The sequence below is a fragment of the Jiella sp. M17.18 genome (genome assembly GCF_041027365.1).
In the GTDB taxonomy this organism is placed as follows: domain Bacteria; phylum Pseudomonadota; class Alphaproteobacteria; order Rhizobiales; family Rhizobiaceae; genus VKMB-3413.
Map to the genome: position 1 here is coordinate 165628 of NZ_JBFTEH010000004.1, position 113006 is coordinate 278633.

94 protein-coding genes, 2 tRNA genes and 1 pseudogene (2 of these 97 only partly in view) are annotated in these 113006 nt (G+C 68.8%); 55 read left to right on the top strand and 42 right to left on the bottom strand.

The features are described from left to right. From AB5S17_RS09680 to AB5S17_RS09695, 4 genes are all read left to right on the top strand, one after another. Positions 1 to 170, top strand: the 3' portion of a protein-coding gene (locus AB5S17_RS09680; protein WP_369238664.1) for a formylmethanofuran dehydrogenase subunit A. The gene continues 1471 nt to the left of window position 1, outside the view; only the last 170 of its 1641 coding nucleotides appear in the window; its start codon lies off the left edge, out of view; it ends in the stop codon at positions 168 to 170. Further along, complete coding sequence (fhcD, locus tag AB5S17_RS09685; protein ID WP_369238666.1) at positions 158 to 1078, top strand: formylmethanofuran--tetrahydromethanopterin N-formyltransferase; 921 nt, start codon at positions 158 to 160, stop codon at positions 1076 to 1078. The genes AB5S17_RS09680 and fhcD overlap by 13 nt, the downstream gene beginning before the upstream one ends. After that, a complete protein-coding gene (locus AB5S17_RS09690) occupies positions 1075 to 1887 on the top strand; it encodes a formylmethanofuran dehydrogenase subunit C (protein ID WP_369238668.1) in 813 nt (270 codons plus the stop codon). Before fhcD ends, AB5S17_RS09690 begins: the two co-directional genes overlap by 4 nt. A 182-nt stretch (positions 1888 to 2069) precedes the next feature. After that, positions 2070 to 2276, top strand: coding sequence for a hypothetical protein (locus AB5S17_RS09695; RefSeq protein WP_369238670.1), 207 nt, complete (start codon positions 2070 to 2072; stop codon positions 2274 to 2276). A gap of 64 nt (positions 2277 to 2340) precedes the next feature. Here AB5S17_RS09695 and AB5S17_RS09700 read toward each other — a convergent pair whose 3' ends face one another. Together AB5S17_RS09700 and AB5S17_RS09705 are read right to left on the bottom strand one after the other, a co-directional pair. Then, entirely contained in the window at positions 2341 to 2574 is a 234-nt protein-coding gene (locus AB5S17_RS09700) for a helix-turn-helix domain-containing protein (protein ID WP_369238672.1), read from the bottom strand. A 12-nt stretch (positions 2575 to 2586) separates the two neighbouring features. Continuing rightward, positions 2587 to 3381 (bottom strand): hypothetical protein, encoded by a 795-nt coding sequence (locus AB5S17_RS09705; RefSeq protein WP_369238674.1) that lies wholly within the window; start codon positions 3379 to 3381, stop codon positions 2587 to 2589. 392 nt (positions 3382 to 3773) lie between these two features. Between AB5S17_RS09705 and AB5S17_RS09710 the strand changes: the two are divergent. The 3 genes and pseudogenes from AB5S17_RS09710 (at position 3774) to AB5S17_RS09720 (ending at position 6514) form a co-directional block, all read left to right on the top strand. Further along, positions 3774 to 3964: pseudogene (locus AB5S17_RS09710) on the top strand (DUF4189 domain-containing protein). Between the two features lie 388 nt (positions 3965 to 4352). Then, positions 4353 to 5777, top strand: a complete 1425-nt coding sequence (locus AB5S17_RS09715) for a Ppx/GppA phosphatase family protein (RefSeq protein ID WP_369238676.1) — start codon at positions 4353 to 4355, stop codon at positions 5775 to 5777. Then, positions 5774 to 6514 (top strand): RlmE family RNA methyltransferase, encoded by a 741-nt coding sequence (locus AB5S17_RS09720; protein WP_369238678.1) that lies wholly within the window; start codon positions 5774 to 5776, stop codon positions 6512 to 6514. Before AB5S17_RS09715 ends, AB5S17_RS09720 begins: the two co-directional genes overlap by 4 nt. Positions 6515 to 6532: 18 nt before the next feature. On the opposite strand, the gene AB5S17_RS09725 is transcribed toward AB5S17_RS09720, so the two are convergent. Then, complete coding sequence (locus tag AB5S17_RS09725; RefSeq protein WP_369238680.1) at positions 6533 to 7921, bottom strand: MFS transporter; 1389 nt, start codon at positions 7919 to 7921, stop codon at positions 6533 to 6535. A 343-nt stretch (positions 7922 to 8264) separates the two neighbouring features. On the opposite strand from AB5S17_RS09725, the gene AB5S17_RS09730 reads away from it, so the two are divergent. After that, positions 8265 to 8612 carry a hypothetical protein gene (locus AB5S17_RS09730; RefSeq protein WP_369238682.1) on the top strand — a complete coding sequence of 116 codons (348 nt, stop codon included), beginning with the start codon at positions 8265 to 8267 and terminating at the stop codon, positions 8610 to 8612. Positions 8613 to 8620: 8 nt separating this feature from the next. Here the strand turns inward: AB5S17_RS09730 and AB5S17_RS09735 are convergent, their stop codons facing one another. Together AB5S17_RS09735 and AB5S17_RS09740 are read right to left on the bottom strand one after the other, a co-directional pair. Next, a complete protein-coding gene (locus tag AB5S17_RS09735) occupies positions 8621 to 8875 on the bottom strand; it encodes a hypothetical protein (RefSeq protein WP_369238684.1) in 255 nt (84 codons plus the stop codon). 184 nt (positions 8876 to 9059) lie between these two features. Next, entirely contained in the window at positions 9060 to 9299 is a 240-nt protein-coding gene (locus tag AB5S17_RS09740; protein ID WP_369238686.1) for a hypothetical protein, read from the bottom strand. A 187-nt stretch (positions 9300 to 9486) separates the two neighbouring features. On the opposite strand from AB5S17_RS09740, the gene guaB reads away from it, so the two are divergent. Beyond that, entirely contained in the window at positions 9487 to 10995 is a 1509-nt protein-coding gene (gene guaB / locus AB5S17_RS09745; RefSeq protein ID WP_369238688.1) for an IMP dehydrogenase, read from the top strand. A 78-nt stretch (positions 10996 to 11073) separates the two neighbouring features. Here guaB and AB5S17_RS09750 read toward each other — a convergent pair whose 3' ends face one another. The 4 genes from AB5S17_RS09750 to AB5S17_RS09765 all read right to left on the bottom strand — a co-directional run bounded on the left by AB5S17_RS09750 (position 11074) and on the right by AB5S17_RS09765 (position 15070). Beyond that, the gene (locus AB5S17_RS09750) at positions 11074 to 12411 is read right to left on the bottom strand and encodes a chloride channel protein (protein ID WP_369238690.1); all 1338 of its coding nucleotides are present in this window, start codon (positions 12409 to 12411) and stop codon (positions 11074 to 11076) included. Between the two features lie 288 nt (positions 12412 to 12699). After that, positions 12700 to 13701 (bottom strand): BMP family protein, encoded by a 1002-nt coding sequence (locus AB5S17_RS09755; protein WP_369238692.1) that lies wholly within the window; start codon positions 13699 to 13701, stop codon positions 12700 to 12702. Between the two features lie 253 nt (positions 13702 to 13954). Then, positions 13955 to 14623: a peptide-methionine (S)-S-oxide reductase MsrA gene (gene msrA, locus AB5S17_RS09760; protein WP_369238694.1), complete on the bottom strand. Its 669-nt coding sequence runs from the start codon at positions 14621 to 14623 to the stop codon at positions 13955 to 13957. Positions 14624 to 14791: 168 nt separating this feature from the next. Further along, a complete protein-coding gene (locus AB5S17_RS09765; RefSeq protein ID WP_369238696.1) occupies positions 14792 to 15070 on the bottom strand; it encodes a hypothetical protein in 279 nt (92 codons plus the stop codon). Between the two features lie 343 nt (positions 15071 to 15413). Between AB5S17_RS09765 and AB5S17_RS09770 the strand changes: the two genes are divergently transcribed. After that, positions 15414 to 15503, top strand: a tRNA-Ser gene (locus AB5S17_RS09770). 81 nt (positions 15504 to 15584) lie between these two features. On the opposite strand, the gene AB5S17_RS09775 is transcribed toward AB5S17_RS09770, so the two are convergent. The 3 genes from AB5S17_RS09775 to AB5S17_RS09785 all read right to left on the bottom strand — a co-directional run bounded on the left by AB5S17_RS09775 (position 15585) and on the right by AB5S17_RS09785 (position 19817). Further along, positions 15585 to 16700 carry a pyridoxal phosphate-dependent aminotransferase gene (locus AB5S17_RS09775; protein WP_369238698.1) on the bottom strand — a complete coding sequence of 372 codons (1116 nt, stop codon included), beginning with the start codon at positions 16698 to 16700 and terminating at the stop codon, positions 15585 to 15587. A gap of 84 nt (positions 16701 to 16784) precedes the next feature. Continuing rightward, a complete protein-coding gene (locus AB5S17_RS09780) occupies positions 16785 to 17318 on the bottom strand; it encodes a gamma carbonic anhydrase family protein (protein WP_369238700.1) in 534 nt (177 codons plus the stop codon). A 114-nt stretch (positions 17319 to 17432) separates the two neighbouring features. Next, positions 17433 to 19817, bottom strand: coding sequence for a mechanosensitive ion channel family protein (locus AB5S17_RS09785; protein WP_369238702.1), 2385 nt, complete (start codon positions 19815 to 19817; stop codon positions 17433 to 17435). 422 nt (positions 19818 to 20239) lie between these two features. Here AB5S17_RS09785 and AB5S17_RS09790 point away from each other — a divergent pair, with 422 nt between their 5' ends. The 5 genes from AB5S17_RS09790 to AB5S17_RS09810 all read left to right on the top strand — a co-directional run bounded on the left by AB5S17_RS09790 (position 20240) and on the right by AB5S17_RS09810 (position 25152). Next, positions 20240 to 22504: an ATP-binding protein gene (locus AB5S17_RS09790; RefSeq protein WP_369238704.1), complete on the top strand. Its 2265-nt coding sequence runs from the start codon at positions 20240 to 20242 to the stop codon at positions 22502 to 22504. Beyond that, positions 22492 to 22965 (top strand): response regulator, encoded by a 474-nt coding sequence (locus AB5S17_RS09795; RefSeq protein WP_369238706.1) that lies wholly within the window; start codon positions 22492 to 22494, stop codon positions 22963 to 22965. The genes AB5S17_RS09790 and AB5S17_RS09795 overlap by 13 nt, the downstream gene beginning before the upstream one ends. Further along, positions 22962 to 24386: a sensor histidine kinase gene (locus tag AB5S17_RS09800; protein ID WP_369238708.1), complete on the top strand. Its 1425-nt coding sequence runs from the start codon at positions 22962 to 22964 to the stop codon at positions 24384 to 24386. The genes AB5S17_RS09795 and AB5S17_RS09800 overlap by 4 nt, the downstream gene beginning before the upstream one ends. Before the next feature lie 18 nt (positions 24387 to 24404). Further along, the gene (locus AB5S17_RS09805; protein WP_369238710.1) at positions 24405 to 24776 is read left to right on the top strand and encodes a response regulator; all 372 of its coding nucleotides are present in this window, start codon (positions 24405 to 24407) and stop codon (positions 24774 to 24776) included. A gap of 244 nt (positions 24777 to 25020) precedes the next feature. Continuing rightward, a complete protein-coding gene (locus AB5S17_RS09810) occupies positions 25021 to 25152 on the top strand; it encodes a hypothetical protein (protein ID WP_369238712.1) in 132 nt (43 codons plus the stop codon). A gap of 354 nt (positions 25153 to 25506) precedes the next feature. Here the strand turns inward: AB5S17_RS09810 and AB5S17_RS09815 are convergent, their stop codons facing one another. After that, entirely contained in the window at positions 25507 to 25758 is a 252-nt protein-coding gene (locus AB5S17_RS09815; protein ID WP_369238714.1) for a hypothetical protein, read from the bottom strand. Between the two features lie 171 nt (positions 25759 to 25929). Continuing rightward, entirely contained in the window at positions 25930 to 27201 is a 1272-nt protein-coding gene (locus AB5S17_RS09820; RefSeq protein ID WP_369238716.1) for a flagellin, read from the bottom strand. A 369-nt stretch (positions 27202 to 27570) separates the two neighbouring features. On the opposite strand from AB5S17_RS09820, the gene AB5S17_RS09825 reads away from it, so the two are divergent. Further along, entirely contained in the window at positions 27571 to 27819 is a 249-nt protein-coding gene (locus AB5S17_RS09825; protein ID WP_369238718.1) for a hypothetical protein, read from the top strand. A gap of 104 nt (positions 27820 to 27923) precedes the next feature. Here the strand turns inward: AB5S17_RS09825 and AB5S17_RS09830 are convergent. Beyond that, a tRNA-Thr gene (locus AB5S17_RS09830) sits at positions 27924 to 27999 on the bottom strand. Positions 28000 to 28160: 161 nt separating this feature from the next. Further along, positions 28161 to 29141 (bottom strand): N-acetyl-D-Glu racemase DgcA, encoded by a 981-nt coding sequence (gene dgcA, locus AB5S17_RS09835; protein ID WP_369238720.1) that lies wholly within the window; start codon positions 29139 to 29141, stop codon positions 28161 to 28163. 220 nt (positions 29142 to 29361) lie between these two features. On the opposite strand from dgcA, the gene AB5S17_RS09840 reads away from it, so the two are divergent. From AB5S17_RS09840 to AB5S17_RS09855, 4 genes are all read left to right on the top strand, one after another. Then, complete coding sequence (locus AB5S17_RS09840) at positions 29362 to 30498, top strand: ABC transporter permease (protein ID WP_369238722.1); 1137 nt, start codon at positions 29362 to 29364, stop codon at positions 30496 to 30498. Positions 30499 to 30580: 82 nt separating this feature from the next. Further along, a complete protein-coding gene (locus AB5S17_RS09845) occupies positions 30581 to 31363 on the top strand; it encodes an ABC transporter ATP-binding protein (RefSeq protein ID WP_369239092.1) in 783 nt (260 codons plus the stop codon). Then, complete coding sequence (locus AB5S17_RS09850; protein WP_369238724.1) at positions 31363 to 33930, top strand: MlaD family protein; 2568 nt, start codon at positions 31363 to 31365, stop codon at positions 33928 to 33930. The genes AB5S17_RS09845 and AB5S17_RS09850 overlap by 1 nt, the downstream gene beginning before the upstream one ends. Positions 33931 to 34089: 159 nt before the next feature. Beyond that, positions 34090 to 34683 (top strand): ABC-type transport auxiliary lipoprotein family protein, encoded by a 594-nt coding sequence (locus AB5S17_RS09855; protein ID WP_369238726.1) that lies wholly within the window; start codon positions 34090 to 34092, stop codon positions 34681 to 34683. 471 nt (positions 34684 to 35154) lie between these two features. Here the strand turns inward: AB5S17_RS09855 and AB5S17_RS09860 are convergent, their stop codons facing one another. Then, positions 35155 to 43371: a hypothetical protein gene (locus tag AB5S17_RS09860; RefSeq protein WP_369238728.1), complete on the bottom strand. Its 8217-nt coding sequence runs from the start codon at positions 43369 to 43371 to the stop codon at positions 35155 to 35157. A 446-nt stretch (positions 43372 to 43817) separates the two neighbouring features. On the opposite strand from AB5S17_RS09860, the gene AB5S17_RS09865 reads away from it, so the two are divergent. Together AB5S17_RS09865 and AB5S17_RS09870 are read left to right on the top strand one after the other, a co-directional pair. Next, positions 43818 to 44213 (top strand): Hpt domain-containing protein, encoded by a 396-nt coding sequence (locus tag AB5S17_RS09865; RefSeq protein WP_369238730.1) that lies wholly within the window; start codon positions 43818 to 43820, stop codon positions 44211 to 44213. A 195-nt stretch (positions 44214 to 44408) separates the two neighbouring features. Next, positions 44409 to 44729, top strand: coding sequence for a 2Fe-2S iron-sulfur cluster-binding protein (locus tag AB5S17_RS09870; protein WP_369238732.1), 321 nt, complete (start codon positions 44409 to 44411; stop codon positions 44727 to 44729). Positions 44730 to 44740: 11 nt separating this feature from the next. Here the strand turns inward: AB5S17_RS09870 and AB5S17_RS09875 are convergent, their stop codons facing one another. After that, on the bottom strand, positions 44741 to 45352 hold the full coding sequence (locus tag AB5S17_RS09875; protein ID WP_369238734.1) for a DUF922 domain-containing Zn-dependent protease: 612 nt from the start codon (positions 45350 to 45352) through the stop codon (positions 44741 to 44743). Between the two features lie 155 nt (positions 45353 to 45507). On the opposite strand from AB5S17_RS09875, the gene folP reads away from it, so the two are divergent. The 3 genes from folP (at position 45508) to AB5S17_RS09890 (ending at position 47443) form a co-directional block, all read left to right on the top strand. Further along, the gene (gene folP, locus AB5S17_RS09880; RefSeq protein ID WP_369238736.1) at positions 45508 to 46368 is read left to right on the top strand and encodes a dihydropteroate synthase; all 861 of its coding nucleotides are present in this window, start codon (positions 45508 to 45510) and stop codon (positions 46366 to 46368) included. Beyond that, a complete protein-coding gene (folK, locus tag AB5S17_RS09885) occupies positions 46365 to 46889 on the top strand; it encodes a 2-amino-4-hydroxy-6-hydroxymethyldihydropteridine diphosphokinase (RefSeq protein WP_369238738.1) in 525 nt (174 codons plus the stop codon). The genes folP and folK overlap by 4 nt, the downstream gene beginning before the upstream one ends. Positions 46890 to 47194: 305 nt before the next feature. Then, positions 47195 to 47443: a hypothetical protein gene (locus tag AB5S17_RS09890; protein WP_369238740.1), complete on the top strand. Its 249-nt coding sequence runs from the start codon at positions 47195 to 47197 to the stop codon at positions 47441 to 47443. Between the two features lie 230 nt (positions 47444 to 47673). Here the strand turns inward: AB5S17_RS09890 and fumC are convergent, their stop codons facing one another. After that, positions 47674 to 49062 carry a class II fumarate hydratase gene (gene fumC / locus AB5S17_RS09895; protein ID WP_369238742.1) on the bottom strand — a complete coding sequence of 463 codons (1389 nt, stop codon included), beginning with the start codon at positions 49060 to 49062 and terminating at the stop codon, positions 47674 to 47676. A gap of 256 nt (positions 49063 to 49318) precedes the next feature. Here fumC and AB5S17_RS09900 point away from each other — a divergent pair, with 256 nt between their 5' ends. Next, positions 49319 to 49540, top strand: a complete 222-nt coding sequence (locus tag AB5S17_RS09900; RefSeq protein WP_369238744.1) for a hypothetical protein — start codon at positions 49319 to 49321, stop codon at positions 49538 to 49540. A gap of 99 nt (positions 49541 to 49639) precedes the next feature. Here the strand turns inward: AB5S17_RS09900 and AB5S17_RS09905 are convergent, their stop codons facing one another. Continuing rightward, positions 49640 to 50302, bottom strand: coding sequence for an OmpA family protein (locus AB5S17_RS09905; RefSeq protein WP_369238746.1), 663 nt, complete (start codon positions 50300 to 50302; stop codon positions 49640 to 49642). A gap of 366 nt (positions 50303 to 50668) precedes the next feature. Here AB5S17_RS09905 and AB5S17_RS09910 point away from each other — a divergent pair, with 366 nt between their 5' ends. Further along, positions 50669 to 51769: an esterase-like activity of phytase family protein gene (locus AB5S17_RS09910; protein ID WP_369238748.1), complete on the top strand. Its 1101-nt coding sequence runs from the start codon at positions 50669 to 50671 to the stop codon at positions 51767 to 51769. Between the two features lie 61 nt (positions 51770 to 51830). On the opposite strand, the gene AB5S17_RS09915 is transcribed toward AB5S17_RS09910, so the two are convergent. The 5 genes from AB5S17_RS09915 to AB5S17_RS09935 form a co-directional block, all read right to left on the bottom strand. Next, entirely contained in the window at positions 51831 to 52733 is a 903-nt protein-coding gene (locus tag AB5S17_RS09915; RefSeq protein ID WP_369238750.1) for an HNH endonuclease, read from the bottom strand. A 119-nt stretch (positions 52734 to 52852) separates the two neighbouring features. After that, positions 52853 to 53884, bottom strand: a complete 1032-nt coding sequence (locus AB5S17_RS09920) for an aspartate-semialdehyde dehydrogenase (RefSeq protein ID WP_369238752.1) — start codon at positions 53882 to 53884, stop codon at positions 52853 to 52855. Positions 53885 to 54256: 372 nt separating this feature from the next. After that, the gene (locus AB5S17_RS09925) at positions 54257 to 54847 is read right to left on the bottom strand and encodes a hypothetical protein (RefSeq protein WP_369238754.1); all 591 of its coding nucleotides are present in this window, start codon (positions 54845 to 54847) and stop codon (positions 54257 to 54259) included. A 668-nt stretch (positions 54848 to 55515) separates the two neighbouring features. Continuing rightward, on the bottom strand, positions 55516 to 55962 hold the full coding sequence (locus tag AB5S17_RS09930; protein ID WP_369238756.1) for an N-acetyltransferase family protein: 447 nt from the start codon (positions 55960 to 55962) through the stop codon (positions 55516 to 55518). Next, entirely contained in the window at positions 55959 to 56798 is an 840-nt protein-coding gene (locus AB5S17_RS09935; RefSeq protein ID WP_369238758.1) for an AAA family ATPase, read from the bottom strand. The genes AB5S17_RS09930 and AB5S17_RS09935 overlap by 4 nt, the downstream gene beginning before the upstream one ends. A 190-nt stretch (positions 56799 to 56988) precedes the next feature. Between AB5S17_RS09935 and AB5S17_RS09940 the strand changes: the two genes are divergently transcribed. After that, the gene (locus AB5S17_RS09940) at positions 56989 to 58191 is read left to right on the top strand and encodes an MFS transporter (RefSeq protein WP_369238760.1); all 1203 of its coding nucleotides are present in this window, start codon (positions 56989 to 56991) and stop codon (positions 58189 to 58191) included. On the opposite strand, the gene AB5S17_RS09945 is transcribed toward AB5S17_RS09940, so the two are convergent. Beyond that, positions 58161 to 58862, bottom strand: coding sequence for a DapH/DapD/GlmU-related protein (locus AB5S17_RS09945; protein ID WP_369238762.1), 702 nt, complete (start codon positions 58860 to 58862; stop codon positions 58161 to 58163). The genes AB5S17_RS09940 and AB5S17_RS09945 overlap by 31 nt on opposite strands. A gap of 151 nt (positions 58863 to 59013) precedes the next feature. Between AB5S17_RS09945 and AB5S17_RS09950 the strand changes: the two genes are divergently transcribed. The 5 genes from AB5S17_RS09950 (at position 59014) to AB5S17_RS09970 (ending at position 63171) form a co-directional block, all read left to right on the top strand. Beyond that, a complete protein-coding gene (locus AB5S17_RS09950) occupies positions 59014 to 59604 on the top strand; it encodes an SCO family protein (protein WP_369238764.1) in 591 nt (196 codons plus the stop codon). 74 nt (positions 59605 to 59678) lie between these two features. Continuing rightward, on the top strand, positions 59679 to 59912 hold the full coding sequence (locus tag AB5S17_RS09955) for a CopG family ribbon-helix-helix protein (RefSeq protein WP_369238766.1): 234 nt from the start codon (positions 59679 to 59681) through the stop codon (positions 59910 to 59912). Then, positions 59912 to 60193 (top strand): type II toxin-antitoxin system RelE/ParE family toxin, encoded by a 282-nt coding sequence (locus AB5S17_RS09960; protein WP_369238768.1) that lies wholly within the window; start codon positions 59912 to 59914, stop codon positions 60191 to 60193. Before AB5S17_RS09955 ends, AB5S17_RS09960 begins: the two co-directional genes overlap by 1 nt. Before the next feature lie 180 nt (positions 60194 to 60373). Continuing rightward, a complete protein-coding gene (locus AB5S17_RS09965; RefSeq protein ID WP_369238770.1) occupies positions 60374 to 62299 on the top strand; it encodes a cation:proton antiporter in 1926 nt (641 codons plus the stop codon). After that, positions 62299 to 63171 carry a 50S ribosomal protein L11 methyltransferase gene (locus tag AB5S17_RS09970; protein ID WP_369238772.1) on the top strand — a complete coding sequence of 291 codons (873 nt, stop codon included), beginning with the start codon at positions 62299 to 62301 and terminating at the stop codon, positions 63169 to 63171. The genes AB5S17_RS09965 and AB5S17_RS09970 overlap by 1 nt, the downstream gene beginning before the upstream one ends. A 112-nt stretch (positions 63172 to 63283) precedes the next feature. On the opposite strand, the gene AB5S17_RS09975 is transcribed toward AB5S17_RS09970, so the two are convergent. Further along, complete coding sequence (locus tag AB5S17_RS09975) at positions 63284 to 63493, bottom strand: hypothetical protein (RefSeq protein ID WP_369238774.1); 210 nt, start codon at positions 63491 to 63493, stop codon at positions 63284 to 63286. Between the two features lie 227 nt (positions 63494 to 63720). Here AB5S17_RS09975 and AB5S17_RS09980 point away from each other — a divergent pair, with 227 nt between their 5' ends. From AB5S17_RS09980 to AB5S17_RS09990, 3 genes are all read left to right on the top strand, one after another. Beyond that, on the top strand, positions 63721 to 65550 hold the full coding sequence (locus AB5S17_RS09980) for an aminopeptidase P family protein (protein ID WP_369238776.1): 1830 nt from the start codon (positions 63721 to 63723) through the stop codon (positions 65548 to 65550). Between the two features lie 154 nt (positions 65551 to 65704). After that, on the top strand, positions 65705 to 66247 hold the full coding sequence (locus AB5S17_RS09985; RefSeq protein WP_369238778.1) for a hypothetical protein: 543 nt from the start codon (positions 65705 to 65707) through the stop codon (positions 66245 to 66247). Between the two features lie 198 nt (positions 66248 to 66445). After that, positions 66446 to 66913 carry a GNAT family N-acetyltransferase gene (locus AB5S17_RS09990; protein ID WP_369238780.1) on the top strand — a complete coding sequence of 156 codons (468 nt, stop codon included), beginning with the start codon at positions 66446 to 66448 and terminating at the stop codon, positions 66911 to 66913. Positions 66914 to 67169: 256 nt separating this feature from the next. Here AB5S17_RS09990 and AB5S17_RS09995 read toward each other — a convergent pair whose 3' ends face one another. The 5 genes from AB5S17_RS09995 to uvrB form a co-directional block, all read right to left on the bottom strand. Next, positions 67170 to 67751, bottom strand: coding sequence for a hypothetical protein (locus AB5S17_RS09995; RefSeq protein ID WP_369238782.1), 582 nt, complete (start codon positions 67749 to 67751; stop codon positions 67170 to 67172). A 1249-nt stretch (positions 67752 to 69000) separates the two neighbouring features. Further along, on the bottom strand, positions 69001 to 69333 hold the full coding sequence (locus AB5S17_RS10000) for a hypothetical protein (RefSeq protein ID WP_369238784.1): 333 nt from the start codon (positions 69331 to 69333) through the stop codon (positions 69001 to 69003). Positions 69334 to 69418: 85 nt separating this feature from the next. Continuing rightward, on the bottom strand, positions 69419 to 70774 hold the full coding sequence (locus AB5S17_RS10005) for an AAA family ATPase (protein WP_369238786.1): 1356 nt from the start codon (positions 70772 to 70774) through the stop codon (positions 69419 to 69421). Positions 70775 to 71055: 281 nt separating this feature from the next. Then, positions 71056 to 71343 carry a GIY-YIG nuclease family protein gene (locus AB5S17_RS10010; RefSeq protein ID WP_369238788.1) on the bottom strand — a complete coding sequence of 96 codons (288 nt, stop codon included), beginning with the start codon at positions 71341 to 71343 and terminating at the stop codon, positions 71056 to 71058. Positions 71344 to 72340: 997 nt separating this feature from the next. Next, a complete protein-coding gene (gene uvrB, locus AB5S17_RS10015; RefSeq protein ID WP_369238790.1) occupies positions 72341 to 75574 on the bottom strand; it encodes an excinuclease ABC subunit UvrB in 3234 nt (1077 codons plus the stop codon). 255 nt (positions 75575 to 75829) lie between these two features. Between uvrB and AB5S17_RS10020 the strand changes: the two genes are divergently transcribed. From AB5S17_RS10020 to AB5S17_RS10030, 3 genes are all read left to right on the top strand, one after another. Next, positions 75830 to 77380, top strand: a complete 1551-nt coding sequence (locus tag AB5S17_RS10020) for a tyrosinase family protein (protein ID WP_369238792.1) — start codon at positions 75830 to 75832, stop codon at positions 77378 to 77380. A gap of 13 nt (positions 77381 to 77393) precedes the next feature. Beyond that, positions 77394 to 78215 (top strand): DUF2182 domain-containing protein, encoded by an 822-nt coding sequence (locus AB5S17_RS10025; RefSeq protein ID WP_369238794.1) that lies wholly within the window; start codon positions 77394 to 77396, stop codon positions 78213 to 78215. Between the two features lie 471 nt (positions 78216 to 78686). After that, the gene (locus AB5S17_RS10030; RefSeq protein ID WP_369238796.1) at positions 78687 to 79229 is read left to right on the top strand and encodes a DUF1097 domain-containing protein; all 543 of its coding nucleotides are present in this window, start codon (positions 78687 to 78689) and stop codon (positions 79227 to 79229) included. Positions 79230 to 79355: 126 nt separating this feature from the next. Here AB5S17_RS10030 and AB5S17_RS10035 read toward each other — a convergent pair whose 3' ends face one another. The 5 genes from AB5S17_RS10035 to AB5S17_RS10055 form a co-directional block, all read right to left on the bottom strand. Further along, positions 79356 to 81599 (bottom strand): molybdopterin cofactor-binding domain-containing protein, encoded by a 2244-nt coding sequence (locus tag AB5S17_RS10035; protein WP_369238798.1) that lies wholly within the window; start codon positions 81597 to 81599, stop codon positions 79356 to 79358. Further along, complete coding sequence (locus tag AB5S17_RS10040; protein WP_369238800.1) at positions 81596 to 82090, bottom strand: (2Fe-2S)-binding protein; 495 nt, start codon at positions 82088 to 82090, stop codon at positions 81596 to 81598. The genes AB5S17_RS10035 and AB5S17_RS10040 overlap by 4 nt, the downstream gene beginning before the upstream one ends. Positions 82091 to 82209: 119 nt before the next feature. Then, the gene (locus tag AB5S17_RS10045; RefSeq protein WP_369238802.1) at positions 82210 to 83508 is read right to left on the bottom strand and encodes a cytochrome c; all 1299 of its coding nucleotides are present in this window, start codon (positions 83506 to 83508) and stop codon (positions 82210 to 82212) included. 302 nt (positions 83509 to 83810) lie between these two features. Beyond that, positions 83811 to 86018, bottom strand: coding sequence for a M12 family metallo-peptidase (locus AB5S17_RS10050; protein WP_369238804.1), 2208 nt, complete (start codon positions 86016 to 86018; stop codon positions 83811 to 83813). 536 nt (positions 86019 to 86554) lie between these two features. Continuing rightward, positions 86555 to 87553, bottom strand: a complete 999-nt coding sequence (locus AB5S17_RS10055; protein WP_369238806.1) for a LysR family transcriptional regulator — start codon at positions 87551 to 87553, stop codon at positions 86555 to 86557. A gap of 89 nt (positions 87554 to 87642) precedes the next feature. Between AB5S17_RS10055 and AB5S17_RS10060 the strand changes: the two genes are divergently transcribed. The 7 genes from AB5S17_RS10060 (at position 87643) to AB5S17_RS10090 (ending at position 96897) form a co-directional block, all read left to right on the top strand. After that, positions 87643 to 89025 carry an aromatic ring-hydroxylating dioxygenase subunit alpha gene (locus AB5S17_RS10060; protein ID WP_369238808.1) on the top strand — a complete coding sequence of 461 codons (1383 nt, stop codon included), beginning with the start codon at positions 87643 to 87645 and terminating at the stop codon, positions 89023 to 89025. After that, the gene (locus tag AB5S17_RS10065) at positions 89022 to 90293 is read left to right on the top strand and encodes a cystathionine gamma-synthase family protein (RefSeq protein WP_369238810.1); all 1272 of its coding nucleotides are present in this window, start codon (positions 89022 to 89024) and stop codon (positions 90291 to 90293) included. Before AB5S17_RS10060 ends, AB5S17_RS10065 begins: the two co-directional genes overlap by 4 nt. Next, complete coding sequence (locus AB5S17_RS10070) at positions 90294 to 91904, top strand: FAD-dependent oxidoreductase (protein WP_369238812.1); 1611 nt, start codon at positions 90294 to 90296, stop codon at positions 91902 to 91904. A 10-nt stretch (positions 91905 to 91914) separates the two neighbouring features. Beyond that, positions 91915 to 93099: an NAD(P)/FAD-dependent oxidoreductase gene (locus AB5S17_RS10075; RefSeq protein WP_369238814.1), complete on the top strand. Its 1185-nt coding sequence runs from the start codon at positions 91915 to 91917 to the stop codon at positions 93097 to 93099. Between the two features lie 558 nt (positions 93100 to 93657). After that, positions 93658 to 94803, top strand: coding sequence for an NAD(P)/FAD-dependent oxidoreductase (locus tag AB5S17_RS10080; RefSeq protein ID WP_369238816.1), 1146 nt, complete (start codon positions 93658 to 93660; stop codon positions 94801 to 94803). A 247-nt stretch (positions 94804 to 95050) separates the two neighbouring features. Beyond that, positions 95051 to 95959, top strand: a complete 909-nt coding sequence (locus tag AB5S17_RS10085) for a fatty acid desaturase (RefSeq protein WP_369238818.1) — start codon at positions 95051 to 95053, stop codon at positions 95957 to 95959. A 128-nt stretch (positions 95960 to 96087) separates the two neighbouring features. After that, positions 96088 to 96897, top strand: coding sequence for a phosphate/phosphite/phosphonate ABC transporter substrate-binding protein (locus AB5S17_RS10090; protein WP_369238820.1), 810 nt, complete (start codon positions 96088 to 96090; stop codon positions 96895 to 96897). 55 nt (positions 96898 to 96952) lie between these two features. On the opposite strand, the gene AB5S17_RS10095 is transcribed toward AB5S17_RS10090, so the two are convergent. Genes AB5S17_RS10095 through AB5S17_RS10115 form a run of 5 tightly spaced genes read right to left on the bottom strand, consistent with a single transcriptional unit; the run spans position 96953 to position 104175 of the window. Next, the gene (locus tag AB5S17_RS10095; protein ID WP_369238822.1) at positions 96953 to 98602 is read right to left on the bottom strand and encodes a M20/M25/M40 family metallo-hydrolase; all 1650 of its coding nucleotides are present in this window, start codon (positions 98600 to 98602) and stop codon (positions 96953 to 96955) included. Further along, positions 98599 to 100665, bottom strand: coding sequence for an ABC transporter ATP-binding protein (locus AB5S17_RS10100; protein WP_369238825.1), 2067 nt, complete (start codon positions 100663 to 100665; stop codon positions 98599 to 98601). Before AB5S17_RS10100 ends, AB5S17_RS10095 begins: the two co-directional genes overlap by 4 nt. After that, entirely contained in the window at positions 100662 to 101546 is an 885-nt protein-coding gene (locus tag AB5S17_RS10105; protein ID WP_369238828.1) for an ABC transporter permease, read from the bottom strand. Before AB5S17_RS10105 ends, AB5S17_RS10100 begins: the two co-directional genes overlap by 4 nt. Continuing rightward, positions 101543 to 102508, bottom strand: coding sequence for an ABC transporter permease (locus tag AB5S17_RS10110; RefSeq protein ID WP_369238830.1), 966 nt, complete (start codon positions 102506 to 102508; stop codon positions 101543 to 101545). The genes AB5S17_RS10105 and AB5S17_RS10110 overlap by 4 nt, the downstream gene beginning before the upstream one ends. A 5-nt stretch (positions 102509 to 102513) precedes the next feature. Continuing rightward, a complete protein-coding gene (locus AB5S17_RS10115) occupies positions 102514 to 104175 on the bottom strand; it encodes an ABC transporter substrate-binding protein (protein ID WP_369238832.1) in 1662 nt (553 codons plus the stop codon). Positions 104176 to 104534: 359 nt separating this feature from the next. Here AB5S17_RS10115 and AB5S17_RS10120 point away from each other — a divergent pair, with 359 nt between their 5' ends. The 9 genes from AB5S17_RS10120 to AB5S17_RS10160 form a co-directional block, all read left to right on the top strand. Beyond that, positions 104535 to 105998: a deoxyribodipyrimidine photo-lyase gene (locus tag AB5S17_RS10120; RefSeq protein ID WP_369238834.1), complete on the top strand. Its 1464-nt coding sequence runs from the start codon at positions 104535 to 104537 to the stop codon at positions 105996 to 105998. An 89-nt stretch (positions 105999 to 106087) separates the two neighbouring features. Then, entirely contained in the window at positions 106088 to 106426 is a 339-nt protein-coding gene (locus AB5S17_RS10125; protein ID WP_369238837.1) for a PepSY domain-containing protein, read from the top strand. 2 nt (positions 106427 to 106428) lie between these two features. Beyond that, positions 106429 to 106998, top strand: coding sequence for a cytochrome b/b6 domain-containing protein (locus AB5S17_RS10130; protein WP_369238839.1), 570 nt, complete (start codon positions 106429 to 106431; stop codon positions 106996 to 106998). A 2-nt stretch (positions 106999 to 107000) separates the two neighbouring features. Then, positions 107001 to 107675 (top strand): response regulator transcription factor, encoded by a 675-nt coding sequence (locus AB5S17_RS10135; RefSeq protein ID WP_369238841.1) that lies wholly within the window; start codon positions 107001 to 107003, stop codon positions 107673 to 107675. Continuing rightward, positions 107675 to 109048, top strand: a complete 1374-nt coding sequence (locus AB5S17_RS10140; RefSeq protein WP_369238843.1) for a sensor histidine kinase — start codon at positions 107675 to 107677, stop codon at positions 109046 to 109048. The genes AB5S17_RS10135 and AB5S17_RS10140 overlap by 1 nt, the downstream gene beginning before the upstream one ends. Positions 109049 to 109175: 127 nt before the next feature. Next, positions 109176 to 110168: an iron exporter MbfA gene (gene mbfA, locus AB5S17_RS10145; RefSeq protein ID WP_369238846.1), complete on the top strand. Its 993-nt coding sequence runs from the start codon at positions 109176 to 109178 to the stop codon at positions 110166 to 110168. Positions 110169 to 110396: 228 nt separating this feature from the next. After that, the gene (petA, locus tag AB5S17_RS10150; RefSeq protein WP_369238850.1) at positions 110397 to 110957 is read left to right on the top strand and encodes a ubiquinol-cytochrome c reductase iron-sulfur subunit; all 561 of its coding nucleotides are present in this window, start codon (positions 110397 to 110399) and stop codon (positions 110955 to 110957) included. Positions 110958 to 110974: 17 nt separating this feature from the next. After that, entirely contained in the window at positions 110975 to 112273 is a 1299-nt protein-coding gene (locus AB5S17_RS10155; protein ID WP_369239094.1) for a cytochrome bc complex cytochrome b subunit, read from the top strand. A 28-nt stretch (positions 112274 to 112301) separates the two neighbouring features. After that, a protein-coding gene (locus AB5S17_RS10160) for a cytochrome c1 (protein ID WP_369238852.1) crosses the window boundary here: on the top strand, positions 112302 to 113006 show its 5' portion. It continues 219 nt past the right edge of the window; 705 of the gene's 924 nt are visible here — the first part of the coding sequence; it begins with the start codon at positions 112302 to 112304; the stop codon falls past the right edge of the window.

A 113006-nucleotide genomic window follows, 5' to 3' on the forward strand; every position in this document is an offset into this window, starting at 1 on the left:
GCACCTTCGGCCGCACGCTGACGCTGAGGCCCGAGCCGGACAAGGCGATGGTGAAGCGCCTCGACCGCTATTTCGACGAGAGCTACGGGCTGCCGTCCCGCTGGTTCGAGGTGCCCGACCATGCCCTCGGCCGCGAAAACCCGTTCAAGGTGATGCCATGCCGGACGTGAACGAGCCAATGGTCGTCAACGGCGTGACGATCGACGACAGCTTCGCCGAGGCCTTTCCGATGACCGGGACGGCGATCCAGGTCACCGCCGACTCCGAGCGCTGGGCCATGGAGGCGGCGCGCTCCTTCACGGGCTTTGCCACCTCGGTCATCGCCTGCGGCTGCGAGGCCGGCATCGACCGGGTGCTGTCCCCCGGTGAGACGAGGGACGGGCGGCCGGGGGTCAGGATCCTGATCTTCTCCATGGCCAAGGACGGTCTTGCCAAGCAGCTCGGCACGCGGCTCGGCCAATGCATCCTGACGAGCCCGTCCTCGGCCTGCTACGCCGATCTCGAGGGCGAGGAGCGGATCGATCTCGGCTCCGCCATCCGCTATTTCGCCGACGGCTGGCAGGTCTCGAAGAAGTTCGAGGGCAAGCACTTCTGGCGCATGCCGGTGATGGAGGGCGAGTTCCTGTGCGAGGCTGAGACCGGGATCACCGGCGACGGCGTCGGCGGCGGCAATCTCCTGTTCCTCGCCCGCACCTCCCGGCAGGCGCTCGCCGCCGCCGAGGCGGCGGTGGCCGCGATGAACAAGGTCTCCGGTGCGATCATGCCGTTTCCCGGCGGCATCGTGCGCTCCGGCTCCAAGGTCGGCGGCAAGTACAAGAACATGATGGCCTCGACCAACGACGCCTATTGCCCGACGCTGAAGGGCGTCACCAATTCGGCGCTCGGCCCCGAGATCGGCTCGGTGCTGGAGATCGTCATCGACGGGCTGACCTATGACGCCGTTGCCGACGCCATGCGCGTCGGGCTGAAGGCCGCGGTCGACCTCGGGCCTGAGGAGGGGGCGCTCAGGATCGGTGCCGGCAATTACGGCGGCAATCTCGGACCGCATCACTTCCATCTGAAGGATCTCGCGCCATGAGCGGCCTCACCTTTCGCAAGAAGGCCGAGCCCGAACAGCGGCTCGATCTGTCCGTCCTGACGCCGGAGCGGCTGGCGAAGCTGTCGGCCCGCGAGATCGCCACGCTGCCCATCGGCACGACGAAGGTGGCGGTGAGCGTCGGCGACGTCTTCGATGTCTCCGGCGACGACGCCTCGGACATCCGCTTCGAGGGCGGCTCGGAGCGCTTCGATCGCATCGGCGAGGCGCTAGAGGGCGGCGCCATCACCGTCGAGGGCGACGTCGGCACCCGCTGCGGCCGCGTCATGCGGGGCGGGCGCATCACCGTCACCGGATCGGCCGGCTCCTATGCCGGCTCGTCGATGAGCGGCGGCTTCCTGTCGATTGCCGGCGATGCCGGCGAGCGCCTCGGGGGCGCGCTGGACGGCGAGACCGTCGGCATGAGCGGCGGCGCCATCCGCGTCGCCGGCAATGCCGGAGCCCGCGCGGGAGATCGCCTGCGCCGCGGCACCATCGCCGTCATGGGCGATGCGGGGGCCGACGCCGGCAGCCGGATGATCGCCGGCACGCTGATCGTCGGGGGCCGGGCGGCCGGCACGCCCGGCCGGCTGATGAAGCGCGGCACGCTGTTCCTCTGCGGCGGTGCCGAGCATCTTTCGCCGACCTTCCTCGACAACGGCGTCGCGGACCTCCTGATCCTGAGGATCATGGCGAAGGCCTTTGCCGAAGGCGAGATCGGCGCGGTGCCGTTCACCGGCAACCCGATGCGTCGGCTCGGCGGCGACACCGCCGTTCTCGGCCGCGGCGAGATCTTCCTGCCGCTCGGCTGATCGGGCTCTGGCGGCCGGCGCCCGCGATCGCGGCGCCGCGGCGCCCACCCCTGGGCCGAACTGTCGCGGCGGCGGCTCGTTCCGCGTCGCTGAGCTCGCGCTAGCTTTTCTCCGCATCTGCGGAGGCGGCGCCTCCGTAGCTGCGGTGGGCACGCCGACACATTTGCGGAGGAAACGCTGAGATGGTCGACCTCATCCTGACCGTGTGCATGCTGGCCAACCCGTCCTCGTGCCACGACGAGCGGCTGACCTACCAGGCCGGCAATGGCCTCGCCCAGTGCATGATGCTGGCGATGCCCTACGTCGCCCAATGGGCGGGCGACCATCCGAAATGGCACGTGAAGAGCTTCCATTGCGCCTGGCCGCAGGAGCGCAAGGAGCCGGTCTGACGCGCGCTGCGGGCACGCCCGCCCTCGCCGGAACGAAGTCCGGCTGTTGGGTCTGTCCAGACGATCAGATGAGGGCGCTGACCCAGGAGAAGAAGGGCGGCGCGCCGTCCAGCTGGCCCGGCGGCCCGGGCGCATCCGCCCGGACCTGCAGCTCCTTGCGGTACCGGCCGGGCGAAAGGCCGAAGGTCTGGCGGAACGCCCTGCTCGCATGGCTGTCGCTGGCAAAGCCGACGGCAAAGGCGAGCTCGCTGACGCTGCGCGTCTCGCGCGGGTTCCACAGCAACGCCTTGAAGCGCATCAGGCGCCGGTCCTAGATCTGCCGGGCGACGCCGCCGAAGGGCTGGAAGAGCTCGTAGAGCCGCGACCTCGATATTTCTGCCTCCGCCGCGATGTGCGACGGGCCGAGCAGGGGATCGGCGAGTTGGCGCTCGATAGCGGCACAGGCTCTCTCCAGCTTGCGCCGATCGAGGGGGGGCGGCGGTGTGGCTGTGCCGGTCGCACGAAGGCCGATGCGCAGGATTTCGGCAAAGGCGCCGACGGCAGCCGCCATCTCGGCCCCGGACAGGCTCGCCGCGTGCCGGTTCAGCGAGACCATCATGTCCGCGACAAGGCCGGCGCGTGAGCCCTGCATCACCGTTCCATGCAGATCGGTCAGCGTCGCGATCGCCTCCGCGACAAGGCTCCGGGCCACCGCGCAGGTCAGCGTGTGGGCGTTCTGGATCTCGGTGCGCTGCGGCCGGTTCATGTCGAAGACGACGATCTCGCCCGGCGCCACCACGAAGCGGCGGCCCGGCGTCTCCACGCGCATCTCGCCCGATAGAACGAGCTGGAGAACGACGTGCTCGAAGTCGTCGCCGCGCACCCGCGCCGGAGTCCGCTCGTGCGAGACCTGAGCCAGGCGTCGCTCGAACAGGACCATCCCGTCCAGCGGCCGGGCGCTGACCGCGGCGCTGAAGTGCAAGCCGATCGCGCATGCGTCGGATCCGCCGGCGTAGAGAAAGCGGTAGGCTTCGAAACGGTCGGACGGATCGAGCACCGCCGTGTCGAAGTGAAAGCGCGGGGTCTGATCCTTCGGCTGTTCCGGCCCGGCCACGACGACTGCCACTCCACCCGCGCCGAGACCTCGGCCGCCCCGTCGACCCGGTCGTCGCGCAGCCTCGCATCAGATGCCGCGTGTTCCGTTCCGTTCACTCGCTGAGCATCTCACGGCCGGCGGACGTATGGTCAAGTTTGCGGGACGCCAGGACATTCAGCCTGCCGGCTGTCCGGCCCTAAAAGAGAGAGCCGGGAGGGTGCCCGGTGCTCCCTGAGAAGGTCTCATTCAATCAAGCTCCCATGCATTGCCGGCCTGTCCCTGATTCTTGCGGTTGCTGCGGCGGCGCCGGCCTTTGCCGCCGGTGCGATCGCCGTCGACGATGAAGCCGGCCAGAAGGCGGGCGACGTCGGCTACGGCACCGCGACGGGTTCTCGACGCGCGATGCCGCCGGTGAGGCGGCCCTGAAGAACTGCCGCGACGAGGGCAACGAGTCCTGCAAGGTCGCGGTGCGCTTCGACAAGTGCGGCGCCTATGCCGGATCCGCGACTATTACGGCATCGGCTGGGGCGGCTCGGAAAAGGCCGCGCGCTCGATGGCGCTGCGCGAATGCGGTAACAATTCCTGCAAGATCGTCGTCTCCGACTGCGAATAGCCGAGCCCGCAAGGGTAGTCCGCCGGGATCGACAGCCCGGTTCGCGGCCGGCGAGATTCGCCCGCCGCCCCGCCGAATCTCGCGCCGCGCTTCCGCTCACTGACGAATCGCCGGCGCATGGGGCGGCTGGCGAGACCGCCGGCCTGCGGTCCCTTCGCGCGCATTGCCCTCCCGCGCCGGCCCGGCCGCCCGGCCTTGTGCTCCTCCGACGGACTGTTACACTCGCACCCAACGTCAAATGAGAGGCGCCGCGCGCATCGTCGCAGGCCGGCGCCGGAGAGATCGTGTGAGTGAGTATGACATCGATGGGAGAATCCGTCCGCCGTCGCATCTGATCCGAGAGCCGCAGCAGGCCAAGCCGCAGCCCCGCCCATGGCCGCGGCCGGACATGACGAAGACGCCGGACAGCCGGCCTGCCGGGCCGCCGCGAGGGAGTGACGCCGAATCGCGCGCCGACGCGCAGTTGCGGCCCGGTGCGAAGCGCGCCGGGCAGGACGCCGAGCCCGCGGAGGACGACCAGCATCTGACCAAGCGCCAGCGGCGGCGCCGGCGGCGGCGCTCCGGCGACGGCAAGTCTGCGTCGGCCGGGCCGGCGAAGGCCGGCGGCGCAGCGGCGGGGACGGGGCCGAAGGAAGCGGGGGCGGCTCCGGCCGTTCCGCGCGGTGCGCGCAAGGCCAAGCGCAGCCATCCCGGCGACGAGCGCAAGCTGCGACCTGCGGCGGAGACCGTCGCCGGTCAGCGGCTCGCCGCGCCGCCACGCGCCTCGGAGGCGCCGCCTCCGGCGGAGGCCGCCGCGCCGGCGCGCCCGCCGGTCTATGCGGCCCTCGATCTCGGCACCAACAATTGCCGGCTGCTGATCGCCGTGCCGACGCGGCCCGGCCAGTTCCGCGTCATCGACGCCTTCTCGCGAATCGTGCGGCTCGGCGAAGGCCTCGGCCGCACCGGCAGCCTCTCGCGCGGGGCGATGGATCGCGCGCTCGCGGCCCTGTCGATCTGCGCGCAGAAGCTCTCGGCCCGCAATGTCAGCCATGCCCGGCTGATCGCGACCGAGGCCTGCCGCGCGGCTGCCAACGGGATGGAGTTCATCGAGGAGGTGGCCGAGGTCACCGGGCTGAACCTCGAGATCGTCAACCGGGAGACGGAAGCGCGGCTGGCGGTGTCCGGCTGCGGCTCGCTGATCGACCGCGACGCGCAGGGTGCCGTCCTCTTCGACATCGGCGGCGGATCCTCGGAGATCGCCCTGCTCGACCTCCGGGGGCCCCGGACGCGGCGCCTCGCCAGCCGGATCGTCGCCTGGACCTCGCTGCCGATCGGCGTCGTCACCCTCGCCGAACGCCATGGCGGCCGCGAGGTGACGCCGGAGGTGTTCGAGCGCATGGTCGCGGAGACGGTGTCCCTGATCGAGGCCTTCCCCGGGCGCGACCGGCTGGAGTCGCTCCTCGGCAGCGATCGCTTCCATCTCCTCGGTACGTCCGGAACGGTGACGACGCTGGCGGGCGTTCATCTGAACCTTGAGCGCTACGACCGCCGCCAGGTGGACGGGCTGTGGCTGACCGATGCGGAGGCGGATGCGCTGGTCGACAAGATCGCCGGCTGGAGCTTCGAGGAGCGTGTCGCCAATCCGTGCATCGGCTCGGACCGGGCGGATCTGGTGCTCGCCGGTTGCGCCATCCTGCAGGCGATCCGGCGGGTGTGGCCGGCAAAGACGCTGCGCGTCGCCGACCGCGGCCTGCGCGAGGGCCTGCTGACGGAAATGATGGTCGCCGACGGCGTCTGGCGGCGCAACGGCATGACCGGCGGAGCACAGCGATGAGCGGCGGGCGGGGCGACGATCGCGGGCTGACGGTCCGGGTCAAGAAGAAGCGGGGCATCAAGGCCTCGTCGCGGCGCTGGCTCGAGCGCCAGCTGAACGACCCTTACGTGCGACGTGCCAAGGCCGACGGCTATCGCTCCCGCGCGGCCTACAAGCTCATCGAGATCGACGATCGCTACAAGCTGCTGAAGCCCGGCCAGCGCATCGTCGATCTGGGCGCGGCGCCGGGCGGCTGGTGCCAGGTGGCGGTCGAGCGCACCGGCTCGGGGCAGGGCGACATTCGCGTCGTCGGCATCGACTATCTCGCGGTCGAGCCGGTCGCCGGCGCGACGATCCTGGAGATGGACTTCCTCGACGACGCCGCGCCCGGACGGCTGATCGAGACGCTCGGCGGCAGCCCCGACATCGTCCTCTCCGACATGGCGGCGCCGACCACCGGGCACCGCCGCACCGATCACCTCAGGACCATGCATCTCTGCGAGGTCGCGGCCGACTTCGCGGTGAAGACGCTGAAGCCGGGCGGCCACTTCCTGTGCAAGACCTTCCAGGGGGGCACGGAGCAGGACCTGCTGACGCTGCTCAAGCAGAACTTTGCGAGCGTGCACCACGTCAAGCCGCCGGCCTCGCGCGACGGCTCGGTGGAGCTCTATCTCCTGGCGAAGAGCTTCCGCGGCAGCCGCGAGGCCGCGCACGATGCGGAGCAGGACGAGGACGAGGAGACCGGGCCGCTCGGCTGAGCGTGACGTTCTCGGCCGCTATTCCGCCGGAACCCGCCGCCCAGCGACCTCGTCGCCCGCGTCCCGCTGCATCTGCGCGAAGACGAAGACCGCCGCGGCCATGACCGCGCCGACGACGAAGAAGGCCACCGAGAAGTCGGTGACGCCGACTTCGCTGCGGCCGGCAAGGAGCATCGAGCTTTCAAGCACGCCGCCGGCGAGCGCCACGCCCATCGCCACCGACACCTGCTGCACGGCCGCCAGCATCGCCGTCGCATCGCCCGCGCGCTTGTTGGCGACGTCCGCAAAGGCGAGGGCGTTGATCGAGGTGAAGAACATCGAGCGGAAGAAGCCGCCGACGAGCAGCACGGCGAGCATGAAGGCGACCGGCGTCTCCGGCCGCGCAAGGCCGATCACCGCAGTCAGCCCGCCGCCGACGAGCGCCGCGCCGATCAGCGCCAGGCGGAAGCCGAAGCGATGCAGCAGCGGCTTGGCCAGGAACTTCATCGCAATGGCGCCGCCGATCGAGACGCAGGTGATGAGGCCCGACTGGAACGGCGTGTAGCCGAAGCCGAGCTGCAGCATCAGCGGCAGCAGGAAGGGGACGGCCCCGGAGCCGACCCGAAAGAAGATGCCGCCGAGAAGCGCGGCGCGCAGTGTCGGGATCTTCAGCATGGAGAGGCGCAGCACCGGCTCCTCGGTCCGACGGACGTGCCGCACGAAGACCAGCGCGGAGACGAGCCCGGCGAGCGCCATGACCACCCCGACCATCGGCGGCAGGGCCGGCAGCGAGACGACGGAGCAGCCGAAGACGAGGCCGGCGCAGGCAAAGCCGGAGAGCAGGAAGCCCGGAATGTCGAAGCGGATGCCCGCGACCTTCTCCACCGCCGGCAGGAAGCGCGTCGCGAGCAGGACGCCGATGATCCCGATCGGCAGGTTGATCAGGAAGATCCAGCGCCAGTCGGCATAGGTGGTGATGAAGCCCCCGACCGGCGGACCGACCAGCGGGCCGATGAGCGCCGGGATCGAGAACCAGGCCATGGCGTTGACGAGTTCGGCCTTGGGCGCCGAGCGCACCAGCAGCAGCCGGCCGACCGGCGTCATCATCGCGCCGCCCATGCCCTGCAGGAAGCGCGCCGCGACGAAGGCTTCCAGCGAACTCGACACCGAGCAGGCGAGCGAGCCGAGGACGAAGACCGCGATCGCCAGGCGGAAGACGAGCTTGGCGCCCCAGCGGTCGGCTATGCGCCCGGAGATCGGAATGAAGATCGCCAGCGAGACGTAATAGCTCGTCAGCGCCAGCTTCAGCGCGATCGGGCTCGTACCGATATCGTGGGCGATCGCCGGCAGCGACGTCGCGATGACGGTCGAGTCCATGTTCTCCATGAACAGGGCCACGGCGAGCACGATCGGGACGATGCGTTTCAAGGGATGACCTCGGGCGGGGAAGCCGCAGGTAAGCGCGACTTACCTTCGGCTCGTGCGCCATGCGACCGAGGCTGTCAATGCACCTGCGTACGACCTGCCGCAAGCGGCATGGTCAACTTGCCGTGTCGGCGGGGGAGCGTCGGAACGGCGCCCTTTGTGGCGGACGCGGACCGGGGCGCCGTCAACAAGCGCACTTCGCCTTCGACCGGAACAGCGGGTGCGCTTTGCGCCCGGCTTCGCGCAGGGTCGATGCATTCTCCCGATGTAGCAGTCGTGCCACTTGAGGTTTTAACTCTGAACGATACTCTCTCTTAACGAACTTGTGACACTCTTGGGAAGCTGAATGCCGCCGTTTGGACCGTTTCATCGTAAGAAGTCGCCGACACAGGATCACGGGACGGCTGTGCTTCAGCAGCGCAGCGGCGAGATATGGGGGAAGCCAATTAAGAACGGTGGTCTCTTTCCGAAGGTGAAAGCCTATCTCCGGCCCCTATGCGCCGGCGAACCCGCCGGGACCGATTGCCATGCCGGCGACGGAATCGAGTTCGTGACGGCGGTCATGCCTCAGCAGGTATGGCCGACGGGTATGGTGCTCTGGACGATGGACAACGGCCCTGTAGCCGGCATTCGGTTGGTAGACCAAGACACCATTGCCTTGGCGGTGGATGTGACTAAGGTGGTATATCGGTGAGCGGAGGATCAGAAGTTTCCGTGGGCCCGCGAGAGACGCTCGTTTTCATCGACGAACCGATCGGGGTGCTCGTCGAACGCGGCAGCCGTCTCGATGATCGAGTCCGATCGGTCGAGCAGCCGGAAGAAATTGCCGTTTTCTTCGGTGGTCGATCGCCCGAAACAGCTTTGTACGGACTGGCCGCCGACACCTTGGCCGAGCAGGCCGCCGGCTGGACTCAGCTTCTTTTTCCCCGACCAGATGATCTCCCCGGAATGGCGCACATTCTTGCGCGGTTGGATGTACGCCCGGAGCAGCTCTCCGCCGCAAAGGATTGGAACGGGCGTCCCCTCGTGGACCTGGAGTCGCTGGCCGCTGCGATGCCAAGCCGGCCTTCGAGGTCAAGGCTGTAGGCACGCTCATTGTTCGGACCTCGGCGGACTGTAGCCCCGTCGCGAGGTCCCGATTCTACCGCGAGCAGCCGATCTCCTCCATGATCGCGACAACCTCCGCGCGCGAGCGGCAGACGTTTTCGCAGGGGATGCCATCGTTGTCGCCGTCGGCCCGGGGATGGCGGCCGGCGCACCATTCGATCACCGCCTGCCTGCAGTTGCTGTAGCTCTTGCAGCTCGCCGCCAGCGCTTCGCTCGACAACGAGGCGGCGGAGAGCACGGCGAGAAGGAGCGCGGTGCGAGAGAAGGGCGACATGAAAGCTCCTCAGGATGGACAACCTATGGGAGAATGTCGCGTCCTCTAGGCGCGGGGTCAAGGGTGGGCACCGTGGCGCCGGCTCCGCCCGATCTTCCCAATGTCATGCGGGCGTGCTAGCAGCCCGTGCCATCCTTTTGCGGCGCGGCATCCCCCGCCGCCCTCCGCATCTTCCGAGAGGACTGGCATGGCTCGCATCATCGAAACCGCCACCGGCGGCACCGCTCTCACCTTCGACGACGTCCTTCTGCAGCCCGGCCATTCCGAGGTCATGCCGGGCCAGGTCGATGTGCGCACGGCGATCACCAAGACGCTGAAGCTCAACCTGCCGATCCTCTCCGCGGCAATGGACACGGTCACCGAGTCGCGGCTCGCCATCGCCATGGCCCAGGCCGGCGGCATCGGCGTCATCCACCGCAACCTCACTCCCGCCGAACAGGCCGAGGAGGTGCGGCAGGTGAAGAAGTTCGAGAGCGGCATGGTGGTCAATCCGGTGACCATCGGCCCCGAGGCGACCCTCGGCGACGCCCGCTCCCTGATGAAGGCCCACAACATCTCCGGCATCCCCGTCGTCGAGAACGCCGGGACGGGCGGGCAGGTGAAGGGCAAGCTCGTCGGCATCCTCACCAATCGCGACGTGCGCTTTGCCTCCGACGACGATCAGCCGATCCACGAGCTGATGACCCGGAACGGCCTCGTCACGGTCCGCGAGACGGTCGACCAGGAGGAGGCCAAGCGCCTGCTCCACCAGCACCGGATCGAGAAGCTGCTCGTCGTGGACGGCGACGGCCACTGCATCGGCCTGATCACCGTCAAGGACATCGAGAAGTCTCAGCTCAATCCGAACGCCGCCAAGGACGCGCAGGGGCGCCTCCTCGTCGGCGCGGCGACGACGGTCGGCGACGACGGCTTCGAGCGCGCCGAGCGGCTCATCGACGCCGGCATCGACCTCCTGGTGATCGACACCGCGCACGGCCATTCGCAGAAGGTTCTGGACGCCGTCGGCCGGGTGAAGCGGCTGTCGAACGAGGTCCAGATCATCGCCGGCAACGTCGCCACGCCGGACGGCACCAAGGCGCTGATCGACGCCGGCGCCGACGGCGTGAAGATCGGCATCGGTCCCGGCTCGATCTGCACGACGCGGATCGTCGCGGGCGTCGGCATGCCGCAGCTCTCGGCGATCATGGGCGCGGCCGAAGCCGCCGACCGCCATGGCATCCCGGTGATCGCCGACGGCGGCATCAAGTTCTCCGGCGACGTCGCCAAGGCGCTGGCGGCCGGCGCCGCGGCCGCCATGGTCGGCTCGTTGCTCGCCGGCACCGACGAGAGCCCCGGCGAGGTCTATCTCTACCAGGGCCGCTCCTACAAAGCCTATCGCGGCATGGGCTCGGTCGGCGCGATGGCCAGAGGCTCGGCCGACCGCTACTTCCAGGCCGAGGTGCGCGACACGCTGAAGCTGGTGCCGGAGGGCATCGAGGGGCAGGTCGCCTACAAGGGACAGGTCGCGGCGGTGCTGCACCAGCTCGCCGGCGGCTTGCGCGCAGCCATGGGCTATGTCGGCGCGAGGGACCTCGGCGAGTTCCGCCGCCGCGCCGAGTTCGTGCGGATCTCGAATGCGGGCCTGCGCGAGAGCCACGCCCACGACGTCACCATCACCCGCGAAAGCCCGAACTATCCCGGCGGCTTCGGCGGCTGAGAAAAGAGCCGCCGGCTATCTGAACCCGTCGTTCCGCTCGGCCGCAACAGGCCCGTCGGCCGAGCGTGCGAAAGTCGACTACTCCGCAGCCGCCGGCTGATCGGTGCGCCTGTCGGCGTCGGCCGCGGCGGCTTCTGCCGCCTGCGCCCGACGCTGGCGCAGGACGTCGGCGATGAACAGGCGGGACAGCGCGTGGTACAGGGGCTCCGGCGAGATCACCCGCGCGGTGCCGTAGCCGATCATCGCCGCCGCCATCACGGCGAGGATGTTGTCGTGATTGCCGGTCATCTCGACGATGATGACGAAGGCGGTCATCGGCGCCTGCACGACGCCGGCGAAGTAGCCGGCCATGCCCAGCACCGCTGCAAGGCTCGCGGTCGTGCCGAAGATCTGGCCGAGCGTCGAGCCGAGGCCGGCGCCGACGGCGAGCGAGGGCGCGAACAGGCCGCCGGGGATGCCGGAGACGGTCGAGGCGAGGCTGACGATGAACTTGCCGAGGAAGAACAGGATCGGCAGGTGATGGCCTTCGACGGCGTGGCGCGCCTCGGTGTAGCCGGTGCCGAAGGTCATGCCCCCGGAGACGACGCCGATCGCCGCGACGACGAGGCCGGACACCGCGGCGACGAGGATCACGCGGGGCATCGGCTGGACCGCGCGGATCCGCCGGATGCGGCGGGTGAGGCGCAGGGTGAGGTCGCTGAACGCCGCGCCGAGCGCGCCGCCGACGAGGCCGCAGACGATCACCAGCGGCCAGTCCTTCGGGAAGGCCGCGACGGCGTCCGTGACGCCGAAATAGGTGTAGTTCCCCTCGATGGCGATCGAGGCGAGGCCGGCGATGATCACCGCCGCGAGGACGACGCCGTTGGTGCGCGCCGAATAGCTGCGGCTCATCTCCTCGATGGCGAAGACGATGCCGGCGAGCGGCGTGTTGAAGGCCGCGGCGATGCCGGCGGCGGAGCCGGCGAGGATCAGGCCGCGGGCATGCGCCATGCCGCCGATCCGGGCCGCCTGCAGCATCAGCGAGGCGCCCACCTGCACCGTCGGGCCCTCGCGGCCGATCGAGGCGCCGCAGAGCAGCCCGACGACCGTGAGGACGATCTTGCCGACGATCATCTTCAGCGACAGGAAGCGGCTGCGGTCCTCGTCGCCCCGCAGATGCCGCGCGGCGATGCCCTGCGGGATGCCGCTGCCCTGCGACCCCGGGAAGTAGCGGGCGGCCGCCCAGGCGCACAGCACGAAGCCGAGGGGCGTGATCAGAAGCGGCAGGTAGTCGCTCCAGCCGCCGCCTTGGGTGACGCGGGAGAACAGCTCCTGCGCCTGGTCGGCGACCGCCGCAAATCCCGCGCTGATGACGCCGATCGCCAGCGCGCCCGCCCAGAACACCAGCCGCGGCTTCCAGTAGCGGGGGGAGGCCATGATCGTCCGTGAGCGCCGCACCCAGGGAATTCGTGAAGCGCGTCGCACGGTCGATCCTTCGTCTCGTTGTGATGATGTGGCAGGCAATGCATCTGCCGGGCCAATTCCGCAACCCTTTGCGGCGAGATAGCGCATCAAACGTTGACACAGGCTTGCCATGCGAGGGCGAGCCGCGTCCCGCAGCGCCTGCTCCCGACGCGCCGCCACCCCGTGCAAACGAAACAGGCGCCGCCGTCACCGGCAGCGCCTGCGTTCATGCGGCCGGACGATCCGGCCGAGACGTCCGCCTCAGTACGGGCAGTTGTTGTCGGTGGTGTAGTCGTGGACCTTGATCTTGCCGTCGATGATGTCCTGCTTGGCCTTGTCGGCCGCAGCCTGCATCTCGGGCGTAATCAGGTCCTTGTTGTACTTGTCGATCGTGTAGCCGACGCCGTTCTCGGCGAGGCCGAGCACCTTCTTGCCGGGCTGGAACTTGCCGGCCTTGGCGTCGGTAAAGATCTGGTAGACGGCGTTGTCGACCCGCTTGACCATCGAGGTGAGCACGTGGCCGGGGAACAGCGCGTCCTGGTTGGAATCGACGCCGATGCCGTACTTGCCGGCGTCCGCCGCCGCCTGCAGCACGCCGATGCCGGTGCCGCCCGCGGCGTGGAAGATCACGTCGGCGCCCTGGTCGATCTGCGACTTGGCGAGCTCGCCGCCGCGCACCGGGTCGTTCCAGGCCGCGCCGGTCGTGCCGGTCATGTTCTGCAGCACGGTGTCGTCCTTCGAGACCGACTTCACGCCGCCCTTGTAGCCGCAGGCGAACTTCGAGATCAGCGGGATGTCCATGCCGCCGACGAAGCCGACCTTGCCCGACTTCGACTTCATCGCCGCCAGGATGCCGACGAGGTAGGAGCCTTCCTCCTCCTTGAACAGCACCGATTCGACGTTCGGCTTGTCGACGACCGAGTCGATGATGACGAAGTGGATGTTCGGGAACTCCGGCGCGACCTTTTCGAGCGCCGCGGCCTGGCTGAAGCCGACCGAGATGATCGGGCTGTCGCCGTCGCGGGCGAAGCGTCGCAGCGCCTGCTCGCGCTGCGCGTCGTTGACGATCTCGAACTCGCGGTAGTCGGTGCCGGTCTCCTTCTTGAACTTCTCGGCGCCGTTATAGGCGCCCTCGTTGAAGGATTTGTCGAACTTGCCGCCGAGATCGTAGAGGATGGCCGGCTTGAAGTCGTCGGCGGCCGAGGCGGCGCCGGCGGAGAGGACGGTGGCGGCCAAAAGCGCGGCGAGGAAGGTCTTCGTCAATGGTGCGGTCCCTGGTGCGAATGACGGGATAAGCGAGGGCCGGCGAGCCGGCGTCACGGCGCCCGTCCGGACGCCATGCCTGCGAAGCAGACTGGCACGGGTTGCAACAGGAATCACGTGAAATCGACGCCGGTGCCGGCCCCCTGAAGGCGCCGTCCGGGCCCGGCGGAGGACATGCGCCGGAATGGGCGAGACCCCGCGGCAGACGGCGCCGCCATCTGGCCGGACGCGGGCGCTCGCAACGACGCGCGCGTCAGGCCGCCGGGACTCCGGCGCCGGCCGGGCAGGCGACGCCGGTGCCGCCGCCGCCGCAATAGCCGTTCGGATTCTTCGCCAGATACTGCTGGTGGTAGTCCTCGGCGTAGTAGAAGGGGCCGGCGGGCCGGATCTCCGTCGAGATCGTGCCCTTGTGGCCCGCCGCGCGGAGCGCCGCCTGATAGCGCTGCCGGGAGGCCTCGGCCGCCTGCTGCTGCGCCGGCGAGAAGGTGTAGATGCCGGAGCGGTACTGCGTGCCCATGTCGTTGCCCTGGCGCATGCCCTGGGTCGGGTCATGCCCTTCCCAGAAGGCGCGCAGCATCTCGTCGTAGGTGACCGTCTGCGGGTCGAAGACCACGAGCACGACCTCGTTGTGGCCGGTCTGGCCGGTGCAGACTTCCTGATAGGTGGGATTGGGCGTCGTGCCGGCGGAATAGCCGACCGCGGTGACATGGACGCCCTCGATCCGCCAGAACCGGCGTTCCACGCCCCAGAAGCAGCCCATGCCGAACATCGCCGTCTCGAGATTTTCGAGGAACGGTCCCTTCAACTGCCGGCCGTTGACGAAATGCGTCTCGGCCGTCGGCAGCGGCTCGGGGCGGCCGGGCAGGGCCTCGCCGGCGTCCGGCAGCTTCATCTTCTTGGCGAACATGTCGAGGAGGTACATGGTGCGTTTCCTTGCCGGATGGATCGGCGCTGCCGTCACGGCGCGATGGCGGCGCCACGGGTGCCGGCTGCCGTGAAGGGTCGGGTCGGCGTCGTCCTGGCCGCCCCCCAGACCTTTGCCCCCAATGTCGCTCGCCGCCGCGCAGCCTTCAAGCCGGCGCCCGGCTGCTCAGCGCAGGCCGCGGCGGGCGCGTGGCTTGCGGCCGAGGAGGAGGCAGACGAGCCCGATGACGCCGCAGGTGATCGCGATCGACCAGTGCCCGGCGACCGCCAGCGTCTGGCTGCCAGTGCTGGTGGTGTCGAAGGCGATCCCCATCGACGGCAGGGCCTCGTTGATGGTCATCAGCCGCGTTGCCTCGTTGGCGATCGAGCGGGCGATGTCGCCGACGGCGAAGACGATGCCGAGCGCCAGGAAGACGAAGCCGACGAGCCGCAGGACGAAGCGCATCCCTTTCTCCTCTTTGCGCCGCGCCTTCCGGCCCGGACGATGATCGGTCACCGCGCCCTCTAGCGCAGGTCGGATGCGACCGGAAGCGTCATCGTCCTGTCGCGATCGAAGCAGCGTCGCGCCTGCCGCAGCAGTCCACGGGCGGAGCGAAGCTCCCCGCTGGCGAAAATCCGTGCTTGAACCATCCGCCGATCTGGCTTAAGTCCCGCGCCGTTCGAGCGAGAACCGGCTTCGGTCCTCGCCGCCGGCTGAACGGCTCGGCGGCGGATGGAGATAGCGGGTTCGCGGAGCCGGCAGCGGCTCTTCCGGAAGCAACCATCCGGGTTATGCGGCTCGAACCCAAGGTGAGGTGGCCGAGTGGTTGAAGGCGCACGCCTGGAACGCGTGTATACGGGAAACCGTATCGAGGGTTCGAATCCCTCTCTCACCGCCATTTCCAGATAGCTGATTTTGCTGAACTTTCTGCCCCTGGCGCCGTGAGCTGCGCCTGCCTGCCGCATCGCTCGCGCCTGCCTCACGCTCCCGGCGGTCCGACTTCTTCGAGAGCTTCGGCAAGCGCCGTCTCGAACAGCCGATGGTCATGCGGGCGACCGACGGTGACGCGGATCATCCGGTCGAGGGGCGGAACGCCCGGCATGCGGATGAAGACGCCGCGCTTCAGGACGGCGTCGAGAATCGCCCGCGCATGCGCGCCGTCGCCGCCGCAGTCCATCGCGACGAAATTCGTCGCGGAGGGTAGGGGCGTCAGGCCGTGACGCTCGGCGATCCGGGCGAGGTCCCCGCGCGCCGCGATCACCGCCGCCACCGTCTCGCGGAGATAGGCCTGGTCCGCGAGCGCCGCGAGTGCCCCCGCCTGCGCCACCAGCGAGACGCCGAAATGGTTGCGCACCTTGTCGAAGGCGCGGATCGTCTCCGGCATGCCGATCACATAGGCGATGCGAGCGCCGGCCATGCCATAGGCCTTGGAGAAGGTCCGGAAGCGCAACAGGTTCGGCCGCATCAGATCGATCGGCGGCAGCGCGTTTTCCGGCGCGAAATCGGCATAGGCCTCGTCGAGGACGAGGATCGTCTCCTCGGGCAATTCGTGCGCCAGGCTGGCGATGGCGGCGGCATCGTGCCAGCTGCCCGTCGGGTTGTCGGGGTTGGAGACGTAGAGCAGCTTCGGCCGCAGCGCCTTCGCCCGGTCGAGCAGTGCGTCGAGGTCCTCGTGGTCGTCGGCGCGGTAGGGGACGAAGTCGAGCGCGCCGCCATAGCCGGCGACATGGAAGTTGAAGGTCGGATAGGCGCCACGCGAGGTGACGACTGTGTCGCCCGGCCCGCAGGCGAGCCGCACGAGATAGCCGAGCAGGCCGTCGATGCCCTCGCCGACCGCGACGCTGCCTGCCGCGATCCCGTGGTGGGCGGCGATCGCCTGCTTCAGGTCGAAGAGTTCCGGATCGCCGTAGCACCAGCTGCGCCCGGCCGCCGCGGCCATGGCCTCGACGGCCTTGGGCGACGGGCCGAAGACGCTCTCGTTCGCGCCGAGCCGGGCCGTGAAGCGGATGCCCATGCGCCGCTCCAGCGCTTCCGGCCCGACGAAGGGAACGGAGGAGGGCAGCGAGCGGGCGAGGGGCGTGAAGAGTGGCGTCATGGTCGGGTTCGGCAGCGTCGACGAGTGGAGGCGAAGCGCATCGGCTCGGCCGGTTGAGGCGGTGAAAGGCGGGAACGGCTCCCGTCAGTCGTCGATGCGCTCGAGCCCGCCGGCGAAGCGGCGGGCGTTCGCGACATAGTGCTCCGCCGAGACGCGCAGCTTCTCCGCCGCGACGTCGTCGAGCGTGCGCACCATCTTCGCGGGCGCACCGACGATCAGCGCGTTGTCGGGAAATTCCTTGCCCTCGGTGACGAGCGCGCCGGCGCCGACGATCGAATTCTTCCCGATCCGCGCGCCGTTGAGGATCGTCGCGCCCATGCCGATCAGCGTGTTCCCGCCGATCGTGCAGCCGTGGACGATCGCCGCATGGCCGATCGTGCAGCCGGCGCCGATCCGCAGCGGGGACCCCATGTCGGAATGCAACACGGCGTTGTCCTGGATGTTGGTGGCCTCGCCGATCTCGATCCACTCGTTGTCGCCGCGGATCACCGCGCCGAACCAGACGCCCGCGCCGCGCCCGAGCCGCACGCGGCCGATGAGATGGGCACCGGGCGCGACGAAGAAGTCGCCGTCCGCCGGCAGGTCCGGCCGCTCGCCGGCCAGCGCGTAGATCGCCATCGAAATCCTCCCGCATCCCCGTTTCCGGCCATGGCGCGAGACCCTGCGGCAACGGCACCCGAGGGTCAAGCGAGAGCGTGGCGGCCGGGTCGGCGGCCCGGGCTGGCGCCTTCCTCAGGTGGCGACGTTCGCCGCATTCGCTGCATTCGCCGCCGACGGCCGCGCCAGTTCGAGCGCGCGCTGGGCGATCGCCGCCGTCTCCGACGGCTCGCCGCGCGCTCCGCCGGCGACCGTCACGGTCGGGAAGGCGAAGCTGATTCCTTCCGCGTCGAAGCGCTGCTTGATCATCTGGTAGGCGGCGCGGCGGATGACGAACTGCTCGCCCGGCTTGGTCATCATCTTCATCCGGAGCTTGATCGCGAAGTCGCCGAACTGGTCGACGCCCTGCATCTTCAGCGGCTCCAGGATGTTCGGGGCAAAGTCCGGCTCGGCGGCGAGCGCCTGGCCGATCTCCTTGACGATTTTCTTCACCTTGGCGATGTCGGTGTCGTAGGTGACGCCGATCTCCAGCTTGTCGATCACCCAGTCGCGCGAATAGTTGGTGATCTTCTCCAGCGCGCCGAAGGGCACGGTGTGCAGCGCGCCGCGATGGTGGCGGATCTTCAGCGAGCGCAGCGAGAAGGATTCCACCGTCCCGCGGATGTTGCCGCTCTCGATGTATTCGCCGATGCGGAAGGCGTCGTCGACGAAGAAGAACAGGCCGGCGAGGATGTCCTTCACCAGGGTCTGGGCGCCGAAGCCGAGCGCGATGCCGAAGATGCCGGCGCTCGCGAGCAGCGGGGCGATGTTGACCCCGAGATTGGAGAGCACCGTCATCACCGCGATGATCGCGAGGACGAAGAGCAGGAGGTTCTTCAGGATCGGCAGCAGGGTGCGTAGGCGATTGGCGTGATTGTGGCCGCCCTCGGCCGCGGCCCGCTCGTCGGCGGCCGCGATCTTGCGGTCGATCCAGGCTTCGGTGATGCGCCAGAGGAACAGCGCCACCAGCACGACGACCGCGAGATTGGCGAGCGCGCGGAAGGTCCAGCGAAAGACCGTTTCGCCGAGCGTCGGCGCCGTCAGGTCGATGTGCAGGACGCCGGCGACGAGCAGGATGCCGGCCAGCAGCACCATCGTGCCGACGCCGCGCGCGATCGTCAGCGCCCGCAGCGACGGTTCGCCGGCCCGCGGCGGCAAGGTGATTGCCTCGCCGGGCTGCGCGTCCTCGCCGAGCAGGTGCACCACCGAACGCCGCACGTTTTGCAGGATGCCCGTCACGAGGAGGCAGATGACCGCGACGTAGAACGGCCGTGTCGAGCCTGTGAAGAGCAGCATCCAGGTGACGAGAAGCGCGGCGCTCAGGAGCCAGACGCGCGCATCCCTAGCTTTCGCCGCGAGGTCGCGCCGGCCGGTGTCGCGCTGCGGCGCCAGCCATACGACGCCGAGGGCCAGCATCAGCAGGCCGATGCCGAGCAGGATGCCGACGACGTAGATCTCGATATGCGGGACGTCGAGGCTGTCGAGGAACTCCAGCGCGAACTGCACCATGAAGAAATAGCCGATCAGGACGGCGGCCCCGACATGCCAGAACTCGGCGGTGCGGGTCGCCATCGGCACGATCCGGAAGCGCTCGGCGCCCGGCGCGATGAGGAAGCGGCTGAGGAGCTGCACCAGGCGCACGATCACGGCGAGCTGCAGCGACAGGAGCAGCAGGCGCCCGAGATGCTGCGGCCAGTCGAAGAGGAGGAAGACGCCGAGGCTGCCGGCGGCAAAGCCGGTGACCATGATCAGCCCGTAGCCGAAGCGGACGGCCGCGGCGCTCAGCCGTTCCTCTGCCGTGCGCACCGGCCGGACGATCATCGCTCGCCGCATGCCGGCGAGTGCCCACCAGAGCAGCCGCTCGAGCGCGATGCCGGAGCCGAGGAACAGAAGCACGAGGACGGCGATCACCGTCGGCCGCCGTCCCGCGAGATCGGCTTCGAGGACGCCGGCGGCGTTGGCGAGCGTCGTCGGCACCCGCGGCACGGACTCCACGAGGCGGACCAGGAAATGCCGCAGCGAGCGGACCCGGGAGGGCATGACGCCCATGGTTTCGCCCATCATCATCGGGCTCGACGGCGCAAACGCCATGTCGGCGTCCGTGAAGGGAACGGTCGCCGCGCCCGCCGAAGGAACCGGAGCGGCCGGCCCGGCAGGCGGGACCGGTGTCGCGCGCGCCGGCGCGGTCGTCGCGGCAGGACCGCCGGCGGCGCTCTGCGCCGCCTGCGCCTTCAGCCAGTCCTGGATCCGCGGATCCGACAGGAGCTTCGACAGCGCGTCGATCTCGGCCGGCGGCGGAAGCTGCGCAGCTCCCGGGCCGGGCGCGCCGGCAGCTGGCGCAGCCGGGCTGCCGACCGACGGCTGCGATCCGACCCTGGAACCGACGGTTTCGGCCGATGCCGCGCCCGCGAAGGCCAGCAACAGCGTCATCATCAGCAGGCCGATCGCTGCGAGGCGGGTCGATGGGGTCGCGGCTTGCATGCAAGCTCGGACCGCGCCCGCTCTCTGCGGGGTCGGGACGCCGGAGGGCGGCTCGCCCGCTTCTCCTTCGCCACGGCGGCGAGCCATCTCCAGCGCGATTCCCGCCATGCCGGCGACCTTTCGCAAAGACCGAGGCATCGGCTCGGCACCGCGACCAAGATTCGCACGGGAGGAAGCCGGCAACAAGCGCCCCGGCTCCCGTCCTGCGACCCCGCCGGAAGCGCCGGCCGCCGTTGCCGCGGTCGGCCCGAGGGACGGCGGAACGGGTGACCGCACCGGACGGTCCTGCCCATGCCGGAAGGCGGAAAAGGCTCGCAACGGTAGCCGGTTCCCTAATCGTGAGGTGCGCTTACGGTCACCACGCGTTGCCATTTCCGCGCGCGGCTACTAACCCTGTCGCGAGACGAGGGAAGAACAGCCCCATGGCGCAAGACACCACGATACCCGCCGGCGGCGGGATGCCTGGAGCGACGGGCTGTGAACGCGAGCCGATCCATATCCCGGGCTCGATCCAGCCGCACGGCATCCTGCTGGTGGTCGATCCGGATGCCCGGACCCTTCTCCAGGCGAGCGAGAACGCCGGCAAGATCCTCTCCGGCGCCGTCGAGGCTGCGCTGGGGCGGCCGCTCGAGAGCGTGCTCGTCGAAGGTGCGCAGGATCTCGTCGCGGATCTGGACAGCCGCGTTCCCGGACGGGGAACCGCCATCCTGCGGATGGTGGGGGTGGACGGTGCGCTGTTCAACGCGATCGCGCACCGCTCTGAGGGGCTCATCGTCCTGGAGCTCGAGGAGACCGATGCCGCCGAGCATGGATCGCTCGACGCGCTCTACCCGCAGATCCGCGAATTCGTCGACACGCTTCAGATGCTGCCGACCGTCGGCGCGCTGAACGAGAAGGCGGCGGAGCAGGTGCGCCGGCTGACCGGCTTCGACCGCGTGCTGATCTACCGCTTCGACGACCAGTGGAACGGCACGGTCGTCGCCGAGGACCGCAACGAGGCGCTGCCGTCCTATCTCGACCTGCGCTTCCCGGCCGCCGACATCCCGGCGCAGGCGCGCGAACTCTACCGCCTGAACCGGCTGCGCCTGATCCCCAACGCGCAGTACCGGCCGGTGCCGATCCTGCCGGGAGAGAACCCGAAGACGGGCCGCCCGATCGATCTCAGCTTCTCGGTCCTGCGCAGCGTCTCGCCGGTGCATCTGCAGTACATGAAGAACATGGGCACGCCGGCGTCGATGTCGATCTCCATCGTCGACGACGGCAGGCTGTGGGGTCTGATCTCCTGCCACAACGCCACGCCGCGCCACGTTCCGGCGCATGTGCGCACGGCTTGCGACTTTCTCGGCCAGATCGTCGCTATGCAGGTCGGCGCCAAGGTCCGCAGCGAGGACGCCGCCCAGCGCGTCGCCCGGCACGCAATCGAATCGCGGCTCTTGTCTTTCATGGCCGGCGAGGCGCGCTTCATCGACGGCTTGACCCGCCACGCCGACGATCTCATGGCGCTGGCCGACGCGGAGGGCGCAGCAGTCGTCTTCGACGACACCTTCGCGCTGCTCGGCAACTGTCCGCGCGAGGAGCAGGTGCGCGAGATCGTCGCCTGGCTGAGCCGCACGCAGCCGCACGACGAGGTCTTCCGGACCGATTCGCTGGCCTCGCTGATGCCCGGCGCCGAAGCCTTCGCCGACCGTGCGAGCGGCCTCCTCGCTGTCTCGGTCTCGCAGCTCCATCCGAGCTACCTCATCTGGTTCCGCCCGGAGGTCGTGCGCACGGTCAGCTGGGGCGGCGATCCGCGCAAGGGCGAGGCGGCCGGGACCGAGCAGCTCACGCCGCGCCGCTCCTTCGAGATGTGGAAGGAGACGGTGCGCCAGCGCTCGCTTCCCTTCACCACCGCCGAGATCGACACTGCCGGCAGCCTGCGCAACGCCATCGTCGGCATCGTGATGCGCAAGGCCGAGGAGATGGCCCAGCTCACCGAGGAGCTGAAGCGCTCCAACAAGGAGTTGGAGGCGTTCTCCTATTCGGTCAGCCACGACCTGCGCGCGCCGTTCCGCCACATTGTCGGCTTCGCCGAATTTCTCAAGGAGCACGAGGCGATCGCCGACGACCAGCGGGCCCAGCGCTATGTCGACACGATCATCGAGGCGGCCTTTTCCGCCGGGCGCCTGGTCGACGATCTCCTCGGCTTCTCGCAGATGGGGCGCGCGTCGCTGGCGCCGATCCGCGTCGACATGAACAAGCTGGTCGACGAGGTCCGGCGCATGCTGCGCCCGGAGATCGGCGATCGCACGATCAAATGGCAGGTGGCCGATCTCAGCCCCGCCGTCGCCGATCCGTCCTTCCTGCGCTCGGTCTGGCAGAACCTGATCTCCAACGCGATCAAGTACACGCGCGACGCGAAGGACGTCGTGATCGAGATCGGCAGCGAGCCGGGGAACGGCGAGACCGTCTACTTCGTCCGCGACAACGGCGTCGGCTTCGACATGGCCTATGTCGACAAGCTCTTCGGCGTGTTCCAGCGCCTGCACCGCGTCGAGGACTACGAGGGCAGCGGCATCGGGCTCGCCAACGTCCGGCGCATCGTCGAGCGCCACGGCGGCCGCACCTGGGCCGAAGGCGAGGTGGGACGCGGCGCAACCTTCTATTTCTCCCTGCCCGATCCGGCGAAGGAGTCGACATGGCCGAACTGAAGCCGATCCTCCTCGTCGAGGACAATCCCAACGATCTCGAACTGACGCTGACGGCGCTCGAGCGCAGCATGCTCGCCAACGAGGTGATCACCACGCGCGACGGTGTCGAGGCGCTGGACTGGCTCCTGTCGCGCGGACCGCACGCGAACCGCGATCCGGGCGACCCGGCCGTCGTCCTCCTCGACCTGAAACTGCCGAAGGTCGACGGTCTGCAGGTGCTGGAGCGGATCAAGAGCGACGCGGACCTGCGCCACATCCCGGTGGTGATGCTGACGGCGTCGAAGGAGGAACGCGACCTCGTGCGCAGCTACGAGCTCGGCGTCAATGCCTTCGTCGTGAAGCCGGTCGACTTCAAGGAATTCTTTAAGGCGATCCAGGACGTCGGCATGTTCTGGGCGATCCTCAACGAGCCGCATCCGCCGCGCTCGCGCAGCACCCCGATGAAGGTGACCAAGGGGTGAGCGACAACGAGATTGCCGAGATCCTGATGCTCGAGGACTCCTCCCTCGACGCCGATCTCGTTGAGGAGCATCTGCGGATCGGCCGGGTCGCCAATCGCTGCGACCGCGTCTGGACCCGCGAGGATTTCACCGCCGCGCTCACCGAGCGGCATTACGATCTCATCCTCGCCGACTACCAGCTGCCGTCCTTCGACGGGCTTTCGGCGCTGGCGATCGCCCAGGACCTGAAACCCGAAATCCCCTTCATCTTCGTCTCGGCGACCCTCGGCGAAGAGGTCGCCATCGAGGCGATGAAGAAGGGAGCGACCGACTATGTCGTGAAGTTCCGGCTGAACCGGCTCGCCGGATGCGTGGAACGGGCGCTGGAGGAAGCGCGCGTGCGCACCGCGCAGCGGCGGGCCGAGATCGAGATGCTGGAGAGCAAGGCGCGCCTGTCCGCCGCTCTGGCGATCGCCAAGCTCGGCACGTTCCAGTGGGACGTCGCCTCGGGCCGTCTCGTGCTCGACGAGCGCAGCCGCGAGATCTTCGGTATTTCGGCGGATCAGAGTCCGACGGCGCGCGACCTCTTCGAACGAGTCGAACCGGACGATCGCCCGCTGCTCATCGAGACGATGAAGGCGGCGCGGGCCGCGAAGGCGCGTCTCGAACACGAGTTCCGCCTGACCGGCTCGACCGGACGCACCCAGACCGTCGTCGTGATCTGCGAGTGGATGGGGCGTGGAGGCGGCGATCCGCTTCGCGCCGTCGGCGTGTTCGGCGACGTGACCGAGCGCAAGGCGGCCGACGAGCGGCAGAAGCTGCTGCTGCGCGAACTCCACCACCGGGTAAAAAACAGCCTGGCGACCGTCCAGTCGATCGTGAACTTCACCCTGCGCACCTCCGACGACATGCGCGACTTCCAGGTCGGGATCACCAACCGCATCGCCTCGCTGTCGCGCAGCCACACGCTTCTGATGAAGAACGAGTGGGGCGACGTTCATCTGAGGGACCTGATCCTTGGCGAGCTCGAACCCTACGAGCATGGCCGCCGGCTGACGATCGAGGGGCCGAACGTCTTCCTGCCCCCGGATCTCGCCATGACCTTCGCGCTCGCCGTCCACGAACTCACCACCAATGCGGCGAAATACGGCAGCCTGTCGGTCGGGGACGGCCGGCTCGCCGTCACCTGGCACGACCGGCAGCGCGAATGCGGCGGCCGCGAACTCTGCATCGACTGGGTGGAGAGCGACGGGCCCGAGGTGAAGCCGCCGAGCCGGCGCGGGTTCGGCACGACGCTCCTGGAGCGGCTGCTCGGGCATCAGCTCGGCGGCACGGTGGAGGTGGCCTATCCGCCGGAAGGCGCGCAGATCCGCATCTGCGCCGAGCTTCCCGAGCGCAGCACCGGAACCGTAGCCGACCACGCGTCGTTTTCCACGACCTGAAGCAAGGCGAGCCATTTCGTGCCACAATCCCGACTGACCGGACTGACGGTTCTCCTGGCCGAGGACAACCTGATCGTCGCCCTCGATCTCGAGGCGGCGCTGCACGATTCAGGGGCCAGGGTTGCGGGCCCTGCCGTGCGGGTGGAGGAAGCGCTGTCGCTGGTGGCCGAAGACGAGCCGCATGCCGCGATCCTCGACTTCAACCTGCTCGACGGCGCGGCCGTCCCGGTTCTCGAATGGATGGTCGAGCGCGGGTTGCCCGTCGTCATCTGCACCGGCGCCGGGCTGCCGGAGGACCTTGTCGCGCGCTTTCCGGATCTGCCGGTCTTCATGAAGCCGACGATGCCCGAGCGGCTGGTGGAGGTTCTGGCCGAGCGCCTCGGTCGCTAGCGCTGCCGCCCGACGGCCTTTCGGCGATCCTGGATAGGATCGCTCGCCGGGAAGGGGCGGAAGCTGCACGGCCACCGCGCGCGGCAAGCCGGAAGCAAGCCTTCCGGTTATAAATCCACACACGAACTTTCATCATCGTGGCCGCTTGTGAGGCAGGCCGTTAATCGATATTTAACGGATGCGAGCGGACGGACGGGGGGTCGTCGACCGGCTTGCTTATCTGGGGATCAGGATAGTTTCCGACATGGATGACAGCGTGCAGAAGTCGTGCTGGGGCGTGACTGTGTGGGCGGTTGCGATCTTCTCTGCCCTCTTGGTACTCGGCTTCCTCTTCGGCGGGCCGGACACCGTCGCGGTCGCCGTCGCGGCCAGCTGAACGAGCGCCGGCGCCGCCGGGCCATGTCCGGGCGAGGCGCGTCTGACGGGGGCCGTGCCAGCGGGCAGGTGCTGCTCTGGAGTTCCGATCTGGTCGTGATACGGGGAGCCATCAAACCTGGCTCCTCGGCGGTGAATCCGGTTTCAGTCAGAGCAGCGAGCGAGCTTCAGCAACCGAAGTGCTTGCAGTCGATCGACGGCTGCGGGTCCGGCGCGAAGATGCAGCCCGGATCATGACCCGCGGCGCCCGGCGCATGCGTCTGTGGGATCGGCTGCCGGAACCTTCGCAGCCACGAGCGTCGGCTTGCGATGCGGGCACGGCACCCACGCCCGGCCGGGCCGCGTCAGCCGCCACTCAGTCGTCATTGGCCGAGTTCAGGTCCTCGGGTCGGCGACCTTCGTCATGGCGCGGCACTTCGACGACCACTTCGCGCAGACCGCTGCGGCCCCGTTCGTCGCGCTCTTCGATCCTCAGGTCGAGCCGAATGCCGAGGCGAGCCGCCTTGTCGATGGCGTCGGTCAGCGCCGCAGCGTAGTCGATGGCGTTGCGGACTGCCGCTTGCGCGGCAGCCGGCGCGTTCGATGCGGTGATCTCTCGTTCGCTCATGGACATTAGATGACGCAGATGGCGGCCGGAGCAAGTCGCAGCGGCGCGATTTCCGCTCGCGACGACGCCCGCTGAGGTTGGAACGACGGTCGGGCGCGTGCTTGCCGCGCCGAATGCCTTCGGGCCCGGCGTTTCCGCCGGGCCCGCTCATATCGCCAGACAGCGCTCGCTTTACTTGAACAGCGAGAGCAGGGTCTGCGTGGAGGAGTTGGCGATCGAGAGCGCCTGGACGCCGAGCTGCTGCTGCGTCTGCAGCGCCTTCAGCTTGGTCGATTCCTGCGTCATGTCGGCGTCGACCAGTGTGCCGACGCCCTTGTCGATCGTATCCATCAGGTTGGAGACGAAGGTCGTCTGCATCGAGAGCCGGTTCTGGATGGCACCGAGCGTCGAGGCACCGGCCGTCACCTTGCTGATCGCGTCGTCGACCGTCTTGATGAACAGCTTGATCTTGGTGGCGGTGATATTCGGCCCCGAGATGTTGATGGTGTCGACCGAGTCGTTCGAGAAGGCGACGTTGCCGATCGAGAGCGTGTCGCCGGTGGCACCGCCGACCGTGTGGATGCCGCCGGTCGCCGCGGTGACCTTGGTGCTGTCGAAGCCGGCCGACTCGAGGGCGTGGTTCAACACCGTGTTGAAGGCGGTGGCGTTGGCGATCTTGCCGTCGGTTTCGCCCAGGGCCGCGTTGACGGTGGCCTGGTCGATGGTGACGGTCTTGGTCGTGCCGTTGAGGGTCAGGTCGAAGGACAGCGAGTCGTTCTGATCGACGGTCTTGGCCGAAGAACCGAACGATCCGAGCGCGATCGTGGCCTGGGTGCCGGTGCTGCTGACGGTTGCGGCCCCGGCCGTCAGGCCGAGCGCGCTGGTGATGCCGCTGGCGCCACCGTTCAGGATCGCTTTGCTCGACGTGCCGCTGTCGTACAGCGCGATCTTCGAGGTATCGACGGTCATCGAACCCAGAGACACCGCACCCGCATTGTCGCGGGCGAAGTTCGCGACCATCGTCTTGTTCGCGTCGTAGCCGGTGGCGTCGGAGTTCACCGACAGCCAGTTCTGACCGGAGAAGGAGGCGGAGCTGGCGATCGACTTCAGCTGCTGCTGCAGCTGCGTGATCTCGTCCTGCACCTTGGTCCGGTCGACGCCGTCCTGGGTGGCGGTGGTCAGCTTGTCCTTGATCTGGTTGAGGACGTCCTTGGCAGAGTTGAGGCCGGTATAGGCGGTGTCGACCGTCGCCTCGCCGATGCCGAGCGAGTCCTTCACCGCCGACATCGCGCCGTTGTCGGAGCGCATGGTGGTGGCGATCGACCAGTAGGCTGCGTTGTCCTTGGCGTCGGCGACCCGGTAGCCGGTGGAGATGCGGTTCTGCGTGCTCTCCAGCGAATCGTTGGTCGCCTTGAGGGTCTGCAGCGCCGTCATCGCCGCAGTGTTGGTCATCAAGCTGCTCATGAATATTCGTCCCGATACGAAGATACTATAGTGTGGGACAGTCCGGGTTGTCCGGGATAGCGGTTCGACTTCATGTCTTTGGCTGCGAGTTCTTCAGCAACCAATTCGCTATGGACACATCTATGCGGGCCGGGGGCTTCGGATTGGTTAATTTCGGAAGCGGTTAAGGTTGATAAATCGCTTCCGGAAGATTGCGTTCGTTTATGGTAAACGAATGGTTTCTTGGCCTGTTTGCCGTTGCTGAAGACGCGGGGACATCGTCTTCTGGACGCGGGTGAGCCAGAGCGGGGGTGCCGGACGTGGAACCAGGCCTTGCTTCCGAGCGTCCTTATCCTCGCCAGGGCATGCCGCCTCGGCAGCGGAGCGCCCATGCCGAGGTTTCATTTCCACATCACCAACGGCGAGCGGGACATCGATTACGAAGGCACCGACCTCGCCTCGCTGAAGGACGCCCGTCAGCAGGCGGTGCTGTTCGGTGCGACGATGCTCCGCGACCGGCCGGAGCTTGTCTGGCGGGAGGGAACCTGGCGGGTCGAAGTGACCGATTGCGACGGCTGCCTGCTCTTCACCATCGTGGTCCTCGCGATCGAAGCGCCGCAGCTCGACCGCCGTGGCTGACCGCCCGCCGAAAGCGGCACGCAGCCTCGCCGAAATTCTTGCGAAGGCCACGCACGGACGCTGGCGTCGCCACGAAGATCATCTCGTGGGGTAAAAATCGGTGGTGGTGCCCCAAGCCGGACTCGAACCAGCGACCTACGCATTACGAATGCGTTGCTCTACCAACTGAGCTATTGGGGCACGCTCCGCCAGGCCGGATCGGCCTGAAGGATGTCGCCCTGATAACGGCAAACGGCCTGTTGTTCAAGCGCGAATGCGGCTTTTGCGGCCGTGACGTCGGCAACATTGGCGCTCGGCGCGCGGGCGGATGGAACGCAGGCGTCGTCGCGAGGCCTCCGGTCTCAGCCCCAGAGCGACCGGTCCGGCGGCGATACCAGCGTCTGGGCATAGCGCAGGCCGTTCCGCCGGTCGGCCTTCAGCAGAAGCGGCCCGTCGAGATCGGCAAGTTCCGCGGTCTGCGCCAGCAGCACCGCCGGTGCCATGGCGAGCGAGGTGCCCACCATGCAGCCGACCATCACGCCGAAGCCGAGTTCGCGGGCGCGGCTCACCAGGCCCAGCGCCTCGGTGAGACCGCCGGTCTTGTCCAGCTTCACGTTGACGTAGTCGTAGCGGCCGACCAGCGCCTCGAGATCGGCCGTCGTGTGCACCGATTCGTCGGCGCAGATCGGCACCGGGTGGGGAATCCGGGCGAGGATTTCGTCCTCGCCCGCCGGGAGTGGCTGTTCCACCAGGACGGCACCGGCCGCGGCCGCGGCGAGGAGGTTTGAGGCCAGGTTCTCGGCGCGCCAGCCCTCGTTGGCGTCGAGGATCAGCCTGGCGCCGCGCGCCGCCGCGTGGACCGCGCGGATTCGCTCCGGGTCCTGCGGCGTGCCGACCTTGATCTTCAGGAGGCCGCGATCGGCAGCCCGCGCCGCCGAGGCCATCTCCGCGGCCGGTCCGAGGCTGATCGTATAGGCGGTCTCGATCGGGCGCGGCGTCTCGCCGCAGATCATCGCGCCGACGTTGGTGCCGTTCGATTTCGCCTCGATATCCCAGAGCGCGCAGTCGACGGCGTTGCGCGCCGCGCCGGGGCGCATCAGCCGGCCGATCGTGTCGCGCGAGGCGCCGCCCTCGATCGCCTGGCGGGCGGCCTCGATCTCGGCGAGAACGCTGTCGATCGATTCGCCGTAGCGCGGGTAGGGCACGCATTCGCCCCAGCCGCGCCCGTACTCGTCGGCGATCGTGCAGGTGACGACCGCTGCCTCGCTCGTGGCGCCGCGCGCGATGCGGAACTCCTGTGCCAGCGGGAAACGCTCGACTGTGGCCGAAAGACGACGCGGCATGGCCAATAACCTTCTGTGACCGGGGTGACGCGAGGCCTTCATGACACGGCGCGATTATCCGGTTAAGCATAAACCCGCCTGAAGCGGGAGATCCGCCTCTCGCCTTAAGCGCCGGTCGGCGCTGATGAATTCTCCAGTGTCCGGAGCGCCGGAAAGGACGAATCGAAAGCCGATGCTCGACGCCGCCACCGAACAGTCAGAGGAAGACGGGCGCCGGCGCGTGGCGAGGCCCGTCCTCGAAGGCGAGAACCAGGACGGCTCCGTGCGCCTGCACGCCTCCGGCGACTGGCTGGCGCGCACCGTCGGGCAGGTCGAGAAGCTTCTGAGCGACACCAGCCATGCCGAGCTCGGCCAGAGCGTCGTGATCGACTGCGCCGGGGTCGGGCGGATCGACACCGCCGGCGCCTTCGTCCTGGAACGGCTCCTGCGCGACATCGGGGCGGCCGGGCGCCAGGCGCGGCTGGAAGGCGTCCATCGCCAGGACGAGGCCCTGTTCTCCGCCGTGCGCCAGGCGATGGACCGCGAGCGGCCGGCCACGCGGCGCCATCGGCACAATCCGATCCTGGTCTTCTTCGAGCGGGTTGGGGCCGGCGTCTTCGGCATCAAGGACGAAGCCGTCGGCTTCCTCAACATCATCGGCGGTGCGATCTACGGCGCGGGGCGGCGCCTCAGCGGCCGCACTCAGCTTCGTCCCGCGGCGATCTTCAACCAGGTCGACCAGATGGGCCTGCGGGCCGTGCCGATCATCACGCTGATCAGCTTCCTCGTCGGCGGCATCATCGCCCAGCAGGGCGCCTTCCAGCTGCGGCGCTTCGGCGGCGAGGTGTATGCGGTCAACCTGATCGGCATTCTGGTGCTGCGCGAACTGGGCGTGCTGCTGACCGCGATCATGGTCGCCGGCCGCACCGGGAGCGCCGTCACCGCCGAGATCGGCTCGATGAAGATGCGCGAGGAGATCGACGCGCTGCACGTCATCGGGCTCAACCCGATCGGCGTCCTGATCTTCCCCCGGCTGGTGGCGCTGACGATCGCGCTGCCGCTCCTGACAATCCTTTCCAACCTCGCCGCGATTGCCGGCGGCATGCTGACCCTCAGGGTCTATTCCGGCATCTCGATGGGCAGCTTCCTGACGGGGCTGCAGAACTCCGTCGATCTCACCACAATCCTCGTCGGACTGATCAAGGCGCCGTTCATGGCGATCGTCATCGGCCTCGTCGCGGCCGCCGAGGGCATGAAGGTCGGCGGCAGCGCCGAAAGCCTCGGCCTGCGCGTCACCGCCTCGGTGGTCAAGTCGATCTTCCTCGTCATCGTCATGGACGGAATTTTCGCGGTTTTCTATGCCTCCATCGGACTCTGAGACCCTCGCCCAGGCCCCGGTTCAGGGACGGGCGACCGGCCGGCGGTCGGCTGCCGGAAGGCAGGGAAGCGATGACGACGTCATCATCCGTGTCCGGGACGTCACCGTGCGCTTCGGCGAGAAGGCGATCCTGGAAAACCTCTCGCTCGACGTGCGCAGCGGCGAGATCCTCGGCTTCGTCGGCCCGTCCGGCGCCGGCAAGTCCGTGCTCCTGCGCACCATCCTCGGCCTCAACGCCAAACAGGCCGGCACGATCGAGGTATTCGGGGTCGACTACGACAAGGCGACCGACAGCCAGCGCCTGGCGGTCGAGCGGCGCTGGGGCGTCCTGTTCCAGCAGGGGGCGCTGTTCTCCTCGCTGACGGTGCTCGAGAACATCGAAGTGCCGATGCGCGAATATCTCGACCTGTCGCCGAAGCTGATGCACGAGCTGGCGCGGCTGAAGATCGACCTCGTCGGGCTCGCCCCGGACGCGGCGGAGAAATATCCCTCAGAACTCTCAGGCGGCATGATCAAGCGCGCGGCGCTGGCCAGAGCGCTGGCGCTGGACCCCGAGATCGTCTTCCTCGATGAGCCGACCTCCGGCCTCGATCCGATCGGCGCGGCCGATTTCGATCAGTTGATCATGACGCTCCGAGACACGCTCGGCCTCGGCGTGTACATGGTCACGCACGATCTCGACAGCCTGTTTCAGGCCTGCGACCGCATCGCGGTCCTCGGCGACCGCAAGGTGCTGGTGGAAGGGCCGCTGTCGAAGATGCTGAGCTTCGATCACCCCTGGGTGAAATCGTATTTCCACGGCAAGCGCGCCCGCACCATCGTGCAGGACGAGGAGCCGTCGTCCGGTCTTGTGGGAGCCAAGTGATGGAAACCAGAGCCAACTACGTCCGCGTCGGAATCTTCACCCTCGTCGTGCTCGCGCTGGCGGTGGGTTTCGTCTACTGGTCGGTCTTCTCGGCCAGCGGCTCGTCGCGGGTTCCGCTGCTCGTGCGCATCGAGGGCTCGGTCTCCGGCCTGCAGCAGGGCAGCCAGGTTCTGTTCAACGGCCTTCCCGTCGGCCAGGTGACCTCGCTGCGCCTCGATCCGAACAATCCGAAGGTGGTGGTCGCGACGACGGAAGTCGATCCGGGCATTCCGATCAAGGACTCCACCCAGGCGAATATCGGCTTCCAGGGCCTCACCGGCGTCGGCTTCATCGAGCTGAAGGGCGGTAACGTCGACCAGCCGAACATCATCCAGGTCGCCCGCGAGCAGGGCGTCGTGCCGATCATCAAGGCCAATCCGTCCGACGTGACGGACATCCTGGCGACGGCCAGAGACATCGCCGACCGCGCCAACAACATCCTCGGCCAGTTCCAGACGATCGTCGACGCCGTCGGGCCGTCGGTGAAGACGACGGCCGACAACATCACCAAGACGTCCCAGCATGTCGAGACGGTGACGGCGGCGCTCTCCGCCAAGACCGGCGAGATCGATTCCTTCCTCAACAGCCTCGGCCAGGTGGCCGACAGCGCCAAGACGGTCGCCCAGGCCCTGCCGGGCGCGATCGGCGACGCCCGCAACATCCTGCAGGCGGTCGACCCGACGTCGGTCAAGCGCACCGTCGACAACGTCGCCTCGATCTCCGACACGCTGCGCAAGGAGTCCGGCAATGTGGCCGATGTCGTGGAGTCGGTGAAGACGGCGGCGAACAGCGTCGGCGAGGTCGGCAAGGTGATCTCGCGCAACACCGACGGCATCGATCATTTCCTCAATAGCCTCGGCCCGCTGTCCGACACCGCGACGCAGGTGGCGGGGCGGCTCGACACGACCCTCCAGTCGGCGAACCAGCTCGTCGCGGCGGTCGATCCGAAGGAGGTGGAGTCGACGCTCAAGGGCATCTCGACCACCGCGCAGAACGTCGCCGATCTCACGACCAGCATCGGGTCGCAGAAGGAGGCGATCAATTCGGCGATCTCCGGCGCCTCGCACGCCGTGCAGAACGTCAACCAGATCACCACGACCGTCGCCCAGCGCAGCGGCGACATCGACAAGCTCCTGAAGAACCTCGCGCCGCTGTCCGAGACGGCGACCCGGGTCGCCGGCAATCTCGACACCGCCGTCCAGTCGGCGAACAGGCTGGTCACGGCGGTCGATCCCGCGAAGGTCTCTTCGGCCGTCGACGGCTTCTCCTCGGCGGCGACGGACGTCTCCGGCCTGACGAAGAACATCGCCGCGCAGCAGGGCACGATCGACGCGGCGATCTCCTCGGCCGCCAACGCGGCGCAGAATGTGGACCGCATCACCCAGACGGTGGCGAAGAACAACGACTCGGTCGACAAGCTGCTCGCCAATCTCGGCCCGATCTCCGACAATGTCGGCCAGGCGAGCGCCAAGCTGAACCAGACGCTCGACACGGCGAACCAGGCGATCGGCTCGGCCAACCAGGTCGTCGCGGCGGTCGATCCGAAGCAGGTCAAGGCGACGCTCGACAACGTCTCGTCGGCGACGGCCGACGTGAAGTCGCTGACGGACACGCTCGGTGCGCAGAAGGAGGCGATCAATTCGGCGATCTCTGGCGCCTCGCATACGATCCAGAACGTCAACCAGATCACCACGACCGTCGCCCAGCACAATGGCGACGTCGACAAGCTGCTCGCGAGCCTCGGCCCGATCTCCGACAATGTCGGTCAGGCCAGCGCGAAGCTGAACCAGACGCTGGATTCGGCGCAAGGGCTCGTGAACTCGGTCAACACGGACAAGATCAACAACGTCATCGACAACGTTCAGGGGATCACGGCGGCGGTGAACGCCAAGTCGCCGCAGGTGCAGTCGATCATCGACGGCGTCGACAAGACGGTCCGCACCCTCAACACGGCGATCGACGGCTTCTCCGAGACGCGGGCGCAGGTCGACACGCTGCTGGCCAGCATCGACCCGGGCAAGGTCAACCGTGCGGTCGACAACGTCTCGGCGGCGACCGACAACGTCGCCAAGGCGGCGGATTCCATCGCCGGCGTCGCCGACTCGATCGGTCAGCACAAGCAGGACATCAACGACACGCTGGCCAACGCCAAGGCGATCAGCGCAACCCTGCGGGAGGCCTCGAAGCGGGTCGACAGCGTGCTCGCCTCGCTGAACACGACACTCGCCGGCTCCGGCGACGGGACGTCGCTCGGCGCCGACGTCGCCTCCGCGGCCCGCGCCGTGCGCACCGCGGCGAATTCGATCAATGCGGCCTCCAATTCGCTGCAGGCCGAGATCAAGCCGATCGCGGCGAACATCCAGCAGTTCTCGGGACAGGGGCTGAAGGAAGTGCAGTCGCTCGCCTCGAATGTCAGCCAGTCGGTCAGCCGCATCCAGGACGCGATCACCAGCTTCTCGAACGACCCGAGCCGGCTGATCTATGGCGGCGATCAGGTGAAGCAGTTCAATGGTCGCACACGTCACTGATGACGGCGGATCCGCAGGGGCGCCGTGACTGCGGCCCTGCGGCTACGCGCGCGCGGAATTGTCCGGAGCGCGTGGGGCGGGCTGCAGCGCGGCATTGACAGTCGCAGTTGCGGATGCAAGCAAACCAGACGGGGATTCAGGAGCTTGGGGACATTGCATATGATGCGCGACACGACCCGGCCGGTGCTGGCGGCCCTGGCGGCGCTCGCCCTGTCTTCCTGCTCGACCAGCACGCCGAAGGACACGTTCGAGATCTCGTCGCCGCCGGTCCAGGCCGCCGTCCCAGGCCGTAGCCACAAGCAGGTGCTGATCCCCGAGCCGACCGCGATCAAGACGATCGACTCGGACAATATCGTCGTGAAGCCGACGCCCTATTCGGTCGAATATCTCGCCAACAGCCAGTGGGGCGACCGGCTGCCCCGCATGGTGCAGCTGCGCATGCTGCAGGCCTTCGAGAACACCGGCCGGATCGGCGCCGTCGGCGTGCCCGGGCAGGGGCTCGCCATCGACTACCAGCTGGTCATGGAAATCCGGAAGTTCGAGATCGACGCCGTCGGCGGCGCCTCGCAGGCGCAGGTCGAGATCTCGGTCAAGGCGCTGAACGACCGCAACGGCACGGTTCGCGCCACGCGCGTCTTCGACGCCAGCGCGCCGGTCTCCGGCACGGCCAACGGCGACTATGTCGCGGCGCTGAACAGCGCCTTCGACCAGACGTCGAAACAGATCGTCGCCTGGACGCTGCAACTGATCTAAACTCCCTCGCGCCGCCGTTTGAGAGGATCTCGGCGGCTTCGCGTCCCTCTGACGGTTTCAGGCGAAGCAGCCGAGAGCGGCGGCCGCCGGTTCATCCGCGGCCGGACGCGTTCCCCGTAACGGTTGGCAAGCGCGCCCCGGCCTGACGACGGCGCTTCCGGTCCCGCGTCGAGACCGCAGCGGCGCCGGCGCTTCGGCGGCATGAACGCGGGTGCTGCGGCAGACCGGATGCGTCGCCATCCTCATCCGTCGGTGCGAATGCTGCTCGAGGCCCATGCGCCCGAGCAGCCCGAAGCCGGGCCGCCTCCGCAGATCCGTCACTTCCATCCGCTCGCCGTCAGGCCCGGCAGCCGGCACCGGGCCACCCGCCCATATTCTCGGCATTCCGGATTCGAGCGAGGCGCCTCTCGACAGCAGAACGGGAGCGGCCGCCGCGGCAGCCGCTCCCGTTCTCCATTCGTCCCTCGGGCCTCAGCTGTCGAAACGGCCGGAGGCGTGCGCCAGCATGGTATAGACCTTGCCGGTGTCGGAGGAGAGGTAGTTCCGCGTCATCCGGCTCTCCGGGTCGTTCTTCGCGATATCCGACAACAGCGTCTCGAAGTCCGCGATATAGCGGTCCACCGCCTCACGGAACTCGGTGTCGCGCTGATACTTGCGGCGGATCTCGTCGAAGGTCTGCTGACCCTTGATGGTGTAGAGCCGGCGCGTGAAGACGTTGCGCTCGCCCTGGCGATAGCGGTCCCACAGCTCGACCGCGGCGTTGTGATCGATCGCCCGGGCGATGTCGACCGACAGCGAGTTGAGCGAGTCGACCACCTGGTCGGCCGAGCGGTCCACGGGAACCGGGGCACGCGCGGCCGGGGCGGTCGGGACCGTCGCCTCGTCCTCTTCTTCGGAGGCGCGGCGGAGGAGGTCGGAGACCCAGCCGCCGCCGGAGCGTCCGCCACTGGACGCCGGTGCCTGCGGCTGAGGCGCACGGGCCGGAGCCGACGGCCGCAGCGGCGATGTCGCGGAGGACGCCGCGCCGGAGGCCGGACGCGGGGTTTCGCTGCGGCCGGTCGGCACGGCCGGCGTCGCTTCGCCACGCGGCGTCGTCGTCGGCTGCTGCGCCGGACCGCGGGGCGGCTCGTAGCTGGAGCCGCGGAGATCCCGGGCGAGGTTGCCGTCGGTCATGAAGGACGCCGCGATCTCCTGCTCGAAGTCGGAACTCTCCCCTTCGGTGAAGTTCAGGTCAGGCGCAGGGGCGGCCGGCTGCGGCTGCGGCTCCGGACGGCGCTGCGACGCGGCGGCCGTGGCCGCGGTCGTGGGCCGCTGCGCCGTGCGGCGATCGCCGACGTCGAAGGCCCGGCCGGACTGCGACACGATGTCGGAGAGGTCGCGCAGCGCACGGATCTGGTCCGACACCGCCCGGCGCATCGCCTCGGTCGAGTTGCGGGTCTCCTCCGGCAGTTCGAAGACGCCGCGCTTGATCTCGCCGCGCGCCGCTTCCAGCTCCTTGCGGATGTCGGCAGCGGTGCGGCGCATCTCCTCCGTGGCACCCTCGAAGCGCTTCGTGGCCTCCTCGACGGCCGACTCGACCGCCTGACGCATCGCCTCGGCCGCGGCACGCGAGCGCTCCTCGGCGCCCTGCATCTTCTCGTCCGCCGCACCGAGCGAGCCGGCGACGTCGGTCGACAGGCGCTCGGACAGCAGGCGCGAACGCTGCTCGGTACGATCGAACAGGCCTTCGATCACCTCCTGGAAGGAGCGCATCATCGCCCCGATCTCTTCGCCGCGCTGGACGAGGCCGGCCGACAGTTCGTCGAGCCCGCTGTGGCCGCCTTCCAGCACGGAGCGAAGGCCGGTTTCGCGCGCCTCCAGCAGCTCCACCGCCTCGGAGAGGACCGCGCCGTGCTCCTTGAAGCGGTCGGCCATGCCGGCCACCCGCGAGAAGGCGGCGGTCGAGAGCTTGTCCAGCCGCTCGACGTTCTGGTCGAGCAGTCGCGACGACAGCGAGATCGCGTTCGATGCCTGCTCGGCACCCTCGGCAAAGCGGGCACTGGTGTCCTGCAGCGCGCCGTCGATGGCGGTCAGGTTCGACGCCGTCTCGTCGACGAGGCCGCGCAGCGACCCCGATGTCTGCGACAGCCGGCCGATCAGCGCACCGATGTCCTTCTGCAGCTGGTCGCGCATCTCGGCGACCAGCGCCACGGCGCTGTGGGTCTTCTCGTCCAGCGAGCCGAGGATCTCGTCCGACGAGCGGTTGAGGCTGTCGATGGTCTCCTGGGCGCGCTGGGAGAGCGCCGCGACGAGTGCCGCGTTCTCGGCCCGCAGGCGCTCGGAAGCCTCCTGCGTGCTCGCCTGCAGGAGCCGTGCGAGCTCCATACCGCTATCGCCGAGCTCGGACAGCATCGGCCGCGCCTCCTCGTCGAGCAGGCGGGAGATGTCGGCGTTGCGTGCCGCCAGCATGCCGGCGAGATTGCGGGTCTTCTCCTCCAGATCCTCGCTCATCATCCGGGCACGGGTGGCGATCGCCCGTTCGGTCTCGTTCATCCGGTTGGCCAGGTCCTCGCCGGCCGCGCCGGCACTCTCCAGCAGCTGGTCGCGGGCCCGCTCGGTCTCCAGGCGGATCGAGTCGGAGATGGTCGCGAACTGGCCGGAGAGGTCGCTGCCGCGCGCCATGATCTCGTCGCGGGCGGCGTCGGCGTCGCGCAGCAGCATCTGCGAGGCCTCGGAGACCTCGCCGCGCAGCTGCGACGTGACCGACAGCACTTCGTCGCGCAGCGAGGCGGACGCACCGGCGAGTTCCTGGCGAATGCGGTCGGTGGCGCTGTCGATGTCCTGGCTGACCGGGTTGGCCGCCAGAAGATCGGAGAGCCGCTGCGCGACCGCCGCGATCTCCTCCTGGAAGTGCCGGGCACGCTCTTCGAGGCCGGACGCGAGCTTCTCGGTCTCGCCGCGAAGCTGGTAGGAGGCGCCGGAGAGCCGGCGCGAGAAGCCATCGGTGTTCTCGCGCAGTGATGCCTGCGCCGTCTCCGTCAGTTCCCGCATGCGGGCGACGGTCGCCTCCAGCTCGCTCGCCATCGTGCCGGCGTCGGCGGCGAAGCGGCCGCGGCTGTCGTCGCCGATCGCCAGCAGCCGTTCCCCGGCCTCGCTGATCCGGGCGGCGAAGCTCTCTGTGTTGCGCTCGAACTCGCCGGCGACCGCCGCCGAGATTCCGGAGAGCGTGTCGACCAGCGCCATGCGCTGCTCGGAGAGCTGCTCGCGCACGCCCGACGCCTCGCCGCGGATCTCGCTGGACAGGCGGGCGATCTCGCTCGCCAGGGACTCCGCCTCGGTGGCGAAGCGCGAACGCGACTCCTCCGACAAGGAGCGGATGACCTCGGTCGCGCCGGTGATGTTCTCGGCGATCCGGCCGCCTTCGCCGGTGATCCGCGAGCCGGCCTCCTCGGCGCGGCGCGCGAGCTCGTCGGCGAGGCCCGACAGGCGTTCCGCAAGCCGGTCGGCTTCCGAGGCGATGCGCTGCTGCGCCTTTTCGCCGGCCTCGCCGAACAGCTGCTCGATGCCGGAGACGCTCTCGGTGACCTTGCGGGTCTCGGCTTCCAGTCCTTCGCGCGCCCGGCCCGCCTCTTCGCTCATCGCGGCGCTGGCCGCGGCGATGGCGTTGCGCAGCGAGTCGGCGATCATCGCCGTGCGGTTGTTCAGCGTGCGCTCGACATTGCCGAGGCCGCGGTCGAGGGCGGAGGAGATCGCCTCGGTGCGCTGGTCGAGCGCGCCGATGAGGTTCGACGAGCCGCCTTCCAGCGCCGCGACGAGGTCGAGGCGTCGGGTTTCGAAGGAGGTCGACACGTCGCCGACGGTCTGCTCGATCGTCCGGCGCACGTCGTCGGCCCGGTCTTCCAAGGTCGCGGCAGCGGTGCGGACGGCCTCGTCGACCAGCGAGGCGAGGCTGTCGCGCCGCTCGTCGAACGCGGTGGCGAGCTTGAGGTCGGCTTCCAGCAGCGCGTCGGACAGGCTGGCGATGCGCTCCTCGATGGTCGCGGCGATCGCGGTGCGCGCCGTGTCGATCTGGTTGCCGATCTCCGCGGTGCGGGCGTCGAAGCTCGCGAGGAGCGAGCCCTCGGACCCGTCGACCAGGCCGCGAATGGCGGTGAGGCGCTCGTCGAGCCCGTCGACCAGGATGGCGCGCGCTTCCTCGATGATTGCGCGCAGCGTCGCGGTGCGGCCGTCGAGGCTTTCGCCGACGCGGCTGACATGCTCCGAGATTTCGCTGGCGATCGCCTGGGTGCGCTGGTCGAGATCCGACAGAAGGCCGCTGCGGCCGCCGTCGATCGCCGACCGGATCCCCTCGAGGCGGCTGTCGAGGCCGGACTCCAGCGACCCCTGGGCCTCCGTCGCGGCGCTGCGGAAGCGGGCGACCCGCTCGTCGAGGCCTTCGACCACCAGGCCGAGGGCATGCTCGATCGCCGCCAGCTGCGCGCCGGCATTGATCGAGATCTCCGTGCCGAAGCTCTGCGTGCGCTCGTCCATTTCCGAGCGCAGACGCTCGGTCTCCTGATCGACGCTGCCGACGATCGCGCGGCGGGCCTCCTCGACCGTTCCGCCGAGCGCCGAAACGCGGGCGGACAGGTCCTCGGCGATCCGCTCCACGATCCCGTCGAAGCTGCCGGAGACGCCCGAGATGCGCTCGTCGAGCGAGGCGGCAAGCCGGGCCTCGACGCCTTCCGACATGAGCCGGATCGCGTCGGTGCGCTCCTCCAGCATCGCCCGGATCGCGTCGTGGCGCGAGGACAGGCCGGCGAGGAGCTGGTCCTGCGTGTTCGAAAGCAGCGTCTCGCTGGCGGTGATGCGGTCGGCGAGGCCGACGGTCAGCGCGTTGCCGCGCTCGTCGATGGCGCCGACCATCCGGTTCGCCTGTTCCTCCAGGCCGCCGACGAAGCGGGCCGAGCCGACCTCGATCATCTCGCGGAAGTCGTGGCTCCGCTCCGCGAGCAGGCTGGCGATCGCCGCGATGCGCTGGTCGAGCCCGTTGATCAGATCGTCCTGCGAGCCGGAGACGGTGGCGGCGATCGCGGCGCGGCGCTCTTCGAGCAGGGCCGCGAGCGCGGCACCGCGTTCGTCGACGCTCTCGGCGAGCGAGGTCTCGATCGAGCCGACGATGGCCTGCAGCTGGGCGATGCGATCGTCGACGGCGCCGGCGAGCGCGCGGCCCTTCTCCTCCACGTCGCCGGTGAGGAGCTGCTGAGCCCGCTCGACGGACGCCTCGAGCCGTTCGCCCTGGCCGGAGAGGCTTCCGACGATGGCGGCGATGCGGTCGTCGAAGCTGGCGTTGAACCCGTCGGCCGCCCGGCCGAGGATGACCTCGATCTCGTCGCGGCGCTCGGTGAGCAAGGTCTGCAGGCGCTCGGAGACCTGCTGGACCGCGGACTCGATCTCCGATGCGCGTCCCGTCAGCGCCTCGACACGGCTGTCGCTGGCGAGATCGAGCGCCAGCAGACGGTCGTCGAGCGTGCCCGAGAGCGTATGGGTGCGCTCGTTCATCATCGCGTCGAAGCTCGCGAGCCGCTCGTCGAACAGCGTGCGCAGTTCGTCCGAGCGCGTCTCCAGCGTCTTGTGGGCGAGCGTGACCGCGTCGCTGGTGCGTTCGGAGAGGTCGGTCCGGCCGTTCTCGAAGGCCGCGATGATCTCGCGGGTCCGATCCGCCAGCGCCTGCGCGAAGTCGCGCGACCGGTCGGCGATGACCGCGGCGATGCGGTCGGTCGAGACCTCGATCGCATTCGTGCGGCTGTCGATGGTTTCGACGAGGGCGCTGCCGCGATCACCGAGCGCTGCGTCGATCGCCGCGATCCGCTGGTCGAGCCCGCCGAGCGTGCGCTCGTTGGTCTCCGAGAGCAGCGCCTCGATGCGCTGCGTCCGCTCGCCGAGGCCGGTCTCGACGGAATCGAGCAGCCGCGTCGAGGTCTCGTCCAGACGGTTCTGGCGCGCGTCGAGGTTGTCGGTGAGCCGGCCGAAGAAGTCCTGATTGCGCGAGCCGAGGGCGGCGAGCCGCTCCTCGAAGGCCGCGTCGAGGCTTGCCAGGAAGGTCTGGCCCTCGACCGAGAAGCTCATCGAGCGGTCGTCCAGCGCCGCCGTCAGATCGGCGAGGAACTTGTCGCTCGACTGGGCGAAGCTGTCGCCGCGGGCGGCGAGCAGGCCGGACACGGCATCGCCTGAGGCGACGACGCGGCGCTGCAGGTCGTCGCCGATCGCGGTCAGGCGCTCGGCCATCTCGCCCGAGCGGGCGTCCAGCGTCTCGCTCTGTTCGCGGAAGGCGGTGAGGAGATGCCCGCTGCGCGTCTCGAAGTCCTGCGACAGGGCGGCGGTGCGCTCTTCCAGCTGGCGCCCGGCGGCATCGCCGGCCACCGTCAGCCGCTCGGCGGCTTCGCTGGCGCTCTGGCCGATGCGGGCGAGCAGCGTTTCGGCATTCGACGCGACGTCGGCGTGCAGTCCCTGCGTACTTTCGCGGAAGAGTTCGATGAGTTCGCCGCTGCGGCCACGGAAGGCGTCGGCAAGCGCCGCGACCCGCTGCTCGAGCTGCGCCGTCGTGCTGTCACCGGTCTCGGCCAGCCGGCCCGCGGCCAGCTCGCTCGCCTCGGACAGCCGCGCGACCAGCGTCTCGCTGCGGTCGGAGATCGTGGCGCCGAGCGCCTGGCTGCGCTCGTCGAAGAGCTTGACGAGGTCGGCGCTGCGGGCCTCGAAGTCCTGGGACAGGCCGGAGCTGCGCTCGTCAAGCTGCCGGGCGACATCGTCGCCGGCCATGGTGAGGCGCAGCGCCGCGTCGCCGGCGCTCTCCGAGATGCGGGCGAGCAGGCTCTCGCCATTGCCGAGGATCGCAGAGTTGAGCGCCTGGCTGCGCTCGTCGAACAGCGTCACCAGCTTTCCGCTGCGCGCGCTGAAGTCCTCCGCGAGGGTGGAGGAGCGTTCCTCGAAGGTCTGGCCGGCGCTGTCCGCCGCCGCCTCGAGACGGGCCGCCGCGCTCTCGGCGGCGAAAACGATGTCGGCCACCAGCGCTTCGCCGCGGCCGCCGACGGTGTCGCTCAGCGCCTGGGCCCGGGTCTCGAACAGGCTGATCAGTTCGCCGCTGCGGGTCTCGAAGTCCTGCGACAGGCGGCCGGTGCGGTCCTCCAGCCGCTCGGCGACGGTGTCGCCGGCGGCAGTGATGCGCTGCGTCGCCTCGCCGGCGCTGTCGGTGATCCGGGCCGCCAGCGCGTCGCCGTTCTCGCTTAGCATCGTGTTGAGCGCCTGGCTGCGCTCGCTGAAGAGCTGGAACAGGGCGTCGCTGCGCGCCTTGAAATCGTCGGAGAGTCGGCCGGTGCGCTCGTCGATGCGCTGGGCGACCCCGTCGCCGATGCCGGTCAGCCGCTCGCTCGCCTCCTCGGCGCTCTGCGTCAGCCGGGCGATCAGCGCCTCGCCGCTCTCGGCCAGGCTCGCATGGACGGCGCGGCTGCGCTCGTCGAAGAGGGTCGACAGCTGCTCGTTGCGCGCGTCGAACTCGCTCGCGAGCGTCTCGCCGCGCTCTTCCAGGAGACGGGCGAACCGCTTCGAGGCGTCCTCGATGCGCTGCAGGATGTGCTCGGACGCCTGGTCGACGTCCTCCACCAGCCGCTGATGCGAGCCGACGACGGAGGAGCGAAGCCGCTCGGCATGCGACAACATCGCCTCGCGCTCGGAGCCGAGATCCTGCACGAGCGTGCGGATCTTGACCTCGTTGTCGGCATAGGCGCGCTCCAGCGCGCCGACCTCGTCGCGCACGAGGCTCTCGAGGTCCGACGTGCGCGACAGCGCGCGTTCGACACCCTCGCCGAGGGCGGAGACCTCGCGGCGGATCGCCTGGCCGACGCTCATCACGCGCTCGGTGGCGATGCTCTCCGGCTCGGCGAGGCGCAGGGCGACTTCGGCCATCGAGCGGCTCATCAGCCTGAGGTCCGCCGAGCGGCGCATCATCACCGCGAAGGCGAAGATCAGAAGGACGGGAAGGACGGCCACGGCGGCGAGCGTCAGCACCTCGCTCTGGCGCAGCGGATCGCTCCATTCGGCCGAAAGGGTGGCGAAGTCGGTCCCGTAGAGGCCATAGGCCATGAAGCTGACGAAGCCGAGCCAGGCGACCGAAACAATCAGCGCGACCCAGAGCGGCGTCTTCGAGGCGCGGCGGCTGAGCAGCGCTTCGGCCATGACGGCGAAGCGGCGCTCCTCGTCGTTTGCCGGCGCCTGTGCGTAGGCGCGCGCCGTCTCGCTGTTGGCAAAGCCGCGCGGCGCCTCGCTCGCCGGTGCTTCGCCGGTGGCGCCCGCAGTCCGCGGTTCGGCATCGGCCGCCGAATCGCGATTTCTCCCGGGGGCCGACGCATTGGCGGCGTCGCCCGGGCGATCGGCACCCGCTGCCGGCTCTGTGGCTGACGCCGCCGTCGCAGGCGCGTCCTCGCTCCGCAGTTCTCCGGCGGTCTCGCTGATCTGGCGCTCGAAATCATCGAGCGAGAAGGCGAGTTCGGTCGCCTCGACGCTGGCGGGCGCTTCCAGATGACCGGTCGCCTCGGCGAGCGGCGTATCGGCATCCTGCCTCTCGCCCTGTGGCGCGGTCGACTCGGCTTCCGCCTCGAAGTCGGCGCGAAGGGCTTCCTCGAGCTCGTTGACCGCGTCTTCGGAAAGCTGGTCGAAGGGTTTGGTCTTGGACATCGCCGTCGCGCCTCGATACTCGTTACAACCGGCCGGTTCGGCCCTTGGACCCCGGGGCGCCTTCCGGCATCCCGTCGCCCGGAGCGGCCTCTCCCCGCGTGGACAGCCGCCGCCAGGCCGTCCGGGGTCGCGCCGCCCGCGGTTTCGCACTCTGAATGGTAGTTAGCGGACCCATCGAAAGAAACCGTAAAACCGCGCGATCCCTACAAGTTTAAACATAAGGTTAACAGCGTCCGGAAAAATGCGCCGATTTTTGCCCTGTTGCCTGTGTGCCCGCGCTTCCCGGGACGGCGACAGCGCAGGCGCGATGCGGCAACGGCCCGACTTCGGCATCCCATCTTAACGCTTTCCAAAGGCTGTCGGTAGACGATCGGCAGAGGGATTGGCGAGATCGCGTCCCGGGCGGGAAACGGACCGCGGCGGTGAGTCCGGGCGTGGAGACAAGGATGGCGCGACTTCTCAAGGCGGCAAGCGGGTCCGGGGGCGAGCCGGCTGCGCCTTCCGGAGGGAACGACGGGGACTGCCCCTCGCGGCAGCGGCCGATCGACCTCGTCCATCTCGCTCGCCAGACCGCCGGCGACCGCACGCTGGAAGTCGAGGTGCTGGGGCTTCTGATTCGCCAGATCGAGCTCGTCGGGCGGCGTCTGGACGATTCCGGCGTCGAGGAGAGCCGTCAGATCGCCCATGCCCTGAAGGGTTCGGCCCGCAATGTCGGTGCCTTCCGACTGGCCGATGCCGCCGGTCGATTCGAGCAGCGACTGGCGGACCCGGTCGCGCTCTCGGAGCTGAGGCGCGAGCTCGCTGCCGCTGCCGCCTTCGCCAGGACGCTCTCGCTGAGCTGAGCCGACGGCCGGTCCGCCCGAGCGGCGACGTGGTGCCGACGCGGCTGCGCCATTGACTTTCGGCCGAGCCCGCTCCTAACAGGCTCGGCATCGGCCGGCCGCGCGCCCAGTGCACTGTCCGATCCCGCAAGAGCTCCGGCGGCTTCGCGCGCTCGCCGGCGTTCCGGAACGCTTGAAGCCGAGGTCCGCGCCCGCATGACCAAGATCACCTTCGTTACCCAGGACGGAAGCCGCTACGACATCGACGCGGCGAATGGCACGACGGCGATGGAGAACGCCGTGAAGAACGATGTGCCGGGGATCGAGGCCGAGTGCGGCGGCGCCTGTGCCTGCGCGACCTGTCATGTCTATGTCGACCAGGCGTGGATGGAGGCGGTCGGCGAGCCGGAGCCGATGGAAGAGGACATGCTCGACTTCGCCTATGAGCCGCAGCCGAATTCGCGCCTGTCCTGCCAGATCAGGATCCGGCCCGAACTCGACGGCCTGGTGGTGACGGTTCCCGAGCGCCAGGCCTGATCCGGGCCGCCTTACCGCGCCGCCTGCTCCTCCGCCGCCCGGTTGAGCGCCCGGCGCAGCCGCATACTGACCTCGCGCCCTTCGATCTCGTCGAACTGGACCTGCGCATCGGCATGCCAAGCGAGGTAGCGGCTGGTCACACGCCCGACCGCGGCTTCCATCGCCGCACAGCTGGAACGCGGCGCAAGATTGCGGATCGCCATCTCCATCCGCGTCGCCCACTGCTTGGCGATCGCCGAGTGCCGGCCTTCGTGGCGCACGATGTCCGCGGCCAGCGTGTTCCAGATCAGCCGGGTCCGGGCGGATGCGCCCGCTGGTGGCGTCCACTTCGGCAGGGTCGTCTTCAGGCCGAGGGTGATGCCGACGCGGTTGACCGCGCAGCCCTCGGGAACGTGCTTGTAGGTGATCTTGCCGCCGAAGCTGATCTCGGTCGCGCCGGGGTGGTGCAGGCCGGTATCGGCGAGGAACGGGCCGCGCCGGCTGAGGTCGCGGTCGAGATCCTGCAGCGTGGTGCCGTGCACGGCGAAATAGGTCGTCTGCTCCTTGATCGACGCAGCGTCCGCCGTGCCTGCGCCGAGCCCTGCGAGCGCGGCGGCGAGGGCGAGAGGAAGGAGACCGAGCATCGTCCGCATCGCGCGCACCCTTTGCGAGCCAGAGCCGAGTCTTCGAAGGGTAGCCGATCGGCGGAACGAAACAAGCCGGGGCGGCCGCCTGGCTTGTGAGCGTCGTGCCGAAGGGTTACCGAAAGGCGTCGACGGACCGATCGGACGGAGGACCCATGGACGTGATCCAGCCGCGCGGCGGCACATGGCGGCTGGCGCATGGCCGCAGCATCGAGCTCGGCGAAGTCGCCTGCATCATGGGCATCCTCAACGCGACCCCGGACAGCTTCTCCGACGGCGGCCGCTATGCCAGCGTGGACGCCGCCGTGGCGGAATCTCTGAAGATGGTGGAGGAGGGCGCGACGATCGTCGACATCGGCGGCGAGTCGACCCGGCCGGGCGCGACGCCCGTCGACGCCGCCGAGGAGCAGCGGCGGATCATGCCGGTGATCGAGGAGCTCGCCCGCCGCGCCGACTGCATCATCTCCGTCGACACCTATCGCTCGGAGACCGCACGCATGGCGGTCGAGGCGGGCGCGCACATCGTCAACGACGTCTGGGGCGCGCAGAAGGACCCGGCGATCGCGCGCGTCGCGGCGGAGACCGGGGCAGGGCTCTGCCTGATGCACAACGGCCGCGAGCGCCAGACGCAGCCGGACGTCATCGAGGATCAGTTCCTGTTCCTGCGACGCTCGCTTGAGATCGCAAGGGAGGCGGGCGTCGCCGACGAGGCGATCGTCCTCGACCCCGGCTTCGGCTTCGCCAAGGACGGGCCGGAGAACATGATCCTCATCGCGCGCCTCGCCGAGGTGATGGCGCTCGGCTTTCCCCTGCTCGTCGGCACCTCGCGCAAGCGCTTCGTGCGCAGCGCCAGCGGCAGCGACGGGCCGGTCTCCGACATCGCCACGGCCGCGACCAGCGTCTTGATGCGCGAACGCGGCGCCGACATCTTCCGCGTCCACAACGTCGCCGCCAACCGCGACGCGCTCCGGATCGCCGACGCGATGCGCCGGGCGATGAAGGGCGAGCGCTGGTGAGCGCCGTCGCCTTCCTCGGCCTCGGCGGCAATATCGGCGATCCCGCCGCGACCATGGCTGCGGCGCTCCGCGAGATCGACGCGCGCGACGACACCGCGGTGACGGCGGTGTCGCGGCTTTACCGCACGCCCCCCTGGGGCAAGACCGACCAGCCCTGGTTCTTCAATGCCTGCGCCCGGGTGGAGACCAACCTGTCGCCGCGGGACCTCCTCGCCCTCTGCCTCGACACCGAGCGCCGCTTCAAGCGGGAGCGCAAGGAGCGCTGGGGCCCCCGGACGATCGACCTCGACGTCCTCGACTACGACGGACGCACCTACCAGGACGAGGCGCTGATCCTGCCGCATCCGCGCATTGCCGAGCGGGCGTTCGTGCTGGTGCCGCTCGCCGACATCGCGCCGGATCTCCTCGTCGGCGACACACGGGTCTCCGACGGAGCTGCGGGGATCGACCGGGCCGGCATCGAGGCGGCGAGCGAGGACGGCAGCTGGTGGCGGCAGGCCGAGCCGCATCGCCCGACATAGTCGCCTCCGGTCGAGCGCCGCAACGACGGGCAGCCGCTCTCGGGCGGCCTCGGTGGGGCATGTCGGGCGGCAGGGCATGCGCCCGGCAAGCCGCGCAATCGTCAGCCAGCCGAACATTGTCGGTTGCGCAAACTTGCAACAGATGCAACCGAATCGCTGCGGCAATGGCGGCATTTCGCTCAACTGCGCCTCGTCTTCGCCCTGACCGGCCCGGGAGCCGCTTGACACCGGCCAAGCCAATTTCCCTAGTGAGCAGGTGGACGCGATCCTCCGGGTCGCGGTTGTCTCTGACTGCGGAGAGCAGCGTGATCGAAGCGGGAGCATGCGCCGAAGCCCCCGATGCGGCGGAGGGCAGGTCGCTGGACACCTGGCGGCGGGAGCTGGAGCGCCTGGTCCGGCAGGCCGGTCGCGACGCGCACATGCCGCGCTCCGCCTGCGGCCACGCCGTCGAGCTGATCGAAATGCTCTGGCCGGATCTCGTCGAGCTGTTCGCGCGCAAGCCCGATCGGTTGCATTCCAACTGGGGCAATGTCGTCGCGTTCCGGCGCGCGTGACCGGCTGAGAGGGCTCCCGCGAGCCATCCTCCGCATCGGCCTTCCTGCCTCGTCGATGCAATGTCAGCGCCGCGGGCGATTTCGGTTGCCGTTCGATTGCTGAGCTTGCTGCAGCGGCGTGACCTTGCGGCTGGTCCTTACCAGCGCCTGCGTCGCCGGAAGCGCCAGTTGGGCGGCACCTGTGGCGCCGCCCGTCGATCTCCCCGCTTCTTGGAGCCTGGCAAGTCGGCTCAGTTCGGCGCGATCATCGTCTTCGGGTCGACGATGCGGTCGTAGTCCTCGCCCGAGACGAGGCCGGAGGCGATCGCTTCCTCGCGCAGCGTCGTGCCGTTCTTGTGCGCCGTCTTGGCGATCTTCGCCGCATTGTCGTAGCCGATCGTCGGCGCCAGCGCCGTCACCAGCATCAGCGACTGCTCCATCAGGCTGCGGATGCGCTCCTCGTTCGCCTCGATGCCGTCGACGCAGTGTTCGGCGAAGCTCTCCATGCCGTCCGCGAGCAGCCGGATCGAGGAGAGAACGGCGTTGGCGATCACCGGCTTGAAGACGTTCAGCTCGAACTGTCCCTGGCTGGCGGCGACGGTGACCGTCGTCGCATGGCCGAAGACCTCGCAGGCGACCATGGTCAGCGCCTCGGCCTGCGTCGGGTTGACCTTGCCGGGCATGATCGACGAGCCGGGCTCGTTCGCCGGCAGGTTCAATTCGCCGAGGCCGGAGCGTGGGCCGGAGCCGAGGAAGCGGATGTCGTTGGCGATTTTGAAGAGGTCGGCGGCGAGCGCGTTCAGCGCGCCGTGGAAGAAGGCGAGGGCTCCGTGCGAGGCGAGCGCCTCGAACTTGTTCGTCGCGGTGCGGAAGGGCGCGCCGGTGAGCGAGGCGATCTCCGCGGCGATGTCGGTGTCGAAGCCGATCGGCGCGTTGAGGCCGGTGCCGACGGCAGTGCCGCCCTGCGCGAGGGCATAGACGCCGTCCAGCGCGTCCGAGACGCGCTTCTTCGACAGCTCCAGCGCCGCGGCATAGCCGGAGAACTCCTGGCCGAGCGTCACCGGCGTCGCGTCCTGGGTATGGGTGCGGCCGATCTTGATGATGTCCGCGAACTCCCTTGCCTTGGCGTCGAGCGCGGCTTGCAGGCGGTCGAGCGCCGGCAGGAGACGCTGCTTCGCCTCGAGCACGGTCGCGACGTGCATCGCGGTCGGGAAGACGTCGTTCGACGACTGGCTCATATTGACGTGGTCGTTCGGATGGACCGGCTTCTTCGAGCCCATCGTCCCGCCCAGCATCTCGATCGCCCGGTTCGAGATCACCTCGTTGACGTTCATGTTGGTCTGGGTGCCCGAACCCGTCTGGTAGACGACCAGCGGGAAGTGGTCGTCGAGCTTGCCGGCGATGATCTCGTCGGCCGCCTTCTCGATCGCGTCGGCGATCTCCTGCGGCAGCCGGCCCTTGCTGGCGCTGACGCGCGCCGCCGCCTTCTTGATCGTCGCGAGGGCATGGATGAGGGGCAGCGGCTGGCGGTCGGTGCCGATCTTGAAGTTGTTGCGCGAGCGCTCGGTCTGGGCGCCCCAGTAGCGGTCGCTGGAAACCTCGATGGAGCCGATGGAATCGGTCTCGGTCCGTGTCGTCATGGACGTGCCTTTCTCGGAGTGATCTGACGCTGGCCTGCTCTAGCGGGGCGCCAGCGGGATCGGAAGAGGCGGGATAGCGGTAAAATCGGTTTAGGCGACTTGCCGCGGCAGGTCTTCGCGTGACGGGATCGGCTTGCCTCCCGGCGCTGCAAGCAACGCGGCAGGAATTCTGGCGAACAGCCCTTGCCCGGTCAGGTCCGGCGACCAGATCTCATGAAATAGGGGCAATGCGTTGCCGAACAGTGGAGACGAGGAAATGCAGGCGAAAGCAGTCGTTCGTTCGGGACTTTTGGTTGTGCTTGGCGTGTCGCTCGCAGCGGCCGCAGGCTGTACGCGGACGGAGCGGACGCTGGCCGGCGCCGGCATCGGTGGCGCCAGCGGCGCGGTGATCGGCAATGCCGTCGCCGGCAGCGGCGGGGCGATCGTCGGTGGTGTCGGCGGTGCCGTCGTCGGCGGCGCCGTGGGACACAACTACTGAGGTCAGCCCCCTCGGGTGAAAGTCATGAAAAAGCCGGCCGCGTCCTTTCGGGCGCGGCCGGCTCTTTTGTTCTGGCGGTCCGTGGGTGACGGCTTGGCGTCAGCCGGCACGCAGCGGCGAGATCGCGATCTCGACGCGGCGGTTCTGGGCGCGGCCGGCCTCGGTCGCGTTCGACGCGATGGGGCGGCTCTCGCCGAAGCCCTGCTCGTTGAGCCGCCGCGGATCGACGCCCTGGCTGGCGAGGAAGGCGCCGACCGACTGGGCGCGCTCCTGCGACAGCTGCAGGTTATGCGCATCCGAACCGGTGCTGTCGGTGTGGCCGTAGACGTCGACGATCGACCGGTCGTATTCCTTCAGGACCAGCGCGACGGAGTGCAGCGTCGGATAGAAGGCCGGCAGGATCGACGCCTGGTCCGTCGGGAAGGTGATGTTCGAGGGCATATTGAGGATGATCTGGTCGCCATTGCGGGTGACCGAGACGCCGGTGCCGCGCAGCTGCTCGCGCAGCTTGGCTTCCTGGTTGTCCATATAGGCGCCGATCCCGGCACCGCCGATCAGGCCGACGCCCGCGCCGAGCAGCGCCGCGCGGCCCGCATCGACGCCCGCGGCGCGCCCGATGAGATAGCCGGCGCCGGCGCCGAGGCCCGCGCCGAGCCCGGCGCCGCCGACGGTGTTGGAAAGCTTGGCTTCGCCCGTATAGGGATCGGTGGTGCAGCCGGCAAGGGCGGTGCTGAATGCGAGGGCGAGGGCGAGTTTCTTCATCGTTGTCCAGCCTTTGGGTGCGGGCGTTCGGCGCCCGCTTTCGTGTCCTTCACGGATGGCCGATAGACAGCACAAACGGCTGGATTAGGGCTTGTGGGAAGGGCTGCGGATTTGCCCGCGACTGTTGCCGGGCGGCATCAGCGATGGCCCGGCGCCCGTCGATCCGCGCGGTGTCCTCCGGTCATCCTGCGATCGTCTGTTTCTGCGGGCCTAGCGTTCGTCTCACCCCGCATCGGCTGCGTATTTCCGCTACCGTACCGTCCCGCCGCCCGACTCTCGCGCGACCGGCCGAAGGAACCGCCCGTCATCACCCTGTCAGCGCTGGGCGCGAGAACGGATGTCCTCACGATCAGAAGGCCAATCGCCATGCCGACCGCTCCTCTCATTTCGGCGACCGCCGCCCTTGCCCTTGTGCTCGCCTTCGGGCCGCCCGCGCTGGCCGCCGACGCCGCCCCCCTGCCGGCGCCGACCTATCGCGGCGAGATCGTCATCCCGACGGGGCTGAAGATCGCCCGGACCGAGTTCGGCGGCATCTCCGGCCTCGACTACGACCCGGACAACCAGACCTATTACGCAATCTCCGACGACCGCTCCGAAAAGGCGCCGGCGCGGATTTACGAGCTGAAGCTCAAACTCTCGGACAAGGGCATCCCCGGCTTCGACATCGCCAAGACCGACACGCTGACGGACCTCGACGGCAAGCCGTTTAAGTCCGGCGGCGTCGATCCCGAGGCGATCCGTGTCGACGAAAAGCGCCAGCAGATCTACTGGTCGAGCGAGGGCGACGCGTCGGGCAGGCCGCAGATCTTTGTCGCCAGCATGGACGGCCAGGCGAAGAAGACCTTCGATCTGCCGGACGCCTTCATCCCGAACGCTTCGGGCACGCGCGGCATCCATCCGAACCTCGCCTTCGAGGGTCTGGCGATCTCGCCGGATGGCAGGACGCTCTATGCGATGACCGAGAACGCGCTCGTCCAGGACGGCGACAAGGCGACCTTCGACGCCGGCAGCAAGTCGCGGCTGCTGACGATCGATCTCGACACCGGCAAGCCCGGCGCCGAATATGTCTACGAGACCGACAAGATCCCGTTCCGCCCGAAGCAGATCGGCGGCGCCGACAACGGCGTCAGCGAGATGCTGACGCTGGACGAGAACCACCTGATCACCGTCGAGCGATCCTATCTCGCCGGCGTCGGCAACCACATCGCCTTCTACGTCGTCACCCTCGGCGGCGCCGACGACGTCTCCGGCCTGGCCTCGATCGCGGGCGCGAAGCCGCTGCAGAAGACGCTGTGGTTCAAGATCGACGAGGGCGACTTCGGCGGCCTCGACATCGACAACATCGAATGCCTGACATGGGGCCCGGACATCGGCGGCGAACGCTCCATCGTCATCGCGTCGGACAACAATTTCAGCCGCCACCAGATGAGCCAGTTCGTGCTGTTCACCGTGCCGAAGGGGGAGTGAAGAGGAAGACGCACCTGGTATCAGGAAAGCGAGGAAGACCGGCGCGTGATGCCCCGCATGCTCACGCTTTGAAGCAGTGGTCGCGATGCCAAGCCAGAAACTGAGGAAGCGGCCTGGCCGCAGGATGATCTGGCACGTTCGCTCGGAGCGATCGGTTCAGCAATGCCTCTATCGCCTCCCGATCGTTCACCTGTCGGGAGATTATGATTTCGAGGTCATCAGTCAGACCGACAAGTCCTCGATCGAACATCCAGTGGACCGTGCCCGACAGTGCGATGCCGTTCCCGACAACGTCCGGACCACCTTGATCCACCGGCCGAATATGCGCGGCTTCAACCTCGGCCCGGCCGCCGCCGTTGACGAGCTTTAGGCTGGTCAATGCGCAACGCGAGTCATAGGCCTTCAGGACGAGGCGTCTGAACACTCGGTCACGATAGACGCGGGACACCAGCAGACGCTCACGCTCGCTATTGGCTTGTACGAGATAGGGAGCTTGTTCTTCCTCGAAGCCATCGACAGACCCGTTAGCGCCGAGCCGTGGTAGAAAGCCGTCGTCAGCTGGTAGCCCCAACGATACGATTCGAGCGAAATCCGTTGCCGCGAGAGGGCGAACTGCAGCCTGCGCCCGTCCCGAAATTTTTCCGTCGCCGTTAAGAAGGCCGCGTTCGATCGGTTCTCCCTCAGAAACATTGAACGCAACCGGGTTGACGAAATCCAGATAGCTGCCGGCCTCGATCAGCGCGAAAAACATTCCCGCGTGTGCCGGGTCTCCAACGACTCGCTCGACGCGAGCCACGGCGAAGTAGCCCCGCGTCGCGAGGATCTTTCGAGGCTCGTAATAGACGATCCAGTCACCAACGCATGCCTGGACCCGGCTCAGATACTGCTTTGGAAAATGATATCGCTCGGCCGGCGTGTCGTCGTAGATCGAGTCGAATCGATGGATGAAAACGCCGAAGGCCATACAACGATCGATAAACCAAGATCGGCAACTACAACACTATGATTGACAGGCACTGGCGGCGCAATTGCCGCCAGCTGCCTCCACTCGCCAAGCCGATGGCCGGATCGAAGCAGTGCTTCCTACGCCGCGCGGCTCTGCTTCAGCAGCCCGCGGTTGACCAGCAGCTCGGCGATCTGCACGGCGTTCAGCGCCGCGCCCTTGCGCAGGTTGTCGGAGACGACCCAGATGTTCAGCCCGTTGTCGACGGTCTGGTCCTCGCGGATGCGGGAGATGTAGGTCGCGTCCTCGCCGGCGGACTCGTAGGGGGTGATGTAGCCGCCGTCCTCGCGCTTGTCGATGACGAGGCAGCCCGGCGCCTCGCGCAGGATCTCGCGCGCCTCCTCGGCGGTGATCTCCTTCTCGAACTCGATGTTTACTGCCTCGGAATGGCCGATGAAGACCGGCACGCGCACCGCGGTGCAGGTGACCTTGATCTTCGGGTCGAGCATCTTCTTCGTCTCGGCCATCACCTTCCACTCTTCCTTGGTGGAGCCGTCCTCCATGAAGACGTCGATGTGGGGGATGACGTTGAAGGCGATGCGCTTGGTGAACTTCTTCTTCTCCACCTCGTCTGCGACGAAGACCGCGCGCGACTGGGTGAAGAGCTCGTCCATGCCTTCCTTGCCGGCGCCGGAGACCGACTGGTAGGTCGAGACGACGACGCGCTTGATGGTCGCGGCGTCGTGCAGCGGCTTCAGCGCGACGACGAGCTGCGCCGTCGAGCAGTTCGGGTTGGCGATGATGTTCTTCTTGGTGAAGCCGGAGACCGCGTCGGCGTTCACTTCCGGCACGATCAGGGGGACGTCGGCGTCGTAGCGCCAGGCCGAGGAGTTGTCGATGACGACGCAGCCCTGCGCGGCGATCTTCGGCGAGAAGTCCTTGGAGACGTTGCCGCCGGCCGACATCAGGCAGATGTCGGTGCCGGCGAAGTCGTAGCCCTCGAGCGCCTTCACCTTCAGCGTCTTGTCGCCGAAGGAGACCTCGGTGCCCTGGCTGCGCCGCGAGGCGAGCGCGACGACCTCGTCGGCCGGAAACCCGCGCTCGGCGAGGATGTCCAGCATCTCGCGCCCGACATTGCCGGTGGCGCCGACGACGGCGACCTTGTAACCCATGGGATCGACCCTTCGCTCTCCCCACCGTTCGATGTGCACGCTCGTCTTCCGCCCCGGGGGAGACAAGCGGGGCAGACGGCGTCAGATCGTCGACGTTTTAATGGTGGAGCGCGCGGTCATGGCGCCGCATATGCGCGGAACGCGGCGCGATGTCAATGTTCGCGCGCGCCTCGCATCGCTCGTCCCTCGGGCCCGCACCGCCAGGCGGCGGGGGCGCCCGCGCGAAGCGATCCCCTCGGAGGTGAGAGGGGATCGCCCGCGGCCGGAGCCCGCGCTTCGGCGGGAGCAACCGCCGGATCAAGGGGGAGAGATCGGCGCAACCTCCGGGCCGAGCCGGCACCGCATCGCGGTGCCGGCGATCCGTGACGCGGATTACTGCGACTGGCCGTTCTGGCCGTTCTGCATCGCGTCGTTCAGCGACGCGCTCGGGTTGTTGTTGCAGTAATCGAGGGCCGTCTGCATCTGGCTGTTCGCGCCGGCCGCGCTGCCCGAGCCCGTCGCCGACGCCGTGTTCGTTCCGGACGTGCCGCCAGTCGAGCCGGACATGCCCGCGCTGCTGTTGCTGAGGCCGGTCGCGCTCGAACCGGCGGAGTTGGAGGCCATCGAAGAGCCGCCGCTGGCCGCCGTTCCGGACGTGCCGGAGCCGCTGGCCGTGCCGGCGACGCCGGCATTGCCGCCGGTGGTGGAGCCGGTGGTCATGCCGCCGGACGAGTTGCCCATGTTGCCGGACGAGCCGGTGCCCATCGTGCCGCTCGTGCCCATGCCGGCATTCGCCTGGTTCCAGGCCTGCTGCTGGTCCTGCTGGTTCATCTTCGAGAAGTCGCTGCAGGTCACGCCGCCATTGCCACCGCTCTGCATCGCGGTGGAATTGGTGGAGTTCGTGGACGTCGAGCCGCTCTGGGCGAGGGCGGGAAAGGCCAGGGCGCTGGCGGCGATGGCGATTGGAAGGATGTAGCGTTTCATCGGTGGTCTCCGGTTTCGAGTTCCGCTTTTGCGGTACCACCGAGCTAAGCCGCTGGGTCCGGAGAACAACGCATCTGCTTGATCGGACGAAGATATTAAAGCATTGGAGGGCACGGAAATTCGGGCGACGAGAAAGTTGTATCGTCCACGGGCGAAGTAAACGTCCGGGCAGGCCAGAATTTCCGTGGTCCGGCAGGCAACATTGACGGGCGAGATCTGCCGCAGCGACGCTCCGACGGGCCAAGAGCCGGCGGGGGAGGGCGCTGCCGCGAAGGGCCCGCCCCATCGGACGGTTCAGCCGCCTGTCGAGCCGCAATGGGCAGACAAGACGAAGGCGGCCGACCCGTCCGGATCGGCCGCCTGTCCGTGTTGAGCTCCTTCCGGTTGAAGCGGTTCTGGCGCCCGCTCCCGTTGCCGGTCAGGCGCGACGCGGCATCGGGTGGCGACGCTCGCCGTTCTCGCGGCCGAGGAACTTCTTGGCGACCCAGGCGACGAAGAGCGCCTTGAGGATACCCCTGATCATGGTCTGTCTCCGTTCAAGAGTTGTTGGCGCGAAAACGCCGGAGAACAGGGATTGGTTGCGCAGCCGCCGCGGATCGCGCGATCACGGATCATCTCCATCTCGTGAGGAGAACGACATGGTCCGGGGGCGGACCGCGGCCTCTCGATCAGCGCTGATACTTGATGAAGGGCGTCTTCGTGCCGATGCGGTCGTAGAGCATCCGGCCCTGATAGTTCGTCTCCTGCGTCACCCAGTAGACGCTGGGGCAGCCGCCGGCATCGGCCGCGGCATAGACGGCCTCGATCAGCCTGCGCCCGATGCCCGAGCCGCGGATGCCCGCCGCGACGAAGAGGTCCTGGAGGTAGCAGACGTTCTCCCTCCGCCAGCAATGGCGGTGGAAGAGATAGTGGACGAGGCCGACCGGCACGCCGTCGATCAGCGCCAGCAGGCCGCAGGGATCGTAGGGTTCCTCGCCGACGAGCCGGGCGAAGGTCGAGCGCAGCACCGCCTGGTCGAGCGCCGTCTCATAGAAGGCGAGATAGTCGGTCCAGAGCCGCCGCCAGTCGGCTTCGTCGGCGGCCACGACCGGCCGGATCGTGATGTCCGCGCTCATCCGCGCCCCCGCGCCAGGAAGGCCAGTCGCTCGAACAGGTGCACGTCCTGCTCGTTCTTCAGGAGCGCGCCGTGCAGCTTCGGCAGCACCTTGGTCGGGCTCTCCCGAAGGTCCGCGGCATCGACATCCTCGGCGACGAGGAGGCGGATCCAGTCGAGCGCCTCGGAGGTCGAGGGCTTCTTCCGGATGCCCGGCTGCTCGCGCAGCTCGTAGAACTGCGTCAGCGCGGCGCGCACCAGATCCTGCTTGATGCCGGGATGGTGCACTTCGACGATCCGGCTCAGCGTCTCGGGATCGGGGAACTGGATGTAGTGGAAGAAGCAGCGGCGCAGGAAGGCGTCCGGCAGCTCCTTCTCGTTGTTGGAGGTGATCACCACGATCGGCCGGTGCTTCGCCGCCACCGTCTCGCCGGTCTCGACGACGTCGAAGCGCATCTTGTCGAGCTCCTGCAAAAGGTCGTTCGGGAATTCGATGTCCGCCTTGTCGATCTCGTCGATCAGCAGCACGACGCGTTCGTCGGCGGTGAACGCGTCCCAGAGCTTGCCGGGCTTGATGTAGTTGCGGATGTCGTGGACCCGCGCGTCGCCGAGCTGGCTGTCCCTCAGCCGCGACACCGCATCGTATTCGTAGAGCCCCTCGGCCGCCTTGGTGGTCGACTTGATTGTCCACTGGATCAGCCTGAGGCCCAGCGCCTCGGCGATCTGGACGGCGAGCTCGGTCTTGCCGGTGCCGGGCTCGCCCTTGACGAGCAGCGGGCGCTCCAGCGTGATCGCGGCGTTGACGGCGACCATCAGGTCCTTGCCGGCGACATAGCTCTTCGTTCCGGTGAAGCGCATGCGGATCCTCGTCCCTCTTCGACGCCGCCACCATAGGGGCGGGTCCGAGCCATGCAAGCGGCATTGGTCAGCATCCGGAAAACGCTGCGTCAGCCGCCCTTAACGCGGGACGCGTTCGTGCTATTTCGCCGGTGCGAACACATTCGCCGGGCGCGTCCAACCGCCCGGCTGCCTTTCCGGAACAACCGACATGTCCGATACCACCGCCACCGCGCCCGCCGGCGCCGCCGACAAGCACGGCCTCTCCACCGTCATGACGGTGCTGTTCGCCGTCGCCTGCGGGGCGCTGGCGGCCAATCTCTATTACGCCCAGCCGCTGGTGGCGCTGATCGGCGCCGACACCGGCCTGTCGCGCTCGGCCGAGAGCACGGTCGTGACCTTCACCCAGATCGGCTATGCCAGCGGCCTGGTCCTGCTCGTCCCGCTCGGCGACGTGCTCGAGAACCGCAAGCTGATCCTCGTCACCATGGCGGCGAACGTCGTCGCCCTCGCGGGCCTCGCGCTGGCGCCGAACCTCGCGGCGCTGTTCGCGCTGATCCTCGTCGTCGGCCTGACCTCCTGCGCGGCGCAGATGCTGGTGCCGCTCGCCGCCAACCTCGCCCCCGACCACGAGCGCGGCAAGGTCGTCGGCAACGTCATGAGCGGGCTCCTCGCCGGCATCCTCTTCGCCCGCCCGATCTCCAGCTTCCTCGCCGATTATGTCGGCTGGCGCGGTGTCTTCGGCCTGTCGGCGGGCGTCATCACCGCGCTCATCGTCGCTGGCCTGTTCGTCTTCCCGACCCGCCGCCCGAGCGGCCGGCAGAAATACCTGTCGCTGATCGCCTCGCTCGGCCGGCTGTTCGTGAAGGAGCCCGTGCTGCGCCGGCGCGGGCTCTATCACGCCGCGATGTTCGCCGCCTTCTCGCTGTTCTGGACCGGCGCGCCGATCATCCTTCTGCGAGCGCCGTACAACTTCACGCCGAGCGAGGTGGCGCTCTTCGCGCTCGCCGGCGTCCTCGGCGTCTTCGCCGCGCCCGTCGCCGGCCGGCTCGCCGACCGCGGCCACAGCCGCGCCGGCACGACGGCGGCGCTCGCCGTCGCGGTCCTCGCCTTCGTCGCCGCGCTGTTCGGCGAGACCTCGCTCGTCGCGCTTGTGGCCGCCGGCATCCTTATCGATCTCGGGGTCCAGGCGAACCTCGTCTTCGGCCAGCGCGAGATCTACCAGCTCGACCCGGCCATCCGGAACCGGCTGAACGCGGTCTACATGACCACCTTCTTCCTCGGCGGCGCGCTCGGCTCGGCGCTGACCAGCCCGATCCTGGAGGGCTATGGCTGGCAGGCGGTCTGCTGGCTCGGCATCGCGCTTCCGGCCGCTGCGCTCGCCTATTTCACGGTGTTCGACCGGTCGGTCTGAAGCCCGTCGCCAGCAGCTGCCATGCGAGCCTCCCACTTCTCCAGGAAGGCTTCCGAGACAAGCGCCTGCATGTCCGGCACCGCCTCGAACAGCGTTTCGAGGGGCCAGTCCCACCAGGCGAGCGCCTGCAGGCGCTCGGCGATCGCGGCGGAGAAGCGCCGCCGGATGGGCTTCGCCGGCACGCCGGCGACGATGGTGTAGCGCGGCACGTCCTTCGTTACCACGGCGTTCGCGCCGATCACCGCGCCGTCGCCGACGGTGACGCCGGGCAGGATGACGGCGCCGTGGCCGATCCAGACGTCGTTGCCGATCGTCACCGGCTTTTCCTGCCGCCGGCCGCGGAACTCGTGATCGACCGGCAGGAAGCGGAAATACTCGTTCGGGCGGTAGCTGACCTTGTGCGTCGTCACCCGCTCCATCGGATGCTCCAGCGCATTGATCCGCACGGCCGCGGCGATCGAGCAGAACTTGCCGATGCGGGCATAGACGGCTTCGCCGTTGCGCTCGAAATAGCTGAAATCGCCGACGGTGACCTCGCGCAGGATGACGCGCGAGCCGATCTCGACATGGCGCCCGAGCTTCGTGCCCTTGAGTTCCGCCGTCGTGTGGATCCGCGGCTCCGGCGCGCGGAAGCGCAGCGCGGAGCGCCGTTCGTCGTCGTCCTCGGCCATGTCCGTCCTCCTGCCGCCGTCTTCTGGCGGGTATAGTGGACCCCGCCGGCGGACGGAATGTCCGGTCGCCTTGCGGCGCGAAGCCGTGCTAGGCGGCGAGGCGAGGAAAGCGGGGAGGCGGGGCCGCCGGACGTTCGGCCCCGAAGAGAGCATGAGCGGAACGCAGATCCTTCGAACCGGTCTCTGGGCCGTCGCCGCGCTGATCGCCGGCGCGATGGTCGCCATGGTGTTCGTCGTCTCGGGCGGCGGTCCGGCCACCGGCAAGCCCTACGGCCAGCCGTTCAGCCTGACCGACCAGAACGGCCGGCCGATCACGCAGGCGGATCTGCGCGGCGAGCCGGCGGCGGTGTTCTTCGGCTACACCCACTGTCCGGACGTCTGCCCGACGACGCTCTACGAACTTGCCGGCTACCAGGCGCAGCTGAAGAAGGAGGGCAAGCGGCTCCGTGTCGTCTTCGTCACCGTCGATCCGCAGCGCGACACGCCCGCGGTCCTGAAGGACTACGTCTCCGCCGTCTCCGACGACGTCACCGCGATCACCGGCGATCCCGCCAAGGTGGCGGCGATGGCGAAGGGCTGGGGGATCTACTTCAAGAAGGTCGGGGAGGGCGACGACTACACGATGGACCACACCGCGACGACCTTCCTCCTCAATCCCGACGGTACGCTGGCGGGGACGATCGCCTATGGCGAGGATCCGAAGATCGAGCAGAAGAAGCTGGAAAAGCTGGTCGGGGCGTGACAGCCACGCCGGGATGAGGATGCCGCCTCAGCCGAAGCTTGCCTGTGCCCCCCCGCCTATGGCAGGCTCAAGTCATGAGCGTCACCGTGGAACTGACAGCGGAACTGAAGGCGCGGGTCGAGGCACTCGCGGCACGCTCGCGCCGCTCCGTGTCGGATGTCATGAAGGACGCCCTGGAAGGCGGGCTCTCGCTGGAATGGCAGGAGCACTACCTCGACCGGGTCGAAGCCGGGATCGCCGCGGCAGAGGACGGTGACTTCGCGGGGCCGGAAGACGTGGAACGCGTTCTGGCGAAGTACCGCGGGTGATGCGCGTCCTCTGGACGCGCCCCGCCCTGGCTGATCTCGATCGAATCCAGGATTTCATCGCCGCGGACAATCCCCGAGCCGCCTATCGCCTGACCCAGAGGCTCGTCGACCAGGCCGCGCGGCTCTCGCAGACTCCGATGATCGGGCGGCCGGGCAGGGTGGTCGGAACTCGGGAACTGGTGGCTTCGGGAACACCCTACATTCTGGTCTACCGATTGCGTGACAGAGCGGAGATTCTTGCGGTCGTTCATGGCGCGCGCGATTGGCCGAGAGACTTCTGACCTCGTTGTGTCGTGGGGTGTCTGCCCGGAAGCCCCGGCGATGCGTGCTGAGCGCTCTCCCGGACGGGGCAGCGATGCCGACCCGCTGCCGGCGATTTTCCATCGAGTGGGCGAACCCGTTCCCGGCTGACTGCGTTGCGCTAGCTTCGACCGCTCGCGCCGAAGAAAGTGTCCCGCTTCATGCATGATCTCGCGCTGCAACTCGCCCTGATCGGCGTCGCAGGGATAGCCTCGCAATGGGTGGCCTGGCGCCTCCGCATTCCGGCGATCGTCATCCTGTTCCTGGTCGGCCTCGTCTTCGGGCCGCTGACCGGCCTGATGAACCCGCGCGCGGACTTCGGCGAACTCTACACGCCGCTGGTCTCGACCGCCGTCGCGATCATCCTGTTCGAGGGCGGGCTCACGCTGAATTTCCGCGAGATCCGCGAGACCTCCACCGCGGTCCGCCGGGTCGTGCTGGTCTCCAGCCCGCTGGTCTGGATCATGACCGCAGGCGTCGCGCACTATGTCGGCAACCTGTCCTGGCCGACCGCCATCATCCTCGGCGCACTGCTCGTCGTCACCGGGCCGACGGTGATCATGCCGCTGCTGCGGCACGCGCGGCTGGAGTCGCGCCCGGCCTCGATCCTGCGCTGGGAAGCGATCCTCAACGATCCGGTCGGCGCACTGTTCGCGGTCATCGCCTTCGAAACCTATCTCGTGCTGCGCGGCTGGCACGCCGCCGGCAGCCTCATCCTCACCGCGCTGCTCGCTCTCGGCATCGCGATCGGCGGCGGCATCCTCGTCGGCCGCCTGCTCGGCCGGGCCTTCACGCGCGGCTACGTGCCGGAATATCTCAAGGCGCCGATCCTCTTCGCCACCGTCATCGGCATGAACTCCTTCACCAACCTGGTGCTCGAGGAGGCGGGCCTGCTGACGGTCACGGTCATGGGCATCACCATGGCCAATGCCAAGATCGCCAGCCTCGGCGAGCTGAAGCGCTTCAAGGAGACCGTGACGATCCTGCTCGTCTCGGGCCTGTTCATCGTGCTGACGGCGTCGCTGCAGATGACCGTGATCCGCAGCCTCGAATGGCGGGTGCTGGTGTTCATCGCGGCCTCGCTCGTGATCGTGCGCCCGCTCGCGATCTATCTCGCGACGATCGGCGCCGGGCTCCACTGGCGCGAGCGCCTGCTGGTCGCCTGGATCGCCCCGCGCGGCATCGTCGCCGTCGCGGTGGCGGGCCTGTTCGGCGCGACGCTGGTGCGCATGGGCGTTTCCGACGGCGACAGGATGATCGCCTACACCTTCGCGCTCGTCGCCGCGACGATCGTCTTCCACGGCTTCACGCTCGGCCCGCTGGCGCGGCTCCTGAAGCTGCGGTCGGCGGATCGGCCGGGCGTGCTCATCGTCGGCGCCTCGCGCTTCTCGATCGCGCTGGCGCGGCGGCTGAAGGCGCAGGACGTCCCGGTGCTGATCGCCGATTCCAACTGGTCGCGCATATCCGAGGCGCGGCTGGCGGAAGTCGACGTCTGGTTCGGCGAGATCCTGTCGGAAGCCGCTCATCACGGCCTCAACCTCTCGCGCTTCGATCATCTGGTGGCCGCGACCGACAACGATGCCTACAACGCGCTGATCTGCACAGATTTCGGCGCGGAGATCGGCCGCACCGAGGTCTTCCAGATCGGCGACATCGGAACCGGCGGCACCTCCGAGCGCCATGCGATGCATTTCACCATCGGGGGCCTGCCGCTGTTCCGGCCGGGGAAATCCTTCGCCGAACTGCGCGATCTGGTCGTCGACGGCTGGTCGTTCCAGGCGACGCGCTTGACGGAGGAGTTCGGCTATGACCGTTTCGTCGAGACGCGGCCGGAGGGCACGCATGTGGTCCTGTGGATTCGGCCCTCCGGCGCGGTTGTCTTCGCTTCGGCGGAAGGGTCCGGCGAACCGGACGAGGGCGACACGATCATCGCCTTCGGGCCGCCGCGGCAGGAGCGCGAGCAGGAGAAGATCGTGAAAGGCACCATGACCGAGCGCGAGGCCCGGGCGGAGCGGGCCCGCAAGACGGCCGAAGAAGTCTCCGGGCGGGCGGAGGAGGCGGCATCCCGCGCCGAGGCGCCCGTCTGATGCCGCAGGTCCGCTATTTCTTCCGGGCGGGGAAGGGTGCGGCCGAGGCCGCCTATGCCCGGCTCGACGCGGCCTTCGAGGAAGAGGGCGCGCCCCTCGCCATCGCCGAGATCGACGAGGCGCGCGCGATCTTCGAGGTCTCGGCCTATCTCGAGACCGAGCCGGGCGGCGACCGTGCGGCCGATGTGGCCGCGGCGGCAGACCTCGATTCCCCGGACGCTGTCTCGCGCGAAGAGCTTCCCGAGCAGGACTGGATGGCGGCGGTCCTCGCGGCGCTGAAGCCGGTGCGCGCAGGCCGGTTCCTCGTCCACGGTGCGCACGACCGCGACAGGGTGGCGGTGAACGATCTCGCGATCGAGATCGAAGCCGGCCAGGCTTTCGGCACCGGCCATCACGGCACCACCGCCGGCTGCCTCACGATGATCGGCGACCTCGCCCTGCGCAACCGGCCGCGGAACGCGCTGGACCTCGGGACCGGAAGCGCCGTTCTCGCCATCGGCCTCGCCAAGCTGGCGCGCATTCCGGTGCTCGCGACCGACATCGATCCGGTGGCCGTCGACGTCGCCGCTGCCAACATCGCCGCGAACGGCGTCTCGCACTACGTCGAGACCGCCGTTTCGGAAGGCTTTCGGGCGCCGGCGGTTCGGCAGGGGGCGCCATACGACCTGATCGTCGCCAACATCCTCGCCGGCCCGCTGATCGCGCTGGCGCGCGACTTCCGGCAGTTCATCGCGCCGCGCGGCGACATCGTCCTCTCGGGCATCCTGACCCATCAGCGCGCGGCCGTTCTCGCCGCCTTCCGGGCGCAGGGCATGATCCACCGGCGCACGCTGACGCGCGGCGAATGGGTGACGCTGCATCTCTCTCGCTGAGGCCAGCGCTCAAAGCTTTTCGGGAGAGCGGCGGTCAATGAAAAACCCGGCCGCGAAGCCGCGACCGGGTTCCAAGGGGGAATGTCTGCCGGCTTACCCGGCTGTCGCCCGCTCAGCGACGGACTGGCTCAGAGCCCTCGAACAGCGAGCCGCGCTGCGACTGCTCGCCGACGGTCTGGCTGGTGAAGCGGTAGTGCGTCGCGATGTAGCGGCGGGCTTCCCGCTCGCGGGCTTCGATGAGGCGGTCGAACATGTTGCGCATGACGCCCTTGCCCTGGCGGCCACTGCGAAGGCTGACGTCGGTGAAGGTCGTGGTAGCCATCTCGTCTCTCCTGGTCTGGCTTTGAAGGCCTCCCGTTGAGTGGAATATGCTGATTCCGCTGGCGGTCAGGTAGCGGCCGGCACGCATAGGTCCTATCCGCTTATTGCAATGCAGCATAAAGCGCCTGTTCATCATCCGGTAAGATTTCCCCGGTGGGGTCCGGGACCCTATCTTCATCGGCCAAGGCGCGGCCCGTTGCCCTCCCTCCACCCCGTCAGAGAAGCCTCATGTTCCAGAATTTCGATGCGACCAGCGATCATTCCCAGAGTGCCGCCCGGGTGGATCGGCTGCGAGCCGATCTCGCCGCCGCCGGCCTGGACGGGTTCATCGTGCCGCGCGCCGACGAGCATCAGGGCGAGTACATTCCGGCCTCGGCCGCGCGGCTCGAATGGCTGACGGGCTTCTCCGGCTCGGCGGGTGTCGCGGTCGTCCTCGCCGACAGGGCGGCGATCCTCGTCGACGGGCGCTACACGCTGCAGGTCCGCTCGCAGGTCGATCTCGGGGTCTTCGAACCGGTCTCGTCCGTCGACACCCCGCTCGCCGACTTCCTGCGCGGTGCCGCCGCCGGCAAGCGCATCGGCTATGATCCCTGGCTGCATACCTCCGGCGAGGTGAAGCGCCTGAAGGAAGCGCTGCGGGCGGTCGATGGGGAACTCGTCCCGGTGCGCGGCAACCCGATCGACCGGATCTGGAACGACCGTCCGGCGCCGCCGAAGGGCCGGGCCGTCGTCCAGCCCGACGCCCATGCCGGCCGGCCGGCCTCAGAGAAGCTCGCGCAGCTCTCCGGCAAGCTCGCGGAGGCGAAGGCCGACTTGACGGTTCTGACCGATCCGTCCTCGGTCGCCTGGACCTTCAACATCCGGGGCAGCGACGTGCCGCATACGCCCTTGGCCCTGTCCTTCGCGATCATCCGGACGGAGGGGCGGCCCACCCTGTTCATCGATCCTGACAAGCTCGACGCCGGCGTGCGGACCCATCTGAGCGCGCTGGCGGAGCTTGCCGAGCCCGAGACCTTCGAGCCGGCGCTGCGCAAGGAGGCGGCGGAGCGTGCCGTCGGGCTCGACCCGCAGCTTGCCGCGGCGCGCCTCTCGGACCTCGTCGTCGAGGCGGGCGGCAGAGTGGTCGAGATGGCGGACCCGGCGCGGCTGCCGCGCGCGATCAAGAACGACGGGGAGATCGCCGGCTCGCGGGCGGCGCATCTCAGGGACGGCGCGGCGATCACCGCCTTTCTCGCCTGGCTCGACCGTCAGGCACCGGGGACGGTGACCGAAATCGGCGCGGCCGAGCGGCTGGAGGCGCTGCGGGCCGAGTTCGGCGAGCGGGACGGCCAGCCGTTGCGCGACATCTCCTTCGACACGATCGCGGGCTCGGGGCCGAACGGCGCGATCGTGCACTACCGGGTCAACCGGGAGAGCGACCGCGTGCTGGCAGAGGGCGAGCTGTTCCTGCTGGATTCCGGGGCGCAGTACCAGGACGGCACGACCGACATCACCCGGACGATGCCGATCGGCACGCCGACGGCGGAGATGCGAGAGAAGTTCACGCTGGTCCTGAAGGGGATGATCGCGATCTCGACGGCGCGCTTCCCGAAGGGCACGCGCGGCGTCGACCTCGACCCGCTGGCGCGCATCGCGCTGTGGAAGGCGGGCTGCGACTACGCCCACGGCACCGGCCACGGCGTCGGCTCCTACCTCGCCGTGCACGAGGGGCCGCAGTCGATCTCCAGGCGCGGCATGGCGGTGCTGGAGCCCGGCATGATCCTCTCCAACGAACCCGGCTACTACCGCGAGGGCGCCTTCGGCATCCGGATCGAGAACCTCGTCCTCGTCGAGCCCGCGGCGCCGGTCGCCGGCGGCGACATCGACATGCTCGGCTTCTCGACCCTGACGCTGGCGCCGATCGACCTCCGGCTGGTCGAGCCGGGCCGTCTCACGGCGGAGGAGACCCGCTGGCTGGACGCCTATCACGCGGCGGTGCGCGAGGCGCTGTCGCCGCGCCTCGGCGACGCCGATCGCGCCTGGCTGGCCGCGGCGACGCGGTCGCTCGCCAAGGGCTGAGCGTCAGGGGCGGCGGGCTTTGCCCGGCCGCCCGCGCTGCAGTATTCCGTTGCAGAAGTAACTGATTACCAGTGTTAACATTGCGAAAGGTTCGGGAACGCCGGGAGTCTGCCTCCGTTTCGCTTTCACAGGTCATGAAAACAGGAGGATTTCCATGAAGCGCATCTTCGCCACCACCACCGCCATCCTTCTCGCCCTCGGCACCTCGGCCTTTGCGGCGAACTCGATCACGACCAAGGGCGTCAGCGAGACCGGCAACACCCTGACCGTCCCGATGGTGAAGGCCAATGCCGACGGCTATCTGGTCATCCATGCGATGAAGAACGGCCATCCGGTCGAGCCGCAGTCGGTCGGCCATGCGGCGATCCACAAGGGCGAGAACGACAACGTCCAGGTCACGCTCGACCATCCGCTGAAGCGTGGCCAGAAGTACCTTGCCATGCTCCACAAGGAGACCAACAACAACGGCACCTACGACTTCGGCAAGGGCAACACCAAGGTCGACACGCCGATGATGGCGAACGGCAAGCCGGTGACCAAGACCTTCCGCCTGAGCGCCAACGCCGCCGGCATGTCCAGCCACAAGACCATGTCGACCCACAAGGCGACGTCCGGCAAGGCGATGACCAACGGCTCGACCAACGGCGTGGCCGGCATGTCGACGTCCGACCAGGACATGGACAGCGACGCCAAGTAAGCTGAAGCCTCCGGACGATCCCGGATCGTTCCGGCTCTCTGCGAAGGGCGGTCCCGCGGGGCCGCCCCTTTTGCGTTGCCCCGCCAGCGCGCCGGAGCGCCCCGGGCCGGCGGTTGAACCCCGCGGGCATCCGTGCGAGGAAAGCGCCACTCCGCCCGACCCGAAAACGCGACCCTCAGCAACAGGGAGACGTCCCCCGTGTCCGCGCCGACCGCCCTTACCCTGCGCCGCAACGCGCCCTTCGATCTTGCCCCGCTCGCCCGGCTGCTCGCCGAGGAGGCCGATCTCGCCCTCGTCAATCCCAGCGCCAAGCACCCGTTCGACCCGCTGGAATGGCAGGAGAAGTGGCTGAACGAGCTGGACGACGAGTCCTTCTACCTGCTCGACGAGACCGGCAACGAGGTCGGCTTCTTCGCCCTGCGCGTCGGCATCGGCCCGGAGGTGCGCCATCTCGTCTACGTCTTCGTGGCGGAGGCGGCCCGCGGCGGCGCCGGCGAGGCGGTGACGCAGCTCGCCGAACAGGCGGCCCGCGACCTCGGCGCCCTGTCGGTGACGCTGAAGGTCGAGCTCGACAACGAGCCGGCGCTGCGCACCTACCAGTCCGCCGGCTTCGAGGAGCTCGGTCGCAGCCGCGGCATGGCCACCATGCGCCGCGACGTGGAATAGGCGCGGCGGCCGCGCCTTCCCCTTCTCCCGCCTGCGGGAGACGATGCCCCGTAGGGGCGGATGAGGGCTTGGCGGGCGCGGTCGTCTCCGGCTGGCCTTCCATCCCGCGCAATGCGCCGCCTCGGCGCTTCCCGAAGCCCTCATCCCCCTGCCGGGACCGCCCGGGGATGAGCCACGCGTCTCATCCCGTCCTTCGGACCCCGGGACGGGAGAGGGGGCGGTGTCGGCCGCCCGCGCCTTCCTATCGCCGCGCCTCTCATAGCGTCACCCGCGGGACCGGCCGCGCCGGCACCGGCGGCTCCGGCGCGCCCGGCTCCGGCCGAACGGGCACCGCCGGCTCGACCGGGCCGTAGGGCGAGCCCCAGGCGGTCTCGCCCTCGACGAGCATGATCCGCGCCGTGCGGATCGCCTCGTCCTCCGCGCCGCGTTGCCGGGGGTCGCGGAACATCTCCGGGTGGCAGCGCCGCTGCACGGCGAAGGGCAGGGCGAGTTGCACGACGCGGGGCAGGGCCTCGAAGCAGGGCGCCGGCGGCATGCGCCCGCCCTGCGTCGCGAAGGGCCGGTCGCCCGGCCGCCCGCCATAGCGGCAGGCCCGCACCCGCCGGCACTCGCCGCGCCCGCAGATCACCGCGATCCGCCAGGCGAGCGTCGGCATCAGCCGGTCTATCCGCTCGCCGGGTTCCGGGTCCGGAAACGGCCGCCGGCTGCGCGGCGCCCTCGGAAACCGCGCCAGGGCCTTGCGCACCATCCTGAGATAGGCGTCGGCCAGCCGGTGGCTCACGGCGATCTCCTCCTTGGTCAGCGGCGGGTCGATCGGCGGCTCGTCGGTGTCGGACATGGTCGGGCTCCTTGCTGGGTGAGGCGTGTCTCGGGGGGGCACCGGCGGCGGCTGGTGCGGAACGGGCGCCGGCGTGTCCGCGCCCCCTTCTCCCGCCTGCGGGAGAAGGTGCCCCGAAGGGGCGGATGAGGGCCTGACGGGCGGTGTCATGTCCGAAACGGCAACCGTCATCTGCCTCGCCTCCGACGCGTCACCTCCTCATATCGTCGTGCCCGCCGATGCCCTCATCCCCCTGCCGGGACCGCCCGGGGATGAGCCACGCGTCTCATCCCGTCCTTCGGACCCCGCGGACGGGGGAAGGGGGCGGCGTCGGCGTCTCCGCCCATTTCGGTCATGCCGAAGCGGCGCCGCGCCCGGATGCCCGGGCCGGCGGCATGCCTCCTCTCGGCCGCCCGAACGGGGCGGCGGATCGTAGAGGGCGGGCCCTCGGAATTTTTTAAGATGCGGCACGCCTTCGGCGATCCGCGCGGTGTCTTGGCGAGCCCGAATGAGCCGCTGGTCTCCGTCGCCGCACCCGGCCGTGGCGCGGGCGGGCCGGCAGCGGCCGCCGCCGGCTCTTCGCCCTTTCGGGCTCAAGCGGATCGGTCCGCGGACCCCTCGTAATGGGGGACGGTCCGGCGAAGCCTCGGGTCGTCCGGGTCGGCGCGCCTCCGGAAGACACCCCGCCGCGGACACCGCTCGCCACCCCCGACCGATCCCGGCGATCGTCCGTGCCCGCCGTGGGCGGCGATGGAGGGAGTATGGGGGAGGCGGGAAGGGCGGGGATAAGTTTGGTGGGGGAGGCGCAGTCGCCGAAGCTGCGTTCTTCTCCCCCACGGGGAGAAGTGCCGGCAGGCGATGAGGGTGTGTTCCGCGACATCCGACGGGATGGCGCCGGATGGCGCGCCCCTGGATGAGTTTGCGCACCGCCCCCTCATCCGCCCTTCGGGCACCTTCTCCCCACGTGGGAGAAAAAACCGGCGCCCGCCATCGGGCGCGGCGTATCCCCGCCTGCCAGCCCCGCCGGCGCATCACGGTGTCGAGACAGAACGCGATCTCCTCCGGCTGATGACCAGGACGGCGTAAAGGGCATGCCCCATTAGACGCTGATCAACGCAAACGAGTGGGTGGAGGGCTAGGGCGTGGCCCCGCCGGGTTTTGGGTCCTCCGGGAAGGCCTCTCCAGACGAGGCTCCAGCGCAGACGGCCACCAAATCCGCTTCGCATCCGAAGAGTGCCGAAAAAGAGCACAATGACGCGCAAGCGCCGTGTCAGTTACCGAAGCGAGCCAAAAGCGCAAGAACGATTCTCTCTGGCGTGTCTACTTTGATCACCTTTCCGCGTGGATCGATTATCTGACGATTTTTGAAGTCAACAATAAGATTTCCATCCTGAGTGTATAGCAGGCGAGAGTTAGACACACGTGCCAGTGCGAGAACATGTGGATCGTCCGAGCGCAGCGGTAGAGATTCCACTGCAGCCTCCTCGCGATCAACCAAATCAGTATCCAAACGCTCTAATCTCCCTCCACGAGCCCATTCCGCTAGCAAGTCGCGAAGACCGGTTTTGGGGAGCTCCCGGAGGAGCTTGCCGCCCACGGTCACCCGAACTCTCCTGCTGGCGATAAGCCGCATTAGAAGGGCTGCATGTCCACTAAGCGGAGCGCTGAAGTCACCGCATCTATTCGCGTCAATGATTAGTGTCAATGGGTTCCACGCCCAGTGTACGTAGTTGCTCATCTACGAAAAAAGAACGATAGCTTGATGGAGCGTCTACAGGCTCCCCATTTGTATCAAGAGACACCTCTGTTATGTGGTTTTCTAGACGGCCACGCTCGAAGAATAGTATAGATACGTCATCCGGGCTTATGCGTCTTTGGAAGACAGCTTGTCGGACTCGATCAACAATAAAATCGCTGTGTGTCTCAAGAACGAACTCGGAGCCGTTCCCCAGATAAGACTCAACAAAATACTGGCCAAGCGCTGCCTGCGCCCTCGCATGCAGATGCACCTCAGGCTGTTGTATTAGGTGAGTGCTCCTTGGCGACTGTGACGATATATTATAAATTATAGGTATCACTTGGCTAGTGCCATAACCTAGGTCGACGAGGTTTGTCTTTGGGCCGTCCGACGATAGCTGTATCTGAAAAGGGTCGCTAGCGCTGCGACCAAAGGACTTGACGCTAATTTCCCGAAACATTCCTGATGCTGTTCCAAAGTCTTCGAGGTTGGATTTTAGTCGACGCCAAGGGTCCTTATTGGTTGCACGGAATAGTTTAGCAATCTCAAACGGAACATGCGATCCCTCCCCATCCGGAGCTTCTGCGCCGGGTGTATAAGTTCGCAGGGGTTTTGTACGGATGGCTGATGTAGCTTCAATAGGGCCGGACAACTTCTCCGACAATGCATCCGCAACCTCTATAAAATGTGAAACATCTAGGTCGGGAGCGTTGGGAAAAAGCTGGCCTTCGCTTCCCCTATTTCTTCGAGACAGCCTATAGCGAAGATCGCGTAGAAGAAACGGCCAGTATCTTGTGAAATCGTTCCGCGCAAATCTCGGAAAGTCGTTGCCTTCTTCGATGGGGTAAGTGCCTCCGTCCTTCAGGGTAATTTCAACCCGAAACCGACGGTTGTCTATGGAAGCCGATAATGATCCAGCCTTCGTGGAAATATGAATCGCTGAAATGACCGGCTGCGACTCCGAACTCTCGAACGCAATACGAAACTCTACCGAGATATCAGGCTCCACATGAGGTTGCCTTCTTGAGCGATCAACATTCGTCTTAAGCGTAATAAAAAAACTCTTTGCTCGGCCGGCTTTGCCGCCTCTATAGTGAGCAATTTGCTGGAATGTTCCCAACTGGAACGGATCCTTGTTGAAGGAGGCCTCGGAATTGCCAGATACAAAGTCCATCATGTACTTAATGGCTGAAAGAAAGGAGCTTTTGCCTGCGCTATTTTCTCCAATTAGGATCGTTATCGGGCGAATGCTTACGAAGCCCTGTTGATGGAAGCCACGAAAATCCTCAAGGGCTAGACAGTACATGGTAACCTTCGGAAGACTCAGCTCTAAGCAGCGACTTTGACCGGTGGTTTCGCAGAACTCAACCCCGAGAGGCTGCTAGCTTGGTTTCTAGGGTATGGGTTCCTCGTGCGGGGCAGCGGTGGCGGCGCAGAGGCATGGATCCCCGGCCTGTGGCCGAGGATGACGAAGCGGAGAGGGAGGCGGCTCGTCCTCGGCGAAAGCGGAGAGGGAGGCGGCTCGTTCTGCAACGGCGGAGCGGAGGAAGAAGGTCCTTCGACCGAACCGCGACGCAGCCGCAACCCTCACCACCACAGGCCGCGGTAGAGCTCCGACCAGTCGGGGTTCATCGCCTCGATCAGCGCGATCTTCCTCGCCCGCGGCCACTTCTTCATCGCCTTCTCGCGCGCGATGGCGTCGCGGATGTCGAAGTGCTCCTCGTACCAGACCAGCCGCTTGCAGCCGTAGCGGCTGGTGAAGCCCTTCACCGCCTCGCTCTTGTGCTCGTGGACGCGGCGGGCCAGGTCGGACGTGACGCCGATGTAGAGGGTGCCGTTCCGCTGGCTCGCCATGATGTAGACGTGTCCCGCCATCGCCGGACGGTGCGGGGCGGGTGAAGATGCGTCAAGGGACGTGCGCTCTCCAGAGGGACGGTGCAGGAAGAGGCGGCGCCACCCATGCCTCGTCATCCTCGCGCGAAGCGCTGGGATCCATGCCGCGACGGTCGGGGCGGGTGGTGCGCTTGAGGAAGGGGCGCGTATCCTCGCACGAAGCGGCGGCGGCGACGCGGAGGCATGGATCCCCGGCCTGCGGCCGAGGATGACGAAGCGGAGGGGGAGGCGGCTCGCCGTGTGGCGAAGCGAGGAGGGAAGCACGTCTTCTCGGCCGAGGTGGCGCGGAGGGTGCCCCGTGCCGTGGCGCAACGTAGGGGGAGGGAGGCGGGTCGGATTGGGAGGCTGAGGGGGGATGCTCCCGGCCAAGCGCCACCTTTCAACGCAGCGCTGGAGGACGAGGCTATGCCACCCATGCCTCGTCATCCTCGCGCGAAGCGCGGGGATCCATGCCGCGATGGTGGGGAGGGCGGCGCTTATGAGGAAGCAGCGCACGTCCTCCTGCGGAGCGGTGGTGGCGGCGCGGAGGCATGGATCCCCGGCCTGCGGCCGAGGATGACGAAGCGGAGGGGGAGGCGGCTCGCCGTGTGGCGAAGCGGGGAGGGAAGCACGTCTTCTCGGCCGAGGTGGCGCGGAGGGTGGCCCGTGCCTTGGCGCAACGGAGGGGGAGGGCGCCTGGTCGGATTGGGGGGCTGAAGGGGGATGCTCCCGGCCAAGCGCCACCTTTCAACGCAGCGCTGCAGGACGAGGCGATGCCACCTATGCCTCGTCATCCTCGCGCGGAGCGCGGGGATCCATGCCGCGATGGTGGGGAGGGCGGCGCGCATGAGGAACGGGTGCGTGTCCTCGTGCGGAGCGGCGGTGGCGGCGCAGCGGCATGGATCCCCGGCCTGCGGCCGAGGATGACGAAGCGGAGGAGGAGGCGGCTCGTCCTGCAATGGCGGAGAGGCGATGCCCCTCCTCGCACCGAGCGGACGCCCTACCGCCCCGGCCGCCCCGTCTTCGTCGGCCGCCGCTTGCGCTTCTGCTCCCCCTCGTCCTCGTAGGACCCGCGGCCGATGCGTTCGCGGCGGATCGGGGCGGGGGAGTCGTCGGGGGCAGAGCGCGGCGCGTCCCCCTCTGTCCTGCCGGACATCTCCCCCGCAGGGGGGGAGATCGGCTGGGTTGCGGGCGCCGGCTTCTTCGGCGGGGTCTTGCCGGTGGGCTTTTCGGTGCGGCCGACGGTCATTTCGTCGAGCGTGTTCTTGCGGAACAGCGAGGGGCGATTCGGGACGGCGGTGTCGGTGCCGGGGCCCATGTCGTCGAGCGACGGCTTGCGGAACAGCGAGGCGGGGGCGGCCGCGTCGCCGCTGCCGCGGGGCTTCAGGGGCTCGCCGCGGGGGCCGAAGCGGGCGGGCTCGGCGGACTGGCGGTCGCGCTTGGCTTGTCTGCCGTATTTGGACTTGCCGGTGACGGGGGAGATCAGCTCCTCCTCCAGCTCGGCGGCGGCGGCGAGGGTGTCGGGGGTGGCGGCATCGGCGGATCGGTCGGACGCGCCGCGCTTGGCCCCCCTCATCCCCCTGCCGGGACCTTCTCCCCGGGGGGGAGAAGAAGCAGCGTCGGCGCCTTCGCCCCAACCGGTGCCGTCGGTGTGGCCGGCATCCGGTCCGAATTCCAGTTCCTTGGCCTGGAGCTTCTTGATCTCGTCGCGCAGGCGGGCGGCGGTTTCGAAGTCGAGGTCGGCGGCGGCGTCGCGCATCTGCTTTTCCAGCGCCTCGAGATGGGCGCGCAGATTGTTGCCGACGAGGGCGCCGGCGTCGGCGAGGCCCTGGACGTCGACCCGGACGTGGTCCTTCTCGTAATAGGAGTCGAGGATGTCGGCGATCTTCGCCTTGACCGATTGCGGCGTGATGCCGTGCTCGGCGTTGAACGCCTCCTGCTTCTCGCGGCGCCGGTTGGTCTCAGCGATGGCGCGCTCCATCGAGCCGGTGACCTGGTCGCCGTAGAGGATGACCTTGCCGTCGACATTGCGCGCGGCGCGGCCGATCGTCTGGATCAGCGAGGTCTCGGAGCGCAGGAACCCCTCCTTGTCGGCGTCGAGGATGGCGACGAGGCCGCATTCCGGGATGTCGAGGCCCTCGCGGAGCAGGTTGATGCCGACCAGCACGTCGAAGGCGCCGAGGCGCAGGTCCCGGATGATCTCGATGCGCTCCAGCGTGTCGATGTCGGAGTGCATGTAGCGCACGCGCACGCCCTGCTCGTGGAGATATTCGGTGAGGTCCTCGGCCATGCGCTTGGTCAGGACGGTGACGAGCACGCGGTAGCCCTTCGCGACGGTCTCGCGGATTTCCCCCAGAAGATCGTCGACCTGGCTGCGGGCGGGGCGCACCTCGACCGGGGGATCGGTGAGGCCGGTCGGGCGGATCACCTGCTCGGCGAAGACGCCGCCGGACTCCTCCAGCTCCCACGGGCCGGGGGTGGCGGAGACGGCGACCGTCTGCGGCCGCATGGCGTTCCACTCCTCGAAGCGCAGCGGGCGGTTGTCCATGCAGGAGGGCAGGCGGAAGCCGTATTCGGCGAGCGTCGCCTTGCGGCGGAAGTCGCCGCGATACATCGCGCCGATCTGCGGGATGGTGACGTGGCTCTCGTCGATGAAGACCAGGGCGTTGTCCGGCAGGTATTCGAACAGCGTCGGCGGCGGGTCGCCGGGGCGGCGGCCGGTGAGGTAGCGCGAATAGTTCTCGATGCCGTTGCACGAGCCCGTCGCCTCGATCATCTCGATGTCGAAGCGGGTGCGCTGTTCGAGGCGCTGCGCCTCCAGGAGGCGGCCGGCGCGCTCCAGCTCGGCGAGGCGCAGGCGCAGCTCCTCCTTGATCGACTTCACCGCCTGCTGCAGCGTCGGGCGCGGCGTGACGTAGTGGGAATTGGCGTAGATCTTCACCGATTTGAGGTTGTCGGTCTTCTGGCCGGTCAGCGGGTCGAACTCGTGGATCGCCTCGATCTCGTCGCCGAACAGCGAGATGCGCCAGGCGCGGTCTTCCAGATGGGCGGGGAAGATCTCGATCGTGTCGCCGCGGACGCGGAAGGAGCCGCGGGTAAAGTCCATGTCGCGGCGCTTGTACTGCTGGGCGACGAGGTCGGCGAGGAGCTGGCGCTGGTCGAGCCGGTCGCCGACCGCCATCTGGAAGGTCATCGCCGTATAGGTCTCGACCGAGCCGATACCGTAGATGCAGGAGACCGAGGCGACGATGATGACGTCGTCGCGCTCGAGCAGCGCGCGGGTCGCGGCATGGCGCATCCGGTCGATCTGCTCGTTGATCGAGGATTCCTTCTCGATATAGGTGTCCGAGCGCGGGACGTAGGCCTCCGGCTGGTAGTAGTCGTAGTAGGAGACGAAGTACTCCACCGCGTTGTCCGGGAAGAACGCCTTGAACTCGCCGTAGAGCTGGGCCGCCAGCGTCTTGTTCGGCGCGAGGATCAGCGCCGGGCGCTGCGTGCGCTCGATGACGTTGGCGACGGTGAAGGTCTTGCCGGAGCCGGTGACGCCGAGCAGCACCTGCGTCTGGTCGTGGTCGGCGATGCCGGCGACGAGATCGGCGATGGCGGTCGGCTGGTCGCCCTGCGGGGTGTAGTCCGAGGCGATCTTCAGCGGCACGCCGCCTTCGGACTTTTCCGGCCGGGCCGGGCGGTGCGGCACCCAAAGCTCGCCGTTCTTGTGCAAGGGGTTGCCCGAGGCGATGAGGTCCTGCAGCGCCTGCACCGTCGCGGTGACGCCGCCCTGCGGCAGGCCCTTGGCGTCCTCGAGGCTGATGTCGAGCCCGGCGACCGGGTTGAGGCCGGCCGCGGCGCGCTGCTTCGGGTCGGTGGTGCCGCCCATCGAGGTGCCGCGCGCCGACTTCATCGGGCGCTTCGGACCGTTCACCTCGGCGAGCGATTTCCGCGACTTGGTGGCCGGCTTGTCCGCGTCTCCCCGGCGCGCCTCAGGCGCGTCCCGGTGCCCGCGGTCCGGCATGGCTTCGGCGTCCGCCGTCTTCTCGGCATCGGTCTCGGCAGCGCGGGCGATCTCGTCGGCCCAGCCGGAAACGGGGCCGGAGAACGCCTCCGACGCGTCGAAGGACGCCTGCGGCGCCTCCTCAAAGCCGCTGCCGGGGCCGCGCCCGGCGGGCCGGATCGGCTCGGCCGCGTCGGTGAAGTCGGTGATCGGGCTGCGGCGGGATTTCTTCGGGGGAGCCATGGCGGAACATATAGAGACCACGGGGCGGGGATGGAAGCGGGGCCGACGGGACTCTTCGTCCCGCCGCGGCCGGGCGCGGCCGACTGCCGGGCGGCGGGCGGGGGCGTCCAACCGGTGCGGCTCGTCATCGGCCGCCGCCGGTTCGTCTCCGCGGCGAAGCGCGGGCGTCGGACGGCAACCACAACTCCATATTGCAAGCCTGCCGCGAACGGCGTAATCTTCCGCAGCGTCAATTGGGCCAGGGAGGCGACAGCGGTGGTCACGCGCAGGAACGTCTACGCACTCGGCGGCGATTGGGCCGAGCCGATCCTCTGGTACGCCCGGGGCGTCGCCGCCATGAAGGCGCGTCCGCTCGCCGAGCCGACCAGCTGGCGCTTCTACGGCGCGATCCACGGTTTCGACTCCGACCTCTGGCAGCAACTCGGCTATCTCGATCCGAACGATCCGCTGCCGAGCGATCCGCTCGTCCAGGAGTTCTGGCGGCAGTGCCAGCACGGCAGCTGGTACTTCCTGCCCTGGCATCGCGGTTACCTCATCGCCTTCGAGGCCAATGTCCGCGCCGCGATCGCCGATCTCGGCGGCCCGGCGGCGTGGGCGCTGCCGTACTGGAACTATTTCGGCACCGGCCAGTCGGCTTTGCCGCCGGCCTTCGCCTCGCCGGACTGGCCCGACGGGCAGGGCGACAATCCCCTGTTCGTGTCGCAGCGCTATGGTCCGAACAACGACGGCAATGTCTTCGTGCCGATCGACGGGGTGAATCTCGACGCGCTCGGCGATCCCGAGTTCGAGGGAACGGCGAGCGGCGGTAGTACCGGCTTCGGCGGCGTCGATACGGGCTTCTCGCACGGGGGCAATGTCTTCGGCGGGCTGGAGTCGCAGCCCCACAACAACGTCCATGTTCTGGTCGGCGGTGCCGATCCGCAGGCGCCCGGCCTGCTGGGCCTGATGACGGACCCGGATACCGCGGGCCTCGATCCGATCTTTTGGCTGCATCACGCCAATATCGACCGGCTGTGGGCGTCCTGGCGCCGGGATCCGCAGCATGTCGACCCGAACAGTCCGAACTGGGTGGACGGGCCGGCCAGGATCGGCGAACGGGCGTTCTCCATGCCGATGCCCGGGGGCGAGACCTATGATTACACGCCGGGCGAGATGTCGGATCTCGCCGCCCTCGGCTATGACTATGACGACCTGACGCCCGGCGCGGCGGCGCCGCAGCCGGTGCCGCCGGCACAGCGTCTGGCGCGGCTCGGCATCGCCCCGCAGGCGGCCGCGGCAATGGTGGGAGCACGGCAGGTGGCACAGGCGCAAACGGTCGAAATGGTGGGGGCGAACGACCACCCCATGTCGCTGTCGGGCGGCGACATGCAGACCAGCGTGAAGCTCGACGACGGCATGCGCAGCAAGGTGGTGACGAGCTTTGCCGCGGCGGCCGCGCCGGGCGCATCGCCGTCCGCACCGGACCGGATGTTCCTCAACCTCGAAAATGTGACCGGGGTCGCCGACGCGACGACGCTGAAGGTCTATCTCGGGCTGCCGGAAGGCGCCGATCCCGCCGATCATCCCGACCATCTCGCGGGCAGCGTGTCGCTGTTCGGGGTGCGCAAGGCGACGGTGGGCGAAGGGGAGCATGCCGGGCAGGGCCTGACTTTCGTCCTCGAGGTCACCAAGATCGTCGACGCGATGCATCTCGCCAACCGGTTCGACGCCGAGCAGCTGCCGGTGCGGATCGTGCCGATGAACCCGGTGCCGGACGCCGCGAAGGTCAGCATCGGCCGCGTCAGCCTGTTCCGCCAGGGCGGCTGACCGGATCCGGCCGATGACCCGCGCGGGCCGCGAACGGCTGACGGTCCAGCTGCCGCTCTGGCTGATCGCGGCGGTGGCCTGGGCCGGCATGGTCGCCGCGGCGAGCGGCGTCGCGCTTCCGGCGATCTGCTCGGTCGCTTCGGCCTCGGCCGCGTCTCCCTTCGCGGTGACGGTCACGCTGCCCACCCGGGCATCGCTCGACCTCGCCTTGGCGCTCAACCCGCCGGCAGGCCTGCTCGCCGGCTTCGCGCTGATGCTCGCAGGCATGATGGCTCCGCTTCTGGGGGCGCCGCTGCGCCATGTGCGCGACCGGAGCTTTCCGCGTCGGCGGACGAGGGCCGTCGGGCTTTTTCTCGCCGGCTACGGCGCGGTCTGGGTGCAGGCCGGCATTGTCCTTCTCGCGCTGACGCTGGGCGTGCGACTGGTGCTTCCGGCATCGATGCTGCCGTTGCTGGCCGGGCTCGTCGGGGCCTTCGTCTGGCAGGCATCGCCGGCCAAGCAGCGCTGTCTCAACCGCTGCCACGCCGCGGTCCCGCTGGCGCCCTTCGGCCGCACGGCCGACCTGTCCGTCCTTCGGTACGGTGTGGTGCATGGCCTGTGGTGCATCGGCGCATGCTGGGCGCTGATGCTGCTGCCGCTCCTGGCAACCGGCGGCCATCTCGCAGTCATGGCCGCCGTCTCGCTCTGGCTGCTCGCCGAGCGGCTCGAGGGGCCGCAGCCGCCGCGCTGGCGGCTTCGCGTGCCTGCCAAGGCTCTCCTGCTCGCGACCACGGCCCTACGTCCGCGCGGGCAGGGACCACGGCCGGGCGGGGCCGCCTTCAGCCGAGGTCGGTGAGCCGCGGCTTCAGAGCCTCGATCAGCCAACCGTCCGCCGACCCGCAGTCGTCCGGCCGCCTCCGCTGCGGTCGGCGGCAGTTCAGCCCGGGCGGGGAGGCCGAGGCGCCTCGCCCCGTCGGCTCGGCACTGTCGGCGGCCTCGACGGCGGAGGCGCCCACCGGCGCCGCGGGATAGCGAGAGCATTTTCAGTGAAGGCCGGATCGGCTTCCGCGCTCGGACAATGCGAAAGACAAGACGACAGAGCGTTCTCGGTGAACTCACGCTCGCCGGAAACGCTCTAGCGTATTCCGCAGGGTGAATGCGGTGCAGCAGGCCTTTGTTGTGACGACACAAGAATCCGCCTTCTTATTCCTTCAAAATTTGCTAAAATGTCGCACCCCCGAAAGGAAGAAATGTCCTGTCGCCAGATCAGCGGCAGGAATGGGCACCTGTTTGCTTCCGGCTCCTGGGGTGCTTGGGAGGAAATGACATGCCACTTCTGACTGCTCTCGCCATCAGCATCGGCGTCCTCGGCGGCCTCGCGACCTGGGCCTTCGTCGGGCCGGCGGCCGGCGTCGGCCTGCAGATCTGGGCGGCCTTCGTCGCCTGGGCGGCCTTCTACCACTCCGGCGGCAAGACGGCCGCCCTGCGCAGCAACGTCCCCGCCCACATTCTCGGCGCCGTGATCGGCTGGCTGGCCCTGGTCGGCACGACCAGCCTCGCCGGCCGGCTCGGAGTCCCGGCCGCGGCGGGCATCTGCGTCGCGATCGGCGCGGCGGCCATGGTCTTCGCGGCCAACCTGCCGATGTTCGCCTCGATCCCGTCGAGCGTCTACGGCTTCGCCTGCGTCGCCGCCTATGCGCTGCTCGCGAACAAGCTCGGCACGCTCTATGCCGGCAACATCGTCGACAACCCGCTGATCAACATCGTCGCCTCGATGGTGATCGGCTCGGTGCTCGGCTACCTCTCGGAGGCGATCGGCGTGGCGCTCAGCCGGCCGACCCCGACGCCGAAGGCGCCCGCAAGGGCCTGAGCCGCAGCGACGCGCCGCGGCCGGGGCACGAACCCCGGGCGCGGACAGGGCCGACCCGTCGGCAACGGGCGGAACCGGGCGCGCGCGAAACCTGCGCCCGGCGTCCGGCTGCCCGGTTCGCGAAGCCTACGCTTCCAGCGTCCGGCGGATCTTCTCCGGCGACAGCGGCAGGTCGCGGATGCGCTTGCCGGTGGCGTCGGCGAAGCTGTTGGCGATCGCCGCGGCGGTGGGCCCTTGCGAGCCTTCTCCCGTGCCGAGGAAGGGCTCGCCCGGCCGGTCGACGATGTGCACCTCGACGGCGCCCGGCACCGCCGGGAAGCGCAGGATCGGATAGCTCGCCCAGTCGCGGCTAAGGATCTCCTGCGTGGAGTAGTCGACCTCCTCGTAGAGCGTCCAGCTGGCCGACTGGACGATGCCACCCTCGGTCTGGTTGCGGATGCCGTCGGGATTGACCGCCTCGCCGCTGTCGGTGGCCGCGACCGCGCGCAGGATGCGCACGTGGCCGGCCTCGCGCTCGACCTCCATCTCCAGCGCGATGGCGCAGTAGACAGCGAGGTTCTTGTAGCGGGCATAGGCGAAGCCGCGGCCGTGGCCGGGCCCCTTGCGCTGCCAGTCCTTCCAGCCGAACTTCTCGGCGGCGAGGTTGATGACGTCGCGGCCGCGGGGGTCGGTGAGGTTCTGCAGCCGGAACTCGACGGGGTCGATCTTCGCTGCCAGCGCCAGCTCGTCCATGAAGCTTTCGAGCGAGAAGACGTTCATGTAGGCGCCGAGCGAGCGCATCGCCGATGCCCTGAGCGGCATCTGGGCGATGAAGTGCTTGGTGACGCGCGAGTTCGGGAAGTCGTAGCCGGGCACGGCGTTGCGGTCGCCGCCGCCGGCCGGCTGCGGAATCGGGTCGGGATAGGGCGCCTGGAACGGCTTGGCGATGAGGTTGGCCGCAAGCAGGCTGCCGGCCGGGCCGGGGCGCGTGGTGTGCGGCGTCGACCAGACGTCGTACACCCAGTCGGTGATCTTGCCGGAGCCGTCGAGCGTCGCGCTCGCCTCGACTACCATGGCGGAGCCGTAGGGCTCCCAGCGGTGCTCCTGCTCGCGCATCCACTGCACGCGCACGGGCGTTCCGGGGATCTTGGTGGCCAGCAGCGCCGCGTCGGCGGCGGCGTCGTCGGCGCCGTTGTGGCCGTAGCAGCCGGCGCCTTCCATGTGGATGACCCGCACCTTGTCCTGCGGCATGCCGACCATTTCGGCGATGGCGTCGCGGTCGGGATAGGCGCCCTGGGTATGGCTCCAGACGGTCAGCTGGTCGCCGTCGAGATGGCCGACGGCGCAGGACGGGCCGATCGAGCCGTGCAGCTGGTAAGGGCGGTGATAGGCGGCCTTCACCGCCGTGCCGCCACGCCCCGCGCCGACCTGGCCCTTGTCCTGGATCACCGTGTCGTGCGACGGCAGCCCCTTCAGGACGGCGTAGATCTCGTCCTTCTTCGGCAGCGCGATGCCGCCGCTCCAGCTCGCCGAGGCATCGAGGGCGTTCATCGCCCGGATTGCCTGGTATTCGCCCTTGGCGAGAACCGCGAGGTAGTTGCCGTCGCGCACGACCTTGACGACGCCGGGCATGCCCTCGGCCTTGGCCGTGTCGACCCTGGTCAGCTGCGCGCCGTAGACAGGCGGGCGAACGACGCGCGCATGCACCATGCCGGGCAGGCGCAGGTCCTGGACATAGGCGACGGCGCCGGTGAGCTTGCCTGGGATGTCGACGCGTGGGACCGACTTGCCGATGATGGTGTTCTGCTTCGGGTCCTTCAGCGGCGAGTGCGGCCGCGCCTTGACGTGCAGCACGTCCGGTCCGACCAGCTTGCCGTAGCTGAGCGTCTTGCCGCCGCCGGAGACGACGCCGTTCTCGACGGTCAGCTGGGTCGCCGGCATGCCCAGCTGCTCGGCAGCGCGGGCGACGAGGATGGCCCGCACCTGCGCCGCGGCGTTCATGATCGCGGTGCCGCTCTCGGACATGGAGTGGCTGGCGGCGGTGTAGCCCTCGTTCGGAGTCTCGCCGGTATCGGCGGTGTGGAGCACGATGCGTTTCAGGTCGACGTCGAGCTGTTCGGCGGCGACCTGGATCAGCGCCGTCTTGATGCCCTGGCCGAGCTCCGCCTTGCCGGTGAAGACGGCGATCGAGTCGTCCTCGCCGATGCGGATCCAGGCGTCGAGATACGGCGTGTCGGAGAGGCTGCCGGGCAGCTTGCCGGTGCCGGAGACCTTCGCCTCGGTCTTCTGCGCCTCGGCGAGGCGCGGCGACAGCGAGAAGGCGAGGACGAGTGCGCCGCCGGCGCTGAGCAGCGAGCGGCGCGACATGGACGGGCCGGCAAAGGCGTTCATGTGGCGCTCCTTTCGGCGAGGGCGGCTTCGTCGGCAGGCGGCTTGCCGGCGGCGCGCCGCGCGGCACGCAGGATGCGCATATGCGTACCGCAGCGGCAGAGATTGGTGTTGAGGTGCTCGCGGATCTCCTCCTCGCTCGGAGAGGGGTTCTCGTTCAGCATGCCCTGCGTGCGCATGATCATCCCGGGGATGCAGTACCCGCACTGGGCCGCCTGCTCTTCGATGAACGCCGCCTGCACCGGGCCGGGATTGTCGATCGTCCCGAGGCCTTCGAGCGTCGTCACCTTGCGACCTTCGATCGCGGCGAGCGGCGTCAGGCAGGAGAAGATCGCCTGGCCGTCGAGCAGCACGGTGCAAGCGCCGCATTGGCCGAGGCCGCAGCCGAACTTGGCGCCGTTCAACTCCAGCTCGTTGCGCAGGACATAGAGCAGCGGCGTGTCGGGGGCGGTCTCGGTCGAGACCGGCTTGTCGTTGACGGTGAACTTGGTCATCTCGGTCGTCCTCCTCGCGGCTGCGGACGTGATCCGATCGGACCAGATCGCCTTGCCGCGGCATCCCTTTGGTATCGCACGGCCTTCCGCAAAGACCGCTTCACGGTTTCCGGATCTGGTCAGCTCTGCGGCTGCGCTTCGGCGGCGAGCGCGGTCTTGCGCACGCTCGAGATCGTGTCCTTCAGATCGTCCCAGGGCTTCAGCCCGGCCTTGGCCTGGCGCAGGTAGTCGGCGAGTGCGGTCAGCTGTCCGTCCGTGAGCGAGCCGGCGAGCGGCGGCATGAACGGTCCGGCGCGGCCTTCCGGGGGCTGCACGCCGGCAAGGACGAAGTTCACGAAGTTGCGGCCCGAGGCCTCGTGCAGCGCGCTGCTGTCGGCAAGGTTCAGCCCCTCGGAATAGCGCGATGGGCTCGCCTGCTCGTGGCAGCGGGCGCAGAGGCCGGCATAAATCGCGGCGCCCTGGCCGGACTGGCCGCTGGAGCCGGACGCCGCGGCGGACGCCTGCGCGTTCGCCGGCTGTGCGTTGCCCTGCCGCATGCCGGGATGGATGTAGGCGACGATGGCATCAACGTCGCTCTGGGGCACTTCCGACAGGTTCTGCGCGACCGGCTGCATCGGGCCGGCTGCGACGCCGTGGTCCTTGGCATAGCGGCCGGTGAGGTAGTCCTTCAGGGCCGTCTGGGTCCAGGCCTTCGGCGCCGGCATGGCGTTGCCGGCGATGGCGGGCGCAGTCCATCCCTCGGCCTCGCCGCCCTCGAGAAAGTCGTCGCGTTTTTCCGCCTGCAGGACGTTGCGCGGCGTGTGGCAGGCGCCGCAATGGCCGAGGCCCTGTACGAGATAGGCGCCGTGGTTGACCTGATCGCTGGCCTTGGCGTCCGGCTGGAAGCGACCGGGGTGGAAGAACAGCAGCTTCCAGCCGGCGAGCACCGGCCGCCAGTTCAGCGGGAAGGGCAGGTCGTTGTCGCGCGCCGCCTTCTTCACCGGCGTGCGGGTCATGAAGAAGGCGTAGAGCGCCTTGACGTCGGGGTCCGAGAGCTTGGTGAAGTGGGTGTAGGGGAAGGCGGGGTAGAGGTGGTCGCCCTCGCGGTCGAGGCCCTGCCGCATGGCGCGGGCGAAGGCGGCTTCCGACCAACGGCCGATGCCGGTGTCGGCGTCGGGCGTGATGTTGGTGGAGTAGATCGTGCCGAAGCTCGTCTCTAGACCGTAGCCGCCGGCATAGGGGGCACCGCCCTTCACCGTGTGGCAGGTGTTGCAGTCGCCGAGGCGGGCGAGTTCGGCGCCGTGTTTCACCTCCGCCTGCTGGAAGCTGGCCGGCGCCGGCGGCTGGATCGCCGCGATGGCCGATGGGCTCAGCGCATAGCCCAAGGCCGCCGCCGCCAGGATGACGATCACGGCGACGATCCCGAATACAACTTTCATGCGATGCCGGTGCCCCTTAAACCACTGGCGGAACAGAGGCTTGCCCTGTCCGCTCGCGGCGTAAGGATAGGCGCGAACGGATCGCGGGAAAGGTGCAGAGGACAGCCCGAGGGCTTCCGGGTCGGTGGACGGCTATCGGCCGGATGATGAAGACAGGGCAGCGTGCTTCGGCGATGGAGGCTCGCAAGGAAGCTGCCGATCGGCGCGGCTTGCGCGGCGCCTGATCGTCTTCTTTGCGCTGAGTGGCGGAGACAGCGCGACGGCCGGCGGGGGAGCCGGCCGTCGCGTCCATGCGTCAGGCGTCAGCGGCAGTCGTAGCAGGTGCGGGTCCGGGTTCGGGGAATCCGGGCGATGTGCACCTGGTAGAGCTGGTCCCCCGCGGCGGCGATGCGCCCGGTGGCTCCGTTGTTGTCGAGCGCCAGCCAGCCCGGGCAGGAATTGCCGCTGCAGGGCGTGCCGGTGTGCCGCCAGATCCGGCCGGTGTTGTGCAGCTGGTAGAGCTTGCTGCCGTCGGCGGCGATGTCGGCGGTCGCCGGGTTGTTGTCGAGCGCCTGCCAGCCGGGGCAGGAATTGCCGCTGCAGGGCGTGCCGGTATAGCGCCAGATCCGGCCGGTGTTGTGCAGCTGGTAGAGGCCTCCGCTGCCGGCGGCGATGGCGAGCGTCGCGGGGTTGTTGTCGAGCATCTGCCAGCCCGGGCAGGAATTGCCGCTGCAGGGCGTGCCCGTGTAGCGCCAGATCCGGCCGGTGTTGTGCAACTGGTAGAGGCCGCCCGTGCCCGCAGCGATGGCGAGGGTCGCGGGATTGTTGTCGAGCATCTGCCAGCCGGGGCAGGAGTTGCCGCTGCAGGGCGTGCCGGTGTAGCGCCAGATCCGGCCGGTGTTGTGGAGCTGGTAGAGGTCGTTGCCGGCCGCGGCGATCGCCACCGTGGCGGGGTTGTTGTCGAGCATCTGCCAGCCGGGGCAGGAATTGCCGCTGCAGGGCGTGCCGGTGTAGCGCCAGATCCGGCCGGTGTTGTGGAGCTGGTAGAGGTCGTTGCCGGCCGCGGCGATCGCCACCGTGGCGGGGTTGTTGTCGAGCATCTGCCAGCCGGGGCAGGAATTGCCGCTGCAGGGCGTGCCGGTGTAGCGCCAGATCCGGCCGGTCTTGTGCAGCTGATAGAGGTTGCCGCCGCCGGCGGCGATGCGCACGCTCTGCCCGTTGTTGTCGAGGCGCGTCCAGCCCGGGCAGGAATTGCCGCTGCAGGCGACCCCGGTCGAGCGCCAGATCGAGCCGATATCCGAGCCCGGCGGGCTGTTGAAGGCCGCCACGGTGGTCGCCGTCTGGTTCAGGACGCGCGCATTGTCATGCGTGGCGGCGGTGCCCATGGCGATGTTGTTGTACTTGACGTTCGGGTTCGACCAGTACTGCAGCCGCGAGCAGCTGGAAGCGCAGTTATAGGCCATGATGGTGCGCCATGATGGCGCCTTCGCCGTCTGCTGGAAGCCATGGCCATAGGGGAAGGGCGAGGTCGAGGGATCGTTCGCCGGGTCGTGGCGGGCGCCCATCAGATGGCCGAGTTCGTGCGCGAAGGAATAATAGCCGGTCGCGCAGCTGTAATGGACGACGGCATAGGCCGTGCCGGCGTTCGCCCGGATGGCGTCGGCGAGGCCGCAATAGTCGGTCTGGTTGATGATCATCGCCGACAGGTCGGCGCCGGAACTGGCGTGGTGGTTCTTCGCGTCGCTGTTGGCGACGAAGTCGGCGAGGATCTGGTCGTAGGACTTGCCGGCCTCGCTCTCGTTGACCTGGAACGTGTCGACCAGCTTCAGCTTCACGTTCACGCCGCTGTTGACATAGGACTGGTTGGCTTCGGCAACGGCCAGCTGGATGGTGGCGATGATGTCCGCGACGGCCGCCTTGGCAGCGGGCGTGTAGGCCACCATGACGTCGATGCCGACCGGGCCGTCCTGCCGCTCGGCGGGGAGGCCCAGCGGCATGACGTCGCCGCGCCGCTCCTGCTCCTTGGCCCGGAAGCTCGGAGGCTCCTCCGGCGGGAAGCGCGACGTGTCGAGCTTGATCAGCGCATGCAGGCCGTCGCCGACGGATTCGATGCGGTAGGTGTCGAGGCCGTCCTGCACCGTGCCGGTGACGTTGCCGTCGCGCATGACCAGCGTGGCGGTGCCGGGAACGGCGGAGAGGCTGCCGGTCCAGATGAAGGCGTTGTTGCCGGTGGTTTCCATCGAGCGCCGCGACAGTGTCACGGTCTTCTGGCCGGGCATCGTCAGGCTGACGGCGTCGCCGCGCAGCGCATCGACATTGATGCGCACCAGTTCCAGGCTCTGCGTCGTCGGCTGGGCCCGCAGGGCCGCCACGCGGGGGAACTGGTCGGCGGCCAGCGTCTGCTGGACGGGTGTCAGAAGTTCCGGCGGATTGGGCTGGGCCAGAGCGAAGCCGGTCGGGGTGAGCGAGAAGGCCACGAGAAGCCCGAGACACCCTCGTGCCAGCCGGCGGCCGAACGTTGAGATCGTCATGGTTTCCTCACGAAAGGCGCAACAGGGCCGGGTCCGGCGGCACGATTGCGGCGCGGACGCTTTCGGTTTCACTGTCGCTCGTTGTCGTTACGCGTCCTGCGTCGTGTCGCTTCCGGGGATCGTCGTGAAGCCCACGCCGCTCATGCACGAAAGGCACTGCCATGCGTTCCGGGTCTGTCTGTCGCGTGAACGGGCGTCGCCGACCGAGCGGCCGCGGCCGCTTTGGTCAGTCTGCCGGCTCGGCCCCAGGCGCAGGAAGCGGCCGGACTGCACGAAAATGCCCTATCGGCAGGCTGCGTGACGTGACTGCGCAATTGCCGACTGAACGCGACACATCCTGCGCAGGATGACTATGAACCCGGCGACTAATCCGGTCAATATACTTGATTGAGAGCGCTGGTTGCATGGTTTGACGGCCAGGAATGCAAGAAAAAGTGATAAGCGATCGCTATGTTGTTCTTCCGCCGTCTCGGCCCGGAGGAGATCGGAACCGGACCGGCCTGCCGAGGCGGCGGCCTGTCGTCCTGCGGCCGCGATCAGGCCGTGCCGTCGCCCTGCACATGGGCGAAGCGCTGGATCACGAAGGAGCGGAAGAGGGCGATGGCGGGGTCGGACATGTCGTCGGGATGGACGGTGAGGTAGTAGCCGAAGCCGGACTCGCAGCGCGCCTCGTAGGGCGTGACCAGCCGGCCATCGGCGATCTCGCGCGCGAACATGTCGGGGTCGACGAGGATGACGCCGCTGCCGGCCATCGCCCACTCGACGGTCAGGCGTTCGGAATCCAGCGCCAGCCCGCGCTCGGGTGCGATGTCGAGGCCGAACTGGCTGGCGAAGGCCGACCAGAGCACGCCGAAGGGCTCGCCCTCCAGCCGCGTGTGCAGGAGCTCGTTGCTTCTGAGGAAGGTTTGGAGGTCCATGCCCCGGCAGCGCTCGGCAATGTCCGGAGCGCAGGCGACCGTCTGGCCGATCGTCCAGAGCGGGTCGCGCACCGCGTCGTCGAAGCGCGGCCGGTCGAAGACGATGGCGATGTCGCAGACGGTGGCGCGGGGCAGGCCGACGCCGTTCGAGGAGAACAGGTCGATCGAGATGTCGGGGAAGGCGAGGCGGAATTCCCGCAGCAGCGCCATGCCTGCGACCTGCAGGAAGGTCGGCGGCATGTGGACGCGCAGCATGCGCCCGCCGGTGCCGGCCTTGCGGCGCAGCGACTGGATGGTCGCCTCGATGCCGTCGAAGGACTTGCGCACCACCGGCAGGAGGGCGGCGCCGGCGGCGGTCAGCGCCAGGCCCTGCGGCCGGCGCTCCAGCAGCTTGCAGCCGAGCAGTTCCTCCAGCCGGCTGACATGGCGGCTGAGCGCGCTCTGCGAGATGTGCAGCGACGCGGCGGCGCCGGTGAAGCTGAGCCGTTCGGCGACCGCCTCGAAGGCCCGCAAGGCGTTCAGGGGGAGCCACAGCCGCGCCGCGTCGGCGCCTTCGCTCTGGCCGGTCTTCGCTTTCGGGCGGGGGTCGTCGACCGCGTCGGGCGAGCGGATCGGCATCTCTTGCCTCAATTCGATAGGGCGATGCAAAAACGATATTTGAAAGCGTTCCAAGGCGCTGACAAGCTCGTGCATCCATAGGAGGCACGATGCTCGACCTGTCCATGATCGCGGCACTTCTCGCCCAGCGCAAGCCGGGCCATTCGCTGCCGCAGGCGCTCTACAATAGCCCCGACGTCTACGCCTTCGATCTCGAGGCGATCTTCGGCCAGTCCTGGATCCTCGCCGGCTTCACCTGCGAGATCCCCAAGCCCCGCGGCGTGCTGGCGCTGACGATCGGCCAGTCGCCGGTGGTCGTCACGCGCGACAGGGACGGCGCGCTGCGCGCCTTCCACAATTCCTGCCGGCATCGCGGCGCACAGGTCTGCGCCGATGGCGCGGGCGCGCGCTCGCGCCTGACCTGCCCCTATCACCAGTGGGTCTACGGCCTCGACGGCAAGCTCGTTCATGCCGGCAACATGCAGGCGAGCTTCAAGCCCGACGAGCACGGGCTGAAGCCGGTGCATGTCGAGGAGGTCGCCGGCGCGATCTTCGTCTGCATGGCCGAGACCCCGCCGGCCTTCGACCGCTTCCGCTCGCATCTGGAGCCGCTTCTCGCGCCCCACCGGCTGCACGAGGCGAAGCTCGCCCACCAGAACACGCTGCTCGAGAAGGGCAACTGGAAGCTGGTGATGGAGAACGCGCGCGAGTGCTACCACTGCGCCGTCGGCCATCCGGAGCTGGCGCTGACCTTCCCGATCGGCGAGGCGAAGGGCGCGCATTTCGCCAAGGACGGGGATCCGCGCCATGCCGCCTACGATGCGCGGCTCGCCGCCTGCGGCCTCACCAAGGGGCCCTATGACGGGCCGTGGTGGCAGGTCGAGCGCTTCCCGCTGCGGGAAGGCCAGGTGTCGCTGACGATGGACGGCCAGCCGGCGGTGAAGAAGCTGATGATCGCCGGCGACCAGCCCGACGTCGGCTCGCTGCGCTGGGCGATCGAGCCGCATTCCTTCTGCCATTCGACCGCCGATACGACGGTCTATTTCAGCGCCATGCCGACGGCGACGGGCGAGACCGTGGTGACCTGCAAATGGCTGGTCCACCAGGACGCGGTCGAGGGCGTCGACTACGACGTCGAGCGGCTGACCGAACTCTGGAACATCACCAACCGGCAGGACCGCGACCTCGTCGAGCTGAACCAGCGCGGCGTCAATTCGCTCGGCTACACGCCGGGACCGTACAACGAGGAGGGCGAGTCCTACGTCATGCGCTTTACCGACTGGTACTGCGACAAGGCGCAGGACTTCATCGCCGCGCGCACCGGCATCGACCGGCGGCCGCTGGCGATCCACGCGGTGCCGGTAAATTCGGACGCGCTGTTCGGCACGGCGCCCTTCGCCGGCGCCCCGCCGGCCGGCGGGGCCGAGCCGCACGCGACCCTGTCCTATGCGCTGGACGGCGCGGCGGGCGAGCCGACGGCGGACGTGCAGTGACGCCAGTGACACCGGAAGACGCAGCGGGCGAGGGCCTGCATCCCGACACGCTCGCCGTCGGCTTCGGCTACGATCCGGCCGAGGCCTACGGCGCGGTGAAGCCGCCGATCGTCCTCTCCTCGACCTTCGCCTATCCCTCCGCGGCGGCGGCGAAGGACGTGCACCGGGCCTATTTCGACGGGCCGGCGCCGGAGAAGGACGCGCCCTTCATCTACGCCCGGCTCGACCATCCGAGCCTGAAGCTCCTGCAGACCCGCCTCGCGGTGCTCGACGGCGCCGAGGACGCGGCGGCCTTCGCCTCCGGCATGGCGGCGATCTCGGCGACGATGCTGGCGCATCTGAAGCCCGGCCAGTCGATGCTGCACACGACGCCGCTCTATGGCGGCACGCACGGCCTGCTCTACGGCCCGCTGACCGGGCTCGGCATCAGGCCGGTGCCGATCGCGGATGGTCTGAGCCGCGAGAGCGTCGAGGCGGCGGCGAAGACCGCGCTGCAGCATGGGCCGATCGGGCTGATTCATGTCGAATCGCCGGCCAATCCGACGGCCGGCATCGCCGATATCGCGATGATCGCGGCCTTCGCCGACGAGCTAGCGAAGCGGCAGGACGCCCGGCCGGTGATCTCGGTCGACAACACCTTCCTCGGCTCGCTGCTGCAGCGCCCGCTGGCGCACGGCGCCGACCTCTGCATCACCTCGCTGACGAAATATGCCGGCGGGCACTCGGACCTTCTCGGCGGCTGCCTGACCGGCTCGCTGGAGCGGGTCGGGCCGGTGCGCATGCTGCGCACGCTCCTCGGCACGCATATGGACCCGTTCACCTCCTGGCTGCTGCTGCGCTCGCTGGAGACGTTTCCGCTGCGCAACGCCCGCGCCAACGCCAATGCCGGCGCGATCGCGGCCTTCCTGCGGGACCATCCGAAGGTCGAGAGCGTCACCTATCTCGGCTTCCTCGAACAGGGCTCGGCGGCCAAGGCGGTCTACGACCGGCAGTGCCGCGGGGCGGGCTCGACCTTCTCCTTCAAGATCCGCGGCGGCGAGGCCGAGGCCTTTGCCATGCTCGACCGGCTGAAGGTGTTCCGCATGGCGGTCAGCCTCGGCGGGACCGAGAGCCTGATCTGCCACTCCGCCACCACGACGCACTATCTCGTGCCGCCGGACATCCGCCGGGAGGTCGGCGTGACGGATTCGTCCTTGCGCATCTCGGTCGGGATCGAGCACCCTGACGATCTCATTGCCGACCTCGATCAGGCCCTGAAGGCATCCTGAATGACCGACGTGACGCTGCCGCCGCCCGACCGCTTCTCGGTCGCGGGCAAATCCATCGCCGTCGCGGAGACGGTGGAGGTTCTCGTCGTCGGTGCGGGCGCGGCCGGCTGCGCCGCGGCGATCGCGGCCGCCAGGGCCGGCGTGTCGGTGATGCTGGTCGACGAGAACCCGGTCTCGCCCGGCCTCGTCGGCATGGACGTGCCCTTCTACTTCGGCGGGCGCGCGACCAACGCCGTGCAGACGCCGGAGCGGCTGGTCGAGCAGGTGCTGGAGACGAGCCCGGCGCTGGCCAAGGCGCTGGAGGCGGGCGTCGACGTCCGCCTGTCGACGAGTGTCTGGGGCGCCTGGGTCAAGGCGCCCGGCCTCGCCGGTCTCGCCAGGGGCCTTGCGGGCCTCGCGGACGAGGAGAAGAGCTGGTTCGTCGGCTTCGACCGGCTGGTGCTCGCCACCGGCGCGCGCGACCTCAACTTCACCTTCGCCGGCTCGGACCAGCCGGGCGTGATGGGCGCGCAAGGGTTCCACACGCTGCTGGCGCGCTACGACGCCTTCGCGGGCCGCCGCATCATCATCGTCGGCTCCGGTGCGCTGGCGCTCCAGACGGCCGATCTGGCGCTCAGGCGTGGCCTCGAGGTCGCGGCGCTGGTCGAGGTGCGCGACGCGGCGCAGGGACCGGCCGAGGCCGTTGCGGCGCTGCGGGACAGGGGGGTGGAGATCGTCACCGGCCATGTGCCGCTGCAGGCAAAGGGCAATGCCGAGGGCGTCACCGGCCTCGTCCTCGCACAGCGAGACGATGCGGATGCGACACGCGAGTTCGCCTGCGACACGGTCGTGATGGCGGTCGGCACGGTGCCGGTGATCGAGCTGATCGACGTCCTCGGCGCGGCGCGCGAGATGGCGCCGGCGCGGGGCGGGCACGTGCCGGTGGCGTCGGCCGAGGGCGCGACATCGCTGGCGGAGGTGTTCGTCGCCGGCGACTGCGCCGGGCTCGGCGAGGACGCCGAAGCGTCGGGACAGCGGGCCGGGCGCGTGGTGCTCGCCTCGCTCGGCAGGGCGGCCAGCGATCCCGCGGCGGCCGACGCGGATGCAGCGGGAACGCGCTCGACGCCCGCCGGCGGCGGCCTCGGCTACCAGCTCGACTGGGCTCGGGCACTGCTTGGCACAGGCGGAACGGACGTGCTCGCCTGCCTCTGCGAGGACGTCACCCGCGGCGACCTCCTGGGCGTGAAGCCGCCGCGCTATCTCGACTGGCGCTCCAACGCCATCGGCCGGCGCGACCTCACCACCATCGCCGCGGACGGCCCGGTGAACCCGGACCAGATGAAGCGGCTCACCCGCGTCTGCATGGGCGCCTGCCAGGCGCGGCGCTGCCGCGAGCAGGTGGCGCTGACGATGGCGATCGGCGCCAATGTCGCGCCGGAGACTGTGCCGCTCGCCGGCTATCGCGCGCCGGTGCGCCCGCTGCCGCTGTCGGTGCTCGCCGACTGGGAGGAGGCGCCCGACATGGATGCCGGCTGGAACGTCTGGTTCGGCATCGCGACGCAGTGGATCGGCTACGAGGACATCGGCACGGAACGCGAGGCCGAGCAGCTTCGCGCCGGCATGCCGTATTGAGGAGCGGGCGATGAGCCGGACGGGAACATCGGTGGTCGTCGTCGGCGGCGGCGTCACGGGGCTCTCCACCGCCTGGTGGCTGGCGCGCTCCGGCGTCGACGTCACCGTGGTCGAGAAGGGCATCGTCGGCTTCGAGGCCTCGGGGCGCAACGGCGGCGGCGCGACGCACTACCAGAGCCCGCTGTTCCACGAGGAGCAGCGGCTGTGGCCGCAGATGGACGAGCTCCTCGGCTATCCCACCGAGTATCAGCGCGAACGCATCATCTTCCAGGTCGACCCGCGCAAGGAGAAGTTCCACGAGGGGCTGAGCCTGCGCCTGCCGGCCGGCTACGACTGGGAGGTGCTGGACCCCAAGCAGGTCCGCGAACTGGTGCCGCTCGCCGGCGACAACGTCGTCTCCGGCGTCCACTTCCATTTCGGCGGCCACGCCAATCCGCAGCGCACGGCCCAAGCCTATGCCTGGGCAGCGCAGGACCTCGGCGCGACGATCCTGCAGCACACGGCGGTGACCGGCATCGCGATGGCCGGCGGCAGGGTGACGGGGGTCGAGACGGCGAAGGGCACGATCGGCTGCGACGCGCTGGTGATCGCGGCGGGGCCGCAGACCGGCAAGCTCGCCGCGATGATCGGCGTCGGCCTGCCGATGGCGGCGGCGCGGGCCGAGATGATCGTCACGGAGCCTCTGGCGATGATGCCGATCACCGGCGTCGACGGCAACGGCCTCTATGGCCGTCAGACCCTGCGCGGCAACCTCGCCTATGGCGGCGGTCCGCACGAATGGCAGGACGACGTGGTGCTCGACGCGGCGCCGCCGAAGCCGTCCGGCTCGGTCACGCGGAACCTTGCCAAGCGCGTCGCCGAACTTCTGCCGAAGGCCGCGCATGCGCGGGTGATCCGCTCCTGGGCGGGCGTCATCGAGAACACGCCGGACGGGCGCCCGGTGATCGAGCGGCTGAGCGACCCCGGCAACGTCGTCGTCGCGACGATGTCGAGCGTCGGCTTCGGCCTCTCGCCGGCGTCGGGCCACGCGATCCGCGACCTCGTGATCGACGGCACCTGCAGCTTTGCGGACCTGTCGAAGCTGTCGCTGAAGCGCTTCGCGGGAATCCGGGACGATTGGCGGGCGCATCTGAAGTGGTTGCCGCCGCAGGCTGCGGAGGTAAGGGTGGGGCCCGGCGGGCAGGCGGCGCGTTGACGGGAGCGGTCTCTCGAAGCGCTGTATCCGCCGGCCGCTGCGGCGCCACAGCGGTTCGTCCGGCGCTGCGCGATGTCGGGCGCGGGTCACGACGAAGAGAGACCGCGCCTCTACAGTCGTCATTCTCGGGACCCGTCCCGAGAATCCAGGGATCGTAGGATTCGACGGACTTCGTGAGCGATGGAGAAAATGGGGGCGACGGCTGCGGCAGCGAGTCTGGATTCTCGGGACGGAGCCCGAGAATGACGAAGCTGGGATGTTCGGAGCCTTCTGAGGCGACTTGGTTGATAGCGGAGGGTCGCTGCGTTTCGTCATCTCGGCCTTAAGCCGGGATCCACGCCAAGCCGCCGCAATCGTCAAATCTCTTCATTCGGAATTCGATGTAGTCATGAAATGGAGGGTAAGTTTCGCCGCCGAGGAATGGGTCTCGGGTCAGACCCGGCATGACGAAGCGGCGGAGGGAGCGCCCTCCCAACACCTGTCACTCTCCACGACAAGCATTGCTGCCACCGCTTGTCTTATGCCTTAGTCCAAATTCCCAGCAGAAAGCACCCATCCATGTCCCAGTCCCGCGGTCATGTCATCGTCGTCGGCGCCGGCATTGCCGGCCTGTCCACCGCCTGGGCGCTGACGCGCCGGGGGTTCAAGGTCGAGGTGTTCGAGCAGGGGCCGGTCCCGAACCCGCGCGCCACCTCCTATGACGAGCACCGCATCACCCGGCACGCCTACGGCACGCTGGAGGGCTACGCCTATCTGATGCCGCGGGCCTTCGCGCTCTACGAGGCGATGTTCAGGGACATCGGCGCGCTGCACTTTTCGCCGGGCAGCGTCTTCTACTTCCTGCGCGACGATGTCGACTGGTACGAGCCGGTGTCGCGCTCGATGACGGCGCTCGGCAAGGGGATGCACGAGATCCCGCTCTCCGAGGTGCCCGAGCGCTTCCCGATGATCGAGACGAAAAGCCTCGCGCGCTGCGTCGAGACGGAGGAGGGCGGCATGCTCTTCCCGATCCGCATCCTCACCGACCTCACGGTGTGGCTCGGCAATCAGGGCGTCGTCTTCCACGCCGACGCGCGGGTGAGCGACATCGACCCCGAGGCGGGGACGCTGGTCGCGAACGGCGAGACGTACCGCGCCGACCGGATCGTGATCGCCGCCGGCGCCTGGGTGAACAAGCTGACGCCGGTGGTGGCGGACGCCGTCGTGCCGTCGCGCCAGGCGGTGCTGTATCTCGCGCCCCCGGCGGAGTACGTCGAAGCGTGGAAGACCGCGCCGGTGCTGATCGACCTCGGCACCGAGAGCGGCACCTATACGCTGCCGCCGAGGAACGGGACGCGGCTGAAGGTCGGCGACCACGTCTTCACCCGCGCCGGCGACGCCGACGGCGACCGCATCGCGACCGACGCCGACGTCGCGCGGCTGAACAAGGCGGCGCGGCTCGCCTATCGCGACTTCGACCGCTATCAGGTGCTGGAGAAGAAGATCTGCTTCTACACCGTCACCCGCGACCCCAGCGAGGAGTTCCAGGTCAAGCCCTGGGGCGAGAAGGCCTGGGTCGTCAGCGCCTGTTCCGGCCACGGCTTCAAGCTCGGGCCCCTGATCGGCGACGGCGTCGCCGCCGCGATCGCCGGGGAACGCTCGGACGAGGATACGGTGCGGCTGACGGCGGGGCGCATGAGCCTCGACGAGGCGCGGGCGCTTTAGCCGGCGGGCTGAGGCGCGAGTTCGGCGGAGGGCGGAGGCGATCGCCGTCTCGGCGACTTGTCGCGCGCTCACCTGATGCGAAACGCACCAATTGGTGATCTTTTTCAATAGCTGGGCAGGTTTCGCGACAATCCTCATCACGGCTTGGTGAAGTGCAGAATTGTGCATCGGCGGGTTTCGCCCGAATCATGGGCGCATGACGACAGCGCCTCGATTCGCAGCAACTCCCTTCCGCCGCGGCCAGGCCGTGGAGTGGCCGACCCTGATCCTCGCCATCGCGATCTACGCGGCCTGGGGCGCGCTGACCTTCTTTCACCATCTGATCCCGCTGGTGCTGCTGGTGCCGGCGGCGGCCTGGACCATCGCCTGGCAGGGCTCCCTGCAGCACGAGATCATCCACGGCCATCCGACCAAGTGGCGCGCCGTCAACCGGGCGCTCGGCTTTGTGCCGCTGTCGCTGTGGATCCCGTTCGCGCGCTATCGCACCATGCATCTCTGCCACCACCGCGACGAGCGGCTGACCGACCCGCTGGACGATCCGGAATCCTACTACTGGATCGAGGCGGACTGGGCGAAGCTCAGCCCGCTCGCCCGCGGCCTCGTCGAGGCGCAGACCTGCCTCGCCGGCCGGCTGGTGATCGGGCCGGCCTGGTCGATCACCCGCTTCCTCTGGTCGGAGGCGCGGGCGATCCGGGCCGGCGACCGCCTGCTCCTGTCGATCTGGGCGCGGCACCTGCTCGGTTGCGCCGTCGTCATCGCCTGGCTGTGGAGCGTCTGCGGGATCTCGCCGCTCGCCTATCTCGCGACCTTCGTCTACCCCGGCACGGCGCTGTTGCTCATCCGCTCCTTCGCCGAGCACAAGGCCGAAGGCGCGGTGTCGAAGCGCACGGCGATCGTCGAGGGCTCGCCCGTGCTGGCGCTGCTCTTCCTCAACAACAATCTGCACGCCGCGCACCACGCGCATCCGACGCTGCCCTGGTACCGGCTGCCGGAATGGTACCGCGAGCACCGCGCGGCGCTCCTCGGCGCCAATGGCGGCCTGCTCTACGAGGGCTACAAGGACGTCTTCCGCCGCTTCTTCGTCGCCCCGCACGACCGCCCGGCGCATCCGCTCGGCCGCGCGCCGGACGCGACGGACGGCGGCGCGCCGGCCTGATCGCCCAGTCGGCGGCTGCCACGACGGCCGGGCCGGGCGAGGGTGCCCGCCGTCACCGCCGAGACGCCGGTGCCGGCCGCTTCGGCGCGATCGGCCAGCCTCATTCTTCTCCCGCGACAGTCGAGCCCATGACCCGCACCGCCAGCCTCGGAATGTACGACATGCCCTGGCTGCACTCCGCGAACGACGCCCTCTGGACCGGGATCGCGGCGCGCCTGCGCGCGGCGGGGCTCTCCGGCGTGCCGGAGACTCTGGATCGCGACCGGCCGCTCGGTGAGATCTGGCGCGACCCGGCGCTGCGCCTCGCCCAGACCTGCGGCTATCCCCTGATGACGCAGCTCGCGGATATCGTCGCACCGGTGGCGGCGCCGGTCTATCGCTGGCCGGGCTGTTCCGGCGCGGCGCATTGCAGCGTGGTCGTCGTCGCGGTGGGCTCGCACTACGAGGCGCTGGGCGACCTGCGCGGCGGCCGCGCCGCGATGAACGGGCGGGACTCCAATTCGGGCATGAACCTCCTCCGCCACGCCGTCGCGCCGCTGGCAACGGACGGGCGGTTCTTCGGCGCCGTCGTCGAGACCGGCAGCCATCTCGCCAGCCTCGACCATGTCGCCTGGGGGCAAGCGGACGTCGCAGCGGTCGACTGCGTCACCTTCGGCCTTGCCCGCCGGCACCGGCCGGATCTGACCGCGGGCGTGCGCGTCCTCGCGGAGACGGCGAAGAGCCCGTCGCTGCCCTTCGTCACGCGGGCGTCGGCATCGGCCGAAGAGATCGCGCTTCTGCGCCGGGCGCTGGCAGAAGCGATCGCCGACCCGGAACTCGCCGCGGCGACGGAGGCGCTGGGGCTGGCGGGAGTGGAGCCGGTGACGGCCGAAGACTACGAGATCGTCCTCGCCTATGAGCGGCAGGCAGAGGCGGCCGGCTATCCCGCGCTCGCCTGAGCGATCGTTTGTCCAGCAGAGACAGTACTCTACGGAAAGATGCTGATCCTGTGCCTCAGGCGTCGGTCGTCTGGAACAGCTGCCGGACGGTCCGCGCGATCAGCGCCGGCAGCACCTCAAAGCCGTAGCCGACGTGCAGACGCTCGAGCTTTTGGTGGAACTCGCGGCCCCAGGGGCCGATGTTGATCACCGGGAAGCTCAGGATGTCGTCCGCCGGCCGGTCGACGAAGGCCGGGGGCGGCGTGTTGGCCGCGACGAGTTCCAGGCCGGCGGCGCGGTGGCCGAGGAAGCTCATGTCGGAAATGCCCGAGAAATAGTGGCGCACGCCGATGGTGGTGCCGTATTCGGCGGCGACCGACCCGGCGGCGGAGCGCAGCGCCGCTTCCAACTGCCGATGCGTCGCCTGATCCGGGTCGAGATGGACGGCCGGATAGTGCAGGCCGGCAAAGCCGATCACCACCACCGGACCCTCCAGCCCTGCCCGGCGGGCGAGCGCGTCGACCAGCGGCGGCGTCACGGCGAAGGGGTTGTCGTCGTCCGCCGGCGGCGAGTCTTCGCCGGCCGCATCGCCGCCCCGTGCGGCGGCGAGGTCTTTCAGCGCGGCGAAGGTGATGACCCTCGGTGGATAGGCGGCGACGGGAGCGCCCGGGAAGGCGGCGGCCTGGGCGGCGGTGCGCGCGATCGCGCGCTCCATCGCCGCGGCGACCGCAGCCTCGAAGAGCGCGAACACCTCGGCCGGCGTGCGGCGCTGGGAAAGGATGTTGAAGGCGAGCCAGACCCGGTCCGGCATCGTCACGTCATAGCGCACGCGGAAGTCGGCGAGGCTGAGGCAGACCGGCGGCGCGCTCCACTCGCCCTCGACGCTTTCCGCCATCTCGACGTTCGCCTCGATCTCGCGGACGATCTCGGCCGCGATCAGGCCGGCGCTGAGGCCTTCGAAGGGATAGCCGGCATGCGCCGGGCGGCCGACGACATAGGCGAAGGGCAACAGCTTGCCGACCGAGCCGAGGAAGATCGATCGCCCGGCCGAGCCGTCGTGGAGGTCGCTCGTCGCGTCGAGATTGATCGCGCCGACGATGTCGAGGTCCCAGTCGCGCGCCAGGGCGGGCAGGGCGTCGCGGACCGAGCGGATGCCGCGCGAGCGGTTCTCCTCGTCGGGCGTCGCGAGGAGCAGGAGGTTGCCGTCGAAGCTCTCGTCCTCGGCGAAGGCTTCGAGCACGGCGATGCCGGCCGCGATGCCGCTCTTCATGTCGAGGATGCCGCGGCCGGGCAGGAAGTCGTCGCCGGAGAGATCCTCGGCGGCAAGGCGCTCGGCCTCCGTCGCGGGCTTCGTCAGCTCCGTCCGGAGCGCTTCGCGCAGCGCCAGGGGATCGCAGGCGAGCGGCGCGAGGGCGCCGTAGTTCTCGATGCCGACGGTGTCGAAATGGCCGGCGAGGACGAGGGTCCGCCGGCCGCGACCGCGCACCAGCGCGGCGACGCTGGAGCAGCCGGGAAGCTCCGGCGCCGGGATCAGCCGCAGCCGGTCCGGACGGTCGCGGAAGGCGGGCAGGTCGGCGAGGAAGGCGTCGAGACGCGGCCCGAACGCCGCCTCGTCGGCGCTGCCGGTGACGCTCGGCCAGGCAACGAGGCGCAGGGTGATCTCGCGCACGCGATCGAACCAGCCGCTCTGCGGCGGTGCGGCGCCTGCGGCCTCTGCCGATGTCATGATGCGAGGCTCTCCTGCGGCGCGGCGGGCGCCGCCTCCGGGCTGCGGCCGAGCTTGTCGCGCGGCAGGTGGCAGCGGATGGCGTGGCCGAACTCGTCTTCGGCGAGCGGCGGCTCCTCGGTCTCGCAGACCTTGCCGAACTTGCGCGGGCAGCGGGTGTTGAAAACGCAGCCCGTCGGCGGATCGATCGGGCTCGGGATCTGGCCTTCCAGCTTGATCCGCGTGCCGCGCTCGCCGGTGACGGTGGGCGCCGCCGACAGCAGCGCCTCGGTATAGGGGTGGTGCGGGCCCTGCAGCACGGCTCTCGCCGGGCCGATCTCCATCAGCCGGCCGAGATACATCACGGCGATGCGGTCCGAGAGATGCCGCACGACGCCGAGATCGTGTGAGATCAGGATGTAGCTCACCTGCCGCTCGGACTGCAGTTCGGTCAGAAGGTTGAGGATCGCCGACTGCACCGAGACGTCGAGCGCCGAGGTCGGCTCGTCGCAGACGATGACGCGGGGATCGGCGGCGAAGGCCCTCGCGACCGCAACGCGCTGCTTCATGCCGCCGGAGAGCTGGCGGGGCTTTGCCGGCAGCTGGCGCGGGGTGAGGCGCACCGCTTCGAGCAGCTGGGTGATGCGCTCGTTCCGCTTGGCGCCGCCGACGCCGGCCAGCCGTTCCACCGCGCGGCCGATGAGGTGCTTCACCGTATGGGCACGGTTGAGCGCCGAATCCGGGTTCTGGAAGACAATCTGGATCGCCTTCACCGCCTCGCGCGGCCGCTGATGGACGCTCGCGGGGATGGGCGTGCCGTCGAGGCTGATCGCGCCGCCCTTGTCGTGCTCGACGAGACCGAGGACGAGGTTCGCGAGCGTCGACTTGCCCGAGCCGGACTCGCCGACGAGGCCGAGCGTCTCGCCCGGCGCGAGCGTCAGGGACACGTCGCGCAGCGCCTGGACGCGGCGGTTGCCGGGCAGGTCGTAGGTCTTCGACAGATGCTCGAGCTTCAGCACCGGCTCGACGTCCGGCCCGCGCTCCGGCGCGTTGACCGGCGGAACGTCGCTCATGCGCGGCAGTTCGTCGACGCGGTCGTGGAAGTGGCAGCGGCTGCCGCGCCCGCTCCCGATGTCGTAGAGCGGCGGCGCGTCGACGCGGCAGCGCTCTTCGACGAGGCCGCAGCGCGGCGCGAAGACGCAGCCCTGTCGGATCGTGCCCGGCTGCGGCGGGAAACCGGGGATGTTGTCGAGCGCCGCGCCGCCCTTGAAGCCGGCCCGCGGCAGGCAGCGCAGCAGCCCGGCGGTGTAGGGATGGCGCGGATCGTTGAAGAGGTCGCGCGCCGGCCCTTCCTCGACCAGCTTGCCGGCATAGAGCACGCCGACGCGGCTGCACAGCGAGGCGACGGCGGCGAGGTTGTGGCTGATGAACAGGACGGCGGCGCCGAACTCCTGGCGCAGCGTGTCGACGAGGTCGAGCACCTCCGCCTCGATCGTCGCGTCGAGGCCGGTGGTCGGCTCGTCGAGGATCAGCAGCGCCGGGTCCTTCGCCAGCGCCATGGCGATGACGACGCGCTGCTGCATGCCGCCGGACAGCTGGTGCGGGAAGCTCGCCATGACGCGGGCGGGGTCGGAGATGCGCACCCGGCCGAGCATCTCCTCGCCGCGCCGGTAGGCCTCGCGGCCGGAGGAGCCGAGGATCTCGAACACCTCGGCCATCTGCCGCCCGACGGTCAGCGACGGGTTCAGCGCCTTGCCGGGGTCCTGGAAGACCATGGCGACGTCCTTGGCGCGCATCTGCCGCAGCGCTGCGGCGCCGAGGTTCGTCACGTCCTTGCCGGCGACGCGGACGCTGCCGCCGGAGATGCGCCCGTTCGGCGGCAGCACACGCTGCAGGGCGAGCGCCACGGTCGACTTGCCGGACCCGCTCTCGCCGACGAGGCCATAGGCTTCGCCGCGGGCGATCGTCAGGGAGACGTCGGAGAGCACCGGCAGATCGCGGCCGCGCACGGTGTAGGCGACGCTGAGGTCGTCGAGTTCGAGGGCCGGAGCTGTAGCGCCGGCGGGGGTGTCGGTTTGGCTCATTCGGCAACAGCCCGCTGCAGGCCTTCCGCGACGAGGTTCACGCCGACGACCAGCGACGCCGTCGCGACGGTCGCGGGAACGACGGTCCACCAGAAGCCGCCGACGAGGACGCCGTAGTTCTCGGCGATGGCGAGGCCCCAGTCGGGCGAGGGCGGCTGCACGCCGAAGCCGAGGAAGGACAGGGATGCGATGGTAAAGATCGCATAGCCGAGCCGCACGGTCGCCTCGACGATGATCGGCGGCCAGATGTTCGGCAGGATCTCGATGAACATGACGTGCAGGGCGTTCTCGCCCCTGACGGCCGCAGCCGGGACGTAGTCGAGATGGCGCTCGGAGAGGACCGCGGCGCGCACCGTGCGGGCGACGAGCGGGGTGAAGACGAGGCCGACGACCACCACCACCGTCGGGGTGGAGGGGCCGAGGGCGACGAGCACCATCAGCGCCACGATGATCAGCGGCAGCGACAGGAGCACCTCGATCAGCCGGCCGATGATCGCGTCCACCCAGCCGCCGAAATAGCCCATGACGAGGCCGACGGCGGTGCCGACCGTCGTGCCGAGCAGGGTCGCGAGCGGGGCGATGGTGAGGATGTCGCGGGCGCCGACGAGGACGCGCGAGAACACGTCGCGGCCGATCTGGTCGGTCCCGAACCAGTGGGCGGCGGACGGCGGCGACAGCGTGTTGAGGAGGTCGTCGGCGAGCGGATCATAGGGAACGAAGGCCGGCGCGAAGGCGGCGCAGAAGGCCCAGAACAGGACGATCGCGGCGCCGACGAGGAAGGCCGGGCTTCGCAGCAGGATGCCGAGCGTCGAGCGCTCCTTCGTCGCGGCAGGTGCCGGGAGCGGGGCGGCGGTGTCGGCCGTGTCGGTCGCGGCGCTCATCCGCCCATCTCCGCCCGCAGGCGCGGGTTGAGCAGGACCGTGATGCAGTCGGCGATCAGCGTCGCGACGATGAAGAAGGCGCCGATCGTCAGGATGCCGGCCTGCAGCATGGCGAAATCCTTGGCCTTGGCGGCGGTGAGGACGAGATTGCCGATGCCCTGGTAGCGGAACAGCGTCTCGACGACGACGAGGCCGCCGAGCGCATAGCCGGTCTGGGCGGCGATGACGGTGATCGTCGGCACCAGCGCGTTGCGCAGGACGTGGCGGGTGAGGACGGTGCGCCAGGGCAGGCCCTTGAGGATGGCGGTGCGGGTGTAGTCGGACGAAAGCGCCTCGACCGTGCCGGCGCGGGCCATGCGGGCGATGTAGCCGAAGAGGACGATGACGAGGGGCAGCGCCGGCAGGATGAGGTATCTGATCTGGGTGAGCGGCCCGGCGCCGTCCGGCCATGTCGCCGAGAGCGGCAGCCATCGGAGGATGACCGCGAAGATCAGGATCAGCGCGATCGCCGAGACGAATTCGGGAATGACGGTGAGCGACAGGCTGGCCACCGAGATGATCCGGTCGATCGGCTTGCCGGCATTGAGCGCCGCGATCACCCCGCCGCCGACGCCGAGCGGCACCACGATCAGGAAGATCATCCCGACGAGCTTCAGCGAGTGGACGAGGGCCGCGCCGATGAAGGGCGCGACAGGGGCGCGGTACGAATAGGACTCGCCCATGTCGCCCTGCAGCATGCCGCCGACCCAGGAGAGGTAGATCTGCACCGGCGGCCGGTCGGCGCCGAGCTCCTTGTTGAGGGCGGCGACGGCCCGGGCGTCGGCGAGCGGTCCGAGGACCGCCCGCCCGGGATTGCCGGGCAGAACCTGCGCGCCGAGGAACACCACGACGCTGACGAGCCACAGGGTGAACAAGCTGAGGCCCAGCCGACGCAGCAGGAAACGCCCGAATGCCGATCCCACGATCGTCAGCCGACCGTCGCGTGCTGCAGGAAGATCTGCCCCATGGCGGTGGGCTGCATGTTCTTCACCTTCGGCGACGCGGCGGTCAGGTAGTCGTAGAAGAACGGGAAGATGATCGGCGTCTCGTCGAGCAGCAGGCGCTGGATCTTCCCGGCCACTTCCTGCTGCGACTGGAGGTCCAGCGCGGCGACGTAGTCGGTGACGAGCTTGTCGTATTCCTTGTTCTGGAAGTTCGCCGCGTTCCAGGTGCCGTCGCTTTTCAGGGGCGCGGTGAGGAAGACGTTCGGAATGCCGCGATGGCCGTAGTCGGTCATGCCGAATTCCGAATCCAGCCAGTCCGACTTGCCCGGCACGGCGCTGCCGTAATAGGCGCCGGAATCCTCGATCTTCAGGTTGATGTTGATGCCGATCTCGGCCCCGAAGTTCTTGATGATGCTCGCCAGCGCCGGCAGTTCCTGGATCGACATGGTCGTGAAGGTGACGTCGAAGCCCGAGGTGCCGGCGTCGGCCATCAGCTGCTTGGCCTTGGCGATGTCCTGCCGGCGCTGCGGCACCGACTTGTCGGTCGAGGGGAAGATCGGCGCGAAGGGCGAATCGTTGCCGAGCGCCGCCCAGCCGCGGAACAGGCCCTGGATGAGCTTCTCGCGGTCGAAGGTCAGCGCCATCGCCTGGCGCACGCGCTTGTCCGCGAACGGTCCCTTCTGGCACTTCATGTGGATCTGGCGATGCGCGTCGGACGGCAGGCGGATGATGTTCACCGCCGGATTGTTGAACAGGCTCTGCGAGCCCTGCACCGACACCTGCTGGATGACGTCGACCTGGCCGCCGAGAAGCGCCAGCACCTGCGGCTGCTGCGCGTCGTAGAAGCTGAGCTCGACCTTGTCGAGCAGCGGCGGGCCGCCCCAGTAGTCCTCGTTCTTCACGAACGTCGCGCCGACCTTCGGCGTGTACTTCTCCAGCTTGAACGGCCCGGTGCCGACCATATGCGCTTCGAAATCGCCGGAATAGTCGGCCGGCAGGATGATCGCGTTGTAGTTGTCCGAGGAGAGGTAGTACGGGAAATTGCCGTTCGGCGCGTCGAGGTGGAAGGCGACCGTCTCGTCGTCGACCTTCTTGGTGCCGCCCTTCGAGAGGATGCCCTTGAAGGCGGAGAGGGCGTTGGAGCCGTTGGCGGGATCGGCGAGACGCTCGATCGAGGCGACGACGTCGTCCGCCGTCATGGTCTTGCCGTTGTGGAATTTCACGCCCTTGCGCAGCTTGAAGGTCCAGACCGAGCCGTCGTCGTTCGGCTTCCACTCGGTCGCCAGCATCGGCTTCAGCGTGAGGTCCGGCCCGTCGAGCACCAGGAAGTCGCCGACCTGCTGCAGCACCAGAAGGCCGTACTGGTCCGACACCGTCACCGGGTCGATCTTGCCGGCGGGCGCCGTCAGCGCGATGCGGATCGTGCCGCCCGGCTTGCCGGTCTGGGCCTTCGCTTCGCCGATCGGGTCGAAGCCGACCGTCTTCAGCGCCACCGCCATCGCCGCCATCGACATGCCGACCCGGCTGCCGTGCCGCAGGAAGGCGCGCCGGTCGAGCCGTCCGGCCAGGAGCTCGTCGATGACGTGGTTCTCCAGCGCGGAGCGGCCGAGCCGCAGGCTGCCAAGATTCTTGATGATGCGAGACATCGGTGACCCCCGGTTGGTTTGCCCGAAATAAAACCAAGTTTCGCGGCGCGTGGAAAGGCCTGTTCACGAGGCATCGCCGCCCTATGCGGAAAAATCGCGCAGTCGAGTACTGGCGCGCATCGACGGAACGGCTTCGGGATTCGCGGCCGAGGCGCGGTGCATCATGACGGTCCGATGACGGCCGGTTCGCCCGCAGTTTCTCCCGCTCGAACAGCCGGTTCGCTCGGGGCCTTCGCGCAACCGGCCGCGCCGGGCCGGCCATGCCGGCCGGGCACTTTCGTCGCAGCGGACTCCTGATCGCCGGTCCCCGCCACAGTTCAGGCGCCGGTGCGGACGAAGGCGAGGAGCGGCTCAGCGGCATGGCGAAGGCAAGAGAAGGCGGCACGGGCGGTCCGATCGTGGTCTGGCTGCGCGACGATCTGAGGCTGGACGACAATCCGGCGCTCGCCCATGCGGCGGAGACCGGGCGCCCGGTGGTGCCGCTGGTGGTGCTGGACGAGGAGTCGGACGGGGTGCGGCCGCTCGGCGGCGCGCATCAATGGTGGCTGCATCATTCGCTGGACGCCTTCGGCCGCAGCCTGCGGGGGATCGGGTCGCAGCTGACGCTGCGCCGGGGCGCGGCCAAGGGCGCGGTGCTCGACGTCGTCGAGGCGGTCGGCGCCACGGCACTGTTCATGAACCGCCGCTACGACCCGGCTTCGCGGGCGGTCGACGACGCGGTGGCCGAGGCGTTCGGCGAGGAGGTCGCGGTGGAGCGCTTCACCGCCAACATCCTGCATGCGCCGGAAGCGGTGAAGACCACGACCGTCGGCTGGTACAAGGTCTACACGCCGTTCCGCAAGAAGCTGCAGGAGCGGGGCGAGCCGCGCGATCCGATCGATCCGCCGGCCGGGCTGAAGCAGCCGGGCGCCTTCCCGAAGTCGGACCGGCTGGAGGACTGGGACCTCCTGCCGACGAAGCCCGACTGGTCCGCCGGCATCGCAGAGTTCTGGGCCGTCGGCGAAACGGCGGCGCAGGAGCGTTTCGAGCATTTCTGCGACGAACTCCTGGAGGACTACCATCACGGCCGCGAGCGGCCGCGGGACGATGCGACGTCGCGCATGTCGCCGCATCTGCGGTGGGGCGAGATCTCGCCCTACCGGCTCTGGCACACCGCCAGCGCCTTCGCCGGACGGCGCAAGACGATCCCCGATGAGGCGATCAGGACGTTCCGGCAGGAGCTGATCTGGCGCGACTTCAACTATCACCTGCTCTACCATTTCGGCGCGCTGGCGAGCGAAGACTTCAACGACCGCTTCAAGCGGTTCGGCTGGCGGTCCGCGAAGGCGGACCTCCAGGCCTGGCAGAAGGGCCTGACCGGCTATCCGATCGTCGATGCGGGCATGCGCCAGCTCTGGGAATGCGGCTGGATGCACAATCGCGTGCGGATGATCGTCGGCTCCTTCCTCACCAAGGATCTGCTGATCGACTGGCGCGAGGGGGAGCGCTGGTTCTGGGACACGCTGGTCGACGGCGACATCGCCTCCAACACGGCGCAGTGGCAGTGGATCGGCGGGACGGGGGCCGACGCGCAGCCCTTCTTCCGGATCTTCAACCCGATCACCCAGAGCGAGAAGTTCGACCGGAACGGCGACTACATCCGGCGCTTCGTGCCGGAGCTGAAGGATCTGCCCGCAAAGGCCATCCATGCGCCCTGGGAAGCCGACGCCGCGACGCTGGAAGACGCGGGGGTGACGCTCGGCGAGACCTATCCGAAGCCGATCGTCGACCACGGCCGGGGCCGCCAGCGGGCGCTCGACGCCTATGGCGCGGTGAAAGGCTGAGGCCGAGATTGCGAAATTGTAAAGCTTTGGAAAGCATAGGGACTTCGTCTGGGCGCCGATAGACAGGCGGCCGACAGTGGTCTTCCGGCATGAGCCTTCTCGCCGGCAGAACAAGTGTCGGCGGTTTGGAAAAAGGCGAAAACATGTCGAAGATGTTGACCGCTGCGGTCGTGCTGGTTGCTTTGGCGCCGGCGCTTGCGCATGCCGAGACCGAGAGAAACAGCTGCACGAATGTTCCGAAGTCGCAGTGGATGAAGGAGAACGTGCTGAAGAAGAAGGTCGAGGCGGCCGGCTATAAGGACATCCGCAGCATGAGCCTGCGCGGCAGCTGCTACGAGGTCTACGCCTTCACCGACAAGGGCGAGCGGGCCGAGATCTACGTCGATCCGGCGTCCGCTAAGATCTACCCGACCGGCGAGGCCGACTGACCATGTCGGCCGTGTCGGAGCAGGGAGGGGCGATCCGGCCCCTCCGGCAGGAGGCCACGGTGCGGGTCTGGGACCCGGTGGTGCGCCTCTTTCACTGGGGCGTGGTCACCGGCTGCGTCCTCAATCTGTTCATCCTCGAGGAAGGCAAGACCGCGCACCGCTATGTCGGCTACACGGTCGCCGCGCTGCTCGCCATCCGCCTCGTCTGGGGCTTCGTCGGCACGCGGCATGCGCGATTTGCCGACTTCGTCCCGATGCCCGGCTCGCTCATCGCCTATACGCGCGCCCTTCTGCGGGGCGAGGAGCCGCGCTTCGTCGGACACAACCCGCTTGCCGCAGTTGTGATGCTCGCCCTGATGCTGCTGCTTGCCTTGACGGCAGGATCGGGTTTCATGATGACCCTCGACGCCTTCTGGGGCGTCAAATGGGTGAAGGAGGTCCATGCGGTGTGCGCCAATTCGATCATGCTCCTGGCCGGACTTCACGCGCTGGCGGCGATCGTCGAGAGCTTCCGCCATCGCGAGAACCTGGTGGGAGCGATGGTGACCGGGCGCAAGCGGGCGGACGGCTGACCATGCGGCTGCTTCTCGTCGAGGACAGCGACCGGCTGACCGAGCTGATGAAGGAGACGGTGCACGGCGCCGGCTGGCGGATCGATGCCGTCTCCACCGCGGAGGACGCGCGCAACGCGCTGAAGAACAGCGAGCACGACCTGCTCGTGCTCGACATCGGCCTTCCCGACGGCAACGGCCTCGACCTCCTGCGGGAGATCCGCGAGGCCGACACCGATCTCCCGGTCCTGATCGTCACTGCGATGGGCGACGTCGACTCGCGCATCGCCGGCCTCGATGCGGGCGCCGACGACTACCTCGCCAAGCCGTTCCACCACCGGGAGTTCCTGGCGCGCTGCCGGGCGCTCGCTCGGCGCAGCGGCAGCGGGACGACGCCCGTGCTGACCGCCGGCCACCTGCGCTACGACCCGGCGACCGCCAGCCTCTCCTGCGACGGCACGGCGATCCAGCTGCCGCCGCGCGAGCGACAGCTCGCCGAACTCCTGATGCGCGAGGTCGACCGCGTCGTCTCGAAGCGCCGCCTCGAGACGGCGCTCTCGGAATTCGACGAGATCCTCTCGACCAATGCCCTGGAACTCGCGGTGTCGCGGCTGCGCAAGAAGTTCGCCGAAGTGCCGGCGGGCGCGGTGATCGAGACGGTGCGCGGCATCGGCTACATGCTGCGAACGGTCGGCTGATGCGGCGCAAGGGATCGCTGATCGGGCTGGTCGCCAAGCGGATCCTCGCCTTCGCGCTCCTGTCCATGTTCATCCAGGCCTGCGTGGTGTTCTCGCACTACTGGTTCGACAATGCGGCGCTCGGCCAGATGCTGATCGAGAACGAGACGCAGATCGTCGCCGAAGCCTTCCATGACCGGCCGGCGGGAGCGCGCGCCGGCAGGCCGCCGCATGCGCTCGTCGAGCGCTACGGCCTCGTGTCCGAGCCGACCGGCGAGAGCCTGCCCATGGGCTACTGGATGCGGGTGCGCGGGACGGACGGCCGGGTCCTCTACACCAACTGCCACGAGGAATGCACCGAGCACTTCATGCCGGTCGAGGTGAACCCGCCGGACCTGTGGGACCGGACGATCGTCGAGGGCAAGCCGCTGACCCTCGTCGGCGGCCGGACGATCAGCTTCGACGACGGCCAGACGATGGTCGTCGACTTCGCCAGCATCGGCGATCCGCGCCGGCTGATCTACGTCGTGATGGCGCGCGAGATGTTCGTCCACATGGTCTGGCCGATGGGGCTGATGCTGATCCTCGTCATCGGCGCGACGATCGTCTCGATCCGCCATGCGCTGAAGCCGGTGGAGCGGACCGTGCGGGTCGCCGACGCGCTGGATCCACGCCGGCCGATCCGCGCGCTTCCCGCCGCCGGCCTGCCGAGCGAGATCAGCCACCTCGTCGCCTCGGTCAACCGCGCGCTGCGGCGCATCGACGAGCTCATCCGCTCACAGAAGGTGTTCGCGGCCTCGATCGCGCACGAGATCCGCACGCCGGTGTCGATCGTCAAGCTGGAACTCGCCCATATCGAGGGCAGCCGCGCCCGCAAGGCGGAGAAGGACCTCGACAAGCTCACCCACACGCTGGAGCAGCTGACGGCGCTGGCGCGGCTCGATGCCGCCGAGGGCGAGGCGTTCAAGGCCGAAGCACTGGGGCCGCTGGTCGAGGACACGGTCGAGCAGCTGGCGCCGCTGGTCTTCGCCAGCGGCCGCACGATCGCCTTCGAGTGTTCCGGCGATCCGCGGTCCGACGTCTCGCGCACGCTCCTGGTGACGCTGGTGCGCAACCTCGTCGAGAATGCCATGAAGCATACGCCGAAGGGCACGGCGATCACCGTGCGGGTGGAGGAGCCCGGCCGCATCTGCGTCAGCGACGACGGCCCGGGCTTCGTGGCCGATCCCCAGGCCGCCGACGTCGAGCTCGCCTCGGTCAAGAAGAGCGGCTCGCTCGGCGTCGGGCTGAAGATCGCCGAGCGGATCGCCGCCATCCACAAGGGCGTCCTCGCCGTCTCCTCCGTGCCGGGCGAGGGGACCACCGTGAGCCTGGATCTGCCGGCCGCGGCCTGACCAGACGATTCCGACTGCCGCCGACCGCATCCGGCGCTCGCTCCGTAGCGGCGCGGAAGCACTTGCCTGCGCGCCGGCTCTCCCGTAGTTACGAAGCTTCTTAGAAGCGTTCTAAACTGAGGGTGCGATGCTTCCCCGACTGTCTCTCCCCGGCTTTTCCGGCCGCCGCCGTTTCGACAGCCTGAGCGAACAGGAGATCCTGGCGCTCGCGATCTCCTCGGAGGAGGAGGACGGGCAGATCTACGCGACCTATGCCGAACGCCTGCGGCAGGAATTTCCCGATTCGGCCAAGGTCTTCGACGGCATGGCGGCGGAGGAGAGCGAGCATCGCCGGCAACTGATCGACACCTATCGCAAGCGCTTCGGCGAGCTGATCCTGCCGATCCGCCGCGAGCACGTGGCGGATTTCTACACCCGCCGTCCGGTCTGGCTGGTCGAGAATCTCGGCCTCGAGCGCATCCGGGAGGAGGCGGCCGACATGGAGCGCCAGGCCCGCGACTTCTACATCGCGGCGGCCGGCCGCACGCGCGACGCCGACACCCGAAAGCTGCTCGGCGACCTGGCGCTGGCCGAGGCCGGTCACATCCACGCGGCCGAAGACCTCGAACAGCAGAACCTGCCGGAGGACCGCCGCAACGAGGAGGACATGGCGGCGCGGCGCCAGTTCGTCCTGACCTGGGTGCAGCCGGGCCTCGCCGGCCTGATGGACGGGTCGGTCTCGACGCTGGCGCCGATCTTCGCCACCGCCTTCGCCACCCAGAATCCCTGGACGACCTTCCTCATCGGCCTGTCGGCCTCGGTCGGCGCCGGCATCTCCATGGGCTTCACGGAAGCTGCGCATGACGACGGCAAGATCTCCGGCCGCGGCTCGCCGCTGAAGCGGGGCCTCGCGACCGGCGTGATGACCACGCTCGGCGGCCTCGGCCATGCGCTGCCCTATCTGATCCCGTCCTTCTGGACCGCGACGGTCATCGCCCTGATCGTCGTCTTCATCGAACTCTGGGCGATCGCCTGGATCCAGAATCGCTTCATGGAGACGCCCTTCTTCCGAGCTGCGATTCAGGTGGTTCTGGGCGGTGCGCTGGTGCTGGCGGCGGGCATCCTGATCGGCGGCGCGTGACCAATGGCCGCGATGCCGCGGCGATCTCAAGCACCGGCAAGGTCAGCCTCCTGCTGACCTTTCGTCTGGTATGGACAAGAGGCAAGATTCGCGCATAGAACCGGACTAGTGTGGCGGGGGGACTGAAGGCGCACGCGCGGCTTGCGCGGCACTCCCTTGCCCACGTGGATCGGATCCGCGGGGAGGCGGCCGATCCAGAGGGGGATCAGTCAGGGAGTTCCAGCTGCCGTGAGTGCACACGATACCGCCGAACCGAATCGTCGGGACTTCCTCTATATCGCGACGGGCGCCGTCGGCGCCGTCGGCGTCGTCACGGCGCTGTGGCCGTTCATCGACCAGATGAATCCGGACGCCGCCACCCTCGCGCTGGCGGCGATCGACGTCGATGTCAGCCAGGTCGCGGAAGGCCAGTCGATCGTCGCCAAATGGCGCGGCAAGCCGGTCGCCATCCGCCAGCGCACCGCCGCGGAGGTGAAGGCGGCCAAGGACACCGCGCTCGGCCAGCTGAAGGACCCGGTGGCGCGCAACGCCAACCTTCCCGCCGACGCGCCGGCGACCGACGCCAACCGGTCGGCCCCGGAGAAGGAGCAGTGGCTGGTGATGGTGCAGGTCTGCACGCATCTCGGCTGCATCCCGCTCGGCCAGTCCGGTCCCTATGACGGCTGGTTCTGCCCGTGCCACGGATCGGTCTACGACACCGCCGGCCGCATCCGGCAGGGACCCGCGCCGGAGAACATGGCGATCCCGCCCTTCAAATTCACGTCGGACACCACCGTCCGTATCGGCTGACCGGGGGAGAGAAGTCGATCATGAGCAGTCATTCGTCCTACGTGCCCTCGTCCGGCTTCATGCGGTGGCTGGACGCCCGCCTGCCGCTGCCGCGCCTGGTCTACGATTCCTTCGTCGCCTATCCGACGCCGCGCAACCTGAACTACGCCTACACCTTCGGCGGCATTCTCGGCCTGTTCCTCGTCCTGCAGATCCTGACCGGCGTCGTGCTCGCCATGCACTATGCGGCGAACTCGGCGGTCGCCTTCGGCTCGGTCGAGAAGATCATGCGCGACGTCAACTGGGGCTGGCTGCTGCGGTACATGCACGCCAACGGCGCCTCGTTCTTCTTCGTCGCGGTCTACATCCACATCTTCCGCGGCCTCTACTACGGCTCCTACAAGGCGCCGCGCGAGATCCTGTGGATCCTCGGCGTGATCATCTTCCTCCTGATGATGGCCACCGCCTTCATGGGCTACGTCCTGCCGTGGGGCCAGATGTCGTTCTGGGGCGCCACGGTCATCACCAACTTCTTCACCGCCTTCCCGCTGATCGGCGAGCCGATCCACCAGCTGCTGCTCGGCGGCTTCTCGGTGGACAACGCGACGCTCAACCGCTTCTTCGCGCTGCATTACCTGCTGCCGTTCATGATCGCCGGCGTCGTGGTGCTGCATGTCTGGGCGCTGCACGTCACCGGCCAGACCAATCCGACCGGCGTCGAGGTGAAGTCGTCTAAGGACACCGTGCCGTTCACGCCGCATGCCACCGTCAAGGACAGCCTGGCGATGGTCGTGTTCCTGGTGGTGTTCGCCTACTTCGTCTTCTACCTGCCGAACTATCTCGGCCATGCCGACAACTACATCGAGGCGAACTCGCTGAAGACGCCGTCGCACATCGTGCCGGAATGGTACTTCCTGCCGTTCTACGCCATGCTGCGGGCGATCACCTTCAACATCGGCCCGATCGATTCCAAGCTCGGCGGCGTCCTGGTGATGTTCGGCTCGATCATCATCCTGTTCTTCGTCTCCTGGCTCGACACCTCCAGGGTCCGCTCGACCGCCTACCGGCCGATCTACCGGATCTTCTTCTGGATCCTCGTCGCCGACTGCCTGTTCCTCGGCTGGCTCGGGTCGAAGCCGCCGGAGGGCATCTATCCGGCGCTCGCGCTGGCCGGCACGATCTACTATTTCGGCCATTTCCTGATCGTCCTGCCGGTGCTCGGCCTCGTCGAGACGCCGAAGCGCCTGCCGGGCTCGATCACCGAAGCCGTTCTCGCCCGGACGGGCGGTTCGGGAACGCCGGCGGGGGCGATGGCTTCGCCCGAGACCGAGGGCTGATGCGGACGGCTTTGGGGGGAGAATTGACATGAAACGACTGATGTCGGCGCTGCTGGCCGCCGGGATGCTCTGCGCTCCGATGGCGATCGCGCATGCTCAGGACGCGGGGGCGTCCAAGGCCGGGCAGGCGACCTCCGCGGACGGCGGCGCGCCGTCCGAACAGGCGGCCGAGAAGGGCCAGGCGGAGATCCCGCACTACCCGCTGAAGGAGCCGGAGCAGCTCAACTGGAGCTTCGCCGGCCCGTTCGGCCGCTGGGACATCGAACAGCTGCAGCGCGGCCTGAACGTCTACAAGAACGTCTGCTCGGCCTGCCACTCGCTCAACCTCGTCGCCTTCCGCAATCTGAAGGCGCTCGGCTACAGCGACGACCAGGTGAAGGCCTTCGCCGCGCAATACACGATCAAGGACGGTCCGAACGGCGACGGCGAGATGTTCGACCGGCCGGGCATCCCGTCCGACTACTTCCCGGCGCCATTCGCCAATCCGGAGGCGGCGGCCGCGGCGAACGGCGGCGCGGCGCCGCCGGACCTGTCGCTGATGGCCAAGGCGCGCGCGGCGGAGCGCGGCTTCCCGCGCTTCATCTTCGACATCTTCACCCAGTACGCCCAGGGCGGCCCGGACTACATCCATGCGCTGCTGACCGGCTTCGGCCACGAGCCGCCGCCGGGCCTGAAGATCGCCGACGGCACCTACTACAATCCGTACTTCATGAACGGTCCGGCGCTGAAGATG

Excerpts from the sequence above, each read along its gene's own strand:
- AB5S17_RS10050 (WP_369238804.1), bottom strand. The coding sequence starts at position 86,018 with ATGACGATCTCAACGTTCGGCCGCCGGCTGGCACGAGGGTGTCTCGGG.
- AB5S17_RS09820 (WP_369238716.1), bottom strand. The coding sequence starts at position 27,201 with ATGAGCAGCTTGATGACCAACACTGCGGCGATGACGGCGCTGCAGACC.
- AB5S17_RS09905 (WP_369238746.1), bottom strand. The coding sequence starts at position 50,302 with ATGAAGAAACTCGCCCTCGCCCTCGCATTCAGCACCGCCCTTGCCGGC.
- AB5S17_RS09865 (WP_369238730.1), top strand. The coding sequence starts at position 43,818 with ATGGCGCGACTTCTCAAGGCGGCAAGCGGGTCCGGGGGCGAGCCGGCT.
- AB5S17_RS10030 (WP_369238796.1), top strand. The coding sequence starts at position 78,687 with ATGCCACTTCTGACTGCTCTCGCCATCAGCATCGGCGTCCTCGGCGGC.
- AB5S17_RS09700 (WP_369238672.1), bottom strand. The coding sequence starts at position 2,574 with ATGCGCTTCAAGGCGTTGCTGTGGAACCCGCGCGAGACGCGCAGCGTC.
- AB5S17_RS09930 (WP_369238756.1), bottom strand. The coding sequence starts at position 55,962 with ATGAGCGCGGACATCACGATCCGGCCGGTCGTGGCCGCCGACGAAGCC.
- AB5S17_RS09940 (WP_369238760.1), top strand. The coding sequence starts at position 56,989 with ATGTCCGATACCACCGCCACCGCGCCCGCCGGCGCCGCCGACAAGCAC.
- AB5S17_RS09875 (WP_369238734.1), bottom strand. The coding sequence starts at position 45,352 with ATGCTCGGTCTCCTTCCTCTCGCCCTCGCCGCCGCGCTCGCAGGGCTC.
- AB5S17_RS10095 (WP_369238822.1), bottom strand. The coding sequence starts at position 98,602 with ATGACATCGGCAGAGGCCGCAGGCGCCGCACCGCCGCAGAGCGGCTGG.
- AB5S17_RS10135 (WP_369238841.1), top strand. The coding sequence starts at position 107,001 with ATGCGGCTGCTTCTCGTCGAGGACAGCGACCGGCTGACCGAGCTGATG.
- AB5S17_RS10005 (WP_369238786.1), bottom strand. The coding sequence starts at position 70,774 with ATGTACTGTCTAGCCCTTGAGGATTTTCGTGGCTTCCATCAACAGGGC.
- AB5S17_RS09995 (WP_369238782.1), bottom strand. The coding sequence starts at position 67,751 with ATGTCCGACACCGACGAGCCGCCGATCGACCCGCCGCTGACCAAGGAG.
- AB5S17_RS10080 (WP_369238816.1), top strand. The coding sequence starts at position 93,658 with ATGTCCCAGTCCCGCGGTCATGTCATCGTCGTCGGCGCCGGCATTGCC.
- AB5S17_RS10140 (WP_369238843.1), top strand. The coding sequence starts at position 107,675 with ATGCGGCGCAAGGGATCGCTGATCGGGCTGGTCGCCAAGCGGATCCTC.
- AB5S17_RS09965 (WP_369238770.1), top strand. The coding sequence starts at position 60,374 with ATGCATGATCTCGCGCTGCAACTCGCCCTGATCGGCGTCGCAGGGATA.
- AB5S17_RS09985 (WP_369238778.1), top strand. The coding sequence starts at position 65,705 with ATGAAGCGCATCTTCGCCACCACCACCGCCATCCTTCTCGCCCTCGGC.
- AB5S17_RS09740 (WP_369238686.1), bottom strand. The coding sequence starts at position 9,299 with ATGTCGCCCTTCTCTCGCACCGCGCTCCTTCTCGCCGTGCTCTCCGCC.
- AB5S17_RS10115 (WP_369238832.1), bottom strand. The coding sequence starts at position 104,175 with ATGTCTCGCATCATCAAGAATCTTGGCAGCCTGCGGCTCGGCCGCTCC.
- mbfA (WP_369238846.1), top strand. The coding sequence starts at position 109,176 with ATGCTTCCCCGACTGTCTCTCCCCGGCTTTTCCGGCCGCCGCCGTTTC.
- AB5S17_RS10010 (WP_369238788.1), bottom strand. The coding sequence starts at position 71,343 with ATGGCGGGACACGTCTACATCATGGCGAGCCAGCGGAACGGCACCCTC.
- AB5S17_RS09970 (WP_369238772.1), top strand. The coding sequence starts at position 62,299 with ATGCCGCAGGTCCGCTATTTCTTCCGGGCGGGGAAGGGTGCGGCCGAG.
- AB5S17_RS10040 (WP_369238800.1), bottom strand. The coding sequence starts at position 82,090 with ATGACCAAGTTCACCGTCAACGACAAGCCGGTCTCGACCGAGACCGCC.
- AB5S17_RS09935 (WP_369238758.1), bottom strand. The coding sequence starts at position 56,798 with ATGCGCTTCACCGGAACGAAGAGCTATGTCGCCGGCAAGGACCTGATG.
- AB5S17_RS09915 (WP_369238750.1), bottom strand. The coding sequence starts at position 52,733 with ATGGCCTTCGGCGTTTTCATCCATCGATTCGACTCGATCTACGACGAC.
- AB5S17_RS09910 (WP_369238748.1), top strand. The coding sequence starts at position 50,669 with ATGCCGACCGCTCCTCTCATTTCGGCGACCGCCGCCCTTGCCCTTGTG.
- AB5S17_RS10075 (WP_369238814.1), top strand. The coding sequence starts at position 91,915 with ATGAGCCGGACGGGAACATCGGTGGTCGTCGTCGGCGGCGGCGTCACG.
- AB5S17_RS09810 (WP_369238712.1), top strand. The coding sequence starts at position 25,021 with ATGGATGACAGCGTGCAGAAGTCGTGCTGGGGCGTGACTGTGTGGGCG.
- AB5S17_RS10090 (WP_369238820.1), top strand. The coding sequence starts at position 96,088 with ATGACCCGCACCGCCAGCCTCGGAATGTACGACATGCCCTGGCTGCAC.
- AB5S17_RS09765 (WP_369238696.1), bottom strand. The coding sequence starts at position 15,070 with ATGCGCTTCGTCCTGCGGCTCGTCGGCTTCGTCTTCCTGGCGCTCGGC.
- AB5S17_RS09950 (WP_369238764.1), top strand. The coding sequence starts at position 59,014 with ATGAGCGGAACGCAGATCCTTCGAACCGGTCTCTGGGCCGTCGCCGCG.
- AB5S17_RS10025 (WP_369238794.1), top strand. The coding sequence starts at position 77,394 with ATGACCCGCGCGGGCCGCGAACGGCTGACGGTCCAGCTGCCGCTCTGG.
- AB5S17_RS09690 (WP_369238668.1), top strand. The coding sequence starts at position 1,075 with ATGAGCGGCCTCACCTTTCGCAAGAAGGCCGAGCCCGAACAGCGGCTC.
- AB5S17_RS09785 (WP_369238702.1), bottom strand. The coding sequence starts at position 19,817 with ATGCAAGCCGCGACCCCATCGACCCGCCTCGCAGCGATCGGCCTGCTG.
- AB5S17_RS10070 (WP_369238812.1), top strand. The coding sequence starts at position 90,294 with ATGACCGACGTGACGCTGCCGCCGCCCGACCGCTTCTCGGTCGCGGGC.
- folP (WP_369238736.1), top strand. The coding sequence starts at position 45,508 with ATGGACGTGATCCAGCCGCGCGGCGGCACATGGCGGCTGGCGCATGGC.
- AB5S17_RS09925 (WP_369238754.1), bottom strand. The coding sequence starts at position 54,847 with ATGAAACGCTACATCCTTCCAATCGCCATCGCCGCCAGCGCCCTGGCC.
- AB5S17_RS10045 (WP_369238802.1), bottom strand. The coding sequence starts at position 83,508 with ATGAAAGTTGTATTCGGGATCGTCGCCGTGATCGTCATCCTGGCGGCG.
- dgcA (WP_369238720.1), bottom strand. The coding sequence starts at position 29,141 with ATGCCGCGTCGTCTTTCGGCCACAGTCGAGCGTTTCCCGCTGGCACAG.
- AB5S17_RS09695 (WP_369238670.1), top strand. The coding sequence starts at position 2,070 with ATGGTCGACCTCATCCTGACCGTGTGCATGCTGGCCAACCCGTCCTCG.
- fumC (WP_369238742.1), bottom strand. The coding sequence starts at position 49,062 with ATGACGACACGGACCGAGACCGATTCCATCGGCTCCATCGAGGTTTCC.
- AB5S17_RS09815 (WP_369238714.1), bottom strand. The coding sequence starts at position 25,758 with ATGAGCGAACGAGAGATCACCGCATCGAACGCGCCGGCTGCCGCGCAA.
- AB5S17_RS09960 (WP_369238768.1), top strand. The coding sequence starts at position 59,912 with ATGCGCGTCCTCTGGACGCGCCCCGCCCTGGCTGATCTCGATCGAATC.
- AB5S17_RS09750 (WP_369238690.1), bottom strand. The coding sequence starts at position 12,411 with ATGGCCTCCCCCCGCTACTGGAAGCCGCGGCTGGTGTTCTGGGCGGGC.
- AB5S17_RS09715 (WP_369238676.1), top strand. The coding sequence starts at position 4,353 with ATGACGAAGACGCCGGACAGCCGGCCTGCCGGGCCGCCGCGAGGGAGT.
- AB5S17_RS09775 (WP_369238698.1), bottom strand. The coding sequence starts at position 16,700 with ATGACGCCACTCTTCACGCCCCTCGCCCGCTCGCTGCCCTCCTCCGTT.
- AB5S17_RS10120 (WP_369238834.1), top strand. The coding sequence starts at position 104,535 with ATGGCGAAGGCAAGAGAAGGCGGCACGGGCGGTCCGATCGTGGTCTGG.
- AB5S17_RS09855 (WP_369238726.1), top strand. The coding sequence starts at position 34,090 with ATGATGCGCGACACGACCCGGCCGGTGCTGGCGGCCCTGGCGGCGCTC.
- AB5S17_RS09975 (WP_369238774.1), bottom strand. The coding sequence starts at position 63,493 with ATGGCTACCACGACCTTCACCGACGTCAGCCTTCGCAGTGGCCGCCAG.
- AB5S17_RS10125 (WP_369238837.1), top strand. The coding sequence starts at position 106,088 with ATGAGCCTTCTCGCCGGCAGAACAAGTGTCGGCGGTTTGGAAAAAGGC.
- uvrB (WP_369238790.1), bottom strand. The coding sequence starts at position 75,574 with ATGGCTCCCCCGAAGAAATCCCGCCGCAGCCCGATCACCGACTTCACC.
- AB5S17_RS09920 (WP_369238752.1), bottom strand. The coding sequence starts at position 53,884 with ATGGGTTACAAGGTCGCCGTCGTCGGCGCCACCGGCAATGTCGGGCGC.
- AB5S17_RS09850 (WP_369238724.1), top strand. The coding sequence starts at position 31,363 with ATGGAAACCAGAGCCAACTACGTCCGCGTCGGAATCTTCACCCTCGTC.
- AB5S17_RS10055 (WP_369238806.1), bottom strand. The coding sequence starts at position 87,553 with ATGCCGATCCGCTCGCCCGACGCGGTCGACGACCCCCGCCCGAAAGCG.
- AB5S17_RS09790 (WP_369238704.1), top strand. The coding sequence starts at position 20,240 with ATGGCGCAAGACACCACGATACCCGCCGGCGGCGGGATGCCTGGAGCG.
- AB5S17_RS10035 (WP_369238798.1), bottom strand. The coding sequence starts at position 81,599 with ATGAACGCCTTTGCCGGCCCGTCCATGTCGCGCCGCTCGCTGCTCAGC.
- AB5S17_RS10130 (WP_369238839.1), top strand. The coding sequence starts at position 106,429 with ATGTCGGCCGTGTCGGAGCAGGGAGGGGCGATCCGGCCCCTCCGGCAG.
- AB5S17_RS09780 (WP_369238700.1), bottom strand. The coding sequence starts at position 17,318 with ATGGCGATCTACGCGCTGGCCGGCGAGCGGCCGGACCTGCCGGCGGAC.
- AB5S17_RS09825 (WP_369238718.1), top strand. The coding sequence starts at position 27,571 with ATGCCGAGGTTTCATTTCCACATCACCAACGGCGAGCGGGACATCGAT.
- AB5S17_RS10100 (WP_369238825.1), bottom strand. The coding sequence starts at position 100,665 with ATGAGCCAAACCGACACCCCCGCCGGCGCTACAGCTCCGGCCCTCGAA.
- AB5S17_RS09900 (WP_369238744.1), top strand. The coding sequence starts at position 49,319 with ATGCAGGCGAAAGCAGTCGTTCGTTCGGGACTTTTGGTTGTGCTTGGC.
- AB5S17_RS09980 (WP_369238776.1), top strand. The coding sequence starts at position 63,721 with ATGTTCCAGAATTTCGATGCGACCAGCGATCATTCCCAGAGTGCCGCC.
- AB5S17_RS09795 (WP_369238706.1), top strand. The coding sequence starts at position 22,492 with ATGGCCGAACTGAAGCCGATCCTCCTCGTCGAGGACAATCCCAACGAT.
- AB5S17_RS09945 (WP_369238762.1), bottom strand. The coding sequence starts at position 58,862 with ATGGCCGAGGACGACGACGAACGGCGCTCCGCGCTGCGCTTCCGCGCG.
- AB5S17_RS10105 (WP_369238828.1), bottom strand. The coding sequence starts at position 101,546 with ATGAGCGCCGCGACCGACACGGCCGACACCGCCGCCCCGCTCCCGGCA.
- AB5S17_RS09870 (WP_369238732.1), top strand. The coding sequence starts at position 44,409 with ATGACCAAGATCACCTTCGTTACCCAGGACGGAAGCCGCTACGACATC.
- fhcD (WP_369238666.1), top strand. The coding sequence starts at position 158 with ATGCCGGACGTGAACGAGCCAATGGTCGTCAACGGCGTGACGATCGAC.
- AB5S17_RS10060 (WP_369238808.1), top strand. The coding sequence starts at position 87,643 with ATGCTCGACCTGTCCATGATCGCGGCACTTCTCGCCCAGCGCAAGCCG.
- AB5S17_RS09730 (WP_369238682.1), top strand. The coding sequence starts at position 8,265 with ATGCCGCCGTTTGGACCGTTTCATCGTAAGAAGTCGCCGACACAGGAT.
- AB5S17_RS09955 (WP_369238766.1), top strand. The coding sequence starts at position 59,679 with ATGAGCGTCACCGTGGAACTGACAGCGGAACTGAAGGCGCGGGTCGAG.
- msrA (WP_369238694.1), bottom strand. The coding sequence starts at position 14,623 with ATGTACCTCCTCGACATGTTCGCCAAGAAGATGAAGCTGCCGGACGCC.
- AB5S17_RS09860 (WP_369238728.1), bottom strand. The coding sequence starts at position 43,371 with ATGTCCAAGACCAAACCCTTCGACCAGCTTTCCGAAGACGCGGTCAAC.
- guaB (WP_369238688.1), top strand. The coding sequence starts at position 9,487 with ATGGCTCGCATCATCGAAACCGCCACCGGCGGCACCGCTCTCACCTTC.
- AB5S17_RS09720 (WP_369238678.1), top strand. The coding sequence starts at position 5,774 with ATGAGCGGCGGGCGGGGCGACGATCGCGGGCTGACGGTCCGGGTCAAG.